The organism is Rhodococcus sp. IEGM 1307, assembly GCF_030056915.1.
Classification (GTDB): domain Bacteria; phylum Actinomycetota; class Actinomycetes; order Mycobacteriales; family Mycobacteriaceae; genus Rhodococcus_F; species Rhodococcus_F opacus_D.
This window is the reverse complement of sequence record NZ_JASHKW010000024.1, coordinates 1-115,343: the sequence shown is the minus strand read 5'-3', so window position 1 is coordinate 115,343 and position 115,343 is coordinate 1. Positions and strand designations below refer to the sequence as shown.

Here is a 115,343-nt window from a genome sequence, read left to right as displayed (position 1 = left end):
CGTCGCCGCCGCGCCCCGGCGCACCTCCGGCCGCACGTTGTCCGTGCCGGGCACGAGCGGCTTGACGATCTCGCCGGTATCGCAAATGCGCCAGCCGTTCTCGGAGACTGTGTTCCCCTGGTAGGTGCGAAATCCCATCGCGCTCACCCCTCGTTTCTGTCTCACCGCCACGATCGGACGGTCCCCGATCCTGCAGCGGCGGATGGTCGTCGCGTCGTGCATCCCGGACGATAAGACCACCCACCGACACCACCAACACGCGCCTGCACGGTTCGCCGAGCTTCAGTGTGCCGCCCGGCGCGGCAAAATATTGCAAGTAGCGCCCTACTCGTTTCTCCGGAGCACCCTGGTCGAGCGACCAGTTGTCCACGGGCACGAGGAGATCCGTGGGCGGTCATTACTTGTCTGATCTGCGGACATGACAGTTCCGGTGATAGCACGTTCGAAGTAACGTCCCGGCGTTATGGGCGAGCGCGGACCCCGCTCTTCGGCGTCCAAGTGCCAGCCGCCTCGATCAAAGTCGGAGACGACCAGCAGGGGATGCACCGGACATGGCCGTTGTTGGCTGATGCACAAGCAGGGACACGTCACCGTCCGGCAGGCACGCCCGCGGGGTGCGGGCCGTTGATTGCTGCCGCTCCCCCGGGAACGCGTTCCCAGCAGTGCCCGCCACGGAGTGAGCGGCTCGGGAACGTTCCGACTGCAGTAGTTCCATCATTTCCGTCGGTCGTCACCGGCGGGGACCGGCCGCTACCGCTCTGTCCGCGCAAGGGCGCTGATGGCCGGTAGTCCCGCGATGGTGGCGGGTCCGCGGTGCTCTGTTTTCTACGACGGAGGGTTTCGTGAGGAGAAGTAGTAGCCGATGGCGCTGCCGGTCAGGCCGACCATCGCGGTGAAGACGACCTGGAACGGGCTGCTGGCGCGGTCCCACTTGTCGGCCCCGGCCCACAGCGGCACGAGCAGGTAGATCAGGCCGACCAGGAACGTCGCGACGGAGAGACCGATCGCCAGCGCCTTACGGGTGTCCTCCTGGCGTTCGTCGAGGCGGCGGATGGTGACCTCGGGCTGCTCGGTCACCTGGGGGTCGCTGCTGCCGACGTTGACCTCGTCCACGGTCGCGGTGTCCCGGGCCGCGGCGGTGTCCTCTTCCTCCGCGTTGCGCGGTCCCGGTTCGGTCACTTGAAGACGACCTCCCGCTTGGTGCCGTCGGGCTCCTCGATGAAGACCTTGGCACCGTTGGAGGCGGCCTCGTCGATGTAGGCGGTGGTGCGGATGGCCCGGACCAGGGCACTGGTCTTGGTCGAGGCGTGCCGCTTGGCGATCTCGTCGAGCGTCTTGATGTCGTCGTTGGGCAGGTTCGCGGTGACCTTGGAGACGTCGTCCTTGCTCATGATGCCCTCCTGAAGGTGTGAGTTGACCTGCTCAGTCTACCCCGAAAGCCGTACCAGGTACGGCTCAGATACGCATCACGGGTGGAGATGCGCACCGCGAACAACGCCGCACACCCAGGTGGCGGACGATCGCCGCAGGTCGAGGTGGCGAGCCACCCCTACAAGAGCGCCGAAAACATCGGCTACATACACAACCAGCTCGTTGACGGCAGGTCGGGTATCTCACCCCCAAAATTTGCGCCGCTGCCGCCGGGGCCGACGATGATCTCGGTGGCGTCGGAGGTGCACCCCGGTTGCGGGCGTGGTGCTGATTACTTCGACCGCCCGACCTCCCACACGCGAATTCGCCGAAGAAAGATCAGGGATTTGCTATTGCCCCGACCTCGACCCTTGCCGTCGTGATCGCAGTGCTCGCCCCTACCTGACCGTGCGCACGGTAGTGATGCTCGAACTGCGCCATCTTCACAACCGCCGATCGGTCCCCTTGATAAATGTGCGCAACGAGATCACCAGCGCGATGACCGGCGCCGTCGGTCGGCACGACAGCACCGATCGCCGCCCCTGTCCCGCCGGGCGGCGTTCGACGTCACCCACCCGAGCCGCCCACCGACCGAGAAGACGACAATGTCGAGCCGAAATGACCGACAGACCGCAGCGCAGTGTTTCGACCTCGACGCCGTCCGGTGCGGCCTTAACGTCCGGCCGGTTCCTCGGTGATGTCCTCGAGTAACCAGGATCGAACCAGCCGCTTCACCGACGACGCCGAAGCGCTCCCGTATCGCGGCGACGACAGTGGCGATTCCGCGCTCACGGGGATACGTCCACACCCGTCCTCCGACCCACCCGACCAACATCATTGAGCACCGTCGGTGCTCGGTGGTCGCCAGCGGGCCACGCCGGCACCCACAGCACGATGGAGGCCGTTGTCCGCGATGCCCGGATCGGCGCGTGCACATCATGTTTCGCACGCCATACGCCATACAGAACATCCCGGCCACCGGAGCGCTACCCGGACGCGTCATCGCGCGGTCGACCAACCCAGTAATGAGGAACTTCGCATGGTACAAGGTGGAGTTTCCGGGCAAGCACGCCCTACCACCCATCCCAACCCCCGCGACCGACTGCCACGATCACGATGAGACGCCGACCAGCAGCGCAGGCGCAACGGGTCATGCGGCGGCCCGCCGGTCATCGCGACAGGCATCGTCGCGGGCCAGGCAGGCGGCGCCACCTGCCGGCAAGCCGCGCCTTTCCATTTTCTAACCCTAACGATCCGTGACATCCGAGAGCCCGCGAGACGACAATTAAACAGACCAGTCTTTACGTACGACGCCGAAGCGGTGCCGGAGGTGCAGCGATGCGGGCGACGGACCTCATTCACCAAGGCACAGGACTGCGATTTCACGGGCGCGTCTGTGCGCCCCTGACGATAGTTACCTCGAGCGGCGGCCGGTACGCCGGACCGGGAGCACAGTAATGGACCTGCAGACCCTCTCCACTGCCATGGGCAACCTGTCGACGGCTGAATACGAAAGATTTGTAGGGCCGTTCAACGAGGCACTGTTCGCAGCCGAATGCACAACCGTCAACCGTGTCGCGATGTGGTGCGCTCAGATCGGTCACGAATCCGGCGGGCTGAGATACATGGAGGAGATCGCCGACGGCAGCGCCTACGAGGGGCGGCTGGACCTCGGGAACAACCAACCCGGCGACGGACGTCGGTTCAAGGGCCGTGGCCCCATCCAGCTCACCGGCAGGAGCAACTACCGGCGGTTCAGCGAGTGGGCGCACAGCAAGGGCCTCGTCCCGGCCGATGACCACTTCCTGACCGCGCCCGCACTCATATCCGACCCGAAGTGGGGATTCCTCGCGGCCTCCTACTACTGGACGGTGGCGCGACCCAGGCTCAACGAGCTCTCCGATGCCAGTGACATCGAGGGCGCCACCAAGGCGGTCAACGGCGGCCTGAACGGACTGCCCGACCGCACCAACCGCTGGAATCGTTGCCGCGCCCTCGGGTCGGCCCTGCTGCCCGCCAACATCGAGAGGAAACCGGCCGTGGAGAAAGTTCTCGAGTATCCGCGCATCCACATCAAGCAGGACACCTTCTTCAACTGCGGTCCAGCCTCAACCCAGACGGTGATCCTCGCCCGCACCGGGGGCTTGATTTTGGAGAGTGATCTGGGACATCAGATGGGCACCGACCAGGGCGGAACGGACCATATCGGCCTGGTCGCACCGGTTCTCAACAAGTACGTTTCCGGGGCGGATTACCGGGTGGTACAGATGCCGAATGACCCGCCGACGAAAAAGCAAGCCCAGAAACTGTGGGACGACGTTGTGCGCAGCATCGACAACGGGTATGGCGTGGTGGCCAACATCGTCGCCCCACCCAGCAACTACCCCCGCGGTGTTCGCGGGTCCGTGAGCCCTCAGTATGCGGGTGGGACCGTCTTCCACTACATCGCGATCATGGGGTACGCCGACGACAACGGTGCCCGCGCGTTCTGGGTCGCCGACTCCGGTTTCGTGCCGTACGGCTATTGGTGCTCGTTCGAGCAGATGGCCAGTTTGATTCCGCCGAAAGGCTATACGGCCGCAGCAGGGGGGAACCTGATCGTCCGGGTCGGTGAGATCTGGGCGCAGTTGGTCGGCATCAACGGGAAAGGCTGGCCACAACTGAGCGGGCGCACCCTCGTCGACGCCGTCGCCACCCTCGGCCAGGACATGGGCATCGCCGGATTCGGGCCACCAGCCGGACATACCGATGTCCCGCAACGCACCACCGTCGACGACTGCGTCCTCGACATCTGGACCCAACTGATCGGCATCAACGGGAAAGGCTGGCCACAACTGGGCGGACGCACCCTCGTCGACGCCGTCGCCACCCTCGGCCAGGACATGGGCATCGCCGCGTTCGTGCCACCCGCTGAACACACCGGTGTCCCCGAACCGAGTACCACCGATAACCGTGTCCTCGACATCTGGATTCAGTTGCTGGGCATCAATGGCAAGGGCTGGCCACAACTGGGCGGGCGCACCCTCGTCGATGCCGTCGCCACCGTCGGCCAGGAGCTGGGTCTCGCGGCGTTCGTGCCGCCAGCTGGACACACGAGTGTGCCCCAACCGAGTACTACCGAGAACCGTGTCCTCGACATCTGGATTCAGTTGCTGGGCTTCGACGGCAAAGGGTGGCCACAACTGAACCGCCGCACACCGGTCGACGGGATCGCCACCATCGGCCAGGCCAGGGGTATCCCCGGTTTCACCTCGTAGGAAGGGAGTTTCGGGCCGTACCGATACCATTCGGCCCCGAACATCAGACCATCTGAGCCGCCTCGCCCTGCTGCGACATCTGAAGGGGTGGCGGAGAAGGTTCTGCGTGCCGTTGAGACGCGCGACACCCGCGCAGCACACCGGGCGGCGGGCCTCGGGATGGCTGAAATGAGCGCGGCCGAGGGCAGGAGGCGGAATGTCGTTCGTCAAGTCCTTGAATCCGCTGGCGCAGTTCGATATCGGCGGCACCGACCTGGGCATTCCGTTTCGGATGCCGAACGGTCAGATCGGGTTCGTCCTCGGTGACACGTTCGCCGGGACACAACCCCAGGTGGGTGGGCCGAATTGGCGTTCCCCGATGCTCCTACGCAGTGACACCCACGACGTGACCATGCCGATCACCTTCGCATCGGCCGCCCGCAACGCGAAGCAGTTGTGGGACTACGTGCACGACAACCCGGAGTACTCCACGATTCTGCCCTGCGATGCGATCTCGATCGGCGCCCGGATCTACCTGTGGGTGATGGTCACCCAGGGCCTCGGCAACGAGAAGTGGTGCGAGATCCGGTATTCCGATGACCTCGGCGAGACCTGGACCGGCACCGGCGTGAAGTGGTCCACGTCCGTCTACGGCGGCAAACGCACCATGATCACCTGGGAGAAGGGCGGCGACGGGTTCGTCTACGTCATCTCCACCGGCGGTCTGGCCCGGAACAAGAACGCGATCCTGCACCGAGTCCCCGAAGCCCAGATCGCCGACCCGGCCGCGTGGGTGCCGTGGGGCTGGAACGGCACCTGGGGTTGGGGTAACCCGCCCGGTGACGACCCCACCCGGGGCATCCTCCCGGACCGCACCAAGTTGGGTGAGATCTGCCTGCGCCGGATCCAGGGCAACCTGGTGTTCTCCGGGTTCGATGCCGGCGCCTACAACGCCTTTGTGAAGGTCGCGGCGAAGCCGACCGACAATTGGCACACCGCGAAAACCTATCGACCGGTGAAGGGCTCGTTCTTCGGTCCGGGTGGTCCCGATGTCGTCGATCGGCTCTACGGCTGCTACATCCACCCCGACAGCCGATTCGACCGTCCCGGCGGCTTCGCCATGATCGTCAGCCAATGGGCGTCGGACGGCAACCCCTACCGGGCGATGCAATACCGCATCTCCGGCATCACACCGGTGACGCCGGTGACCACCACCCTGTCCGGGGAGATGACTCCGGCGGTCACGACCCTGACCGACCACCCCACCGCTGAAGGGACAACTGCAATGGCTTTCCCGTTTGTGCCCGTCGCTGGCGGCAACAACATCATCTCCTCCGGTTTCCGCACCCCGGGGCGGCCCGATCACAACGGCATCGACTTCGCCGCACCCCAGGGCGAGCCGATCTACGCCGTCGAGGACGGGGTGGTCGTCCGCTCCGGCCCGGCCTCCGGCTTCGGGAACTGGATCGTCCTCGACCACCAGGCCACCCTCCACGTCGACACCGTCTACGGGCACATGCGCGCGGCGGACCTGCTCGTATCGCAGGGCATGTTCGTTCGCGCCGGCCAGCAGATCGCCCGGGTCGGCAACGAGGGCGACTCCACCGGCCCGCACCTGCACTTCGAGGTCTGGAACTCGCCCGGCCGCTTCGGGGGTGCCGCGATCGACCCGAAACCGCTCCTCGTCGGCGCCGCCAACCCGCCCACCGGAACCATCGACCCGGCCACCGGGACGTTCTACGGGGTCGACATCTCCAACCACCAGGGCAACTTCGACATCGCCGCCACCAAACGCGAAGGGTTCTCCTTCATGGCGGCCAAGTGCACCGAGGGCGACTTCTTCAAAGACTCCTTCTGGCCCCGTAACCGCGACCTGATGCAACAGCACTTCCCCGGCATGTTCTGCGGCTACCACTTCGCCCGCAACGGTGACCCGATCACCGCACAGGTCGCCAACCTCAAAGCGCACCTCGGCGATCCCAGCATCCCGGTCATGCTCGACTACGAGGACCCCAACACCCCCGGTAGCGGCGCAAACATGCGCCAACTCGTCGACGCCATCAACGCCGCGGGCATGCGGGTGTGCGCGATCTACCTGCCCCGCTGGTACTGGCAAGGCCACATGGGCTCCCCACCCCTGAACGATCTGCCCCCGCTGTGGAATTCGCACTACGTCACCGCATCCGGATTCGCCTCCGTCATCTACCCCGGCAGCGGATTCGCCGGCTGGAAGGACTACACCCCCGGCGCCCCGGTCGAGATTCTGCAGTTCTCCGACAAGGGCCGGGTCGCCGGGAAACTGGTCGATGTCAACACCTACGAGGGCACCCTGGACGAGCTGCGAACACTGTTCAGCGGCGCCCCCGGCCAACTCAGCGTCGACGACCGCGTCCTCGACTTCTGGATCCAGCTGCTCGGCCCCGGCGGCGCCGGCTGGCCACAACTGAACAACCGCTCCGTCGTCGACGCCCTCGCCGAGATCGGCATGCACCACGGCGTCCCCGGCATGACACCCCCACCAGCCGGCGCCGCAGCCGTCCCACTGCCCGCCACCACCGCCGATCGGGCCCGCGACGTATTCGATCAGATCCGAGGACCCGACGGCACGGGTTGGAATCAGCTCGGGAACCGCTCGCTCGTCGACGCCATCGCCGCCATCGCCCACCAACTGCAAGTACCCGGGTATTGAACCAAGATCGCAGGCAACGACGACGGTAGATGACGAAAAAGCCGGACCTCGAGAGCATTCGGCCGGGCACCGTTGGTCATCCACAGCCGAGGAGGGTGAAATATGACCGACCCAGGTTCTCGAGGCGGTGACGGCGGATCCTCGCGGGACGACTTCTCGGGCGAGCGCCTCGACCGGCAGACCGCACCCCCCCAACTCGAGGATGACGACAACCGCCGACGGTGGGGCCTGGGCACGGCCCCCGACGACCGCGGTCCGTACCTCATCGAGCTGAACGTCCTGCACATCGACGGGCTCTCCGGGGCCACCAACGCCTTCCGTCAACTCTTCACCGACGTCCTCGGTGCGACATCCGGGAGCAGGGCCGACCCGTGGCAGCTGACGAAAATCTCCAAAGGCTACTTCCGGTGCGAGATGACCCTGGCGGAGTGGAAGCAGCTGGTGGCGGTCGACCAGGACCGCGCACTCCGGGCGGCCGCCGCTGCCGCTGCCGCGGCGGCCCGCCGGCAACGGCTCGCACCCGACACACCCGGTGCCGGGGCCGCGGCGCCATCCGACTTCCCGTACCGCACGATCTACCGACTGTGGCCCGACTTCCCCGTCCGCGCCCACATCTGCAAGTCCGTCTCCACCATCAAGGCCGACGCCGCCCTGCGTTCCTTCGAAGCCAGTGGTGAAGGCATCTGCTGGGCCGTCCTGGATTCAGGGATCGACGCCACACATCCACACTTCGGCGACACCACCGGCGAGCACCTGCTGTTGGACGCCGCGGTCCGCAACCTGCACCGATGTTTCGTCGAAGTGGACGGTCACCGGCTGCCCGACCCGGACGAGGACCCGGCCGACGGCGGCCCACTGTCCAGGGACGACCGCAGCCAGCGCATCGACCTGCACCGCACCTCGGCACTGACCGACCCGCTGGGGCACGGGACCCACGTGGCCGGCATCATCGCCGGGCGAGCCTCGCACACGGTGACCAACGTGGTCCTCGAACGCCAGGACCGGATCGTCGCGGGCGACGAGGACGACAACGAACCCACCCGGGTGACAGTGACCAACGCGCGAGTCATCGGCACCGACCGCGAACGCGAACGCTTCCACGGCGTGGCACCGGGCTGTCATCTGGTGAGCCTGCGCGTCCTCGACGATCAGGGTGCGGGCAGGTCCAGCGACATCGTCCGCGCCCTGGAATACATCCGCGAGAAGCTCAACGACAACCCCAAGCTCCTGCGGGTGCACGGGGTGAACCTCAGCGTGGGATACGACTTCGACGCCGAGATGTTCGCCTGCGGCCAAAGCCCGCTGTGCACGGAGGTGAACCGGTTGGTGCAGTCCGGTGTCATCGTGGTCGCCGCCGCCGGCAACACCGGCTACTCCACCCTCCCCACCAGCACCCGCGTGACGAAGGTCGGGTTGTCCAACACCATCAACGATCCCGGCAACGCCGCCGGCGCGATCACCGTCGGATCAACGCACCGCGACTCGCCCCACACCTTCGGGATCTCCTACTTCTCGTCGAAAGGGCCCACCTCCGACGGGCGCCTCAAGCCCGACCTCGTGGCGCCCGGAGAACGCATCGTCTCCTGCGCGGCCGGAACCAAGCAGGACACCGCACTGGCGAAGCTCGCCGCTCCGCCACCGGGGATCGGGGCCACCGCCCCGCCCGGCAGCCCGCCCGCGCGCACGTCGCTAACCGCGTACTACCTCGAAGACAGCGGCACCAGCATGGCGGCACCCCACGTGTCCGGGGCGATTGCCGCGTTTCTCTCGATCCGGCAGGAATTCATCGGGCGCTCCGACGAGGTCAAACGGATCTTCCTCGCCAGCGCGGTCTCCCTGGGCCGCGAACGCTACTTCGAAGGCCACGGTCTCGTCGACCTGATGAAGGCCATCCAATCGGTGTGAAAGGACATCCGCGATGATCACCGGGCAATTCGAGATTGAGTTCACCAAGGACGGGCTGGTCCACGACGAACACCAGGTAACCCGGCTCCTCGACGGGCTCGCCGACACCACCGACCTACTCGTCCTTGCGCACGGCTGGAACAACGACAAGGCCGAAGCCACCGCGCTCTACGACACACTGATCACCTCGCTCGAGGCGGTCGGACTGCCCGAATCCGGACCCGGATCCCGCGTGGCCGTGATGAGAGTGCTGTGGCCGAGCAAAAAATTCGCACTCGAATCGCTCATACCCGGCGGAGGAGCCGCCACCGCGACCGCAGCCAACGATGCAGCGCTCCTGACCGCCCTGCAGCATCTCGAGCAGGCCCCTGTGCTGCTGGGCACCGACGGCACAGACCCGACGCGAACACACATGGTCGAACGCGCGATAGCCCAGATCGAGGACCTGGACACCTCCGCAGACTCGCGGCGCGAATACGTGCTGCAGATCCGTAGCCTCCTGGACCCGAGCGAGGCACACGCCGACGACGCCTCCCAAGAATTTTTCGACCTCGACCCCGAAAGGCTGTTCCACAAGTTCACCGGCGAGGTGCCCGTCCTGCTGCCGACCGGGCCCGGGGGTGCGGCCGGGAACACCAGCGGCGGAGCCGCCTTTCTCGGAGACCTGTTGTCCGGCGCCAAGGCCGCCGCACGCCGTATCGCGAACTTCGCCACCTACTACACGATGAAGACCCGCGCCGGCGCCGTCGGCCGCACCGGTGTGGCCGGGGTCCTCGGCCGAGCCCGCGAACGTCACCCCCAGCTGCCCATCCACCTGACCGGGCACAGCTTCGGCGGACGGCTGGTGACGGCAACCGCTGCCGCACTCCCACCCTCACAAGCCACGCTCAGCCTCGCCCTGTTGCAGGCCGCCTTCTCTCACAACGGACTCGCCCAACGATTCGACGGACAATACGACGGCGCGTTCCGTGCCGTCCTCGGCGAGCACCGCGTCAACGGGCCCGTCATCGTCACACACACCAGAAACGACCTCGCCGTCGGCGTCGCCTACCCCCTCGCCTCACGGATTGCCCGCGACAACGCCGCCGCGCTCGGCGACCACGACGACCCCTACGGCGGGATGGGACGCAACGGCGCCCAACACACCCCCGAGATCGACCCCACCGAACAACTCCTGCGGAAGGTGACCCCCGCCCACCAATACACGTTCGCAGCCGGCAAGGTCTTCAACCTCCAGGCCGACGCGACGATCACCGACCACGGCGACGTCGCCAACCAAGCCGTCGCGCAAGCCCTGCGCGACGTACTCCGATTCCGCTGACCCCGGTGTCACGACATCTCCTGGCCGAGCTCTCGCACCGCCATGGTCTGTCCTGACCGCGAATCCGAGCCACCAACAGCCTCGGAATCCGACGTCGGGCGTACCGTTCGGCCGATTCCTCACTACGGGCGGCGGGCACCGCGTGCGGTTCCACGGCTCAGGCCGAGCGGGCATCGGGCCGCGGTGCGAGGTCCGACCGAGCCCCGACGTGCTCGGCAAGGGCGAGCCAACAGACAGCGCGACAACCGAAGACAAGTAGTGGGCTACGCGTGATCGAGGGACTCGTCGGCGGCAGCGTCGGAATACAAGAGCGATACATGAGCGGAGAGTTCCGGGGTTGGGAGTTCCGATGCGAGCGACAAGTCACGTTCCGACAGGCGCCGCAAGGCCGATTCCGTTCGCTGCGATCGCCGCAGCGCTCGCCGTGGCGGTGGCAACACTCGGCGCCTGCAGATCCGACCCCGCACACCCGCCGAGCCAACCGGCCCCACCTGCGGCGACCTCTCCAACACCCGCTGCGTCAGCCCCGACGAGCATGTTCTTCCCTACCGTCGAACAGCACCGCACCCGGCCGGTAGGGACCCAACCGACGACACCGGAGAACAAGCTCGGTGTTCCGAGCGCACCAACACAACCGACGCTGCCCGGCCCACCACCCGGTACCAACCCGGATACCGATACTCCCGTACCGTCGCCTCCGGTCCCGACGACCGCGCCGCCCACCGACGGCGGCACACCGCCCGATGAGTGAGAACTCGGCGACGACAACGACACCGATCCACACCTGGATCGGTGTCGTCACCACGATTCTCGCCCCGACCACCCTGATCACAGCGCTGTGCTACTACTTCGGATACATCTACACCCGCAAGAAGCTCGCCTACTTCGGCGTCGACTGTGATGCTCTCGGATTCACCTCCAGCGATTACGTGCGAGGCAGTGTCACTGTTCTGTACGCGCCGCTCCTTTTTCTCCTCGTCGGGTGGTTCGCGGCGGTCTGGGTCGGGGACTACGCGCGCCGCTCGATCAGAACCGGACAGCGGCCGCACCTTGTTCGCACCATCGGACGAACCACACTCGCCGTCGGGACAGCTCTCATGCTCACCGGGATCGTCGGCGTCATGGCGGGCGGGTACACGGCCTCTCTCGCACTCATCTCCTGGGCGTTCTCGCCGATCGCGCTCGGGATGGGTGGCCTTCTCGCGGTCGGAGGTTACTGGGCACTGACCATCTCCACCACCACACCGAGCACGCACCACACCACTCCGACCGCACGAGTCAGCCAAGTCCTCGTGATTTCGGTGATAGTGCTGGCACTCTTCTCCGTCATGCACTCCTTCGCGTCCTGGCTCGGCGACAACGACGCACAGACCATCGCCCACAACCTCTGGGCGAAGGAATCCGTGGTCTCCGTCGTCAGAGCAGAACGCTTGGATGTGCCACCGAATCTGATTGCGGAGACTCTGGTCGAGACCCCGCCAGGGCAACCACCTCTCTTCCGGTACGAGTGTTTCCGAACTCTCGTCGCACGAAGCGATCTGTGGGTCCTCGTTCCAGCAAAGTGGTCAACTGACAACGGATACGCGGTGATTCTTCCCGCCGACTCCTCGGTCGTCAGCCTGTCCCGGTCGACCGATTTCAAGGACATCGCCGAAGCCCACACCGACATCGTGACCGCGCCCTGGCAGTGCCCTGAACGCGCGCCGCCACCCTAACCGAATCAGCAGAACCGTGCAGCCGCTGCACACCGCCTTCGCATCCAAAGGGCACTCCGATCCGGTCACGGGTCGAAGCGCCTTCCGTGTCATGCCTTAGCCTGCGGTCGGTCCCTGTCGGTCGAATAGTCCTCCCCGAGACCGCGGCACGGTGCTGCGTCCGGTCTCGTTCGCCGCCAGCGGGGGGCGAAGTCGTCATCCCCACCGACGACGAGGCGGTGTCCCGGCTCGACCAGAGGGCCATCGACACCCTGTGCGCCTACGAGAAGGCCGAACATGCCACCGGATTCGACCCGGCTCCTGGCCCGGCCGCCGGTAACGGCCGCCGAAGGCGGCTGCACCGCAGTCGATAGGGGCTGCGGGTCTATCGCGGTGTCGCCGTGGCCGTCCCGGTGCTGCGCAGCCGCGGCAGCAGCAGGCCGAGGACAACCATCCCCAGCCCGAGGGCGAAGTGCAGCCAGTTGTCCGCAGTGTTGACCGGCACAAAATTCGCGCTGCTGTCCTGGTCGGTGGTCACCGCGGGGATGAACCCGAGCACCCCGACCATCAGGAACACCGCACCCACGAGCAGGACCGCTGCCTGGACCGGGGTGGCGAACAGGGAACCACGCTGGGCAGGCTGTGCGGCATCGCCGAAACCCTCTGTCTCACTCAAAAGCTGGACACATCAGAGAGCCACTGAACGGAATACCCGAGAGCCCGACCCCGAACCCGAGTCCATGACGGATCGGGGACCCTATTCCGGTCGCGGATCGGGGAACTCCAGGGTGGGAGCGTCGACCAACGAGTTGAGCCAGGTCAGCGCCTCGATGAGGGCGGTGACCCGCACCTCGGAGTCAGGTTCACGTTCGGCGGCACCCAGGTGCACCCGGGCGGCGCCGGGATCACCGGCCAGCAGGGAAGCACCGACCGCGCCACCCGGCTTTGCCGCGCAGGCAACTGTCGGGCATCGACGACCTGCCCGGCGCCCGTGCGGGCCTCGAGGGACGTACGACTCCCCCTCCCCGCAACACCCCGTCCGAGTCGGCGCCCCGCCCCGTCAAGGACCGAGCGTTCGTCATCGGGCGCCATCCGACCACCTGCAGTCAGCTGGTGGGCCAGGCCTGCGGTTTCGACCTCCAGACCGTCTACAACGACGTCGGTGACCGACTCGAGGGTTTCGTGCACACCGCGGACTTGGGCCCGTATGCCGACCGGATGGGAGTCGCCGCCTCGGCGAAGCTCTCCCTGCAGGCCTGTGTGCTGGCTCGGACCTCCGGAAAAACGTTCCTCGAATTCGTCGACGTCAGCCAACCCGCCCACCCCGACGCCGGCAGTCCGGAACTGTTCCCGTTCTGGAACCGTGCGCGTGAGGAACTGTGCCCCCTGTATCGGCACGGCTGGTGACGAACCGGCGTACGGCGGTTTCGCGACGCTTCCAGGCCAGGGACCGGCCACGACCACGACGGGCCATCCTTACCCTGATCTCACGCCCTTTCGCCAGTTCCGGCACGCTGCAAGGTTCGGCAGACCGGGCCGCTGACGATCGGTACCGGTCAAGCCGTGATCAACGTAGATCCGTTCCGGTGACACCCCGGGCCCGAGCAGAGCGTGCTGTGCGGTCAGGTCTTGCTGATCGGTGGACACTCGTGCATACCCGATGTACATCGCTGATTACCGGTCGCGCAGCGGCTCGGCCGGTCCGGAGCGCGGGCCCATCGCAGTCGACATCGAGGGTGCGGACGTGTTGCCGCCCGTCTGGCCGGTTCTCAGCCCTACCCGGAGACCGATGCGTATCTGAGCCGTACCTGGTACGGCTTTCGAGGTAGACTGAGCGGGCCGGGATCACCCTCAGGAGGACATCATGAGTAAGGACGACGTTTCCAAGGTCACCGCGAATCTGCCCAACGACGACATCAAGACGCTCGACGAGATCGCCAAGCGGCACGCCTCGACCAAGACCAGCGCCCTGGTCCGGGCCATCCGCACCACCGCCTACATCGACGAGGCCGCCGCCAACGGTGCCAAGGTCTTCATCGAAGAGCCCGACGGCACCAAACGGGAGGTCGTCTTCAAGTGACCGAACCCGACGGGCCCACCGTGCCCGCTGAGGACGATGTCACCGCCCGGGACGACACGACCGTCGACGAGGTCAACGTCGGCAGCACCGACCCCCAGGTGACCGAACAGCCCGAGGTCACCATCCGGCGCCTCGACGAACGCCAGGAGGATACCCGTAAGGCCCTGGCGATCGGCCTGTCCGTGGCCACCTTCCTCGTCGGCCTGATCTACCTGCTGGTGCCGCTGTGGGCCGGCGCCGACAAGTGGGATCGCGCCAGCAGCCCATTCCAGGTGGTCTTCACCGCGATGGTGGGCCTGACCGGCAGCGCGATCGGCTACTACTTCTCCTCGCGCAATCCCCCGTCGTAACCGATTGGGGAACACGGAGCAGCCCCGCGCCGGGGTCCCGTCCCCATCGATCTCGATCCTCCCTGCTCACTGCTACGCCGACCCTCAGAGGCGTTCCACAGCACCGCGGTCATCCGGCTCGGTCCGCCGGGGCAACGCGCCGGCTGACCTGGCACCGGGGAATGAGTACGGCACGCCTCGCGAATTTTCCCGGCTCGGGCGTCACACTGAAGCTCGGGAGAACCGGGCGGGCGTTGGTGTCGGTATGTGGTCCTATCGTCCGGGATGCACGGAGCGACACACAGCCGCGGCGGGAGCGGAAGCAGTGCAGCCAGGACCGTGGTGACGACGGAGGGTGAGCGCGATGGGATTTCGCAGCTATAAGGGGAACACAGTCTCCGAGAACGGCTGGCGCATTTGCGATACCGGCGAGATCGTCAAGCCGCTCGTGCCCGGCACCGACAACGTGCGGCCGGAGGTGCGCCGGGGCGCGGCGGCGACGATCCTGGTTGCCTGGGCCGCGCTCTGGCATCGGCGGATCTGGCGGATCGACAGCTACCGGCCCCGTGACTATTGGGGGTTCAGCTGGGACAACGATATTGCCAACAGTAACCATCTGAGTGGGACGGCCGTGGATCTCAATGCCACCCGGTTGCCCTGGAAGGTGCGGGCGTCGGTGAACATGCCGGCCGACAAGATCGCGGCGGTCCGCCAGATGCTCACCGAGTTCGAGGGCACCGTGTTTTGGGGTGAGGACTGGGCCACCAAAGACCCGATGCACACCCAGATCAACCTCCCCGAGGGTGACACCCGGCTGGACGCCTTCGCCACCCGGCTCGAAAACGGCTACCTCTGGGTGTACGGGCCGCCCGATCCGGACGCGTTCCCCCTCCCGGCGGGGTATTACTACGGTCCGCTCGACGGACCCGCCGAGTCGATCAGCGGCCTGTTCCCCACGGACCCGCAATCCTGGAAGGACGGCCTGCGGCGCTGGCAGAAGACCTGCGGGATACCGGAAACCGGAATCTGGGACACCGGCACCGCCCGCGCGGCGACCGCGCTGCAGATCGCGAACGGATGGCCGGTGACCGGCTATGTGTTCGAGGGCGAATGGAATGTCGTGATCCGCCACGGGCAACGCCCTGACCTCGGCGGACCGGCCACTCCGCCGCCGCCGCCGGTGGTGCGCGGCAAGACCTGGGCGGATGTGTCGCAGTACCAGATCACCCCGGCCACCGACGCATACCCGTACGACATCTTCTGTTTCCGATCCAACAGCGGGAACCTGCGGGATACGAAGTTCGCGGCGAACCACGACTGGGCGGTGCGTGCCTGTGACGACGGCAGGCTGCGGTTTTTCATCGTGTACTGGTTCTTCCGGCCCGGTCAGGCGAACATCGACTTACTGATGCAGATGGTCACCGAGAAGGGCGGGCCGCATCCGCGGATGGTCATCATGGCCGACGTCGAGGACGCGGCCGGGGCGATCACCGGGGACCAGTCGGCGGAGGTCAACGACGAGATCCGGCGGGCCCGCGAATGGCTCGGCGAGCGGCGGGTGATCGGCTACTGGAACCCGGTGTCGAACGCGGACCTGTGGCGCACCCGCCCACCAGGTCTTCGGTTGGTGACTCCCAGTTACGGCCGGGAGCCCGGATCGCCGAAGATCAAGCCGGACGGCTATTTCGCACACCAGTACACCGACAACGGCCCGTGCCCACCGTTCGGACGCTGCGACCTCAACTACACCCACCTGAGTACCGACGAACTCGAGGCGATGCTCGGTCTGGGGCAAAGCCCACCGTCCCCGGGTCCGGAACCGTTCCCGGTCGACGACGCGGCGCTGTGGGACTACATCGCCGGGGAGGTTCTCGGCCGATGAACCTGGTGCGGTCATGAAGATCAGGGATCTCACTCCGGTGCCGCAGTTCGGTGTGGGCGGCACCGACCTGGGCATCCCGGTCCGGGTGCCCACGGGCGAGATCGGATTCTTCTTCGGTGACACCTTCGCCGAGAACCGGGTCGGCGGCCCCGGTTGGCGCAGCCCGGTACTGCTCTACAGCCACACCCACGACCTCGATGACGGGGTGCGGTTTCACCGCGCGGCCGGGGGCAACCATGCGAAACAGCTCTGGGACTACCCGCACAACAACCCGGAGTTCAACACCGTACTCCCGACCGACGCGATCGTGATCGGCAGCCGGATCTACCTGCACGTCCTCGCGGTCCGTGGCCTGCCCGACACCCGGTGGACCGAGATCCAATACTCCGACGACAACGGCGAGACCTGGACCCACGGTGGCCCCAAGGCCCGGTGGGAAGGATGGGAATTCGGCGGTCACCGCCGGATGCTGACCTGGGAACGCGGCGGGGACGGGTTCGTCTACGTGATGACCACCGGCGGCCTCGAACGGGACAAGAACGTGCTGCTGTTCCGCTGCCCCGAGGACCAGCTGCTGGACCGGGACTTCTACGAGCCCTGGGGGTTCAGCAACGGCTCCTGGGCGTGGGGCAATCCGCCCACCCCGATCCTGCCGGTCGGGTCCAAGGTCGGGGAACTGTGCCTGCGCCGGATGCAGAACAACTGGGTGCTCAGCTACTTCAACGAAGCCGAATACAACATCACCATCCGCGTCGTCGGACAGATCACCGACAACTGGCACACCGCTCCGACATTCCGGCCGGTACGGGGACCGTCGGGAAACGGTGGCCCCGACGTCGTGACCCGCCTGTACGGCGGATACGTGCACCCGGACAGCACATTCGACAACTTTCACATCATCGTGTCCGAATGGGCCGAATCCGGATGGCCCTACCGGGCCATGCAATTTCGGGTACAGGTTCAACCCGCAGTACCGATCGAGGAGGACGAACACATGAGTGCACGCGAAGTCGCCGCCGCGTTCCGGGACGACCACCCGGTCGCCCTCTACGACGGATCCGGCCGCAAGCTCGATCTGCGAGAAGCCATCGCCGAGATCTTATGGAAGGAGGTCACCAATCTCGGTCTCGAAGGCCGCCCGGTGCCCGCCGACCGCAAGGACGATCAGTTCGGCCACATCCTGTCCACCCACGCCCTGGCCGAGCAGAACAACAAACTACTCCGGGCACTGTGCGAGAAGGCGGGCATCGACGTCGACGAGGTCCTCACCTGAACGGACCCAACCCCCGTGGCCTACGCGGTCAACGAGTACAAGTTCACCACGTCAGCGACAACCAGGCCGCGGCGGCGTGGTACGCCCACTCGAGACGGTGATGGTCCGTCACGACGTTCTGTTCGATGCAGCGAAACAGCTATCAGGACTTGATGTTCGGATGTACGCACGCTACCGCGGGACGGACGCGGAGGCGATCATGAACCCGCTCGACAGAGCGGTAGCCGCGGCGGCGGCTCAGCGACCCGAATACAGCTCCTCGATGGTGGCCGCGTACTTGGCATCGATCGGCCAGCGCTTGAGTTTCATGGTGGGGGTTAGTTCGTCGCCGGACGGCTCCCAGATGTTCGGCAGCACCGCGTGCCGCTTGATCTGCTCGACCCGGGACACCTTCGCGTTCGCGGCCTGCACCGCGTCCTCTACGGCGGCGAGCACGACCGGATCCCGTGCGAGTTCCTCGTGCGCCTGCGCGGTCAGCCCGTGGCGCTCGGCGAACGCGGCGAGACTGTCGGGGTCGAGCGCGAGCAGCGCCACGTTGTACGGCCGGTCGTTGCCGATCACCGCAGCGCCGCCGAGCATCGGGCAGGCGGCCCGGAGGGCGCCCTCGATGTTCGCCGGCGACATGTTCTTGCCCGCCGCGTTGACGATGAGCTCCTTCTTGCGGTCGACGATGCGGACGTATCCGTCGGCATCGATCTCGGCGATGTCGCCGGTGTGCAGCCACCCGTCCTCGTCGATCGCCTCGGCGGTCCGCCCGGGATCGTTGCGGTAACCACGCATCACCAGCGGACCGGAGCCGCGACTCGACGGTGAGCACCCGTGACTCCGGGTCGGATGCAACCTGATCGGCCCGTTCCGGCCCCTGCCTGCGCGTACGACGTCTGGAGATCGGGCAACGCCTCGACCCCGATCTAGCCGCCACCTACTCGCGGTGGCTCACCGACCACGAGCAGAAATCCAGCTCCCTATCCCTGGCCGACACGGCTTGACAGCATTAGAAGCATCCATCGGCCTGGACGCAAACCCGCGAATCGAATCAGCCGGCGGCACCCCAGACGGAAGTGCGGGTAGCGCTTGTTTCATCCGAACGACGGACTACCGCCGCACGTCCGGCGGTCGCGAGAATGTCATCACACGAAATCGACAAGGGAACACAACATGGTCACTCTACGTACATTATCGACGACGTTCAGGGGCGTCGCTGTGGCAGCTGCGCTGGCCGTCGGAGTCAGTGCTGTCGGGCTCGCTTCAGCCCCAACCGTCGCGGCTGCCGGATGGAACTGCAACTACGGCTTTTCCACGGTTGGGCCGTGGAAAACCTGCGCTAACACCGATAGCGGCGGTTACGCGGTACAAATACTATGTCGAAACAAAATCACCGCCACCTCGTATGTCAAGACCGGCAACCGCGTCTACCGCAGTGGCCAGCTCTCCTCGATCCAGAGTTGCAACAACTGGTACGAGAACTTCTACGGCCAGCCGTTCTAGGGTCACGGTGCACCTTTCTGGTGTCGAGATCCCGCACGGGGAAAAGCTCGCGTGCCAGGCGCTGGGACGAAAACGGGGATCCCACTCTGATTCGTATCGTTTCACTCGCCGCTCTAGTTCACTCATGGTGCCATGACTTCGAGAGACTTTGCTCAATCCGTGGAGAGGTGATTTCGGCGGGGTTGCTGGTGGTTTCGATCCTTCGAGCTGTGGGTGGGCATGCGCGGTCCGCTGACCGGTGTCATCCTCGGAGTCGCAGTCATCCTCGGGCTGGCCTCTCAGGGCCTTCTGGCTGTACATGGTCACCGGGCTCGTCTACCCAGTTTCAAAGCGCCATTGGCGTCTACCTCGATCCCGCGTCAGTGTCGGCCACCGGGACTCGCGGCATTCTGTGATCTGACCTTCCGCGGCACTTCCTGTCATCCCCCAGTCACCCACTCGATAGGTCGAGGGCCGAGATCACTTGGGTGGCCATATTTTGATGCCCGCGCGGGTTGGGATGGAGTGGTTCTGAGTCGGACTCGGGGACCACTCCCTCGAGCCACCGGGTGGGTCCGGGTGCGCAGACATCGTGACCGACGCTGGATGTGCGGGTGTCGACGTAGGTAGCTCCCGAGGCGAGGGCGTGCTCCGCCATGACAGCGTTGAGGCGGTCGAGCCGGGCTTGGAGATAGGTGGCGCTGGACGGGGCCATCGGTTGGATTGTGGGGCAACCGCCGTCGCGGATGGCGGTGGGGTATCCGACGAACACGACGTCCGCTTTCGGGGAACGGATGTGGATTTCGTGTGCAACGTGGTTGTAGGTCGGTCCCATCCGGTCGATGGCCTGGTCGAAGCGGTCCGGTCCCGTGCCAGTGGTCGGGACGCATGAGGTTGTCGGACGGGGAGCGAGGGGTAGGTCGAGGCAGGAGAGCGCGAGGTCGAAGAGGCCGACGTCGTTGCCGCCGATCGTAACGGTCACCAGCTCGGTGTCCTTGTCGAGGGCGTCGTATTGCGCGGGAACGTTTCCACCGAACTTGGTGTGCTGCGGGTCTGTGAGATCGGTGCTGCTGGCCCCGTTGCACGTCACATCGTCGAATTCGGTGATTCCCAGTTCCCGGGCTACGAGGTGGGGGTAGTTGTTGCCGGAGCGGAAGCAACTGGGCACTGCTTCCTGGGGGACGATCAGCGGTCCGGATGCGTAGGAATCGCCCAGTGCGACGTAGGAGGCCGGTGCATCATTGTTCTGGGCCATCGCAGCGGGAGGCGCGGCGGCAGTGAAGGCCGTCGCGGTCAGAACGATGGTCGCCAGCGGTCCAACTCCGCGCCTGGATTGTCTGGTCCCGCGAATTCCCCCTCTACCCATCCCGTCTCGGGCACGGATCCGGCGCGGTGTGGCTTGCCGCGCACCGCGATTGAACCTATCGTTTCTCGGCAGTGTGCCGCATCCTCTCCAGCACCTTGCGCGCCTCGCCGACCGCCCGCTGAGGGTCTTTCCCTGCGCGAGCGGCGGCGAGGGCGGACAGGACATCGTCGACGGTGTCTGCGACGACGAGGTCCACGATCTGGGGTGGAGCACCGACCTAGCTGGGCGCGGCAACAGGAACCATTCGGGCACAATCATGCTCGGCGATAGCACCGGCGACGGGGACCCTGACCGGGGGCACCCCCTGCGATGGCGCGGATCCAGGCGTGGCCGCCCACCACAATCCTCCACACCAGGCCGTGGCGATGCGTGTGGCCAGCGGATATGCCGTTCGAGCTGGTGGCCGCACACCCCTCCGTCGTATCCCCCTCGTTCATATCCTCCTCCTTCCTGCGATGATGGGTATCACCGCTGTCGGGTGCGAGCGGATTAGGGAAGTTCGTCAATGGTGAGGAAGCCCTCCCGCTGTTTGGCCGGCTTTCGGTCGGCCGATTGTGGGGCAGTGACCTAGTTCGGTGGCCAACCTTCAAGATGCTATCGGCGGGGGTGGGGGTTGGTGGCGCAATGCAGACGAGGAGTGCCCCACACATTGATGGCATCTGCGGCATGGCGATCGTCCTGGAGTTTGAGGCGGGATACGCCGGTGAGGTCGATGGCCAGGTGAATGGCGTCTTGGTTTATCGCAATGCTGTGATCGGCGGCGAGTCGAGTGTCGTCGAGGAAGACCCTGAAACGGCCGGGGTTGCCGGTGTTGCCTGGTGATTCGGCGGATTGACCGACGAACACATCGAGCTGGTCACATTTCCCACCCAAGAATAGGTTGACGTGGTTATTGTCGTCGCCGGGATTCGGCCCCGTCTGGTAGTAGCCGGTCATACTTTCTGGGTACGCGGTCGTGGTGATGGTTTGTGTGCTGCAGCAGTCGCTCCCATTGCCCCACGACAACCATTCCATCTCATCGAGGGTGTACCACCCTGGCTCGGCCGCCGTGCTGGTCGACGGCGGGCTGCTCGACGAAGCGTCGATCGGGGGTGGATTGCTCGACGAGGTAACGATCGGGGGTGGATTGTGCGATCCTGCTGTGCTGGAGAGGACGAATTCGAGGTGGTTGTCGCCGTTGAATTCACCGGCGATGCCGGCGATGTTTGCCAGTAGCTGTGCAGGCAGGCTGGTGAACAGCGATGTGGCGACGCTCATCCGATGCAGGATCTGGTGGGTGTCTCGGTTCCCGGCCGCGACTTCGGCACCGGCGAACCCGCATTGTCCGATCTCACCGAGCGCCTCGGTGAATTCTGCAACGCTGGGGTCGTCTGGCTGGGTCCAGCTCTGGTAAGCGGTGATCAGACAGTCATAGGACGCCTTCGTGCTCTGGAAACCGTACAGCAGCGAGTCCCCACCCGCACCGAGCATGTCCAATCCGGTGAGGATCGTCGCCAGCTGCAGCGCGGCCGGATCGATATCCAACCGGATCTGGGCCGATCTCGTACCCGGCGGAAACTCCACGGTGCCCTTGCCTTTCGGCGTCAGTAATCCGGACCCGGCGGCGGATCCGTGAAGGGCGACCGCGAGTTGTTCGGAGCCGGCCAGCGGTTGACCGTTGGTGAATTGCCCGACCGGGTCGGCGCTGACCTGGTAGTACTGTGCGGAGCCCGAGGTGAAATCAACAGCGATGCCTGTGTCGGTATCGCGCAAACACGCGGCGATCACTCCTGATGTCGAGGGTGTCAATGTGACCGTCTCGGATCCGACCTTCAGCTCGCTCTTGTCCTCACACGGTGAATCCAGGCCGCCGGCGGGGGTTTTCCACACCTGAGTGGCGGCGTCAGTGAGTGAGTTGCCCACGTCGGCGGCGATGATTGTGAAGGTGCTCAGGTGATCGGTCGTCACGGTCAAGACCTTCGATACGGGGTTCCACTCAGGTTGTAGGAGATCGCTGGTGTGCTCGTCGTTGACGAGGACGACGGGCCGGACGGTATCTGTGAATTTCTCATACAGCTGCGGCTGATCGGACAAATCGAAATTCAAAACGATCGGTGTTTTCGGTTGTTCGTTGCTACCCAGCGTCACCATGACCGGCGTAGCCGATGCCACCATTGCGGGAACCTGTGTCTGCGACGATGTGCCGACGCTGAGCAACTTCATCTGCGTTCCCGCATCGGCCACTCCGGCCGGTGCCGTCGCTGTTACCGGTATTTCCCCCGTTCGACCGGTGAGTGTCACGCCGGTGTCTCCAACCGCGCCCGATGCGATCACCGCCCCTTCCGCCGGTCGCGACTGTGACACCGGCCCCGGCCCCGGTGGACCCGACCCGTCCATGGAACCGTGTCTCGATCCGCATCCCGCCATACTCATCAGAACGAGCGATGCCACGGTGATCGAAACAATAAGGTGACCACCATGTCTTGCTGGGGGACTCGCCGGTGCCGCCGCATAATGTCGAAAGCGGCCGCCTGTTGTGGTGCCCACTGGATTACGTCCGATTGTCATTGATGCGCGTTCGGACATCCGGGTACCCCTTCCGAGTTCTTCGAGATGACCTGGGCCGGAAACGATGAGGCATACTGCGCCGGCACCGCCCGACCCAGATTTGTGATTCGATGCACGAAGTCTCTGTGCAGCCGACGTGATGTGAAGCTATCATCCCCTGCCCCAATCTATGCCCGGTCTTAGATCTGGCCGCTGTTTCGTTGTTCGATCGCGCGCGTTACATCCGGGTCCTGTTGGGCTGCAAGCCAGTCGAGCAGCCCTGCATCGGTGTGTGGATGCGCGGCGACGAGGGCGCGTAGATCGGTGCGGTGCTGGGCGATCCGCGCCAACTGTGCCTGTGACGTGTACGGGTTCATCGTCGCAGCTTTGTCTTCGTCATCGCCTGCCTCCGGCAGCGCGGACGGTAGGAGTGCTTGCCGCGCGCGCTGAGAAAGAGTACCCCTCAGCGGGATTCCGGCGTACAGCTTGCGAACCGGGCTGGCTGCCGCGATCGCGAGAGCCACAGCGACCGCGAGCCCGGGGATCGCTAGATCCATCGGCACGGTCGATCGGTGCAGGCTCGTTCCCGCATTCACGGTCAGCCGAACAAGAGTAAGGGCAACGATGACGCAGCAGACGCAGAGCGTGACTTCCCGCGACGGCCGGGGATCCTGTGCTCGGTTGTAGCGCGGCCGCATTCTTCGTGCCCCGATCCCGGCGACGACTGCGGTCGATGCCGCCAACGCCGCCGAGACGACGGCCGCGACGATGTCAAGGGACCAGACGATCGCGGTGATCACCGATACGGCGGCGTCGATGAGCATCCATAGCCCGACGATGCCCAGTGCGTTGCGGCAGGCGGCGAGCCAGATGTAGCCGGCATGGGTGGGGCTGTCCGGGGCGAATGGTGCGCCGCCGGCGACGAGCGCGACTCCGGCGGCTACGCACCAGGCGGTGGTCGCGAAATACCGACTACTGCCGAATTGTTCGACACCTCCCGATTGGGATTGCGTCATGATCGCTCCCGTGATGAGGACCGTCGACCCGCAGGCTGCCACGGTGAGCCGCCACGCCGGGAAGTCGGCGCCCACACCCGTGGCGACGACGCCGGCCAGTGTGCACGCGAGCATCGATGTGAGCAGGACAATGATTGCTTGTCCGGTGGTAGTGGGCGCGGAGGAGTTGCGGGCGGAATCAACAGCAAGGGCCAGGAGCGAGAACAGTCCCGAGAGCAAACTCAGGCAGGCGGCCACCCACATCGCCGGCCGCACGACGGCAAGCCACCGGCGAGAGCGGCCGGCGTCGACAGCGGCACGCCGCTGCGTGGCTAGAATCGTCGCGACCACCCCCCACCATATGCCGGGCCCCACACCGGGGCTTTGCGGTGGAAGCCGACCGAACTGGTACACGGCGCCGAGTACGTCGGCGACCGCGAATCCGCCGAGGAGCACCACATACGGTGCGGCCGTCAGCAGCTGCGGTGTGCGCAGGGCTGCGGTGCCGCGGTCGGCGCCGGGCAGGCCGAGCCGCGCGAGATATGGCAGCGCGACCGAGCAGATCGAGAGCAGCGTCGCGAGAACCAGGAGCGCGATCAGGGGTGCCGGACCCTCACCGGCGGGCAGGTTGACATTGCGGTTCCAACGCAAGAACAGCGCGCCGAGGTAGAGCGTGACCGCGGCGCCGTCACGGATACGGTCGGCCTGCGGGATGTCGGCCAGCTGCGCGGTCAGCGGTACGCGTGGCGCAGACGCCGGCTTCGGGGACGGCTGCTTGTGTAAGTCGACAGGTGGTATCCAACCCGCGCGACCAGGTACGGGTGGGTCGGTGGGAGCAGGTGGTGGCGGCATCACGACCGCATGACCGACGCCGCGGTACAGACACCAGCGCCGCGTCGAGGGTGCGGCGGCGAGGAGCAGGACGATGACGGGAAGCCCAAGGCTGCGGACGCCGGCCGTCCTCGCGGGGGGCCACGCCGATTCCAGTCCACTCGAGAACGAACCGCCGGTCAAACCGTCGAACGAGATTCGCCATGAGCCGACCGCTGACTGCACAACGACCCATCCGACGAGGTATCCGCCGATAGCGGCGAGAGACCCGAAGATGATCATCGTGCGGCCGGCGAGTCTGCGGCGCAGCAGAAGGACAGCTCCGCAGAGAAGTAGCACGGCGGTGATCGCATAATTCAGCTGACCGCCGGCCAAGAGTTGAGTCCACCAGTAGGGGCCGAAGTAGTTGGTGATCTGCACCGCGTTGTCGAAGCCGACCGTTGCCGCCAGCTCGTTGAACGCGTCGAGGTCCAAGACGATTCTCACCAACGCGAGCAGACCGACCCCCACTGCGAAGATCGCTGCGGTGATCGCGGTCGCGTCGCTCGGTGAGCGTCCTGGTGGTTCTCCGACGCCCTGACCAGCTGATGGGTACACGTGATCCTCCGCAACCGACTATCGCCGATACTTGGTCGTGCCCAACGAATCGCGGGTGTTACTGATGAGCTTGGCGAAGCATTCGTCGACCGGAATCCCGTGGCTGTCGCACCAGCTGTTCGCCGCGCCCGAATCCGGGAAAGTGATGCCGGTGACGGTGATCCACCAGCCGTTCAAGTCGAATGTGCGCCATTCGTCGCTCCACACCAGGCGCACGTCGGGATACCGCAGGCGTAGCCGCAGATGCTGGTTGAGAATTTCGGCCGCCGTCCACGTCACCACGCGCCCGTCGACATCCGGCGCCACCAGCCCGAGTCGTTTCGAGGACAATTGAGCGACCCACCGGTCGGCGAGCCCTGTCGTGACGACCGGGCGATCGGCGTCGGCCTGGGCGCGCAGGCCGTCGAGACTGGCCGTTTCGACCTCTGTGTTCGACGGCCCTGCCGGGCGTGCAGCGACGATCGGCCTGCCCGCGACCGACGGTGTGGGTGGTTCACCGCTGTCCGGGCCGCGGTTGTTGCCCTGGTCCTCGCACTCGACGAGCTGGTCACCGAACGCCTTCGTGGTCGATGCGCCGCCCGCTGAGGGCGAGGTCGAACCCAGGGAGTTCGGCAGCCGCCAGAAGCTGCCGACCGGATAGACGAATTCCTGCACGACCGGGCCCTCCGGCCCAGGGGTGCCGGCACTCGGCAAATACATCGGGGCGTCGGCGAAGTCGAAGACCGCCGAGGCCACGGTTTGCCCGTGGTCGGTCACGGTGATCCGCATTCCGTTGGTGGAGACGATGTCGCCGTCCGGACAGCTGGCCTTGACTTCCATCTTGACGACGAGTCCACCGGTGTCGGTGCGGTACTCGGTGGGCCGCATGGTCGGCACGCGACCGCACTTGGTCACCACCCGGCCCGCCTCGGAGACACTAGCCGGGGTCTGCGGTGCCGGCGGGGTGACGCCGAGTGCGGGTGCCGCCCCGCCGGTCGGTGGGTAGTAGACAATCTCGTCCGGTTGTCCCACCGCGAATCCGTCGCCAACGGGCGCAAGGCTGCCCGACCGCAGTTCCTGTGACGTCCAGGCGGGCTCGCCAGAGGAGAGGTCGACGGCGGTGAGACCGTCAGGGGATCGGAGTAGAACGCGCTCACCGTCAGAGGCCAGCGGATCTCCCGCCCAGGCCGTGGTCCACAGATTGGCTCCGGTTCGCCGGTCGTAAGCGGCCATCGTGTCGGCGTCGACGTCCGTTCCGATCGCTATGTTGCCGATGATCTTCTCGATGGCAGGGCCGGCTGCCGTCCACCGTTGCGCGCCAGTGGTGAAGTCGTAGGCCGTGTTGCCGACGATGTAGGGGCCGTCGTCGTCGGGTGCGACGAGCCAGGGCTCGGCGGGCTCGGCGGCGCCGTCGTGGACGCGTAGTTGCCTGCCGGTGGCGTCGATGACGACGCTGTCGATGGTGTCGCCCGCGCAGCGGCGGGCGACCAGGCCGCGTCCCGGATACACGGCGACACCTTGTAATTCGGAGTCGATCACGCGGTGTCCGTCCGTGGCGGCGGCAACGACGGCGCCGGCGTCGCTGCCGAAGAAGACGAACCGGTCGGTGACGCCGAATTGCTGTGAGTCACCCGACCCGGGGCACCTTGGATCGATGTCGTAGGTGGTGCGCCATTCGGCCGATAGATTGTCTGGCGTCCCACGCGACATTTCGCGATAGTCCGCGGTGATCACGTCGCGGTCGATCACCTCGACCCGGCTGGCGTTGCCCGCCACCAGCTGGTGGTCGACGTGACCGTCGGACACGCGGATGAATCGGACGGAGTCGCCGCCGATGCAGGGCAACATGCCGTCGACGGTGCGCGTCGCGCACGAGGGAGTCTCCGGGTAACTGTCGATCGGTGTCTTCCACCTCACGGCCCCGGTGTCGGACTCGATCGCGACGAGCATCGGCGGTGCATCGGTATCCGGCAGAATGACGGTGCTGATGAGGATGTCACCCAGGTCGATGAATCCCGGTCGCAGGTACTGGTAGGACGTCGGGTCGGGCCGGACGAACTGCCCCCGTGGGACCGCGTCGGCGGCCTCGAGCCTCCAATCGGGTGCAGGTTTCGTCGGATACGTGTGGCGTAGCTGCCCCGCCACCGGACCACCACGGGAATCGATCGTGTGCACCGCGAACACGGTCACGACCCCGCCCGCCAAGACGAGCACCGATACGGTGAGGAACGCCAGCAACGCGCGCGTGCGGAACAGTGCTGATGGCGGTGGCGGCGGCGGAGGAGGAGGAGGAGGAGGAGGCGCGACGGCGCCAGGCTCGACTCCGGCATCGTCTCGTCGAAATATAAACGCACCCATGGTGTCACCGGGCTACGAAGCGCCGAGGAGGTACGATGCCAGGGCCGACCAGCGCACAAGGATCTGCCCCCCACACAAGTCTCCTGAACGCCGGTGTGCCGCAGATTAGATCAGTAACGACCGGTCCCACGATGGTGCGCTCGACGCACCCCGCGAGGCCCTTCATATCACCGTCGGTCAGTGTCAGCCGGTCCTGCACGATCACCACCTCGTTTTCTTGGGCGACCTCGATCATTGAGGGATCGTGACCGCGTCGCGACACTGCCCGGTTGATGTGATGTTCGGAGACGATGGCAACAATCACCCCGCGGATTCCGTACGCCAGGCCGGCGAGGTACAGCACTGCCCTGCGCCGCGGCCACCGCGTCCACGACTTCCGTCGCCAGAAGCGATGGGACTGACAGTAGTCGCCGCACGCTGCGTCTTGTATCGGTTGTTCAGCTGACCCGCCGCCCCCGACCAGTTCCGGAATGGCTGGGCAACATCCGTGATGCGAGATGCGAGAACTCCCTCGGCCCCAACGTAACTCACCGCCCGGCGTCAGCGCGGTCCGTGGTGCTAGCCGTGGCGTGCGCCTCCTGCGAATCCGCGGGTTCGCCGAGTGGCGAATGAGCCTGATCGGCCTGTTCCCTGCTTAGATCTCGTCAGCCCTCATCTCTTCAACGTCCGCGACTTCCTCCCTCCCGGAACGCATCCCGTTCGATTTGGGCCTTTGACGTCGCTGCAGAGCCCACCGACGCCGAGGCTCGACACCACCGTGAGACCTCTACGTGGATACTGGTTGGTATTCAATTTGATTGTCCTCTTGCCCAGCCTGGAAGTCACTAATGGTTCGCACCTCTAAGCAGGGCGCTCAGCGGGATCTACTCCATCATGTCCGACGCGTAGCCGGGGCTCGCCGAGTAGAGTCGCGCGATATCTCTCGTGGCCGTGGGGTATGTGCACCTCGGTTACAGCCCGTCGGGGAGGGTGACCAGGTCCTGCCAGCGGGGTGCGACCGGACTACCAGCCGTCACTGTCACCGAGTTATCTCTCCTTCTCGATCACTCGCCACGTGCGGGCGGGGATTGCTGTGGGCTCGACACTCCGGCGGTCGTTTCCAGTATCAGGGAGGCGCCAACGGTGCCCGGCTCAGTCACCCTGGTCCGACGAACTCGTTGGCCCTTCCGGACCTGGCGTTCATTCCCTGCCTCGACCTGCGTCCATTTCGATTTTTCGTGAGGTCAGCGTAGCGGCCTGAGCGATTTGGGGATTGGTGGTTTCGTGGCCGTGGAGAGCCGTTCTTCGGCGCTCACGATCGGTTCCGACCTGCGGCGAATCTGCGCCCGTGCGGTACCGGATTGCTTGTCACGGTTCACGTTCGAGGTGCGCCCGGCATTCGGAATTCCTCGGTAGGGGCTCGCCTGAATTCGGTCGACAAATCTCACACGGGTGGTACCGCACCTGGGCGCAGGGTGGTGCGGCGATTCCGGTCGTGTTCAAAAGCGTTGTTGAGTGTCGGCCGTCTGAACGACTGCGCCTGCCCATGGCGCAGGTGAGATGCTGGGTCGAGCATTAAGTTTGCGCTGTATGAGCGGCGCGAGTGCTCGATCACGGGAGCGGCAGATGGACGTGCTGGTTATGGTCGGCGTCATCCTCGCCCTCCTCGTTATCGGATGGATCTGGACGACCGTCACCGAAGCGGTCGAGGACAAGGCGAGTGACCTCACCGACAAAGCAATCTTCGGCCGGCAGCGCAGGGCGGCCAACGATCTCGGGGCAGCTGCCCTGAAGATCCGCACTTCCGTCGGATCGGACGAACTGTGGAACGAGCTCGGGTTCCGCCTGCCCTTGCCGTCCAGCAAACCGCGATTCGAGGACTCGTTGTACATCGCCGGGGAGCTCGCGAGCACGCAGCGGGGCAACCACGGAATGCGGGTCGACTGGAACGAGTGCATCCAGTCCGCCATCTTTGTTGTGCGGGAACATGACGGCGGGACGGTGTGCGAACACGCGATGCTTCGGTGGGCCGATAACGGCCAGGCGATGCGTAGCGCAGTCAAACAGTTTCAGTCCTTGCGGGAGAACCTCGTCGCAATAGTGCAGTCCCTTGATCCGCAGGCCCGCGCCACCCTTGTCGATCAGAACGATCGAGAAGCGCCATTCGCCGCGGGGCCCTTCAACACTGACAAGAGAGGTGAATGAGCGTGGAGGGATTAGGAGTCTTCCTGGTCGTCATGCTGGTGCTCATGGCCGGGCTCTGGATTCTGGAGACCGTGGTCGACGGTGTGGTCACCGGCCTATGCAAGATGATCGCGGCCCCCTTCAAGGCCGCGGCGAAGGCACGCGAAAAAAGCAAGATGGACACCTATGTCAACGGCTTCTACTTTGATACCTCGGCGCCAGCGGATCAGCTACACAAGGCCCTGTCTGATCATTTCACCAACGGCGAATTCCATCCCGCGAACAAGGTTATCGTGCAGACAAACGAGGACGGCAGGTTCGTCATCGGCATTGCCTGGCATGAGCAAACCGAGTTCCAATTGGAAGGAGTCGGGAGCGCATACGGCTCAGGCCTACCGGTGGTTGTCGTCGAATTGACGTATGAGGCTCGTGGTCCCCGGACTGCGGGCCGGATGAGGCTTACTCGCTTCCCGCATGAGCTCAATTGGGCCGAGAACGCGATCCTGGAGAACATTTTTCCGTGGTGCTTCTCCCCCATAGCCGATCTGGACCCATCAGTTCGGCTGCACAAGTATCAGGACGCGGCACCTCACGTGTGACCTCGGGGCACCGGCGCAGCCGGGAGGGGAGCGTCCGAATGTGCGGACACTACGCAACAGACCTGCAACAAATAGCCCACAGGTGACCCCCGGATCGAACTGACCCAGCAGCAGTGTCATCTCCATCATGTCTGCGCCGGTGGGCATACGCGTGCCGACGTCGTGCCCGCCGACGCGAGCCACCCCGGCTTGTGGGCACGCGGGAGACGCCGTTCGTGATCGACCTCGGGTCCAGCGGCCGCAGCGGCGCATAGCGAGGCCCCGGAGCCTCGGTGTCAAGCAGCGATCCGCCGGGCGTGGTGTGCCCACGCGGTCGTTTCGTCGTCGTAGCGGGTGCGGCTCTCGCGGACTGTCCGTGCAGGACGCCGACGAGCCGGATGGCGAGCTGCCGTAAGACAGACCCGTGATCGAGTCCGCGCATTCGTTGGTTGTCGTAGCAGGCGCGAACCCCGGAGAAGCCTGCCGAGCCGAGAACGCCTGCACGTTGAGGCGTCGACCAGCCGGTCGTTGTGGACGAACCGGACCACAACGACCCTCTTCTCGCCGGAGGCCCGGGCGATGGACTGGTGGCATAGTTCTTGCGTGCTGTGGTGGTCGTGTCACGATTGCGGTCGTCGCCGAACTCGAGCACCCGGCACCACGCAGCTGTCCCATACCCGGCCAATGACAGGATGATCTCAGCGACCGGATGTCGGCAAAATGCGCATCGACCCGCCCCGTAGTCCCGCGATCCCGGGTTCGGCGTTCTCAGCACAGCCACGGCGGAGCGGGTGATGGCCGCGTCAGCGGTGGCGATGCGATTACCGCCGCCCGGCCCAGGTCTCGGCAGGCAGACCCCGGCGGCTGCCGGGTGTGGGCGACAATTGCGTTCGTCTCAGGCGCCCGCCGCCAGCCACTCCCTGCGGTTTCCGAACACGCCAACCTGCAGGCTGCTCGGCGCGGGTGGTAAGTGCTGCGCACGTTACCGCCCGCAGCACGAAACGTCGGTCATAAACTACATGTGAACCTTCGGGTGACGAGGGGAGGGATCGATGCAGGAGACCTCATTCGGGCGGTACCAGCTGCGCGGCATGCTCGGCAGGGGCGGAATGGGAAACGTCTACCAGGCCTACGACACCGCGACGCAGCGCTCGGTAGCGATCAAGGTGCTCCCCGAGCACGCAGCCCACGATCCCGAGTTCCGCGCACGATTCGAACGCGAAGCCCGTTGCGCCGCCCGCATCGGAGAGCCACATATCGTCCCAATTTTCGACTTCGGGGAGATCGACGGGCGTCTCTTCCTGTCAATGCAGTTGATCCAAGGAACTGACGTCGGATCGCTTCTGGCTCAGGATGGGCCAATCGACCCGACGTCGGCTGTCGCGATCATCGAACAGATCGCCGCCGCCCTCGACGCCGCCCATGCCGACAACCTGCTCCACCGCGACGTCACTCCCTCCAATATCTTGCTCACCGACCACAAGTACGCATACCTCATCGACTTCGGTATCGCCCGTGCGGTCGGCGACACCTCGCTCACCGCCACCGGCGCAACCATCGGGACCTTTGCTTACATGGCGCCTGAACGGTTCAAAGGGGAGGGCGACGCCCGAGTCGACGTCTACGCGCTCGCCTGCGTCCTGCACGAATGTCTCACCGCAACACGCCCATTTCCGGGAGGCAGCGTCGAAGAACAGCTGAGCTGCCACCTCCACGCGACCCCACCCCGCCCCAGCCGACTCAGGCCAACGGTTCCTGCCTCATTCGACGATGTCATCGCACGCGGCATGGCCAAAAATCCACTCGACCGTTACCCCACAGCGGGGCAACTCGCCGAAGCGGCCCGCGGGGCACTTCATGCTGTCAGCACGGTCACGGCACCGGCTGAGCGGCCAGCCGAGGCGACTAACCCGCGACGGATCGGCGTAGTGGAAGATCACGCGGTAGCGGTGTCGGGATTGCGTCATATCCTCGCCAACGAGCCGAACCTGACGATCGTTGCCGCCGCACCGACGGTAGCGGAGTTGCTGGCAGTGACAGCGCAACTCGATCTGGTGGTGCTCGATCTGCGATTGCCGGACGGGTCGTCTCCGATCGCCAACGTCGAACAACTACGTGCCGCGGGAATCGAGGCACTTGTACTCACCTCCGGTGATGAACCATTTCTGGTGCGCGCCGCAGCACAAGCCGGTGTGCTCGGCGTGGTGCGCAAGTCCGAACGCGAAGAGGTCATCGCCGACGCAGTGCGCGACGCCGCGACGGGAAAGGCGGTAGCGACGATGGATTGGGCCGCGGCGATCGACTCCGACGAGGACCTGGCGCGGGTGAATCTCTCTCCGCGTCAACGTGGGGTGCTCAGCCTCTACGCATCCGGTGAGTCCGCGGAGCGCGTTGCGAAACTGTCCGGACTCACCGTGGACACGGTCAACGCCTACCTGGGTCGGATCCGCCAGAAATATGCGGAAGCCGGTCGCCCGGCGCGTACGAAAACCGATCTGTACAAGCGGGCACTGGAGGACGGATGGCTGCCGATCCCTCGACTGCGGCGCCGACGCCGCTAGCGCCGCCGCCCACTGCGCCGAGGGACAGCGCGGAAGAACGTATCGTGCGACTGTTCGCCCGATTCGTCAGCGCCGGCTATCTCTTCTATCTGGCGCTGTTGGCTCCGCTGATCGTCCACCAGGCTAGAGCCGTGGCCAACTGGTGGACCCCGTTCGCGATTCTGGCAGTGTTCGTGCCGCCCCTGGTGATGGGTATCGTGAGCTTCGTCCGCCGCACTCTATGGGTGCGGCGAGCGGCTGCTGTGACAGCGCTGTCCTTCCTGGTTGCGGCGGTGGCCTGGCCACTGGCGTGGAACGGCACACTGCTGCAGGAAGAGTGGTGGATCGCTCGCATCCCTGGCTTGGCCGGACTCGCGGCCGCCATTACCTGGCGGCAGAAATGGACGGTCATTCAGCTCGGCGCCGCCGTACTGACCGTACAGTTGATCAACCATTACGGCCGCGAACCGAACTACAAAGGGCCGCTGATACCGGATCTGGCCTTCGCGATGGGCTTCAGCCTGCTGTACGTGGCCGCCGCGCTGATGGCGATGCGCACCGGTCGCATACTCGACCAAACCCAAGCTTCTGCCTACACCGCTGCGGCTTCCGCCGCCGCGACTAAAGCCCGCACAGTGCAGCGCAGCAGGTTCAACGCACTGCTTCACGACTGGGTGATGTCGACACTGCTCGCCGCGGCGCGCCAACCCCACAACGACGATGTGCGCAGACAGGCCCAGCTCACCCTGGCCAAACTCGATGAGCTCGGCGAATCCGATGACGCCACCTACGACACCGCCACCTTGTTATCGCACCTACGCACCGCCGTCGGCGCGGTCGACCACGGTGTTCCAGTGGAGACTCACGTCGCGACCAACGGCGCCGACACGGCGAGGTATCCCACCGAGGCGGTCCAGGTGATCGGCGAAGCTGTCGCCGAAGCGGTGCGAAACAGCGTCCTCCACGCCGGGAACGACGCGCAACCGCGCGTCACGGTCACCGTAGGCGCCTACAGGATCCACGCCGTGGTCGCCGACACCGGAAGAGGGTTCGATCTCGACGCCGTCGCCCCACACCGGCTCGGCTTGGCGGCCAGCATCCTCGGCCGGATCCGGCAACTGCCCGGCGGTACCGTGAGCGTGCAAACCCGCCCGGGAGCGGGGACCACCATCCGTATGGCATGGGCGGATCAGCCGTGAGCGCTCCGACGGCGTCGATCCGAGACGCGCGAACCCTGCTCGGGATGCATACCCGGGCGGCGTGGGCCATCGCCGTGCTCTACCTGACCGCGGTGACATCTCTGGCCGTCACCTCGTGGCACGGAGTCAGCCACCGCTGGCCGATCATCCTTGCTCTACTGATCACGATCGTCGTCACCGCGGCCCTGCTGGCCGTGCGCCCGGATCCCCTTCCACCGGCCATCACGGTGGCCATGACCCTGTCCGGTCCGGTGTGCTGCGCTCTGGTGCTGTTCGTGCTGCCCGTGCCCCCGACCTCGGCGTGGCAAACGTGGCCGCTGGCATCCGGCACCGGCACTGCAACCTACATGTGTGTGCGAGGCCGCACGGCCGCGGCGTGGGTCAACCTGTGGGGGATGATCGCCGTTACCGCGCTGTGGTCGGGGGCGACCGGGCAAGGCGCAGCGCACGGTGTCGCCATCTCGATCGTCAACCTCCCTCCCCTGTTGATGGCCACGTTCTTCGCCTACACCATCCGTCCGGCCGCCCGCACCATCTTCGAACTGCGCGAGGAATCCTCACGTCGCATCGCCGCAGAAGCCGCCGTCCTCGCGCGCCTCGCCGAACGCGAGGAACAGATGCGTCGCCTCGACCGAACAGTGCGACCGATCCTGCAACGAATCACCGACTCCGAGCCTCTGGACTCGGCCACCAGGCTCGAATGCAAGCTGCTCGAAGCCCATCTGCGCGACACCCTGCGCGCACCCAGCCTGGTACAAGGGAGCCTGCCCGCAGCAGCCCGCGCGGCCCGCGCCCGCGGCGTCGAGGTCATCATGCTCGACGACCACGGCCTCGACACCGCCGACACCGACACCCGCGAACGGTTGTCTACCTTCGTGGCCGCCGAACTCGACCGCGCCGACGCAGGCACCGTGACCGTCCGCATCCTGCCACCCGACCGCGGCCTCCTTGCCACCATCCTCGCCGACCACCCCACCGAAGGAATGCGGCGAATCGAGCTGGGCCGCCACGGTGTGCCCCTAACATCGCAGACCGAACAAGCCGCGCAGGAACGTGGCCTCGCCTAATTGCTTCGGCTAACGCTGACCCCAAATCCTGTGTCAACAAAGTCGAACCTTCTCGAGTCTTTCGGTCCGTTCTACCGTCAATATTCATCGGAACACAGCACGGTCAAGGAACCTGAACCACAGTTCCGCCGCGCTCGGTGAAGGGAAACTAACCATGCTCGCCATCGCCGGACCCCACCCAGCCAGCTCCAGCATCGACCAGGAAGATGTGTCCGTCCGAGCACCACTGCTCGCCCCGACGCTGAGCCCCCGTGAAATCGAAGTGATGCTGACGTGGATCCTCAACGACTCCAAATCCGCCGTCTGCCGGCAGTTGTACATCTCCTCCGGCACCGTCAACACGCACGTTGCGCGCATACGCGACAAATACCAATCCGTCGGGCGACCCGCACCCACCAAAGCCGCATTGCTCGCACGCGCACTGCAAGACGGCCACATCACGCTGGAGCAGCTGTGACCACCACCCCACGCGCTAAGCCTGCGCTAAGCCAACCGGCAGCCACGGAGGCCGCCGGGATCGACACCCCACCCGGCCGAGGCCCGACCCGGTCCCGGCCGTTGACTCGCCGTGAACTGCGCACCCCCCAGACAGCGCCCCGGCCGGATACGCGAGAACCCCGACATCATTCACGCTCAGCACTTTTCGCGTTCGTATCACATCCCACTGGGCACCCCCTCAGGGACAGTTTCTCGTTCATGTCTCGCACGAGATTGCGTCGATACCCCAGCCCCAGAGGAGAAGGGGCGATACCCCTGCCACGGCAGCTGGTCACCTGCCCGCACTACCTACTACATGGCGTCGACGGCAGAGCCGAGATCACCATTCCCACCACGGCCTGATCCCACCGTAGAAGCCGGACGCCGCGGCGCCGACAAACTCGACCGCACAAGGTCGGCCAGGGGCCATCGGGAAAGCCTGCGAACGAAGACCTTTCGGATCACCAACTTGAATCACGGTTGTCGTGCGGCCACCTTCGCCACGACGACGACTTCCGTAGCCGCATACCGCTCCCCATCCCCGCCGGCCACACCCTCGGGTCAGGTCAAATCCTCGGTGGGTGCGGAGGCGGCATTGTCCTTGATCGACGCAATCCCGTTCTGGGCCGCCGCCTTCGAGGTGTATCCCTGGCTGGCCGCGATGATCTCCCCGTTGGCTGCCTTCAGGTGAAATCGGAACTTGCCGCCGGTGTCCTTGAAAAGCTCGAACTTCGCAGTCATCGCCCCTCCTCCGCGTGAGCCCACGCCGGTCGCAGACCCCGTCCCCTCACGGTAGGCCCGACAAACCCTCATCGGCGCGGAACCACCATTACGGCGGCGCACTTGACCCCCAGCCGGGGGCGTGTCATCTTCGCAGGTCAGTCGATGTGTTCGGCCTCGGTCTCCCACCGCACCGGGGCGGAAAGCACTGCACTCGAGATCGGGCCAACGCATCACACCGAGCCGACGAGTTCGAAAATAGTGTGATGGTGTGGATCACAATCCCTGGACTTCCCCACCGTGGCTCACGAAGATCACTCATGCGCCGCTCGTCACTACGTGCAGGTTGACCGTGTAGCGCCCCTGTCAGCTGATATTCATCGTTGGCGGGGGCTGCGCTTGGCTGTCCCCCAACACAACCCTCGCCGCCACACGACTGCCACCGATGTCCCCGGGCCCGCGACGTCCGGCCGACGGTGTCACTCACTTGACGGTCGCCGCCGCCGCGACCGTGGCCCGCCCATTCGGCGCTCGACCGACAAGCCGACACCCATCCCCAGGCGGGTGTCAGGGTGCACCCGCCCTCGGCAACCCGATACGCCCGGGACCAGCGACGAACTCCTCCGTCGCCCTCCTGGGCCAAGTACCGCCGGGAGGCGGATCAGTTGAACACCTGGTCCGTCCCGCCACCCTGGGGAGAGCCCTGCAGCCCTGGTCGCTCCCCGGGGCGCGGCCCCCTGAGTGGTTTTTCCACCGTCCAGGGTCGGTCTACCCGGCGGATCCTGGCGTGCTCGGGTCGGCAGTGAGGTCGTCGGTGTCGGCGAAGACCAGCCGCCCGTCGTCGAGGGCGACAGCCCACCGATGCACCGGAGCCCAGGCATGCCCACGCTCCTCGGTGTCGGTCAGCTCGGCGTAGTCCTCGACGATCCGACCGGTCTGCGTCGATTCGGACGGCCGGCGCACCAGCACCCGCGCGCCCGCGCCGAGCGGACCGGGTTCGGGTCTCGGACTGTGATCCTTCTTCTCGGGCATCGGTCTTCGCCTTCCGGTCGGCTACACGCCCGGATCATAAGCACCTCGCCGACGAAACCTCATGCTCGACGCCGCCAGGCCTAGCGATCGACGACGAACCGACCGGACTCCGGTGCTCGCGTCTCCGCCAACGGTGGCTCCACCGCTCGGCGAGCACCAGCCCGTTACCTCAGTACCGCCCCGGGGAGCCGTAGACACCCATAACGCTGTCACCGGGGTCGACGTTCAGGGACCGCCACTCCGTTACCGAGACTTCTTCGCGGCGACCGCGGTCGCCGGATGCACGGCAACCAGGCCGAGACCCTGCCGTCGCTTACACAGCCGAGCCAGCTCGCGATACGCGGCCTCACCAAGCAACTCGGTCAGCTCCGGCGCATACGACTGCCACACCGCGTTCGCGCCGACGTGCGCGTCCGGCGAGCCGGAGCAGTACCAGTCCAGGTCCGCGCCGCCCGCACCCCAGCCGCGCCGGTCGTACTCGCTGATCGTCGTCTTCAGGACCTGCTCGCCGTCGGGTCGCTCCACCCATTCCTGGGTGCGCCGGATCGGCAGCTGCCAGCACACGTCGGGTTTGACCTCGAGCGGCTCGATGCCGCGCTCGAGTGCCATCGAGTGCAGTGCGCACCCGATGCCACCCTCGAATCCAGGACGGTTGAGGAAGATGCACGCACCCTTGTATCGGCGGGTCCGCAGCGCCGGCTCGTCGTCGAGCTCGTCCTCCTCGATGTACCCCTTCTTCCCGAGACCCTGCTTCATGAACTGCCAGCCCTCGGGTCTGAGCAGCTTCACCGACTCGTGCAACCTCTCGACATCCTCCGCGTCGGAGAAGAACGCGCCGTGCGAGCAACAGCCGTCGTCGGGTCGGCCCGCGATGATGCCCTGGCAGGCCGGGGTGCCGAACACGCAGGTCCAGTGCGAGAGCAGCCACGTCATGTCCGCGGCGATGAGATGCTCGGCGTCGTCGGGATCGAGGAACTCCACCCACTCCCGAGCGAAGTCGAGCCCAACCTCGGGGCTCGGCGTCATCTTGTCCGACGGCCCCGCAATACCTGCTGCCACAAACCCCCACGGTAGCCAATCCACATCACAGACAAGGACTGATCGGATCCCGTCCGGGAGCGAACAACACTCGATCCGAATCGCGCCGACGTGTGTATAACGCCGCGGCCCCCACCGCGAATAACCAGCGAACGTTCTCGCGGCTGCTTCGGGGCACGGGAGGAGGCGACAACCCCGCTGATGTCGATACCCTCGGGTGGGCGTGTCGTCACTGGTGTCGACGGTGCGCAGCGAAGAATCGACGTAGAACGCGACAGTCGAGGAGGGTGCGATGAACCCCAGTCGCATACGCAGGCTCCGGCCGGTGCCCGACGCCGAGCCGCAACTGATGTTCCACACCATCCACGGGTACCGACGCGCCTTCCGCATGACCGGTGACGGCCCCGCGCTGCTGCTGTTGCACGGCATCGGCGACAACTCGTCGACCTGGACCGAGATCATCCCGCACCTCGCCGAGAATTACACCGTGATCGCACCCGATCTACTCGGCCACGGACGCTCCGACAAACCCCGTGCCGACTATTCCGTCGCCGCCTACGCCAACGGCATGCGCGATCTACTCTCGACCCTGGGAATCGACCACGCCACCGTGATCGGACATTCGCTCGGCGGCGGCATCGCGATGCAGTTCGCCTACCAGTTCCCACAGATGGTGGATCGGCTCATCCTGGTTTCCGCCGGCGGTATCACCACCGACGTTCACCCACTCCTGCGCCTCGCGGCGACGCCGATCCTCAACGAGGCACTGAAATTGCTGCGCCTGCCGGGAGCGGTGCCCGCGGTGCGGTGGGTGGGAACGGTGTTGACTCGGCTGCACGGCACCGCCCTGCACCCCCGTGCGGCGCTGCACGACACACCGGATCTGGTGCGTATCCTGACCGAGCTGCCCGACCCCACCGCGTACGAGGCTTACCTACGCACCCTGCGTGCGGTGGTCGACTGGCGCGGACAGACGGTAACCATGCTCGACCGCTGCTATCTGACGGCTAGTCTGCCTGTTCAACTCATCTGGGGAGATCGAGATACGGTCATCCCCGTCAGCCACGCCCACACCGCGCACGCGGCAATGCCGGATTCGCGGCTGGAGATCTTCCCGGGCGCCGGTCACTTCCCCTTCCGGGACGACCCCCTGCGCTTCCTCCACACCGTCGAGGAGTTCCTGTCCGATACGCGCCCATCGCCATTCGACGAGGCCAGGTGGCGGCAACGGCTCACCATCGGAACCGTCGAGAAGACTCTTACCCCCGACGTCTCCACGCGTGCCGACGCGCTCGACGCGGTCGGATCCGCCGAACGCAGCGCCACCTGATCCGGGCTCAGATGACCGACCTAGGCACACCTACCCGGTACCTGGGGTAGGTACCACTCGGCACGGTCACTGGTCTGCAGCACCGTGTTCGAAAGATTCACCACCTACCGACCGGGAATCCGCCACGGTCATGTCACTGCCTCGCACACTCTCGATCCGGGCGGCCTGACCCCGTCCCTCCACCGGCCTGTTGGGGGCCGGCGATGAACGCGGTGGGGCGGGCGGGGCTCGAACCCGCGACCAATGGATTATGAGTCCACGGCTCTAACCGACTGAGCTACCGCCCCATCACCGCACTACCCCCACCATCGTGGGGCGTGGTGATGCTACCGGCCACCCTGCTGTCCATCCCCGCCCGCGTCGGGAAGTCTCATGCGCGGCCGAAGAGCTGCCGCACGCCACCGTCCTCATCGACCGCATACAGCGCCATCCCCAACAGATCCAGAATCCGCTGAGGTGCCCGCACCGCGGCGTCCACCGATCGCGGCTCGTCCCTCACGACCAGCGCGAACGACACCGACTGATCCGGTTCGCTCGGCATCCGCCGCACCAGCTGCCCGATGGCGGTATCGACATCCAATCCCGGCGCGGCGGTCGCAGCCTTGACCTCGGCGTAGAGCAGGTGGCCGTCCTTCTCGGCAACGATGTCGACGACATCCTCGTCGGTACGCACCGTCCAGCCCTGAGACGACAACCACTCCGCGAAGTCCCGGGCCACGCGCGCCTCCTCACCTCTCATACCGCCACAGTAAGCCCGAAACGGCAGTTCAAACCCCTTTTGTCGAGCGACACGGACCCCGCGGTGCGCGATACTTCCGGCGCCGAACACGGCACACTCGAGCCTGCCCCGAAAGATCCCGTGCGGTGAGACGGTCGTCTACGACGCTCCCTCCCGGACCCAATCCGTGCTAATCACGTAATCACCCGGCTACTAACGAGATTCGTGCCAACGACGCCTGACGCCACCCAGAGCTGACTGTGCAGGCGACGAGCCGGGAACCGGGGCGTCATGCACCTTTCAGTTCGGCACGGCCTGGACCGGCGGTTAGCACCGTGTCGGGGCGGGCTCCCCCCGGAAACGTGCCGCGATGAACTCGTACGCATCCGGAAAACCCACCACCGCAGTGGTCATGTGCTCGGAGATGTCATAGGGCACGAACGTCAGCCTCGCACCCGCGGTGCAGTACCGGCGCGCCACCTCCGCCACCGAATCGAACGGAGTGAGCCCATCGAGCGTGCCATGCCACATATACACCGGCGCCGACGGCACCCCCTCGAAATACCGGAGACTGTTCTCCCGCAACACCTGCCGCGCCGCCGAACTCGCCATCAGACTGGTCGACGCCGCCAACTGCCCGGCGTTGCGGAAAGCACCATGGAACAGCAGGAACCGCCGGCACTCGTTGCTCATCCATTCCCGCAACCACAGACCGGTCTCATTGAGCTGCGACGACACCGGCAACCGATCCGGGTACTCCCGCTCGAGACCGATCGCCGCCGCGAAGGCCAGCCCGAACCCCGGATGCGGGTTGAAGCCCAGCCCCTCGGCCATCTGCTCGAGATCCGCCGGCACGCCGCCCTGCACCACCGCCGCCAGCTTCAGCTCGGGGGCATAGGTCGGGGCGAGCGCCGCCGCCCAGGCGCTGGCCATTCCCCCACCCGAGTAGCCCGCCAAAGCGACGGGACTGTTCGCCAGGCCCAGTTCGGCTACCCGCTGCACCGCGCGGACACTGTCCAAGGTGATCATGCCGCCGAGCTTGGCGGCACCGTATGCACCGGTCGGGCCGAGGTGATCGGGCACCGAGACCGCCCACCCCCGCTGCAGACCCAAGTACATCCCGGGTGATTCCTGCATCTCCAGGTTGAACAGGGCCCGGGACGGCGCGCACTTGGTTCCCAACGAGTTGACGATCGCCTGATACGACACCAACGGCGGATTCGCCACACCCCTGGGAAGGAGCACCGTCGTGACCGCCAGAATGGGGTTGCCGGCCGAGTTCGTCGACCGGAACGCGATCTGCCACCCATCGGAGTTGGCGTACATCCAGGTGTCGATCCGCCGCGTCCGCACCACATCGCCGGGCTGCTTGGCCCCGAGATCGGTGGGAGCGAGGTAGAACGGGTCCGGGTCCGGCCACGGATACAGCGGTTCCGCGTTCGCCGGCACCGGAACTGCAATCGCAAGGAAAAGGACACCGAGAACCGCCGCCATCAACCCCCGCACACCGCGCCGCATCAAGTCCTGCTCCCTCTGCGCCCCCTCGTCAGGACACGGTGACTGTATCCGCGCGGGCACCCGCTCCGTTACCGGCTCGATCCCGGCGACCGCAGCGACAGTGTCTCAGCGAACACCCGGCGTGCAGGTTTCCGCATCCCGCTTCATGCCGGCAGTCACCAGCCGCGCCGCCGCCGCGCCCGCCGTGGTGCCGTGGTGCCGCGACCCGTCAGCCCGCGACGCCGCAGCCATCAGAACTTCTCGGTGAGGATCATCTCCAGTACCCCGGTGCCCGCCGGGACCACGGTGCAGGGCGGTGCCGGCGCCTGTGCGGGATCGAGCACACCCATCACCAGTTGCAGGGTGTACTCGTCGTAGGGCATCCGGAAATGCCCGGACTGATTGGACGGGCAGAGATCCCCAATCATCAGGTTCGTCGCCGACCCGTCGCGCAAGGCGATATTGGTCGCCGGCTGAATGACCTCGTCGAGCCGCGACCCGATCGTCGTGTACCGGGTTCCCCCGGCGGTGTCTCCCCCGCTGTTGAGGTCGTCGAGGAACGGCGAGCCCTGGGCCTGCTGCTCCAATGCGGGCGACACCAATTCCGGGGGAAGCACCCTTCGCGCCCACTGCATGCCGCCGGGAGTCTGCTCGAGGACCGGAACGAGACCGAACAGGGTGCCCCCGTAGGTCGGTGAGGCCAGACCCACCCACTGATCGACCATGGCTGCACCACCGAGTCGGTTGACGTAATAACGGGCCACCGTCGCCCCTTGCGAGTAGCCGACGATATTGACCTCGGCAGCGGCGGTCGCGCCGCGGACCTCGGCCACGAACTGCGCCAGCTGACCGGCGCTGACCGTCATGTCCTCGGTCCCGTAGTTGTCGCCCCCGGGCGCACCCCCGTAATTCAGCGCGAACACGCAGAACCCCGCCGCGGCCAGTCGCGGACCGAGCGCCGCCCAGTCCGAGTACGCATTCGAGTCCGTGCCGTGCACCAACACCACCGGCCTCGGATGCACGGCGGTCGGGGTGCAGGTGAAATCGTTGACTCCAGGCGGAACCGATCCCGGGTGCTGCCGCGCATACCGGGCGGCATCGGGATGCGCGCTCTGGGCGGGACCGACGCGGTCCGGTACCTGCCACACCGAGCTCGCCCCGGGTAGATCCGGAACCTCCTCCGCCGCCGCGACCGGTGCCCAAAGAATCCCTGCGGCCAGCCCGACGCCCACTGCCGCGGCCGCCCACCTCATCTGTCGATGTGCCCGCATCCTGCCGCTCCCTGCCCTACCTCCGCGGCCCGAACATTCGTGCCGACACCACTACCCGAGCACCCCGGAACCGAGTCGGCTCCGGTAACAGTGTGGAATATGTTGAGCGCAAACGCTATTAGGTCAATCGTCCAGTTACGCTGGGTCGCATGCCATCCGGCTACCACTCGAACAGTACGACCGCTGGCGCATCCGACGCGCCCATCCTGCGGGTTCGATCACTACCGCCCAGTAATGTGACGCACGCCACAGCTAGCGTTGCGGAGATGCCTTACCCTGCTGAGAAACACGCCACCTAAGGCTTCCCCCACGAATCGGATACACAGAGTGAGTCGGAACCCGTGCCCACTCGAGGAGGTGCGGTCGCCATGACCATAGAACAGCTGGTCCGCAACCCCGTCGTCGCGGTCCGGGTCACCGCCGACATCGCCAGCCAGTCGCCCCGAGACGTTGTCGCGGCAATGTTCTCGTTCGACCTCGCAGGCGGGAAGGTCGACCTCGACGCAGTCGAACGGATCCGAGAGCGCGACTTCGACGACTGGATTTCCGCCACCGCCCGGTCCGGCCTCTTCTCCCCGCGGGAGATCGAGGCCCTGGCCCGGTCATGGCACGCCGACCCCCGGTCGCTGTTCGAGGCGCTCCTCACCAACGCCGACGACATGACCCGCAAGCGCTACGAGATCGCCTGGGACTCGCTCGACGAGGCCGACGCACTCGAATACGCCTGACGGTGGCGGCCACCGACGATGGAACGCATGACAGCCAACGCACCACAATGAGCAACGAAAAACGTTGAGGTGAACAGCAAGGGAGGACGGCACCCGATGACGACCCCGACCGTTCCGGAGCAGTTGCTGCACCACGTGCAGGACCGCACCACCGAGATGCGCCGATGGCTGGATGCGGACAACAACAGCGAAACGCTGATGGCGCACCTCCACGACGAACCGGTCGACGCAGCGTGGCTGCGCACCTACCAACGCCTGGGACGCGACCTCATGTCGGCCGTCGGAAACGCGCAGGAGCAGTTGCCGCGACGTCAATAAACACCGAACAAGACTGTGCGCTCGAAAGGATACGGGCCACGCGCGCGGTCCGTCGAACCGTCCCGCCCACCGAGCACACAGCGGTTTTCGGCCTTGGGTCAACCCGACACCTACGCTTGGCAACGGCCAAGACCTGAAGTCCCGTTCGTCGATCCTTCGGGTGCGGCGACCACTGCTCGATCTCCGCCAAGGCGAAGGTGCCGTGATCGTCGTAGTCCGCGAGCAGTGTGACGAAGTCCCGCTCCCGGCCCTCGCGGGACGGGTCATCGGTGGGACCTCCGATGTCGGGGCGCCGATAGTTCCAGGGCCGCCCGAGCGGCCATCTCACCTCGCGCCTGAGTTCCCACGATCCTGAAGTGCAGCCGCCGGCCGCCGCCCTGAACGTCGTCGCCCGTCCGGCGCATCCCTGGGGCAGTCCATGTCGACGAGATCCGAAATCCGGGCGGCAGGCCATCTTCTACGAGACCGGAAAGCCTTGCAGAATAGGGGGCCACACAGAACATCATGCGACGAACGTCCACATCGGGTATGCATGTGCAGTGCGTCGTTCAATCCCATTCAGGACGGTTCAGGACAGCCGTCCGGCCAGATGATCTCGGTACTCGAAGGGCAGGTGGATGGCCACCCAGAAGCGGGCGGAAGTCACTCGTCGCGCATTGCTCCACGCCGCGGCCGAGGTGTTCACCCGCCACGGCTACGCAGACACGAAGCTGAGCGAGATCCTCACCCAGGCCCTGGCCACCAAGGGGGCACTGTACTTTCACTACGCCTCCAAGGAAGAACTCGCCCGCGCCGTCATCGAGGAAGGCACGAGGCGGTTCACCGTCGTGTGCACCCCGTATCTCGACTCCCCCACGCCGGCATTCGAGGCCATGATCGGCATCTCATTCGTCACGGTCGACGCCGCCCTCAACGACGCGGTGATGGGGGCAACATTCCGCCTCATCACCGAAATGGGCGACTACCGAAGTTCAGAGACGGACACCTTCGCGACCTGGATATCCACCTACCAACTCCTGGCCCGCCGAGCAATCGAAGAAGGTGACCTGCGTAAGGACACTGATCCGGACGCAGTCGGTCAGCTCCTGGTGGAACTCTTCGCCGGGGCACGCCTCCTGACGACGGCCACCGACAACCCCGCCGCCCTGCCGACGCGTACCGCGATGGCGTGGGATCTGCTGCTCCCAGTGCTGGTGACCACACCGAAGATCGACTACTTTCGACAATTCGTCACCCGGAGGCTGCCCACGGTGGGCCTGCCGTGAAGGTTGGTGTCAACAAGCGCCGAGGAGCCTCGGCGTAACCGAACGCACGGCGTACGCTGCGCGTCTGTTGTCAAAGATGACACGCCGGGTACACCCACCCTCCGCGCTGCGCCGACACCGTCCAGGAGTTTCGCCGGCAAACTGGCCATAGGTGGCGTGCCACACCTGCGCCGGGATAACCGTGCTCGTTGTGTATGACGCTGCACAGGACCGCGCAGCTGTCCCGCACCTCGAGCGCCCCACTTTGGTCGTCGTTCATCGCGCTTCCGGTCACCTGCTACCGGTATCGGCCTCGGCGGCACAGTCGCGTCCTCCCTCGAACGCCGTGCGCGGGCCACCGCCCCGCTGGTGACGGTACGCAGGCGCAGCCGGACGGCGTCGCCGACGCACCGGGCGAGTTCCCCGATGGAGCCGCTGATAGGTGGCCAACCACGTCCGGTCGACCGGTTCGACGCGCAGGTACGCCATCAACGCCGCACTGTTGCTGTCGATGGCCAACCATCGGGTGCAACGCGGTCGCGCAGTCCTGCCCCTCTCGCAGCAACGCCTGCTGCAGAACGGGAAGGTGTGACATCTTCTCTCACTCCCGGGTCCCGAATTCCGATGGCGGTGAGGTGATCTGCAGACCCCGTCGCTGCACGCGCCGAGGTTCGCTGCACGCGATCGACGGATTTCGACGTCGGTTGTGGTATTCGGGCGCTCCTGTGACGATGACCTCCGGTTCAGATGAGGCCCCTCGGAATCCGATGTCCCTGAGTCGGCATCCCCCACGCGTCGCCCATCAACTCTCGTCACAAGCAATGACCAACCATCACGCCGGAGCCGGGTGGTGAATCGCTTATCCAGCACCTGCCGACGGGAGTGAGGAACAACCGTGCAACGCCGAGGCGGCCGAGGGGACGGCAGAAGCAAAATTAGTGGACATGTGACCAGTAGCGCGGCGGACGGGTGTGCTGTAGAACGTAAACAGGTACATCGGTTTGTGATGTAAACCACACCTAAATGTGACATTGCCGCCGCTTTACCCACCTGCACCACAGTTCCGGAGGCAGGGCCCGGACCGCCCACCACGGGTGGCCCGATTCCGAGGACGAGAAGGGGACTCTTCGCGGATGTTGTTGCCGATGGCGCCGACCGATTCACTGTTCCTGCTGGGCGAGTCCCGGGAACATCCGATGCACGTCGGCGGGCTGGCGTTGTTCACCCCACCAGACGGGGCGTCCGCCGCGGACGTGCGGGAGATGTTCGAGACCGCCCTCGCCGGCGACCGGATGGCCACCTTGTTCCGCAAACGTGCCCGCCGGTCGGTGACCTCACTCGGGCAGTGGGGCTGGGACACCCTCGCCGACCACCAGGTGGACCTCGGGCACCACGTGCGCCGGGACGCCTTGCCGCGGCCCGGCGGCACGGACGAGCTGATGGCCCTGGTGTCAAGGCTGCACGGCACCCTCCTCGACCGCAGCCGCCCCCTGTGGGAGATACACCTGATCGAGGGCCTCGCCGACGGCCGCTACGCGGTCTACACCAAAATCCACCACGCCCTCGCCGACGGCGCCTCCGCGATGAACCTGCTGGCCGGATCCCTGAGCGCCGACCCGCACCGGCGGCACATGCCCGCCCCCTGGCAACCCACACCGCAGCTGGCCGCCGTTCCCACCCCACCCGAACCGATGCAGCCGACGGCCCCCGCGCCGGGTCTCGGCGTGACGACGGCGTTGGATCTCGCCGGCACGGCCGTGCGCGCCGGCCGCACCGTCGCCGGAGAAGTGGCCGGCTTGGTACCCGCGGCGATCAACACCCTCGACCGGGCCGCCCGCGGCACCGGCGGTACCCTCTCGCTCACCGCCCCGCACACCCTGCTCAACGGGCCGATCGGCGGCGCCCGCCAGGTCGCCGCCCGCAGCTTCCCGCTCGAACGAATCCGGTTGCTGGCCAAGCACGCCGACGCCACCGTCAACGACATCGTGCTGGCCATGTCCGCCGGGACGCTGCGCGGCTACCTGCACGCCCGCAACGCACTACCGGCCGACCCGCCGATCGCGATGGTCCCCGTCTCACTGCGCCCCACCGCCCAACCCGGGGACACTGTGTCGGGCGGTGCGGGCAATCGAGTGGGGGTGCTGATGTGCAACCTCGCCACCCACCTCCCCGACCCCGGACACCGCCTCGAGACCATCCGCGACTGCACGCGCGAGGGCAAGGCCGCGCTGCGCGAGATGAGCCCGGCACAGGTACTTGCGACGAGCGCCCTCGGCGCCGCCCCGCTCGGAATGGAGATGCTCCTCGGCCGGCGCGGACCGCTCCGGCCCCCGTTCAACGTGGTGATCTCCAACGTCGCCGGCCCCCGAACCCCCTTGTACTGGAACGGGGCCCGACTCGACGCCCTGTACCCACTGTCGATCCCCACCACCGGGCAGGCCCTCAACATCACCTGCACCAGCAACGACGACCAGATCGTCTTCGGGCTCACCGGCTGCCGCCGCACCCTGCCCGACCTGAACCCGCTGCTCGGCCGCCTCGACACCGAACTCGACACCCTCGAACGTGCCGTCGGCCTGTAACACCACACCACCCGAAACCAGGAGAACCGAACTACATGAGCACTCCCACCCCCGCGGCACCGAACCCGCACCTCACCGCACCGCGCACCGGGCCGATCAGCACCGCCGAGATCAAGACCCGCATCGAGGCAATGTTCCCCGACGACCGACACCCGCCCCAACCAACCCGTTGAACCCACCGTTCGCCCCGACACCGACACCCGATAGGACCCCGAACCATGAACACCAACGTGGCACTGCTGCTGGGATTGCTCGCCGGAAGCCTCGGCGGCACCGCAGCCCTGCAGACCTTCCTCGGACGAACCGGCAGTAAGCGCCGCACACGGGGTGCACCCTTCCACCCGAACGGCTAACCACCGCGGCGATCACCTGCCCGTGCACGGTGCGGGCGGGTCGACCACCAGCGGATCGGCTGAGCTGCGAGCCAAAGTGCCCGGGCGAATTATTCTGTCACACATCGCTATACGATTCCCGCGCGACACTGTCCACCCTTCTCGCTTCCCCCGCATGGCCCAGGGCCCCGCCCGCGGACGATGAGCCGGGCCGCTGGAGTGTCCCCCGCCTCACGCACGCAGCCGACATCGGGCCTCATTCGACATTCGCGGTGTTGACGCGGCCGAGGACGTCTCATCGCTCGGCGGTGAACCGACGTTGTGCAGTGCCCGCGAAGATCCGATGTCAGTGAGCGTGCCGACCTCAGTCCACTCTGTCGCGGTCCACCGGAGACGGTGAATCGACTCGTTTGCGGACCAATCGCGGCGATATGCACCTCCGCGCCTTGCGACGAATCATATTCCGCAGCTTGACATCAGAGCTGTCCCGGGTGCCTGAAACCACGTCCTATTATCCGCACGTCTGTCCGCCTCGACCTCCGGACCGATGCCGAGTCACACACCGGCGCAGTGCTGCTGTTGGGGCACGGCCGAGGAAGATCGGACTGACGCGGGAAGGTCGAGCGCCGCCGATCCGTGGCGTAGGCCCTGGACCAGGCGTTGATCGGCAACATCCTGCTCGACCTTGCCATGATGTTCGCCTGCCTGCCCGACCTCGCCCCGGGCCATGTTCGGACATGTCGCCGTCGGTCCCGCGCTGGCGCCCATGATCACCACCCGGGCCCGCCGCCGACGCCCACAAGAAGATCGCGACGATCGACACCGCCCGCGCTGCGAAGGCAGACCGCATCGTCTACGGACGGGGAACATGCCCCCGAACAGGCCATATGCATGTGTAGAGTGTGTCGCCCGATGGTCACGGTGTTGTTTCCGGGTGCTGTCTTCGGCGCAGTTGCCCGGGTGAGCGAAGTGTAAGCACACCGTGACCACACGCCATTGAACGGACACATTCCGGCTTTATGGTTCTGCGAATCTTCAATCTCAGGAGCTAAGCCGTGACAACAATATCTGAGTCACCTTCGAACTCATCCCATTCCCCCGTATCGGTCGGGCATCGGATCGACAACTGGGACCCCGAGGACGAGGCCGCCTGGGAGGCGGGCGGGAAGAACATTGCCCGCCGCAACCTCCTCGGCTCCATCCTCGCCGAGCACATCGGATTCTCGGTGTGGTCGGTGTGGTCGGTGATGGTGCTCTTCATGCCCACGGCGGTCTACCACATCGACGCGGCCGGAAAGTTCTTCCTCGTCGCCATACCCACCCTGGTCGGCGCCGTACTTCGCCTGCCGTACACCTTCGCCACGACCACCTTCGGTGGCCGCAACTGGACCATCATCAGCGCACTTGCACTGCTGGTTCCGATGACCCTGACGCTGTACTTCATCTCACGGCCCGAGACCTCCTACACCACGTTCATGATCGTCGCCGCGTTCGCCGGACTCGGCGGCGGGAACTTCGCGTCCTCGATGACCAACATCAACGCGTTCTACCCGCAACGACTCAAGGGCTGGGCCCTGGGTTTGAACGCGGGCGGCGGCAACATCGGTGTTCCGGCCATCCAGTTGATCGGCCTGCTGGTGATCGCCACCTGGGGCAACCGCAGCCCCCAGATCGTCTGCGCGGTGTACCTGGTGCTCATCGGCATCGCCGCCGTGATCGCCGCCCTCTACATGGACAACCTGACCGACCAGAAAACCGACGCACGATCACTGCTCGACGTGCTCAAGTTCCGCGACTCCTGGATCATCTCGTTCCTCTACATCGGAACATTCGGATCGTTCATCGGATTCAGCTTCGCCTTCGGCCAGATCCTGCAACTGAACTTCCTCGCGGGACTGACCAACGGCGCTCCGGCCACCCCTACCATGCAGGCCACCGCCGCCCTGCACGCCGCCCAGATCGCCTTCATCGGACCACTTCTCGGGTCGCTGTCCCGCCCACTCGGCGGACGCCTCGCAGACAAGATCGGCGGCGGCCGGATCACCCTTTACAGTTTCGTGGCGATGATGGCGGCCGCCGGGATCCTCGTCGTCGCCGGCACCGTCGACGACGCAACCCCCGGGGCCGCGAACACCGCCATCATGACCGCCTACGTCGTCGGTTTCATCCTGCTGTTCGTCATCTCCGGAATCGGCAACGGGTCCGTCTACAAAATGATCCCGGCGATATTCGCGGCGAAAGCCGCGGCGCTGCACCCCCACGACGCACCCACCGCCGCCGTCTGGTCGCGCACCATGTCCGGGGCACTGATCGGAATCGCCGGCGCCGTCGGTGCACTCGGCGGAGTCGGAATCAACCTCGTCCTGCGCGCGTCCTACCTCGGGGTACACAAGTCCGCCACCACAGCGTTCTGGGTGTTCGCCGCGTTCTACATCATCTGCGCCGTGATCACCTGGACCATGTACCTCCGGCGACCGACCGCACCCGCACCCACTCCGGCCGGTGCCCTCACACCCACTCACTGACCCACAGCCGGGCACGCTGATCCACCCGCGGAACACCGTTCCACCGACCATCATCCCCGCCTTTCGCTGCCGCACAGCGCCGTGGGCAGTCCTCACCCCCAAAAAAGACAGCGCGCACGGTCAGCCCGCGTCGACCGACGCCGCCGTCATCCGCCACCTTATGTCCAGCACAGCAGGGACCGTTCGGTCCCTGGAACACACGAAGGAAATTCACGAGCATGAGAATGTCCAAACTGATGACGGTCGCCGCCATGACCATCGCGTCGATGGGTATCGTCGCCGGTACCGCCCACGCGGAACCCGCACCGGCCCCGGCCGCGGGGGTCGGGTGGAACCTCACCCGCAACGGTGACCAGGTCATCATCGACACCACGGCCGGGTCACTGAGCAACGAGAACAACCACCTGATCGTCCGCGACGCCAACGGCACCACCGTCGAGTCGGTACCCCTGTCGCTCGCCGTCAACGGCTTCGCACACCCCGTCGCCGCACAGATCAACGGCCGCACCGCAACCCTGACCACCGACACCAACCCGGCCGCCGCAACACCGGTCACCCTGCCATTGCGGCAGGTCGACCTGCCCGCCGCCACCGCCGGAGTCAAGGACAACATCACCCTCACCGCGGCCGTCGGCGGCTTCCTCGGCGCGGCAACCGGTCTGGTCGGCGGCTGCCTCCTCGGAGCAGTGGCCGGGGCCGTGATCTCCGCACCCGCAGCACTGCTGTTCGGCGCGGGCCCAGTGGCAGGATGCATCGGCGGCGCACTACTCGTCGGCGCGGGCGCCTCCCTCGCCGGCACCGCGATCGGCGGCCTCGGCGCCATGGCAGCCAACGCGGATCCGTTCATCACACTGCTGAACCAGCCGCCCGCCCCAAAGAAGTAACACCGCCCGCAAACATCATCGCTGAACAACGTCCCGTGAGTGCGGCCCGCCTGGCGGGCCGCACCGCGGACCCTCGCGTCGCAGATGCGGATTCGTATCCTCGCAGCATGTCGCGTGGATGAACCCCACCCACTGGGGCAGGCGTCGCACACCATGCGCGTCCGGCTGAAGGCAGGGGCACGGTGTCGACGTGGTGTGCGAGCATCTCGAGGGGTCGGTTCCGACGCGGCGTCGCTGGCCTACCAATAGGGCCGGGCGGAGAGCGAGGAGGCCGACAGGCGCGAGCAGCTGCGGAGGAGGATGAGCATCTACTCGGCGTCCAGTTCCCTCCGTATCGCGTCGAGTTCCTCCTTGATCCGAGCCGTCCTGTTGTGTCATGGATCCGTAGGGCGTCATCAGGATCAACTCGGTTTGCTGCGGTGAGAGCGAGTAGCGCACGCAGGCGGGCTGCGGCCTCGTCCCCGCCCTTTGATCGAAAGATCAATGCCAGGATTTCGAATGCGTTCTCCTGCGCCAGATTCGCTGCGACCAGGAGTTCATATCGTTCTCGCCGTATCGGCCCGCCAGGGTCCGGACGTTCCATCACCCTCACCTCCCTCCCGGACATCCGACCACACGGGACGCTCAGCTCGGTCGCTTTCCGAGCGAGTCGGGGCCGAGGCGGTGCACTGCCGGGTCGTCCTCGAAGCAATTCCCACAGAATCAGCCATTCCTGCTGCTCATGCGGATCGCGCTCGTACCGGCCACCGCGACAGGGCCTGCCGGTCGAGATGCACAATCGGACAAGTCCCGCTAGCAGCGCACAATCGCCCTGCTCAACGGGGCGATTGTCGGGATGGGCGATGCCGGGAAGTGCGGCGTCGAGAGAAACACGCGAATATGAAGGAAGCCTCCGACGATACGAAGTCCACCAAAAGTGGCGGGAATCGCTACCCCGAGTGCAAGTTATGGGATCTGATCCTGGATTCAGCCACCTTGATGGCCGCCGCAGTGATCATCGCCCTCACCCTCACCACCGGTGGATACCTGTGAACTGACGCGCCAATGCCGGGCCCCTGCCCCGCCGGCCAATCGCGGGTCGCAATATGTACCTGCCGCCGGGGTCCAGGCCGCCCGAGAATGGGAGCGAACGGCACTGATCACAATGCGGCGGCAGACCGCCTGCCGTCGCAGACTCGCCGCGCTCACGTCGGCGAACGAAGCGCCAGCGGAAAAGTACTACTCCCCGCGGCGAGGTGTGGCGCGTTCCCACCAGTCGATCGTCTCGCCGTCGGCCCCGAGCCACCGCTGCCGTCCACCACCACCCATGCCGCCGCGGATGCGGCGCTTCCCCAAACGGCTGATGTGTCCGGCATTGGACGCACGCCGTCGCCCTACCGAGCGCGGGCCGGCTCGTCAGGTCGGCGGATCGAGAACCCGGACCGACCGCGGAAGCGGCTGTACCGCAATACCGCAACGCCTCGCCGCCGCCGCGAAAGACTCCGGGCGGGGATCCACAGGCCAGGACACCTCCCCGGTCGGACCGAATACCGCGGCCGCATTCGCCGCCGGGCCCGTGGTGAACCGCGTCTGGTACCGGATGCCGTCGAACTCGGCATCGAATGCCGCCGCCCACGCCCGGGGAACGTCGTACGGTGTCATCGAACACAACTCCCGGGTGAGCCCGAACGCGGCAGCCCCGTCGGCGCAGGTGTCCGCGAGGTCATGGGTGCCCGGTACCCGCATAGTCGACAGTGCCCGCTCGGCCGCGAAGTCGTGGGCGATCACCCCGAGCGATGCCAACGCCTCCCCCACCGTCTCCCGGATCGCCGTCGTCTCATCGAATGCGACGTAGCACGTACCGCGCGGCGCGGCCAGATCAAATCGTCCGCCACCTGACGAGGAGAACCACCACGGTCCATTCGAGACCCGGTGACCCCGCTTGACCTGCCGCCTCCCGGTCAACCGCCAACCAGGAAACCCGGTGAGCGCGCGCGTTCCGGGCGCCCGCAGAGCAACGTCCTCCCGGGTCACGCCGCCCACCGCTGCACATCCGCGCGGGCCGCCGCCAGGACCGGGTCGACCCGGCCGCCCTCGGTCAACCAGCCCACCGCGGTCTTACCGCCGAACGCATCCTGTGGTGCCCGCAGCCACAGCGCACTCGTCCACGGGTCGGCCCCTGCACGCAGGACACGCCACACCTGCACCAGCGCCGGGTCCACGGTGCCGCTGCGGGTGAACTGCCACACCGGGTAGACCCATTGCCCCTCCTCGAGCTGGCAGGCGATCACCGCGTTGGTGGCGACCTTCTTGCTCACCGCCTGCCGACTGACCTTCCACCACCGAGTCAGACCGGCGGTGTCGTAAAACGGGCCCACGACCTGGTCATAGACATGATGGGTGGGAAGCGCAGCCGACATCGCGTCAGCGATCGCCTGCACGTCCGCGAACGCGTCGGTGGGCACGCCGGCCGCAGCGGCGGCGGCGAAGGTACGGTGCACCCGCTGCGAGAGCTCCTCCATCAATTGCTTCTCCTGCTCCACCAGCGACGTCATCACCCACACCCACCCTTTCGCGTCAACTTTGTCAACCACAATGATGCACCAAAGGGTCAACCACGTCAACCAGACCGTCCACTCCTTTGGCAGACGGATCTTGTCAGACTGCGCTATCTACCGGCTCGCCTCGACTTGTCGCGCACTGCACGACTCGGTGTTCTTTTGCCGTCACGGAATCCGCCGCAACGTGGCGGAACTGCCACTGGGCCTTGGGACCAGTCGTCGGCTACCCACTTCATGAGGGCGGAGTAGGTCCATGGAGTGTCTGCACACGTTATCCAGAACGCCCCGGGTGGCGTGACACTGCGTGCGGGCGGTAGGCGACGCCAACCAGGGGTCCATGACTGCACGATCCGACGCACGGAAGTTTTACCAGCACTCCACCTTCCGTCGTTCTGATCAGATTCCGAATCCCCCACGGGGCCTTCCGCGCAGAACAACCCACGCGCCAGCGTAAGATCCACCGAAATCTGATAGTCCCCGGACACGAACTGCGGATCCACCAGATGGCGTTCGCGCCCCCGTCGTGGAGGTGGAGTTTCTTAAATTGCCGGCAATTCCGTTGATCGTGTTCTAGTGAGATGCCGCGGTAAGCGCTGCCGTCCTCCGGCGATATCTGCCACCGGCCTCTGAGGTCCTGGATGCCTCACCGATCTGAGATTCATTCGCGCAGCCGATACCTTCAGCTCACAGGGGTTGGCAAGAACCTGTAGTGAAGATGAGTCGTGCTGCGCTTAATTCCCGTCCGCGCCATAGGACCCTGGGTGACGAGGCGGGTCGGTGGGGATCTCTCCGAGCCCTCGGTGTTATCTGGCGTCCTCGGGGCCGATCGCCGTGCGTAGATCTTGTGTCACACCGTTCGGCACGGTAGTTCGGTGCCGTGCTCCAGCGGCTCAGCGGTTTCGGCCGCGTGAGTCGCGGAGTTCGCCGATGTCTCCGACCCCTCCCTGCAGGTGCATCCGGCCATCGGACAGCTTGTAGGTGACGCCGGCAATAGCGCAGGCACCACTCCCGACGCGATCGGCAATGATGCGCGAACGCTGCATCAGGAGAGTCCCGGTTTCCACGACGTGGCGGCCTTCGAGTTCGTCGACGGTGGTGAGGCCCTCTTTGCGACCCATCATGATCGACGGCGCCACCCGTTCAACGATGCTGCGGATGAAGCCGTCCGGAACCTTGCCCTTGTCCAGCGCGTCGAGAGTGGACTTCACGGCGCCGCAACCGTCATGACCCAGCACGACGATCAAGGGCGCGTCGAGGATCTGCACCGCGTACTCGATGGAACCGAGCACGGCGTCGTCGAGGACGTGGCCGGCCGTTCGGACGACGAACATGTCACCGAGGCCCTGGTCGAAGATGATTTCCGCAGCGACACGTGAGTCTCCGCATCCGAACAACACCGCGGTGGGGTTCTCTTCGTCGACGAGCTGCGCGCGGTCGACGATTCCCTGGCTGGGGTGGATCGAGACTCCGCTGACGAAGCGCTCGTTACCCTGGCGGAGGGTTTTCCACGCGGCAACCGGGTTGGAGTGAGGCATGCGGTTATTGTTCACCCGCGCTGTTTCGCCTGCTCGGCGGGAACATTACGGCGACGGAAACTCCGGTTCGCGGGTCGAACGACGCGGGGTGGCAGCCGGTGCCCGCCGCGACCGACAGTGTGCCGCGGGAAGTGGCCTTCGCCCCTCCCGCGACCGAGACCGGCGCCGGATCGTGGAACTCGAGCCGATCCCACACCGAAACGCGTCGGCCACCGGAACGAGGAGATCACGGTCGACAAACCCACACCCGCCGCCGTCGATTTCCGCGGACGATCCACGACCGTACGACGATCCAGGCGATGTGCGGTACCTCCCACCCGGGCCGGCGTCGCACTCGCCATGCTCGTGGGTGCGGCTATCGCGGGGTCCGTCGTCCTGCTGGGTGGCTGGTTCGCCGCTCCGACAAACGGGGTGGGTGCCGCGGCAGCTGTGGTCGGCACGGTGGGGTCAGCCGCGGCGATGCTGAGACCGCATCGGCCTCACCGGAGGTCCCGGGTGATCCGCCCGGCGGGGACTATCGGCCCTAATCCGGCTGTCCCCGGCGGCGAAGACTAGGGGATAGTCGACCGAAGCGGAGGCAATCGTGGACACCACCATTCCGGACGAGAACGTCGTCGCATTGCGGTCGATCCGGCCTGTCGCGCTGCCTCAATCCACAACAGTGTCGGCCGTCCTCGTGCTGGGCACCGAGAGCGACGGGAGGCAAGAGCGGCTCCGATCCGGCGAGGCGTTGTCCGCGGTGCTCCTGGAGGCCACGGTCGGCGGGACTCACGACGGGCCCCCGCACCCACATGCCGGAACTCCGGCAGAGCCGAGAGATCATCCGAGAACCGCTCCCGGACGGCGGATACCCCAAGGCCTTGATTCGGGTGGGCACCACCGGGCACGAGCTTCGGCTGCGGCAGACGGCGAGGCGTCCCACGGACACGGCGGGAACCGGCGTGGTGGTCGGCGATGACGGGCGGCCACCCGATTCGGCTGTGCCCTCGCACGCCTCCCGTTCGACGTAGCCCCCGTGATGCGATGGCGCCCACCCGCGGACTGGAGGTTGCCGAATGATCACCGTCTTTCTGGTGGACGCTCACGGGGTCGTTCGCCGCGGAATCGCGGACCTCCTCACCGCGGACCCCGAACTGGTGGTGATCGGGGAGGCGACCTCCTCCGCGCAGGCCCTCGCCAGGATCCCCGTGCTCAAACCCGATGTCGCGGTGCTCGATGTCCGGTTGCCCGACGGGAACGGCATCGAGTTGTGCCGGGAGTTGCTCTCCCGGATGCCCGCACTGCGTTGCCTGATGTTGACGTCCATCGCCGACGACCAGGCGATGCTCGACGCCATCGTCGCCGGGGCCAGCGGGTACGTCGTCAAGGACTTCCGGGGGATGGAACTGGCCGAGGCAGTCCACGATGTCGGTGCGGGCAAGTGGCTACTCGACAGTCGCGGCGCCGCCACGTTGATGGCGAAGCTCCGTTCGGACGCGAACGAAAAGAACGGGCCGTTCGCGCGCCTCACCAATCAGGAACGGACCTTGCTCGCGCTGCTGGGCGAGGGGCTGACCGATCGACAGATCGCCGAACGGATGTTCCTCGCGGAGAAGACGGTCACGAACTACGTGTCCCGGCTGTTGACCAAACTGGGCGTCGCACGCCGCACCCAGGCTGCCGTCCTCGCGACGACGATGCCCCACAACCGCCCCGAATACCGACAGGTCCCGCGGGCATAGCAGCGGACCGATTTAGCTGCTCGAAACACCGCCTCGCGGAAGGATGCGTTCGGTGCCCCGTCGACAGCGTGACCGGGATCCCGGTTCTGTGTTCAGCCCTCTCTCCGGGCTCCGTCTGAGTGAGCTGCTGAGCGAGGTCCAGGACCGGGTCGACCAGATCGTCGAAGCCCGTGACCATGTCGGTGGGCTGCTCGACGTGATGCTCGCAGTGACCTCCGGACTCGACCTCGACGACACCCTGCGCACGATCGTCCACGCTGCCATCAGTCTGGTGGACGCCCGGTACGGGGCGTTGGGGGTGCTCGGCGTCGGGTATGATCTGAGCTAGTTCGTCTACGAGGGTATCGACGAGGCGACGCGCACGGAGATCGGCGAGCTCCCCCCGGGGTCGAGGAGTACTGGGGATTCTCACCATGGATCCGAAGCCGATCCGTCTCGACGCCCTCTCCCAGCATCCGGTGTCGGTGGGGTTTCCGTCGCACCACCCGCCGATGAGAACCTTTCTGGGAGTGCCTATCCAGAGTCGGGAGACCGTGTTCGGGAATTTGTATTTCACCGAGAAGGCGAACGGTCAGACGTTCACCAAGGACGACGAAGTCATTCTGCGGGCCTTGGCGGCGACCGCGGGCATCGCCATCGAGAACGCCCGGCTGTATGAGCAGTCGCGTACGCGGCAGGCCTGGCTCGCGGCGACCCGGGAGATCGCCACCGAGTTGTTGGCCGGCAGCGTGACCGCCGACGTCTTGCAGGTGGTCGCTGACGATGTTTTCGCACCGAAGCGATCGACGGCATAGATGCGGGCACCGCGCAGCGCCTCGATGACGCGATCGGTCGGGCCATGACCGAGGCGTCGATTCCCGGGTCGATCGTCGGCATCTGGGGACCGGAGGGAAACTACGTGCGGACGTTCGGCGTCGCCGACAAGGCCACGGACGCCCCGATGAAGACCGACTCATACAGTCGAATCGGTAGCATGACAAAACCATTCACCGTCACCTCGATGCTTCAGCTGGTCGATCAAGGTAAGGTGGCGCTCGACGATCCGATCTCGAAATACATTCCGGACGTGCCATCAGGCAATCAGATCACTCTGCGTGCGTTGGCCGGAATGCAAAGTGGACTTGTCACATTCGACGATGTGGACGAATTCACGGACTTGTATTCCGCGGACCCGGAACAATCCTTCACTCCAACACAACTGCTCGGGTATGCGCTCGACAAGCCACTGCAGTTCCCACCCGGCACCCAGTACCAGTACTCGAACACCAACCCCGTTTTGCTAGGCCGGGTGGTAGAGATGCAGAGCGGTCAAAGCCTGCCCGACTACATCAGCGAGCTCATCCTGTCCCCGCTGACGATGACGCACACCAGCTTCCCCACCAATGCAACCTTCCCCGACCCCCACGCGCAGGGCTACACGGAACTCACGAGCCGGAATCAGGTCGCCACCGACTGGAACCCGTCGTGGGCGTGGGGGTCGGGGAATATGATCTCCACGCTGGAAGACCTGCTGACCGACCGCTGGGGCACAACCGATCACAAGAACCGGCGCCCCCTCGCCGCCCAGGACACCACCCGGCTGCTCCTGCAAATCGGCAACCTCGTCTGCGGCTGGCTGCTGCTGCGCAGCGCCCAGATCGCCGAGGAACGCACCACCACGGCCACGCCGGCCGACCGGGACTTCTACCTGGGCAAGGCCGCCACCGGCCGGTGGTTCGCCCGCCACGTGATCGCAACCATCCCGGCAGAACTGGCCAGCATGCAACACACCAGCAGCGACCTCGTCGAACTCCCTCACACCGCCTTCTGACACACCAGCTGACCGCGCATCCGACGGATGCGGCCCAGACAGGCGAATCCGCACGCCACGCCCACCACCCGATCGCACGGGCGTGCGGATTCGCCCCTCCTTTACCCCATCTGCGGCAGGGATATTCACCACCTGCACATCTCCCGAACCCGTCAGCCGCGAAGCCGAGCTCCCACTCATAGACGATCCGTAGTGTGCCCCAGTCCGAATCTTCGAACCAATTCAAAACCTGAGGGAATCAACAGCCGAAACACGCGCCTCTCAATTCGAAGATGCGCGGGATTCGACCTGTTCAAGACAACGGCGTGGAACTACCCTACTTTTTGTCTTCCTATTCGGGCATACGTCTCTGGGCGGTGCACTCGGTACACAGCGGCCAGAACCATTCCGGTCGCAAGAGTTGCCCACAGCGCAACCTGCAGCGCGATCGCTTCGGATATCGAACCGCCTGTCATCGACGTGAAATGCGTGATCGCGAGATACAACACTATTCCCATGCTGATCGCGCTCAGACAAGGTGCGACGAACATACGGCACAAGTGGCGTTCGGCAATGTCGGATCGACCGAAGAATACGAGGGCACTGACGCCGGTGAGAAACATCAGTACGAGCACGGCGAAGCCGCCCGTGCCAGCAAGACTTCCGTACACGTGTCCAGGCGGGGATCCTGCGAGCGCGAAACTGCCGAGTACCAGCAATAGAACCACCGTTACCGTGACCGAGCTGATGTATGGGGAACCGTGCTTCGGATGAATACTCCCGAGCCGAGAAGGCAAGACGTGATCTACACCCAACGAATACGTGTAGCGCGAAAGGATGTTCTGCACCGACAGCAAGCAAGCGAAGATCGAGGTGCACAGCAGCACGCGGACAACATCTGTCGCTGTATCACCCAAGTACGAGGTAACTGCGTTAGGGAACATCCCCGCGTAGTCCGCGATGGCGACGTCTTGAGCCTTGCTGGGTCCGTATGCCACGATCAGCAACCAGATACTGGCGAGGTAGAAGACACCGATGAACAACACGGCCCCGTAGGTCGCGCGGGGTACCGTTTTGTCGGGATTCTTAGTTTCTTCGCGGAAGATCGCGGTCGCTTCGAACCCAAGGAAGCACGTGGCTGCGAACAGGACGGCGATACCGATGTCGCCTGCAGCGAACCCGCTCAGCGAGAATGGCTCCAGTGAGATGCCCTCCGGCCCGCCACGTTTCAGCACTGCGACATTGAAGACGAGAACAATCAGGATCTCCAGACCCATAACCACCGACAGAACCTTGGCGGACAGATCGATCCGAAAGTATCCGAGAACTCCGACCACCGCGACACACAGCAGCGAGTAGACATACCACGGAACCGTTGGACCTTGGAAGGTGTCGCTGACAAGGCTGGAGGCGACGGTGCCGAAGAACGCGACGGTACCTACACCCATCGCGACGTATCCGAACATTGCCAGGAAGCTGGACCCGAGTCCGAGGTGTCGACCTAAGCCCGCGGTGATGTAGGCGTAGAAGGCACCGGGATTGGGCAGGTACTTTGTCATCGTTGTGTAGCCGACCGCAAAAAGCATCAACAAAGCGACTGCGACCGCGAATGCGATCGGTGCGCTGCTGTTGTAGCTCAGTACGAACACGGCGAACGCAGCGACCACCGTGAGCGGCGCCGAGAATGCAAGCACGGTGAGCATCAACTCTACGACGCCAATCCGGCCTTGCAGCGTACGCGGGGGGTCGGTCGGTGCCGGTGCGGCGGCGGGCGGAATCAAGGGTGGAATGCTCGCCTGATCGGTCATTCGAGGTCCTTCATCTCAGCGCGGCTGTTGCGCGCGAATGGGGCAGAGGGAAGTTACTTCGACTCTGACCGACAGCCCGCCGGCGTTTCAGATGCCGAAGAAGGCCTCTGATTAAACAACGCTTAATCCAGGCTGTCGGATGGATAGCTTTGCATGCAAGCGGCAAGGGGTCGCATCTCACTGAGAAGCTTCTTACCTGCAGTAAACGAAGTATGAGTGATTCGGGTCACTCAGATCTGAACTGTAGATCACAATGAATCAATATTCAATAGAAAACTGGGTCAATTTACGACAGGTTAATTTTACCTAGTCTTTATGTTGTCAGCGCCTACCCATCACAGAGCGAGTCTGGGCTGGGGCCATACGCCGATCAGCACCTCGCTCCCGCTGCGATCTCCGGTAGGTGGGGCAGCCGCTAGCACGCAGGCTGGAGGGCGAGTCTCGCCCGCCGAGCCGTCCACATCTACTTAACGTGGGTGAAATAGTTGAGTGCCAAACCGGACACCGTCGATTCGGCGTTGCTCGCTGTCGCCATCCAACGCCACATGAATCCTTATTTCCTGGTGACGGTTGCCTTAGCATGTGAGCTGGGTTAAATTAACGCACATTAGAGGCGGGGCCACAAGGCATCGGGAGGCCAACCAGATCTGCACTGCTAGCCAGCCGCACACGCGGGCAGCCGCCCGTCCAGCACATCCGGTGCCGCCCTGCGGAGGAGCCGGCGCCAAACGGCCGCGCGGCCACCGCACGTTCACCATCAGATTTGGCGAGGGGATCAATTGCGCACCCCGATCCCCTACCTCGCGACGCCTCGACGACAGCCGTCACCGATACGGGCCGTCACGTCGTCAGCTCGCAGGTCAGAACGAGGTCTTTCAGATGTCAGTTACACATCATGATCAGCAGGACGCCGTCTACCGCGGTCGGTGGGCGATGATCGCGATCATCGCCCACGGCGTCCTGTCCAATGGACTGCAGATGTACTGCATCGTCCCCCTATTCAGCCACATCCAGGACGATTCCTCCTTGTTTCTCTGGCAGACAAGACTTTTAGTTTCTATCTTCTTCTTCGCCGTTCGCTGGTGGGATCTCTATCTGGTTCGTTCTCGGCGCGATAGGCTTCCTGGGGATGTTCTTGTTCGCCGCTTTCGCCACGTCACCGTCGGAATATGGCGACTAAATGCCGAAACAGGCCTACGCTACGGCTCTCGGGCTGATCCTGACTCTGGCCAACGTAGGTGCCGTCGTTTGCCCGTATGTGAAAACGCTGGTCGCCGAGCACTCGACCCCCGCCGCGGGATGGTGGTTGATTGCCGGCATTTCGGTTGCAGTGTGGTTGCCCCCGCATCCTCGAACCCGCGGCCGAACCGCACAGGTGCGGCCAGTAGCGACACGCATGTGCCTGCGGAGGTCCCGTGACTCGGCATCTCGACTGCAGCGAAAGTTTCTGCACCCGTGTGCCACACATCAACCCGCACCGCCGCAACGTGAGCGAAGTGGTGGAGACACCGTCGAATTTCGAAGGGAACCATGAAGACCGAACTGGACGGGGCGGGGGAGTCCACGCCCGTGGAAACGCAAGAGCGTGACGCAATGATTCGCAAAGCACTCGAAGGCGAGATCACCGGGTGCGCCATGTATCGCAAGATGGTTGAACATACTCAAGGGGCAAACAGGGCGCCCCTTGAGCTGCTCTACGAACTCGAGCGGGTCACCGCCCAGGCACTCGAGACCGTAGCGGCCCGATATGAGGTCGCTGTCGACCGTGAGGCCGCCACCGCCGAAGGACTCAAACTCGCGTCAGATCTCCTCAATCGGTCGTGGGAAATGATGTGGGCCAGTATAATTGAGCTCGCAGACGACTATCTCGGCCACTTTCAGCGCCTAGCAGCAGCTCTTGAAAGAACCGAAAGCGCAGCAGCTGGGCGACAAGCAGTCGAGCACGAGGACGCCGTGATCGAGTTCGCCAGACGTGAGGTCGGCAAGGCATCAGATTCCCACGCGCCGCTGCTCGATTACCTCGCGCGATACGCCAGCTAGGTGCACCCAAACGAACGGACAATTTCCTCGTCGGCTTGAGGGAATTACAACAGTAGACCAAGAGAAGGAAGAAGGAACAATGTCGGACAACAACTCGTCGAACAGGCTTTCCGGCAAGACCGCGATCGTCACGGGTGCCGGACGTGGTATCGGCGCAGCGATCGCTCAGCGTCTCGCCAACGACGGTGCTCAGGTTCTCCTGACGGGGCGTCAACACGGACCGCTCGAGGACATAGAGAAGAAGATCAGCCAAGCCGGCGGGAAGGCGAGAGTTGTCACCGGGGACATCTCCGTTCCAGAGGACGTCGACTCCATCGTCAGCGACGCCGTGCAGGCCTGGGGGCGAGTCGATATTCTCGTCAACAACGCTGCAGTCTTCGATGAGCCGCCCTTCATGGAGGTCTCGCTAGAGGCGTTCAGGACGACATTCGACATCAACGTTCTTGGCACATTCCTGATGTCACAACGCGTCGCGAAGGAGATGATCGGCGCTCACAGCGGGTCGATCGTGCACATTTCGTCGATTGACATCTTCGGTGCCGACGGGCCGGTGACGGCGTACACAGCGACGAAGGCTGCGGTCTCGAGCATGGCGCGCACCATGACGATGGAACTTGCCCCACTCGGGATTCGGGTCAATACGGTGGCTCCCGGGTTCATCAACGCCGACATGCTCGTCAAGACTTCTACACCCGCGGTGCTCGATCACATGATGAACGACTTCCAACGTGTCCCGCTCCGACGCTTGGTAGAACCGGAGGAAGTTGCCGCAGCCGTTGCGTTTCTGGCCTCCAATGATGCCTCGGCCATCACCGGCATCGATCTGGTCGTCGATGGCGGGCTCACAGCCAATCTCTACGCCGTCGAGACACTACCGGAGCCCATGATTCCTCTCGGCGCGGCGGAGTAGCTGCCCGAAACGATGCGGGCAAGACGGCGACCGGGCATCACCTGCAACTTTGGACATGAAAGGTCTCAGACGATGAACGCGATACACACCGTTGCCCCGGAGTCGATTTCCGCAACCGACTCGTCGGGGCGGCAGTACTTTCCGTGGGACGATCCTGACTTCACGCTCGATCCCTATCCCTGGTATGCGCGTGCGCTCGTCGAGGCTCCCTTGATCTATGACGACTTGGGCTTCTACGTGGTCTCTCGCTACAGCGACGTCATGGCTTACGGGAAACACCCGGCGATGTCGGTCGAACCGGGTTGGGAGCAAGCAGGGCCATGGTCGGTCGCCAGAGAGACCGTCATCGGGCGCGATCTGCCCGATCACACCCGGCTGCGCCGCCAGACCAACAAGTGGTTCGGACCCAAGATCGTCGATCGGTGGACCGAGACGACCAGGGCGGTGGTCTCGGGCATTCTCGACTCCTGCCCCGATGGGGTTCTGGACGGCTGGCACGACTTGTCGGTCATTCCCACCCACCGAACCATGTGCCGTGTGCTTGGAGTGCCCGACGACGATCACGTCGAGGTCCAGGAGTACATGTCCGAAACAATGCCCATGATGGCGGCGAGACCGGCGGTTGGTGCAGTCGACCGCGCCGCTGTAGGTTTCGATCAACTGGGTCTTCGGGTCTCCGCGCTCATCGCTGACAAGCAGGCGAATCCAGGTGACGGGCTTCTGGATTCGTTGCTCACTGCGGTCGACCGTGGGGAAATTACCTTCGACGAGGCCGGGGCTACGGCGTTGATGCTCTACGGACTCGGACACATGGACGTGGGTTATCTGATCGCTGCGGGGTTGAACATCTTCGCGACCAGGCCTGACGTCTACGATCGTTACCGAGAATCCGTCGATCTGCGGGACTCGATCATCAACGAAGTCGTTCGGTTCGATCCACCCGAACTGTGCTTCTATCGGGTTACCACATCACCTGTCACCATTCGATCCGTCGATATACCTGTCGGCTCGAAGGTCAGGTTCATGATTGCTGCCGCGAATCGCGATCCCGAAGTGTTCGACAATCCCGATACCTTCGAGGTCAATCGCCCTCCACGTGAAAGCCGCAATCTCTCGTTCGGTATGGGTCCCCACACGTGCGCCGGCCAGTACATCTCGCGAGCTCAGGCTCGCACGGTTTTCGATCAGTTGGCGCATCGTTTCCGTCGTATCGAACACGTCGACGAACCCAACATGGACAATACCGACTTCTCGCGGCACTTCACGTCTCTGAAGCTACGCCTCGTCGAGTAGCTCGCAGGTAGGACGGCCGATGTCGCGGGTATCGCGGGTATCACACCGAGAGTCCCGCGCATCGCTCGTCTGCGACCAGGCATTGGGCGCCGCAACGAAGCTGGGTTGTGTTGCCGGGTCCGATCGAGATCAAGGTCGCCATGACCTGGGTCAACCGGGACTCAATCACCGTAAGCCGTGTGATGTGGGCACCTGAACTGCGGAAAACGTCAGGCGGGCCGAATCACGTGCCTTGTCTCCGCAACGACAGCGTGCCTCACCCGAGCGGCGTGGCTGTCGATCCGTGGTCCTCATCTCGCGGGCCTTGCCCGCTCAGCGTGATCGCCGGACCCAATATCAAAGCCCATAGGCCTCGTCGTCACTCCGCGCCGAGGGGCGGTCGCGGTGGCAGTCGTTGCCGGCGACCGCACCCCGCCGCCGGCAACATCCTGCTCGCACACGCCGGCACCAAGAGGGAAGGTTCCGAGGTGCCACCGCGCTTGCTGCTGCCCTCGTCGGCTGATCACGCTGGGTGCAACAACCGATCAGGATCGTCGCGCCGACAGGCAGGCATCGGGCGATCCCTGCACCGACAACACATTCGAGTGATTCCACGTCGAGCTCTGCCAGACCGATGCCAGGGCCAATCTCGTCCGAGCCGTGACGGACCGTCCACACCGCGGTCGCCTTCACCGCCGCCTGATACGGTGCATGGGGATGCGCTCTCCCGCACTCGACTCCCACCTCAGGTGGTCTTGTCAGCAGAGGAGCGACAAGGATCCCGGTCGGTTCAGGTCTACTCCATGAATGCGAGTGCGGTGCCGCGCACAGCCTTCGGGAAGCTGCGCGCGGCACCGCTTATGCTCAGTGGCTCGTGTTGTTTCAGAACACGGCGAATACTTTGCGAACGGTCTCGTGAAGCTCCCAGGTTCCGGCCCATCCGCGTGGGAAGAGCGCAACATCGCCTGTCTCCAGGGCGAATTGCGTTCCGTCGTCTGGGGTGATTGTCAGGCGCCCGGCAATGATGTGGACGAGCTCATGTGTGTCGAGCTTCCAATAGGACGGTCCTGGTGCACATTCCCAGATCCCCACCGAGGCATCGCCCTCTTCCCAGAGCGTGCTGCCGGCCGTCGCCATGACCGGTCCCGTTGCTTCCGGCAGCGGTCCCCAATCCTCCAACTCGGCATCGAGCGCGGAGGAGAGATACGGGGCGAGAGTTGGAACTGACATGTGATACTTCCTTATCTGTTGTGTGTCGAGCGTGTCGATCGTTTCCGCGTGGCGCCTTGCCCAGGTCACACTCGGGCGGCGGCGAGCGCGCCGACGATTTCGTCGATTCGAGCTTTGGCGTCGCCGAAGAGCATTTGGGTGTTGTCGCGGAAGAAGAGGGGGTTCTGTACGCCGGCGTAGCCCGATGCCATGGACCGTTTGAAGACGATGACATTGGCGGCTTCCCAGACCTTCAGAACCGGAATGCCCGCTATCGGGCTACCGGGGTCCTCGGCGGCCGCCGGGTGACCGTGTCGTTCGCGCCTATCACCAGCACGACCGTGGTGTCGGCGAAGTATTCGTTGACCTCGTCCATCTCGAGGACGATGTCGTAGGGGACCTTCGCCTCGGCCAGCAGCACGTTCATGTGGCCAGGGAGGCGTCCGGCGACCGGGTGGATTCCGAACCGCACATCCCTACCATTTCACGGAGTCTGCGGGTGAGGTCTGCGACGCCGTACTGGGCCTGGGCGACGGCCATTCCATAGCCGGGGGTGATGACGACGGATTCGGCATTCGACAACAGTTCGGCAACGGCGTCGGCGTTCGTCTCGCGGTGGTCACCGTAGTCGGCTTCGTCGCTCGATGCGGCAGCGAGACCGAATCCACCCGCGATGACGGAGATGAACGGCGGTTCATTGCCTTGCACATGGTGTAGGACAGGTATGCGCCTGATGCGCCGACGAGCGCCCCGGTCACGATCAGCAGGTCGTTCGCGAGGAGAAACCCGGATGTGGCGGCGGCCCAGCCGCTGTAGCTGTTGAGCATCGAGACCACGACGGGCATGTCGCCGCTCCCGATGGACGCGACGAGATGCCAACCGAGGAACAGCGCGAGAACCGTGGCGACAACAAGCATCCACAGTTGCGGCTCGATGACGAACCACACTGTCAGCGCCGCGAACGCCGTCAACGCCGCGAGGTTGAGCAGGTTCTTGCCCGGCAGGCTCAGCGGGGAGCACTTCACCTTCCCCGAGAGCTTGAGATAGGCGACGACGGAACCGGTGAAGGTGACCGCGCCGATGATCACTTCAGCGGAGTGGATGCCGAGCATGCCCTCCGCGTCGAGTTCGACAGTCGCCCTTCCGCCGACATGCAGGTAGCCGTTCCATCCGACGAGGACCGCGGCGAGTCCGACGAAGCTGTGCAGCGGCGCGATCAACTCGGGCATACCGGTCATCTCTACGCGTCTGGCCCGTTGGAGACCGGTCGAGGCGCCGACGAGCATCGCAACAGCAAGGAGTCCGAGGCCGAGTCCGGAGATTCCACGGTCGATCGCCAACGCGACCGTCGCGGCGAGAGCCACCGTCATACCGGCGATTCCGAAGGTGTTGCCCAGTTTGGCGCTCTCGTGTCGCGACAGCCCCGCGAGGGCCACGATGAACAGGAGCGCGGAGACGATGCAGGCCGCGTAGGTGGTCGATTCGATGGAGATCAAGGTAGCCTCAGCCTTCAGGACCGCGAGAACATTGCGAGCATGCGTCGGGTCACGACGAACCCTCCGAACACGTTGATGGTGGCCAGCAGAGTCGCGGCGAATGCCAGGGCCGTGATGGTGCTGTTGTCGTGACCTATCAGCAGCAGTGCGCCGACCACGATGATCCCGGAGATCGCGTTCGTCACCGACATCAGTGCGGTGTGCAGAGCATGGTGGACGTTGCCGATGACGTAGTAGCCGATCACGATCGCCAGTGCGAACACGATCAGATGGATCTGCAACGCTGCCGGCGATGCCGCGATCAAGAGGAACAGACCGAGGGCGGCGACGCCGACGACGGCAGGCTTCGTGCGAGTGGATGCCAGCTTCTGAGAAGGCGCGTGCACGGTTGTGCTCGCAGTTTTCGGCGCGGCTGCGGTGGGCGCAGCGGAGACCTGTACCGGTGGCGGTGGCCAGGTCGACTGTCCATCGCGCACCACCGTGATCGAGCATTGAACGACATCGTCGAAGTCGAGGACGAGTTCGCCGTCCTGCCCGGGTGTCATTAGCTTCATGAGGTTGACCAGGTTGGTGGCGTAGAGCTGGGAGGCCTGAGCTGGGAACCGTCCGGCCAGATCGGTGTATCCGACGATGGTCACACCGTTGGCGGTGACGACAACCTCGCCCGGCACGGTGCCCTCGACATTGCCGCCGGTGGCAGCGGCCATGTCGACGATGACACTGCCGGGTTTCATTGCGGCGACCATCTCGGCGGTGATCAATCGCGGTGCGGGTCGACCCGGAATCAGCGGCTTGGTGATGACGATGTCCGTCTCGGGCACGGTGGTCGCGTAGAGCGCCGCGGCGCGGGTGTTGTAGTCATCCGACATCGCCTTCGCGTAGCCAGTTGCACTGAGTTCGACCTCGGTCGCCTCGACGGCAAGATATTCCCGCTCAGGGATCTGATCTTGTCGGCGACCTCGGAGCGGGGGTCGGTCGCTGTGACGATCGCGCCGAGACTTCCGGCGGTGCCGATCGCGGCGAGCCCGGCGACACCGGCGCCCACGACCAGGACTTTCGCCGGCGGCACGTTGCCGGCGGCGGTGACCTGGCCCGTGAAGAACCGACCGAAAGCATGGGCGGCTTTGACAACTGCCCGGTAACCCGCGGTGTTCGCCATCGAGGAGAGCACGTCCAATGGCTGGGCACGCGAGATACACGGCACCGCGTCCATGGCGAGCGCAGTGAGGTCGCGGTTCGCGAGGTCCTCGATGAGGTCGGGGTGGAGCACGGAGCTCAAGATGCTGACCATCGTTGCCCCGGGCCGCAGGCGTTCGAGTCGCTCGGGCGTGGGCGCGTTGACTCCGAAAACGATGTCGGCTGCCGCGGCGTCACCGATCGTTGCGCCGGCGCCGACGTAGGCGGCGTCCGGGAAGTCGGACCTCTCCCCCGCGCCGGACTCGACGACGACGTCGTAGCCGAGTTTGAGCAGTTGGGTCACCGTCGCGGGCGTCGCGGTGACGCGCGTCTCGGCGGTGCTCTCCTTCAGTACTCCGATGAGCACAACTCTTGAACCTTCCTATTGGGCGATGAGCGACGCGGATCCAGCGCACCGCGTTTTCGTTCTGAATCAACGAGTTTGACGATGTCCAAGCCCCGGTACCCAGTTCGGCTCGAAGGGGTTCGAGCGGTCCTGGTGCAGCCATTGGGGTTGGTTGTAGATGGCTTGCCCGCCATCGACACGCAGAGCGGTTCCGGTGACCCCGATGCTGCAGGTGAGGCGAGGTAGGCGACCGCCTCGGCGATGTCGTCGGGGGTACCGAGACGGCCGCAGGGCGTGTGGTCGATCAGGTCTTCGCGAATACCGTTCTCATCGAGCAGGCTTCGGGTCATCTCGGCCTCGACTACCCCGGGAAGGACGGCGTTGGCGCGGATTTTGTCATCTCCGAGTTCCGCGGCGAAGGTCCGCATCAAGGGAAGCAACGCGGCCTTGCTCACGCAGTAGCCGCCGACCTGGTCGCTGTGCGCGAGCGCAAGGCTTGATCCGAGGATGGTCAGTGATCCGCCTTGTCGCCTGTCTGCGATGCGCTGTGCGGAAACTTGGCAGAGATAGAAAGTTCCGGTGAGGTTCACGTCGATGTGCCGGTTCCACGTGTTCGCCAGCATGGTGAGAATCGGACCGTACTTGGCGTAGCCCGCGTTGGCCGCCACCGCTGAGGGTCCTCCGCCCCATTCCACCGCAGTCGTGAGAGCATCTTCGACTTGCGCTCGATCTGTCTGGTCCGCGGCCAGCGCCAGAAATGGTCCGCTCACGCCGGTCCGGGCAGCGGCACACAGTTTCTCGGTGCGTTCGAGCGCAACGACCGCGTAACCGTCGGCGAGGAACCGCGAGGTGATCGCCCGCCCGAGGTCTCCGGCGGCACCGCTGACTACAGCGAGAGGGCGTGTCATCGAGGTGACCTTCTGTACATGGGATCAATCCGTATCGATCGGGGGTCGGCCACCCACCTCGCACGTGAAGAGACCTCGTGGCCGACGTCAGCGATCTGATTCCGAGGGCAGATGCCGAGCTACATCACGTTGTTCGTTCCAGGCGGTTCCGGGCCGGGCATTTGATTAATACCCGTTCATTTAGTGAATGTATCGACGCAGGGCTGCGGGGTAAAGGGGCGACGAAGACACACACCTGAGGCGCACGCGTGAACGTCCACACCGAACGGGGCAAAGCACAAACTTCGCTGCCACCGAGCGTCCGACTATTCGCACGGTGCAGGATCGAATACCACGACTTTTCTCAGTTTTCACGATGCTTCCGCCCGCGACTGCGGGTAGCGGGGCCAGAAACCGGTGAAACCCCACCGGGCCGAACCACGCCCATGCCGATCGCGGCGGCGATGGTGCGCAATTTGCTCACGCCACTCCAACAGAGCCTCTACCGGTCGTTTAATTTATCACCAATTCAATTGGCGCTTTCGCTGGTGTTTGCCGCTGGACGGGTGCGGGAAAGCAGGAGTTTGCCAAATTTCCGGACGTAGTCGGGTGTTGTCCACCCGGCGGCCCCGCGGGCAGCGGCAGGACGTGAGCGCCTGGACTCCTCGCGTCACACCGGCGACGGCATCAATTGTTGCTCACGCGGGGTCGAGGTCGACGCCGAGTAAGGCTCGGCTGATTGCGGTGGCCTGGTCGACGCATTGATTCAACCCCCGCGCGGTGCCGTCCCATCGGCACCATTCGGATGCGGTGTCGAGTACCTTCACCACGACCTTGACGAACTTTGCCACATCGTCAAACTTGTATCCCAGCTCGATCGCGGCCGCCTCATACATGCGCTCGTACAGCCCCAACCACTGGTAGTACTCGGCTCGCGTCTCGGACGGCAGGAATCCAGCTATCCGGTCGCTTGCCATGAGGATGTCCCACAAGTTGTTTTCCGGGCTCTCCAACTGGCGCCTCAAGTGGACCCGGATCATGGCGTTCCAGAAGTCGTCCACATTATCGGTCGCATCGACTTCATCGAGGACGGCGGAAGCGAATCGATAAAAGTGCCAACGAAAGGCCTCCGTGACGATTTCGTCGCGGCCGTGCTCGAAATGCCGATAGATACTCGGCGCTTTCACGCCGACCTTCTCCCCGATGTTTCTCATCGAGACCGATGCGTAGCCGTACGCGCACGCCAGCTCGACGAACGCCTCGAGAATTTGCCGGCGCCGATAGCCCATGTCGGTCCAGTCGACCTTCGCGAGGTACTCGCGCAGTTCGTCGGCAGATTGCAATCGCGGCGAGGAGTGTGTCCCCGCCGTGGCCGGTACGGCATCTGCCGCGTCAATTCTCAGCATCGTCGACTCCCTCGCGCAATCTGTGGCCAAAGGGCTCCTCTGGTGGAGCCTACGCGGAGCTTCGCGTCGGTGAAGGCCCCCAGCGAGGAACCGATCACCCCTCCAGCTCCGGGATAGCCTGGGCCTTCCATCGATAAATTCGGACACCGTCCATACTGTCACTCCTTCGGGGATCGGAATCAAAACCGCTGGTAGCCAGCGTGTGGTATGAATCTTACGAACATTAATTACAAGCTCTGGTGCAGATGCTCATCTCACGGCCTTCGGGCGCTGCTGTGAGTGATTGAATGCCTGGGCGGGGAAACCACTGAGGCGAGGACCGGTATGACGTCGACGAACAGTACGGATGACCGTGGCACCAAGCGGGCCAGGCGAGGTTCCCGCGGGCACCGTGCCGACGTCGGCCGGGACCGGGTCATGGATGTTGCCCTGCAACTGTTCCTCACCCACGGATATGCGGGAACCAGCCTGAAGGCTGTCGCAGACGAGCTCGGCATTTCGCCGCCGGCCCTGTACTGGTATTTCCCGTCGAAGGAAGATCTGTATCTGTCGGTACTTCAACGGTCGATGGAGGATTTCACCACTTATGTGGGGGGTTCCGTCGTCGTCAACGACGACCCCGTCTTCAAGCTGAGCCAGTTGGTTCGTGCGCACGTCACCTGGCAGCTGAATCAGGCGAACGTTGCTCAGGCGTTCGATCTGACCATGACGTTGAAGGGTCAGTCGATCGACATCCCGGAAGAGAAGCTGGCGCCGGTAGTCAAGATGCAGATGGACTACGTGGCGCTGGTGCGTTCGATCCTTCGTGAGGGTGTGGACGACGGGGCGTTCGTGGTGGACGACATCAAGACCACCGCCTTCGGCATCATCACCCTGTGCGAGTACGTCACCACCTGGTACAAGCCGGGGGGTGAACTTTCGGTCCCGGCGGTGGCCAACCGGTACGAAGGAATGGTCAGGCGCATGGTCGGGGTTGCCTCCCGCCGCACGCCTCAACCGGATCCGGTGGCCGGCGACTGAGTCCGTTGTCGCCACGAGCCGGGGGGCGTACGCACCTCCGGCTTCGTGACGACGGCCGGTGTCAGCGCCGAGCGGTGAGCGCACCGTTGTCGATCAGCTTGGTGAAGTGTGCTGCGACGGCGCGGCGGTCCACCTTGCCGCTCGCCGTCCTCGGAAGCGGATTGAGAACCGTAATACGCTCGGGGACCGCATAATCGGGAAGCTTCTCCAGCAACACGCGCCGAGCATGCTCCTCGTCGAGGAGATGGCCGGGCCGTTCCTCGACAGCAGCCCAGATCCGGTTCTGCAGGACCGCATCAGCCATTCCGAATACACAGCTCACACCGACGGAACCGAGTTCCGACAGCAGTCCCTCCACATGCGCTGGGAGAATTTTCTCGCCACCACGGTTGATCACGTCGTCCACGCGACCCTCGATGTAGTAGAACTCGTCATCGAGCCTCGCGAGGTCGCCGGTACGCAGCCATCCGTCGCTGATCTTGGCGGCGGTGAGCTCGGGCTGGCGCCAGTATCCCTGCATCAGGGTGGGACCCTGCACCCACATCTCGCCGACCGTGCCGGGTTCGACGTCCTGGCCGTTCTCTCCGACGATCCGGATCCGTGTTTCCGGAACCGCGAAACCAACGGATTCACCGCGGCTCTCCGCGTGCTCGGGAGGAAGAAAGGACACCGCAGAGCCGTACTCGGTCATACCGTAGCCGTGGAACAACTGCATCCGGGGCCATTTCGCCAGAAGCTCGTCGATCCAGGCGACCGGCATGGGCGAGCCGCCGTAGAGCAGCACTCGCACCGAGTCCAGCGCCTGATCGGCGCCGTCGGCCAACATGATGAGGCGATGGAGGCTCGGGACCGCCGCCAGGTACGTCACCGGCCGGGCCGTGAGTGCGGCGACGGCGTCCTGGGTGCGGAACTTGTACAGCAGATCCGTGCGTCCACCAAGCAGCAGCATGTGCCCGAACTGATCGACGAACCCGGTGTTGTGGAACATCGGTACGACCACGAGGGTCGAATCGTGCTGTCCGGTCCGTAGCACCCGGGCGAACGCCCAGGACGCCTCGGCGAGCGCCCGCTGGGCCAGCATCGCGCCCTTCGGCTTTCCAGTCGTCCCCGAGGTGAAGCTGATCAGGGCGAGTGCGTTCGGATCCACCGGCAGCAATGGCGCGGGAGTCGCAGTCAGGTAGTCGTCTGCCAGGTGTCGGACCTTGCCGGCAGGAACGCCGCCGGCGATCTCGGTGTGGGCGTCATCGGCCAGGACGAGGGCGGCATCGAGCAGGGCGACCTGGTCGGCGAACTGGCTCGGGTTCAGTCGGTTGTTGGCCGGAGCGATCACCGCACCGAGGGAGAGAACGGCCATGTAGTGCACGACCCACGACGCGGTGTTGTGACCGACGATGACCACTCGGTCGCCGGGCTTGATTCCCTGGTCCGCGAGCCAGCGGCCACACCGTGCCACGTGCTCGGCGAACGCCGCGTAGGTCCATTCGGTGGTGGACGTCGTCAACGCGAGTGCATCGGGGGTGGTTGTGGCCCAGTGGATAAGCGCAGAAGACAGGGTGGGGAAAGGGATCGGGCGATCGTCAAAGTACGGGTGCTTCGTCACCGTGGACTCCTCGAATTTTTCGCGCACTGCGCGTGGCGGGCGGGTGCCGGATCGTGCCGACGCCGGTTGATGTGGGCGGCTGTCCGTGGCGGCTTCTGTCACGTCCATCCACGTGGTCCGTGGGCCATTATCAGAGTCCCTGCCACTGGGGCGCACGCCTCTCGATGAAGGCGCGTGCGCCTTCCTCCGCGTCCTTGGATGCGGGGACTCGAGCAACGGTGGGAAGGCCGTGTCGCATCACCTCGAACGCGTCCTGATCACGCAGCCCCTGGGTGGCCTCGATGATGTCGAGGGTTGCCGTGACCGACAGCGGTGCCGACTCGCAGATCTGCCGTGCGAGCTCCTTCGCGGTCTCCAATACCCGGGCCGCCGGGACTACCCGATTGACCAGCCCCCACTGGTGCGCATCGGCGGCAGTGAAGGGGCGGCCGGTCAGGAGCAACTCTGTCGCCAGCGGTCGCGGCAGCAGCGACGACAGCCGAACCACGCCACCTGCATCCGGCAGGACCCCGATGCGGGCTTCGGGGAACGAGAACTTCGCAGATTCCGCTGCCACGACGAGGTCCGCTGCGAGCATCATTTCGACGCCGCCGCCGTACGCCGATCCGTTCACAGCCGCGATGATCGGTTTGGTCAGTCCGAACAGCTCGGTGATACCGGCGAATCCGCCGGGGCCGTGGTCGGCGTCGGGGGGCTCTCCTGCGTGCGCGGCCTTCAGGTCCCAGCCGGCGCTGAAGAAGCGGTCACCGGCAGCGGTCAGCACCGCCACACGCAGTGAATCATCCGAACGCAGCTCTGCAAAGGCGTTGTAGAGCGCCCTGCTGGTCGGCGCGTCGATGGCGTTCGCCTTCGGGCGATCAAGGGTGACGATCAGGACAGGTCCGTCGATCTCGATGCGCACATCGTTCGAGGCAGCCATGCTTTGTCCTCCGGGTGTGGTAGCCAGTCGGTGAGTGGTCGGGCGGCCTGACAGACGGTTGCCGCTATGATCTTGCTTCCTAAATTCATCTCTCGCACAACACTCTTCGTCACCGTCATGCGACATGTCCTCGACGTGGACGAGCGCTCTCGTCGGGTCGATCGAGACCGGGCCGCCATCCGGTCCCGATCGACTCCAACCTGACGTCCGCGAAACTCAGACCGTCAGGACCACACGTCCGACGACACTGTGCGCGGCCAGGTCTGCCAGTGCGCTGCCGTAGTCGGTGAGGTCGCCGCCGACCTTGACCACTGGTTTGATGTAGCCGTCACCGCTCAGGGTCATCAGGTCGTCCCAGGCTGCGCGACTGATCCCTGCCTTCCACAGATAGTCCGACTCCACTCCGCGCACGTCGGTGTTCGTGAGCAGCAGCCTGTTCACCTTCACCGTCGGGATCTCGCCCGAGGCGAATCCCACGGCCATGACTCGGCCACCGGGAGCGAGAGACTTGAGTGCGTTGCGGATGTCGCCGCCGACAACGTCGACCACCAGGTCGACGCCGCGTCCACCGGTGATCTCGCGGGCTTTGTCGGGAACTTCGTCGCGCAGCACTACATGGTGTGCACCTGCTTCCAGTACGGCCTTGGCACGTTCGTCGTTGGAAACGACGGCGATGACCTGCGCGCCGAATCCGGCGGCGACCTGAATGCTGGCCAGCCCGACGCCACCGGAGGCGCCGAGTACCATCACCCAGTCCCCCTTGCCCATGTTCCCGCGAGTCACCAGCGCGAAGTGCGAGGTCAGATAGTTCATCGGAATCGCCGCGGCATCGACGAAGCTCATCTCGTCCGGGATCGGGTATAGCCGATCCTCGGTGACCGACAGCTGTTCGGCGGCGGCGCCGTAGCTGAGGCAACCTGCCACTCGGGTCCCGGGGACGAACTCGGAACCTGCCGGGCTTTCCAGGACAACTCCGGCGAAATCCGAGCCGGGGCTGAACGGAAGCTTTGGCTTAACTTGGTACTTCCCCTGGGACATCAAGAGGTCTGGGAAGGCGGGAGCGACCGCCCTGACCTCGACAAGGATCTCGTCGGCGGCGCGCATCGGAGTGTCCCAGTCCAGGACCTCTAGGGCAGACGGGCCCTCTAACTTCACTACACACACTGCTCGCAACTCGGTTCTCCGATCTTGTCCGTAGGGGCCGGATGGGGATCACGCTGGTTGTCGGCGTGATCCCCACCCGCGGATGACCTACACGGCGGTGTATGCCTAGGTGGTCTGCCCGGCCGGGATCTTGCCGGCGTGGGCGTTCTGGGCGGGAAGTCCGAGCATCGCCCGGTATTCCTCCGGGGTCGCCACGGGGCGGCCGACGGCATGCGAGATCGTCTGGCCGATCTGCAGGGCCTGCAGGTTGCTTTCGACCTTGTCCGGGCGGTGCGGCCAGAGCCAGTAGGTGTCCTCCATGCCGACTCGGATGTGCAGGCCCATCAGGGCTGCGAGGTTGGCGACATGGGAGGAGGCGCGGCCGGCGGCACAGACCATGATGAAGGCGTCGGGGTCGATGTCCTTGATCGATGCCACTGTGCGGGTGAGGCTTTCGATCATCTGACGGGGATTTTCCATCGGGCTGCAGCCGGGCAGCGCGGGCAGGATCAGCCAGACGGCAGGCGTGTCGATGAGACCCGATTTGATGAGGAATCGGTCGGCGTTGGAGACGTCGGCGTCGGTGTAGACCGCGATCTCGGGCTTCGAACCGGCCTCGTTGATCAGGCGAACCTTCTCGATCATGATCGGGGCGGGCTTGACGAACAGCGAGTCACCGATGTAGGTGGCGGTGGTGTTGATGGGGGCTGCGTCGAGTACGCCCTCGTTGAGGACCTGCTTCATCAGTTCCCACTCACCGTCGAGTGCCGGCACGAGGCACCCGTCAACGACAAGTGAGGGGAACTCTTCCCGCAGGGGGCTGATGACCTGACGGAACCGATCCGGCGAGAGGACGTTGTAGCCGGCGTCGTCGCGGACGTGGATGTGCACCGTGCTCGCACCGGCCTTGGTGACCTCACGGGCCGACTCATGGATCTCGCCAGGAGTAATCGGCTGGTTCGGGTTCTGGTCCTTCTTGAAGAAGGCTCCGGTGATCGCAACGGACACCACGAGCTTCTCTGGGACGTCCCACGGTGTGGAGATCGGGGCGTCGTGGAAGGCCGAGTTCTCGAGATCGAGGACGGTAGGGATCCCGTAGGGACGCCAGATCATCTTCTCCTGCTCGCGGGCAACACCACGAGAGACTCGATCCCAGTTGACTTTCGCCATGGTTTTTCCTTTCTGATCGACGCGTACGCCAAGGCGGCGTCAGCGCCTGAGATTGTTGTGAGGTCAGCTTGCTACTGCGCTGAGGGTGAGCAGGTCGCGGATTCGTACGTGTTCGACGATCTCGCCGTCGCGGGTGCGGTAGGCGGTCATGCCGCCGCCGCCAGCGGAGACATCACGCAGGGCTGTGAAGAAGTCCGCCGGTTCGAGCACCTCTGGCGAGACCACGCCGGGGCCAGGGACCTTTCCTTGCAGTGCCACGAGTGAGCCGGCCGCGGCGGGAGTGCCGGTGGCGTCGTCCTGGCTCATCTGGCCGCCCGACAGGAAGGAGATGCCGTCGCTGCCAACCCGGACATCGACGATCAGACCCGATCCGACGGGCTCCCGTTCGCTGTGCCCGGCGAGTGCGGCCTCGAAGATGGTGTGCATGGACGCAGTTCGGTTGGGGCCGTCGGGAAGGCGTGACACCGACCAGCCCAGGTGGGTGAAGTCCTCCGGGATGAGTCCGCCCTTGTTGTGGGCCTTGGTCACCCGGGTGAAGCGCGGAAGTGTCAGGACCTCGGGATGACTCAGCGTCACGACTAGCTGTTCACCGACCGGCTCGGGGAAGCTCACCCGCTCGGGAGCCAGTAGTTCCCAGCCGGGGGTGCCTCCGAATTCGGGGACGGCGGTGCTGAACGAGTGCGCGAAGTGCGGGACGACCGCCCCGACCATGTCCTTGGCATCGACGCACCAGGTGATCGATGCGCTGGCGTCGCCGGCAGGCAGCGCATCGAGCGCGAGCCGGACGAGGACATTCGTGGTGCCCGGCGCCGAGCCCATTCCGATGAGTGCGGTCACACCGGCTGCTTTGGCGGCCTCGTCACGCTGGAGCAGCAGTTCGGTGGCATCTGCGTCGTCGCAGATGTCGAGGTAGTTGGTTCCCGCCTCGATGGCCGCATCCAAGATGATCGGGCCGAGAGTGTAGTAGGGACCGGTGAGGTTGACCACCAAGTCTGCGCCGGTGAGGATTTCACGCAGCTTGTCCGGCTCGGAGAGGAGGTCGAACAGTACTCGGTGCACCTCCTGGTTGCCCACCTCGAGCGGGGCGTCGTCGCGCCACGCACGGTCGCACAACACCAGTTTGAGGTCTGTCTCGGTTCGTCCGAATCCGCGGAGCAGGCCCGATGCCTGCGCACCGGCGGCGCCGAGGACGACCACTGTCGGCTTAGTCATCTACTTGTTCTTCTTTCGTTGAGGCTTCGCTGCCTATCGACAGTCCGTTCGAATCGGGGGTGCTGACCCGCCCGAGCCCGTGAGAATGACACGACCATGGCTGCTATCGGGAAGTTGACACTTCTTACTCATGCACGGCGGCGCGCCGTGCCCTGTTCGTCGACGGTCAGACCGCCGGTCGTCTTGATGAATTCGACACCGTAGGTTGCGGTGGCGTGCTCGGCTGTTTCCCAGCCTTCGAGGACGTCCTCGAGGACGAGCCGAGGATCGCGTTCGAATGGTGCACCGTACCCGCCACCGGAGGCGTCGAATCCGTGGATCGTCTCGCCTGGTTGAAGCACGATGTCGACAGCGTTCGGCAACGTGCGACGACTACCGTCGGCTGCTTCGAGCCATGCCGACGCGGTTCTCCCGTCCTCGCCGCCGCTGACGCCCTTCGAGGGGGTGATCTGTCCGTCACACGGATAGATGAGGGAGATCGGCGAATCCTTGGGCGTGTAGGCATACTCGAACGATGGCCCGCCCCGGTACTTTCCGGCTCCACCGGTGTCTGGAACCATCCGCAGGTGCTTGTACATGATCGGCATCTTGATCTCGTCGATCTCGACTGAGTCGCGGTACATCAGCCCGCTGGTGCAGGGAACACCGTAGGTCACCCAGCCGTCCGCGTGGGCACTACCGGGACCGCCGTTGGCGGTGATGCACAGCTGATTGACGAACTCGTCGTTCGAACGCTCGTCGTGCCCGGACAGCACCGCATAGCCGGCGCCGACACCGACGGCGCCCTCGGCCACACCGTAAGGCTCGCCCAGCTGAGCGAAGGCGGATCCGACACAGTTGATGAGCCGGTCGGTGACATTCGTCGTCGCCACCGAGCAGCTGTGCGGGAACTGTGGCTTTCCGACCGCGGAGCCCTCGTTCATGTCGATCTGGACGCGCCGGAACGCGCCGCTGTTCTTCGGGACCGACGCCGGGATGGCATTGAAGATGCCAGCGAATACCGCTGCCCGGGTGGTCGCCTCGGTCAGGTTGAGACCACAGTCGACGTTGGGGCCGTTCTCGGTCAGGTCGACGTTTATCTTGCCGTCGTGGGGTTTGATCTCGACGCTGACCTGGAAGTCCAGTCCGTCAGGCAGATACGGGTCGAAGGCGTCGTGTCGGCCCGAGTTGTGCAGGGTGGCGGCAGGGAGGTCTTCGATGGCCTTGGCCATGACCTTCTCGCTGTAGTCGAGCCAGTCACGGGTGAACTGGCGGATCGTCTCGCTCCCGTACTTGGCGACCAGTTCCTTCAGTCGTCTCTCGGCAACCCTGGCTGCGCCGATCGAGGCGAGGAAGTCGCCGTACCACTGGGACGGTACCCGGATTCGACTCCGGCACATGCGAATGATGTCGTCGATGTTCTCGTAGTCGGACTGGACCTTCACCGTCGGGAAGATCACGGCGCCCTCTTCGTACACATCCTTCGCGGCGGCGTGGTAGGTCGTCGGGATCGAGTTCCCGACGTCGGCCTGGTGCGCTTTCGTGACAGCGGTGAACATGTGCACGCCGTCGACGAAGACGGGGACGAGGATCGTGTGATCGGCTGCGTGGGAGTTGCCCACATAGGGGTTGTTGTCGAGGAAGGCGTCGCCCTCACGCATGTTCGGATGGGCGATCCGCAGCTCCCGTGCCTGGAGCTGGGCACCGAACACGTGCACCGGGATCGCCTCGGCCGCGGCGAGCAGTTCGTCGTCGGCGGTGAGGATGGCGCAGGAGAAGTCCCGGGCGCTGTTGATGACGGCTGACCGCGCGGTCCGCAGCAGGGTGTTCGTCATTTCGCGGACGATGCCGTCGACCTTGTTCGCGATGATTGCGGTGCGGACACCGTCGAACTGTGTCTCGCTCATTTCGACTCCTCGTTGCCGATCGAAAGCAGGTAGTTGCCGGAATCGGCAACCGTCGCCGACATCCCGGGGAAGACGACCAGGGTCGTGGTGGGTTCTTCGATGATCGCCGGGCCTGTCACGCGGGTTCCGGGAGTCAGGTCGGCCGGTTTGTACACCGGCGTGTCCACCGTGCCGACCTCGCCGAAGTAGCAGTCGCGCGAGCTGCTCGTCTGTCCGACGTGTGCCTGCGCGGCCGGATAGTCGTGCGCGATGCGGGGAAGGTTGATCGTCACCCGGGCCCGCCAGTTGAGGAACTCGATCGCCGACCCTGGGTCGCGCACCGCGAAGATGCGCTCGTGCAGGTCGTGGAACATCTCGAAGAGTTTGGCCTGATCGCCGCCGTCCCCGGAGACGCGGTGTGAGGGAAGTGGCAGATCGATCGTCCACACCTGCGACTTGTACCGGGCTTCGACACCGAATTCGACGGTGTAGTCCGGGTTCTCGCCGCCGAAACGTTTGGCGAAGTCGTCGAGCCGGAGTTCGAGTGCGTCGAGGACACGGTCGACCCCGTCGGCGGCGAACGCGTCCGAGGAGGTGATCAGGGCCGTCGACTCCTCCTTGACGATGTCGGCGAAGTGCATGCCCGAAGCCGAGAGGGCTGAGGCCACCTTCGGCAGGACCATGCGCTGGGTGCCGAGTTCTGCCGCGATCTTCATGATGTTGATTCCCGCGGCGCCGCCGCCGGCGACGAGCGTGCTGTCCTGCGGGTTCAGGCCCTGCGCGATGGTGATTTCGTGGACGGCTTTGACCATCGCCTCGCTCGCCAGAGACAGGATGCCCCATGCGGTTTCGTGGACGCTGATTCCGAACTTGTCGGCGAGCGTGCTGATCGCCTTGGTTGCGGCGGCGACGTCGAGCTTCATCCGGCCACCGAGGAAGTAGTCGGGGTCGAAGTAGCCGAGCACACAGGCGGCATCGGAGAGGGTGGGCTCGGTTCCGCCGTTGCCGTAGCACGCCGGCCCGGGTTCGGAACCTGCGGATTGCGGTCCGACACGAAGCAGCCCACCCTCGTCGATCCAGGCGATGGAGCCGCCGCCGGCGCCGATCGAGCGAATGTCGACGGAGGAGATGCCCAGCAGATCGCCTTCCCACTCCGGGCCGAGCCAGGTGTCGCGTGAGTGCACGACCGCGCCGTCGCGGGACAGGCCCACGTCGAACGTCGTTCCGCCGGTGTCGGCGACGATCATGTCCCCGCCGAGGCCCTCGAGCATCGAGTAGTTCAGGCCAGCCAGTGGGGCCATCGACGGGCCACTGCGCGCGGTGTGGATCGGCGACTCGATCACCTCGTCGATGTTCATCACTCCGCCCATGCTCGTCGAGACAAGAATGGTGCCCTGGTAGCCGAAATCGCGAATATCCTGCTCGAGCTGCCGGAAGTGGTGCTGCATCAACGGCTTCAGGGACGCGTCGATCGCGGCGGCCGACGTTCTGCGGTACTCGCGAACAATGGGCGCAATTTGATGCGACAGCGTCACCGGCAGGTCCGGGCACAGCTCGGCGATCTTCTTCTCGACGCGCAACTCGTGATCGGGATTGACGACGGACCAGAGCAGCGACACCGCAACCGCCTCGAAACCACCCTCACGGATCGCTTCGATGATCGCAGTCAGGTGATCCTCGTCGAGATCGACGACGACCTGGCCCTCGGAGTTGATCCGCTCCCGCACACCGAAGGTGTGGCTGCGAGGAATGTACGGCTTGGGGTACTGCTTGGTGAAGTCGTACCCGTCCTGCTTGCCACCTTCCTTCAACAGCAGGACGTCCTCAAACCCCTCGGTCGAGAGCAGAGCGGTCTTGGCGATGTTGCGCGTGATGATGGCGTTCGTCGCGCGTGTGGTGCCGTAGATGAACAGGTCGGTGTCCGCGAGAACCTCCTTCGCGGTCAGCCCGATCTCCTGCGCCGCCGCCTCGAGCGCGGCCGAAAGCCCGCGGAAGACCCTGTCATGCGTGGTCAGGGACTTGCCGATCACCTGTTCCGATGCGGCGTCCTGAACAACGACATCGATGAACGTTCCACCAGTGTCGGCGGAGACTTTGAAACCCATCGAGCTCTCCCTGCAGATTCATGTCTGGTTCGTAACCCCGGCTGTGACGGGAGGGGCCGGCGCTCGGGCCCCACGAGTCGCGCCCGACTTTCCCGGAAGGCGCGGTGGAGGAGATCTGGATCACCTCCGTGTCGCTGTGACTATTTAATGATCATTAATCCATATTGTCAAGGTCGGCGACTCCTCGATATCACCGCTTCGGCTACACCCGACGCGCGGGACCGTCGGGCGATGCTCGCCCCTGCATCTAGCGTGAGGGTTCCACGAGGTTACATCGCTGCTGATAGCACTGCGTGCTCCCAATTTGGCCACGATCGCGGCCCGCTCGATCGATGAATCACAGCGGGTGCCCGCCTACCAGTGCTCGTTGTCGAGCAATATAGATCCGGCAGTGGCGCATCTCGCCAACTCAAGCTAACATTCATTCGCAAGTATGGCGCGGGTCACTTTTTGTTGCGGGAAGGTTTCCGGCTTCCACCTCAGGTGACGCGCCTATTGCTTGCAGCACCGCTTCACGAGGCCGATGCGCCCCAGGATCGCGAGGAGAAAATCCGTGCCCGCCAGCCCGTCAGTCGAGCAACTCGGCCCGACCGTTGCCGTCATCGGCAGCGGCCCGTCCGGCTGCTACACCGCACAGTTCCTGCGCAAGGAGCTCGCGGACGCAGAGATCACCGTCTTCGAGGCCCTTCCGGTTCCGTACGGGCTGGTTCGCTACGGCGTCGCCGCCGACCACCAGGGCACGAAGGCGGTCGCACGTCAATTCGATCGCATGTTCGAGCGTAGCGCTGTCACGTTCGTCGGGAACACACGGATCGGTGTGGACATCAGCTTCGAAGAACTGACCAGCGCCTTCGACATCGTTGTCATCGCGACCGGACTACCAAGCGACCGTCAACTCACGATTCCTCGCGACGAGGGTGCCCACGTGGTGGGCGCCGGCCAGGTGCTTCGGACCCTCAACTCGTTCCCGGAGGAAGCCGCGCTGGCCAATGAACCCCTCGACGGCGAACTCGGCGCGGACCTCATCGTGGTCGGCCAGGGCAACGTCGCAGTCGACGTCGTGCGTCTACTGACCAAGGGTTCGCACCACCTCACCGGTTCGGACATCGACGATCGCGCCCTCGATCTACTCAGACCCAACCCGCCGAAGACCGTGCGTGTGATCGGACGATCACCGGCCTCGAACGCCAAATTCGACCTCGCCATGCTGCGCGAACTGTGCGGAATCGACACACTCGCTGTGCAGGTGGAGGGCTTGGACGAATCTGAGCAGGGACCGGCGGTGGACCTCCTGCGGGAGGCCGTACAGAAGGCGGCCAGCGTGGACACGCAAGACCGCACCGTGCTGACCTTCCACTTCGAGGCCGTGCCCACGCGGATCCGGCAGGAGGACGCACGCACGGTCCTCGAGGTCACAGGCCCCTCCGGGGACACCGACTCCTACGTAGCCGACACCGTCATCACCGCCATTGGTTTCTGCCAACCCGACGACACCCGAGACGATGTCCCCGTGGCGGCGTGGTCCGGTGCCCATGTCTATCGTGTCGGTTGGCTCGACCGGAACGGCCGCGGCAACATCGCCGAGAACCGCAAACACGCGCAGACGGTGGCACGGTCGATCGTCGCCGATCTGGCCGACGGCCGAATCCCCCGAAAAGGCGCCAGCGGCTTGGCTACCGTTCTGCCGCAACTACATTCCTCCACCGTCGGTTTCGACGGCTGGCTAGCGATCGACGAAGCCGAACGCAGCGCAGCAGACGCACACCGCTGCCGCCGCAAGATCACCGACCTCGACGAGATGGTCGCGATCGCGCATTCCGCGGGCCGCAGCTCCTAGGTCCGCACCCCGCATTCACTCGACAAGAAAGACCGCTACCCATGACCGCAATCAAGATTCTGTTCGGTACCGAATCGGGCAACGCCGAACTGGTGGCCGACGACATCACCGACACGTTCACCGACGCAGGCGTGAAGGCCGAAACCATCGCCATGGAGGACTTCGACATCGCCGATCTCCCCGGCGCGGGAACCATCGTCGTGATCACCTCGACGTACGGAGAGGGTGAACTGCCAGCCACCACCGAACCGTTCCAGCGGGCCATCCTCGACACCCGCCCCGATCTGTCCGATCTACGATTCGCAGCTTTCGGACTCGGCGACAGCACCTACGAGACCTACAACAACGCGATCGACGTCCTCACCGCCGACCTCGCCGGACTCGGGGCACGCCAGATCGGTGAGACCGGCCGTCACGACGCGGTCAGCGGCGAATCCTTCACCGACGGCGCGGTGACCTGGGCCAAGTCGATCGTCGACGCCCTGTGATGCGCGTCCACCCCACCCCCATGCTCATCCTCACCGGACGGAAGTGATCAGCCCATGAGCCAGAATGTCACTCTCACCGAGCGTCCCTCGGAAGCCGATTACCTGCCCTGGGAGGATCCGGAGTTCGTCCGGGCCCCGTGGCCCTGGTTCGATCGCCTTCTCACCGAGAAGCCGGTCCTGGTCCTCGACGACGGCAGCATCGTGGTCAGCAAATACGCGGACGTGGTCAAGTTCGCCAAGCATCCTTCGCTGCTTTCGGTGCCACCGGACGGCATCGGCGACAGCCCGTGGGCGGCAAACCTCAATTCCGTACTGCTCTCCGAAGGGGAAACTCATCGGCGCATCCGTCGGTCGTTCGCCAGTTGGCTGACCCCCAAGGCAGTCCGGAAATGGGGACGAACTGCCGCCGACAGCGCCCGCGCCGCTCTCGACCGGATCGGAGTCGACGGCCTCATCGAGGCGCACAGCGCACTCGGAGTCCAACCGGCCCAGGACGCAATGGCCCACGCGCTCGGCATCCCCACCGAGGACGGCTTCCCCTACATCCACGCCACGAACCTGACCATGATGTCCATGGGATGGAACCCGACACCGGACGAGGTCACCCGCGCCCACGAGGGCTTCGGATACATGATGTTCCAGGTCGAGCGGCTCATCGAAGCCAAACGCCGCAACCCTGGTGACGGGATGCTGCTCGACGAGATGATCACCGCCGTCGACGAGGGCCGGCTCAGCGAACGCGAACTCAAGGAATCGATCCAGATCCTGTGGGGATCGGCAGCACACAACCCCGGGCACGTGATGGCCTCCGCCCTGGTCGACCTCGCCGACAATCCACAGGTATTCACGGTGTACAAGCAGGACCCGGACACGCGAGAAGCGATCATCAACGAGATCTTCCGGCGTTCCCTGCCCGAGGTCGCCCTCGACCGGTTCACCACCGAACCCCTCGAGATCGGCGGAGTCACGGTGCCCGGCGACGGCACCCGCATCCGCTTCGTCCTCGGTGCGGCTCTGCGCGACCGTGACGTCTTCCCGAACCCGGACGAGTTCGACTACCAGCGGCCGAAGGAAGCCAGCATGGCCATTGCCTTCGGGGTCGGCACCCACAACTGCGCAGGCCAGGCAATGGCCCGCGCGGAACTACGCGCAGTCCTCGACGTCATAGCCGAGCGGTACGGCACGGTCGAGATCGTCGGCGAGCCCGTGTGGACGAACTCGGACCGCCACCGCAACTGCGAAGGACTCACCGTCCGTCTGTCCTGACCGTGTCATCCCGCCTGTCCTGACCGTGTCCTATCGGCCCACACGAAGGATTTGAAGATCGCCATGGAAGCCTCTCCCACCCACACTCGAACACCAGCACCCCCGGACGGCCCGTCGGGTCGCCTCTCCGGCCAGATGGGCACAACTCAGTTGGTCCTCTCCGTCCTGGCGTTCTCGTCACCGCTTACCTGCCTTGCCGGCTACTTCTCCCTGACGATCATGTCGTCCGGAGCCACCGCCCCCGTGGCGTTCGTCATCGTGACCGCGGTCCTGCTGATCTTCTCGGTGGGATACATGGCGATGACCAAGCACATGCCCCGCCCCGGAGCCTTCTACGCCTACATCTCCGAGGGCCTCGGTCGCCATGTCGGCCTCGCCTCCGCATTCCTTGCCACACTCTCGTACTCGGTCATCGGCATGGGTGTGTACTGCTTCGCAGGCATCACCATCACAGATCTCATCACCAAGTACGGAGGCCCGCAGATACCCTGGTGGACGGGCGCTTTCGCCATCTGGGTGGTCATCGGCATTCTCGGCTACTTCAACGTGGACGTCTCGGCCAAGGTCCTGATGTGGGTGATGTTCGTCGAGGTCACCATCGTCATGATCTTCAACGTCGCGATCGTCGGTCAGGGCGGTGAGTCCGGACTGACCCTCGCGCCCTTCAACGTCTCCGAGTTCGCCGGCGGTGAGGTCTGGGTCGGGTTGCTGTTCGCCATGCTGGTGTTCATCGGCTTCGAGGCGACCGCCCTCTACCGCGACGAGGTCAAGGACCCCAACCGGACCATCCCGCGCGCCACCTACATCGCTGTCCTGTTCATCGGAATTCTGTACACCGTCACCGTGTGGGTGATGGTCATCGCGTTCGGCAGCGAGGCAGAAAATGCCGCGAAGAACGACCCCGCGGGGATGTTCGCCCTCGCCTCCGACACGTATATCGGAGTGTGGTTCAGCAACGTCGCCACCACCCTGGTCGTCACAGCCGTCCTGGCGTCGATCTTGTCCATCCACAACGCGTCGACCCGCTACCTGTTCAACCTCAGCGCCGACGGTGCCCTCCCCAAGGGCCTCGGCGCCGTGCACGGTCGCCACCGCTCCCCTTACCGCGCATCGATGGCGATCTCCGCGCTCGCGCTGGTCGGGGTCGGCCTCTTCGCCCTCGCCGGTAGTGACCCGTCCGTCGTGTACGCGCAACTCGCCGGCCTCGGCAACGCCGGCGTCTTCGTCCTGATGGCCCTGGTCAGCATCGCCGTCGCGGTCTGGTTCCGGCGCAAGGGCACAAGCACCGGCGAGAACATCTGGTCCACCCTCATTGCCCCCCTGACCTCGGCGATCGTGATGTCGGGCCTGGTCGGATTCGCGCTGGCGAACTTCGATCTGGTAGCCGGCGAATCGGACGCCAACTCCGTCCTTCTTCTCGTGCTCGCCGGATCGTTCATCGCAGGACTGATCACCGCCGCGGTGATGAAAGCGAAGCGACCCGCCGATTTCCAGCGGCTCGGCGGAACCGATCGCTGACCGGCGGCTCATTCTTCTCGGCGAGCAAACAGCCCCCGCCCGAGACAACCGATCGTCGAGCCACTCGACGCGTCCCCCTCGACCAACCGGCGGCGACGGCCGTCTTCCTAACCACACCCTCAGGAGTGTCCATGACCATCGAGAACACCGAACGCGTGATGCACGACTACCACGCTGCCTGGCAGCGCGGTGACCAAGAGGCCGGAATGAGCTTCTACGCCGACGATCTCATCGTTCACATGGGAGGTGACGGACCCCTGTCCGGCACCTTCAACAGCCGCGAGGAGTTCGTCCAGAACTGGGTGTCACGGGTGGCCGACTACACCGACAAATGGGAGGTGCTCGGCGACGACACCCTGCTCGTCGGCGACGACGGAGTCCTGCTGCTCGTACACGAGAAGTGGAGCCGGGGCGACCGCTCGGTCACGACCGCGCGACTGGGTCACTACCGCATCGCCGGCGACAAGATCGTCGAGTGCCGGTTCGCCGACATGAACCAGCCCGAAGTCGAAGCCTTCTTCGGCGATCTCACCGCCTGACGAGAAGAAGTAGACCCCCATGTCCGAACACAACGACTCTGCCGTGTCCGCGGCTTCCTCCGGCCAGAACACCTCACCGCCGCGCTGGCAGATTCGGCACACCGACGACCCGCGCGTCGTCCTCGAGCAGGAACACGAGGACTACACCGATCACGTGGTCCCCCTGACGGCGCGGCAACCGCGCGGCAAGGTCCTCGGCAGCTGGTGGTCGATCGCCAGCGCGATGGCGTTCCTATACTACGGTGCACTCGCCGCCAATCTCGCCGGCACCCAGCAGGCTCTGATCGGCCTGGCCGCGGTCGTCGTCGTCTACTCCGTCCTCTGCGCGTTCGCCACCAACGTCTCGATCCGCCGCGGCGTCAACTCGATGCTCCTCACCCGTGAGATGTTCGGAGTCAGGGGCGCGGCGTTGACGCCACTGATCTGCGGGCTCGGCGGCCTCTACTACGCGGTCTTCGAGTCCAGCGTGATGGCAGCCGCGCTGCAGGCGTACTTCCAGGTCTTCGACATCCGGGTCTGGTACGCCATCGTCATCATCGGCATGCTGCCCCTAATGCTCGGCGGCATGCAGACCTGGCTGAACAAACTCAACACCTGGTCACTGCCGATCTACATCGGCGGCGTCACCGGCGCCGTCGTGGCAGCCGGGGTTCGATTCGGGTGGAGCGGAGACTGGTTCACCACCACTCCCGAGATCGCCGCACACACCACCGTCCCCGGATGGCTGACGACCTTCGTCCTGTTCATGGGCAACTGGCTGCTCATCGCCGACACCCCCGAGTTCGCCCGCTTCGGCCGCCCTCAGGATCGGCGCTTCCACGCGAACATCACCTTCGGCTGGGCCTTCTACCTACTGGCCTTCGCGTTCAATGGCCTCGCCGGGATCCTGATCGTCGAACTCGCCGCACCCGGGCTCACCGTCGCCGAGTCGGCCGTCACCACCGGGATCGTGGCATCACTGGGGCTGATCGGCCTGATCGTCGTCCTCGTCAGTCAGGTGCGCATCAACTCGGCGAACTTCTACGTCGCCAGCATGTGTCTCGAACGTGTAGTCAACCACTTCTCCACCCGCAACCTCTCGCGCCGAGCATGGGTTGTGCTGTTGTCCATCGTGACGTTCTTGCTGATGCTGACGAACGTCTTCAGCTACATCGCCACCGCCCTTGCCTGGCAGGGCATCGTGACTGTGTCCTGGGTCGGAATCTTCGTCGTTCACCTTCTCGTCGTCTCTGGTGAACCGGAGATCCGCGCCAGCCGGTTGCCCATGGTGGCTCGCGGATTCGCCGTCTGGGTCGTCTCCGCCGCGATCGGCCTTGTCGCACTCGAACTCGGATCCGGGGCCGTCGCTCAGCTCGCGCCCCTGATTTCGCTCGCCGTCAGCGTGATCCTGTATCTGACCCAAGCCCGCACTCTGCGGCTCAGAGCAGCCCACACAGATTCGGACGAACACCCCGACGTCCGCAACTCGGTCGGCGACCTGTGGGGAACGCGCACCAGTTGCTCGAGTTGCGGGCTCGCCTACACCACTTACGAAATGGACACTGCTGCGCACCACACCGACCAACCTCTCTGCCTCGAGTGTCAGGTGCACCCGCTTCCTGCGACCTCGAACGTCGGCCCCGGCGATCTCGCTGACGGTGTCGATGACGTCCCCGCCCCCAAATAGCCCCAAGTACCACCTCCGAAAGGCAAGAGAACGTGACACAGTCAATGGACGGCAAGGTCGTCGTCGTCACCGGAGCCGGCTCCGGTATGGGCAAGTCCATGGTCGAGGAGTTCGTCGCCGCCGGTGCGCGCGTGGTCGCACTCGACATCAACGAAACAAAGGCGAAGGAAGTCGTCGCCGCGCTCGACCCAAAGGACCGCGCCATCGCCGTCGGCGCCGACGTGTCCTCCGAAGAATCGGTCAATGCGGCTGTCGCGCAAGCACTGGACTGGGCAGGTCGAATCGACGTGCTGTGCAACAACGCCGGCATCATCGACAGCTTCCGTCCCGCCCACGAGATCTCGACCGACGAATGGCACCGCAACATCGCGGTGAACCTGACCGGACCCTTCCTGATGTCCCGTGCCGTGATCCCCGACATGCTCGGCCGATCACAGGGAATCATCATCAACACCGCCTCGATCTCCTCGTTCAGTGCGGCCGGCGGCGGCCCCGCCTACACCGCCGCCAAGCACGGCGTGCTCGGTCTGACCAGGCAGCTCACCTTCGACTACGGCAAGCTCGGGATCCGCGTCAACGCAATCTGCCCCGGCGCCACCCTCACCGGTCTCACCATGCCCGAGGACGGTTCCGACACCCTCCCCGACTCCGATGCAGAGATCATGCGGACCCCTGCACAACGCTGGTGCCAACCCTCGGAAATCGCACGACTGGCCCTGTTCTTGGCTGGTCCCGATGCCGACTTCATCCACGGCACGGCGATGGTCATCGACGGTGGTTGGCTCGCCGCTGCGCGCAACCCCATCTGACAATTCTCGCTCCTCTGCTGCCCCCTCCCGAATCGCGGATGGCGAAGCAACTCGAGCGAGTCGACATTGAATAGACGCCGTGCAGCCTGGTCGACGCCAGGCTGCACGGGGAGGTGCAAACATGACACAGAATGCTGCAAAGCGGGTCGACGGCAAGATTGCTGTAATCACCGGCGGGGCGCAGGGAATGGGTGCCGCGCATGCACGGCTACTCGCCGAGCACGGTGCGCAAGTGGTGATCGCCGACCTCGACGACAGCGCAGGGGAGGTTCTGGCGAAAGAACTGGGCCCCGACGCCCTGTTCCTACACCTGGACGTCACCGACCCGGACCAGTGGAAGTCCGTGGTGCGCGAAACCCAGACACATTTCGGCACCATCAACGCGCTGATCAACAACGCGGGAATCCTGCTGCCGAACGACACCCTCGAAACCGACACACTGGCCCAGTACCGCAAGGTGATCGACGTCAATCAGGTCGGCATCTTTCTCGGGATGCAGGCTGTGGTCCCCGGGATGAAACAAACCGGCGGAGGCTCCATCGTCAACATCTCGTCGACGGCAGGTGTTGTCGCATTCCTCGACAACTTCGCCTACACCGCCGCGAAGTGGGCGGTGCGAGGGATGACGAAGGCCGCCGCGCTCGAGCTCGCATCCCACAAGATCCGGGTCAACGCCATCCTCCCCGGCGAGGTGAACACCCCTATGATCGCGGACCTGGACCTCGACGTCACTGCCACACCACTCGGGCGATTCGGCAATCCCGTCGAAATTGCCTACCTGGCACTGTATTTGGTCTCAGATGAGGCGTCATACACCACCGGCGCGGACCATGTCATCGACGGTGGGTACACGTTGCCGTGAGCCACTGACCCAGCACAATCCATCGCGTGCGATCCGAGCTCGATGCTCGCGTGACGATACCAACCACTGCACGATTCCACGAGGGAGGGCAGGGGCGTCACACGCCCCGCCCTCCCTCCCCCATATAAAGTCGGCTTCCGGATGGGAGCACGCGGAGACCGGACATCTCTCATATGATCCCTGTGCGCCCAGCCACGACAGCGCATGCCCTCCCCTCGGGATAGGATCAATTTGCCGAGGAGCAGGCAGCCAAATTTACGGTCCCTTTAATCCCGATGTGTTGGCGAGTCGGCAGCGCGGAGAGCTGCGCGACGGACACCAGTCCACGGCCGTTTCGCGGACCCGGGTGGAGGGAAGATCACGTTCGATATGCACGGATATACCGCTGTGCCGCAGCTCCATTGCGGCACTCCCTGTACCCTCACCAGGATGGGCTGGTTGGGTTCATGCTCGAACCCTCAGTCCGTCGAATCCCGACCGTCACGAGAATCTTCATTCGCACCATTGCACGCTGCTGCAATACTGTTCCTTAACGATATATTAAGTCCTGCATCACACCCGACAGGTTCCTATGCGAGACGTAACGCTGTGCGCAACGGCGCGGTCGACCGTTAAGACTTGAAGGGCTCACCTGAGAGCCCCGATCCGCGTGTTCAGGGACCAAGAACATAGTGCCGCCGCTCCCCGATTCGGAGAATTCCTCACTCTGGGCGGCGCCGGTGCATCTCCATCCCTTGTCTAGGAGAAGACGATGAATGAAACGAATAACGGCACTCCGATATCGCCTTCGGATTCCGGGCCCCGCGTCCGGGGCGCCGGAGCTTCTAGTCCCCGAAGCTAGCGGGTCACCTCGGAGTCATCGAACTCATGCTCACCGTGCTTGCATTCTCTGCGCCGGGTTGCCTCGAGCTTCGCGGCCTTCGTCATCGGATTTGGTGGTGCCGCAGCCCCCGTGCCCTTCGTCATCGCGATGATCTTCCTACTGCTCTTCGCGGTCGGCTACACCACAATGACGCCCTACATACCGAATCCCCGAACGGTCCCGACACCAAACCAACAGAGGAGAATGCCTTCCAGGTGCCACACCAGGTCGACGCCGACGTGGATCGGTCGCCCTGATTTTCCGGCTCACTCAACCGACAGGAATTGAAAGGAACCTGTTGTGGAAACCGCGATTTCACGCCCACTGTTGATAGCCTGACCCTTGATGATCTGGCGACGTTCCGCGCGGCATGTTTCGTCGAGCGGCCTGATGCTGAGACGTTGACACGGGGAGGTATGGTCCGTCGAAGAACTCGCTGTACCAGCGGACGGCAATCGGTCAGCAATCGATCTCGTGCTGTACCGACCGGTGCAGCAGTCAGGCGATAAGCCGCTGCTGTTCTACATCCACAACGGCGGAATGCTCGCCGGCAACAAGTGGGATCTCGCCGCACGGATGGCGGAATGGGTCGAGAAGCACGACTGCATCGCGGTCGGGCTCGAGTACCGTCTAGCGCCGTAGTTCCCGCACCCGATTCCGGTCGAAGACTGCTACGAAGCAATACATTTACTGACAGCAAACGCAAAACTGTGGGTATCGATGAAGAGATTGTCGGCTTGCATGGGCAAAGTGCGGGTAGCGGGCGTGCCGCCGCCGTTGCACTACTCGCCCGTGACCGCTCGGGGCCGAGGATTGCGTTCCAAATGCTCGAATGCCCAATGCTCGACGATCGCATGCTCACAGCCTCGAGTTTCGAACTCGACGGAGAAGGGTCTAGGGACCGCCCTCGAACGAACTTGGACGGAAGTACCTTCTTGGCACGGGTCGCGGAACGGAGGCTGTGCCGATCGACGCGGCCCCTGCCCGCGCCACCGACCTCGCAGGAATACCGAGCCCCTACATCGAGGTCGTCCAGGTCTAAGTGTTCCGGGACGAATCCATCGACTATGCGACACGCCTCACCGCTGCAAAACGTTCCTGTCGAGTAGCACGTCTGGCCGGGGGCATTCCATTGCTTCGATAGCGTCGCTCCGGATCTCGCGATATCGAAGACTGCCGCGGCGGTGCGCTCGGACTACATCAACGGCACCCTCCAGAGTGCAACCAGAAAGAGGTATGAGTGGCTGACGGCACGGAGTGCTCGTAGCGCCACTACCGTCCATTGCGCCAGATGCGTTCAGGTTTATCGCACTCCGCCAGCCCCCGGCGAATATCGGTGGAGGTGCTGCGCAAATCTTCCTTCGCGATGCAGTTAGGGGCGCAGACTCTGCGGCCAGACGTCACGGGGGGATTCGACTTTACAGCCCGGGAGACACCCGATGTACTCACTCCTCACTCCCTTTGTCCCACCAACCTGCATCCTGCTCGTGGACTCCGACGCCGAGCGGGCCGTGATCGAGCGACTGTGCACCTCTGGTGTGTTGCCGCACGGCGTGGCGATCCAGGACATCCGATCACACCGTCGCAATGCGTTGGCTACGGTCCGCGCCCTGCGGGCCACCAGGTTCGACTCCGCCCTCATCGTGCTCGGAGCTTTTCAGTCCATCGACGAACGCATTGCTCTCCTCGAGGCCGGCGCCGCGTCCTCGAGGTTCGGAAAACTACATCTGAACTGGTCGCCTGGATCCGCTCGGTGCTCCGACGAATCAGGCCCGCGAGTACGCAGGCGCCATCACGTAGCGACTCCGATCTCAAGCTGAACTGTAAATCTCTGACATCGAACGACGCGATACCCGGACCCACCTCACAAAGACCGAGTTCGACGTTATCGCCGTGTTGTCCCGCAACTCCGGTTGCGTCGTCGCCCGCCAACTCATACTGCTCCTGGTGTGGGGAATTGCTTGCGCAAGCGCACACCAATGTCCTCAACGCCCAGATCTGTGCTCTACGAAGAAAGCTAGCGTCGATCGGCGCCCCCGACGCTATCCGCACCACCCGTGGCCTAGGCTTTATCCTTTCCAGCAGCACGATGGACGCGCCCGGGAGGACTCCCCCACCCGAGGCGACGGATGCAGGCAACAGACGGCGAGCGACTCCTCACGCGAGTTCGCACGGTCAGCGCCCTCGCCCGTCGGTTACGCTCGTGCAATAGCCGTGTTGATAAGGATGGACACATGAACCGAACTATTGGTTTCATCGGCAGCGGTAACATCGGGGTCGCGTTGGCGCGCCTGGCGATCGCGGCAGGCCTGGACGTTGTGCTGAGCAATTCCCGCGATCCCGAGACGCTCGCCGACCTAGTTGCCGAACTCGGCGAGCACGCGCGTGCAGCCGTACCCGCGGAAGCCGCTGACGTCGGCGACCTGATTGTGGCGACCGTGCCGCTGCACGCCTACAACCACCTCCCAGCCGGAGCCTTGAGGGGCAAGACGGTAATCGACACGATGAACTACTACCCGGAACGGGACAGCCCCATCGCGGAACTGGACGTAGGCGGGGCTACCTCCAGCGAGCTGGTGCAGCGACATTTAGCAGGGTCTCGGGTGGTTAAGGCGTTCAACAACATCGACTTCCGCAGGCTGTTCACGCTCGCCCGGCCCTCCGGATCCCCGAACCGCAGCGCTCTACCCATTGCCGGCAACGACCCCGACTCCACGAGGCGAGCCGCCGACCTGTTGGACGCCCTCGGATACGACGCCGTAGACATCGGCACGCTCGCCCACAGCTGGCGCAGCGAGCCCGGCACACCGGTCTACGTCCAGCCGTACTTCCCCGCAAAGCCCGCCGAGGAGATGAGCCAAGAGGAAAAATACCGCTGGTTTCTCGGGACTCCAGGAACACAGGTGTCTGCCGGCCGAGTGCGGGAACTGGTCGCCGCGGCAGTCCGCACCCCGGCGGTCACCACGAATTGATAGTCGGGTCCGGCGCGGATGCCCATGACTATCGGGTCCATAGGTTGCGTTCCACGCTGTCGGCAGTTTATTAAAGCGCCGTCGACTCAGCTAGGGTGGGACGGTCATCGAGAATTGTCCGGTGTTAAGTCATTGCTCCGATGCCCTTCTCGCATGCAGTTAGAGATTTCGTCGACGACGATGCATCCACCGCATGACACACTCGCCAAGGCGAGGAGGACAGCATAAAGTCGATTAAGCACGAGATCACTTCCCAATTACTTCAACCCGAAAACGAAGCGCCTCGGTGAGCATGATTAGGTTGTTCTCGGCCGGTCAGGATCGGGTTGACCCAAGGCTCCCTTGATAGTCCACGGCTAGTGCCAGTTGGGGTGCGTCGGCAGGGTTGCCTCGTTCGGCGTTGTGGTCCACGATCACTCCGTCGTCGCCTTCGACGAGCTGGGCCTTTTGGCCGAACTCCACCGGTTTGCCGAGCCGTCCCTTGGCTATCGGCCATGCGTCGGGGTCGTGCAGGCTGACCCGCCGGGTGGCTCCGACCGGAGTCCAGCCGCTGTCGGGTCTGCGCGGTGATCTGCCGGGTCGCCGTGACCAGGTCCCCGGGGGTCGTCGATGGCGCGGGCCAGGCTTCCCCGCCGGGGGCCGGCGGCTGCGTCGTGCTCGCCCTGGGCCTTCTGGGCTGCAGCCTTGGTGCGTGCCCGGCGCAGCGCCTGTTCGCGGTGGCCAGCAGCCGTTCGGGATCGGTCGCTGGGGTCCCGGCCAGGTCGGCCAGCCCCGGTCGTGTGCCGGACCACGGCCAGTGCCTCGTCGCGACCGGCGGCGCCGCGCGAACTAAGCCCCTGGCCCCGATCGAGTGGGCCCGCTTGCCCGCCGCACGGGACCGGTCCCGCACCCGGGTGCGAGTCGCTCCACCGGCGGCGAAGGATCCGCTTGCCGGTGGCCGCGATCCGTCGGTTGGCCTTGGCCAACAAACCGGAGTCGGTGGGACACGGAACCACTGTCGTGTCGGCCCGCAACGTGGTGGTGCGCAGCACCTTTGGCCTCGGTCGCCTTGACTAACAGCCTCGTTCCGCCCGTCCACCGCCGCTGCGCCGCAGCGGGTGGTCTTCATCAATGTGGTTGGGTGCGGCAGCGACCCGTCCAAGGGGACTGGGGGCAACCGCCGCCACGGAAAGCGAGTCTCGCTCACCTCGCGACACAGCCTCTCGTAGCGGAGTCGGTAGCGGAACCTCCAGGAACATCAGCCGCAAGTGGGTCTCCATCGGCGTCGATGGACGACCGATCCGCGGGTCGAAGTACGACACGAACGGTGCGAAGAACGCCGGATCATCCAACAGCGCGTCCACTCGCTCGAGCTCCGCGGGAAGCCGCAGCAACTCATGCGGCAGCATCGACTCGAACAACGCCGGCTGAGGCGACCAGCCCCGACGTGGAGCAAATGTTGACGATCGAACCGCCCCCTTTCTCGCGCATTGGGTCGACGACCGCTTGCATTCCGAGGAAGGTACCTATCTGATTGATGTCGATCAGTTTTCGGTAGTCCGCCTCGGGGGCGCTGTCCACACGATTGGGCCGGAAGATACCCGCATTGTTGGCCAGGATGGACGGGACGCCGAATCGCGACTCGCATTCGGCGACGACGCGTGCCCAGTCGACCGCGGACGTGACGTCACCCTGTAGATTTCGAGGGCGTGCGGGCGTTGCTGCCTCACTTGGTTGGTGTCGTTGTCGCAGGGGTGCGTCGGGTCGGTTCTACGATCCGCATTTCGGCGGAGCCGAAGGGCGACCGGGGACGGGTGTCCGGGCTGTGATGGTGAGTCCGCTCGCGTGCATTCTCGGTACCGCCGACAGTTTGCCGACACTGCGATCGGTGGGCATCCGGTCATGATCGACCTTCGGGTGCGCCCGGTGTAGTTGCGTCGATATCTGCAGATATGAATTGCCGCTGAGCGCTGTCAACTTCCTAACTACCATACGTTAGACTATTCTCTAGATTGATTGGAACGTCCTACTGGCGTCACGCGAAGTCCGTTGCGAGTGCCCGAAGCGACGTTCCGTCCAGCTGGCCCACCTGTACCGTCTCTACCGCAACGAGTTTGGTCCAGCATCTGGGCGCGCTGGTGCGGCGGTCAAATTGAGACGATGGAGAAGCGATGCCCCAACCACTGTTCGCCGAGGCCGCCGCCGAAGACTTTCGGCGGCACCTGGAGAAATACGACTGGTCGGATCAATCGCCGTCCCGGCGGCAAATTTTGCAGGCCTTTCTCCGCTTGGCGACCACGAATGGTTTTCAGTCGGTATCGATGCGAATGATCGCGAAAGTGGTCAATATCAAGGCTCCGAGCATTTATGCGCATTTCCCCGACGGCCGCGACGAGATCGTTGCCGAGTCGTTGAGGTGGCATTTCCACCAGTTCGGAACAGCCGTACTGGACGAGACGGACATGTGCACCTCTCCGGCCGATTTCTGGTCCGCCATGGTCCGGGTTCACCTCACACGTCAGCTCGAGCTTCCGGAGAGCAACCTCTGGGATTTGCTGGTCGCCACGGACAAGATGGTTCATGTGCTGCCTGCAGAGGTGCGGGACGAAGCAGCCGAATGGGTTGGTTTGTATGAGGGGATGTACAACGCGGTCGCCCAGGATCTTGGAATCGAAGAGCCCTACGAAGGAGTACGCATCGTGATGACGCTCCTCGAGGGTGCGACACGCTGGTGCGATTGGGATGGAAGCGAGGGTCAGCTGGCGGCGCTGGCCGACCGTGCCGTCCAGCTCACACGATCAGTTCTCAGCCTCGGGCGTTAGACACGTCCACGACCCCATGAGTCGACCGGAGACTAATTGTCGACTCACTAGCCGGTTTTGCACGTAACGATTGCCTGATGTTCGACGGACTCGGGACGCATACGCAGGCCTGAGTTCTCACGTTCGCCACGCGAAGATGGCCTGACCTCCCGGGGCCCAGACGAACTGGGCTCCCGGGGGTCAGCCGTCAAGCGCAGGTGTCGCCGCCAAGAAGGCGGGCGACACGAGCCGCGCCTCGGTGGTCGCCTCGTAGGGAAGTCCTGGCATCCAGCGCAGCAACTCGATGGCCATGCCCCAGGGCGTCAGGATGTAAACCCAGTCGAGGCCCTCGATCGGACCACTTTCCTCGGTCATAACCTGACCCATCATCCGCACTCCGTCGAACTGTGTCAGGTGATCGACCGCCGCCTGCACGTCCTCGACGTAGAACGCGAGATGGCAGCCACCAGGCTGCGATGGCCGCGGTGCGACGGAAGTTGCACTGGTGTTCTTGTACTCGAGCAACTCGATGTTGTGTTGGGATGCATGGGTCAGCACCGCGAGTCGGACGACGGCAGCCTCCGCCTCGGATTCTCCGGGCCAGATGTATCCGACATTCGGATCTGGCCCGGATCGCAGCACCACCTCGCAGCCAAGCGCTGATACAAAAAAGTCCACAGCCTGGTCGAGGTCGGGGACGGTGAACCCAACATGGTCGACAGCCCATTGCATGGCGTACTTCCTCTCTGTGGATCTCGATCGAAAAGGCGACAGGGTGCAGCCGTAGACTGCGGAAGCGGTCAGTTAGCTCGGCGAGCACCACAACCATTTCTGGCCCAAACGGATTGGTACCCAACCTGGACTTATCGGTCGATGACCCCTCCCCGACAACAGAGGCAGCTCCCGTACGGGTACGGGAGCTGCGACTTTCTGACCGTGCAGCTACTGGTTCGCTTACAGTTGCTGGCGACCGATGCGCTCGTATACATCGGGCTTGCGTGCACGCAGGATGTAGGCGAGGACCGCGCCGGCCATGGGCAGACCGAATGTGAAGATAAGGAACAGTGTCGTGATCATTCCGGTATCACCGATCAGCTCCGAGTAGTTGATCACAGCGAGCGCCGTTACTCCGGCAAGGCCGATTGCCGCCAGCACGGGAGCGATTGTCGTCTTCCATACGGAATCGCCCTCTTCACGGTTTTTCCTCAAGTAGACCACCACTGCGATGCTCGTGCCGAGCATCAGAAGCAGAACGGCGAACGTTCCACTGCCGCTGGCGATCGGGTACAGCTTTTCGGGTCCGACGCCGACGATCGTGAAGGATACGACGAGCACGGCCCACATTCCGCCGATCAGCGACGCCGACACCGACGGCGAACCGTGGCGTGGGTGGACCTTGCTGAGGAAGGACGGCAGTACACGGTCCGTACCGAGAGAGAACAGGTAGCGGGCGGCTACGTTGTGGATGGACAGGACCGACGCAAGGATCGAGGTCATCAGCAGGATCGACACCACGTCGACCACGATCTTGCCGGTTAGGTTCACCATGGCAGATGAGAACATGCCAGCCGTGTCCTCCACAGCGGCGTCTCGGGCCTTGTCCGCACCGAAGTAAGCGACGTACGCCCACGCCGCGATCGCGTAGAACACACCGATGCTTCCCACTGCGATGTAGGTCGCGAGCGGAATGGTCTTGTCCGGGTTCTTGACTTCGTCGCGGTAGATCACGGTCGCCTCGAAGCCGAGGAAGTTGCCTACGACAAACAGCACTGCCAGACCAATGCTCGCATCAGTGATCCACGGTAGCGAGAATCCTGCTCCGCCGCCGTCTGCAGGCCCGCCATTGAAGAATGCAGCGATGTCGAACACGATGACTGCGATGACTTCGAGCACCATTACCACAGTCAGAACCTTGGCGGACAGGTCGATTCGCCGGTACGCCAAGGCAGTGGTGACGGCGATGAGGGCGAGCGCGTACCAGTACCAGGCAATCTCCGGGCCGCCCAGGTTGTCGACGACATAGCTCTGAATCGTTACCGCGAAGAACGCGGGTGCGAAGAAACCGATCGCTGTGTACCCGAACGTCGCGAGGAAGGCGCCACCGAGACCTGCGGGCCGCCCCAGGCCGGCGGTCACGAACGAATAGAACCCGCCCGGGTTCCGCACTCGACGGCCCATCGTGGTGAAGCCAACCGAGAACAGTACCAGGAGGACGGTCACAACCAAGTAGATCGCCGGCGCAGTACGGCCACTGAACGTCAGCAGCACGGGAATGAAGCCAGCGACCGTCGTCAAGGGAGCCGAGAATGCGAGCACGCTCATCACGAGCTCGCCGACACCCATGTTTCCGCTCAGTCGGCTGGCGCGCTCTCCCAGCTTCGCCACCTGCACACCACCACCAACGGGCAATTCGGAACTCTCAGTGGTCACATCATTCTCTTCCTGCGAGGGCCCCGGACGAACTTGACTGGGGGGATTAACGATTGAATTGGCAGTTTTCGGGCACGGGCCCGGATAGGAGCGCCGAAGTGCGCATAAACGCCGGCTGGTCCTGGAAACGGCCTGTCATATCCAGTGGAGGAAACGTTACCCGCGTCACATCTTTGGAGCCAGAGCGAATTGTTGCGAAAGAAACCGGTGATTGTTGCTGATCTCGCATGCAATCTCGACGCACGTGCCGTCTCGCCCGGGCGTTTGTTTGGGGATTGCACTCGGTAGGGCGCCGACTGCGGCCACGCCCCTTGACGGCCCTCGGAGTGCGCAAGATCGGCTCGACCGTGGGTGTAATGCGACTGCCCTGACCATGATTGTCGACACCGCAACAACTGTCGGGATCCCTTGTCGCAGAGCTATATTTTGCCTGAATGCGCTGCCTGGTTCGCAGAGTTGCCTCCATAGCTCCCTCGCTGGTCACTTTGCCATCCGAAGGCACAGAGTGGTCCCGCGCGCCCTGACTGACATGTCTGCCCGACACTCGCGATCGCTCGATGACCTTCCTTACGTACAGTCGTAAGGTACTTCCCGTCTGTGACCGGAATGTTTCGCTCTGATAACGGCGGTGAGTCAGCTTCAGCGACCTCACGGGCGGGCAATACCGCACGAACGCAACGCTATTCGAAAACTTGTTACGGAACCTGGGGCGTGGCCGATCGGCCGGCGGGGTGAGCCGTCGGCCGATCAGTCCGCATTGTCATGTGATCACTTCCGACTTGTTAGGCTCCCTGCCAATAACTCGGCCAGGTGACTTGCTTGCCGGTCGGACAGATGATCGATCTGCGTACGGCAGGAGAATCCGTCAGCCAGAACGATCGTCTCCGGGCTTGTCGCGTTCAGTGCAGGCAACAGCTGGGTCTGCGCAACTGCCACCGAGACGTCGTAGTGGCCCCGTTCGGCACCGAAATTGCCCGCGAGACCGCAGCAGCCACCGAGTGACGTGACCGTAGCACCGCTACGTTCGAGTAGAGCTCGGTCGGTCTCCCACCCGAGCACTGCATGGTGATGGCAGTGCGGCTGCGCGAGGATCTCGACACCATTGAGATCGGGCACTTCGTAGTCGTCGTCCGACATGAGAAGCTCGGACAGTGTCTTGACGGAGTCCGAGACCTCTGCTGCTTCTTTGGATTCGATCAGCTCGGTCAGGTCCGAACGCAGGGCGGCCGTGCACGACGGTTCGATTCCCAACACGGTCATACCCGCTGTCACGTACGGATGTAGGGTGGCAACGGTCTGTTCGAGCCTTCTGCGGGCACTGTCGAGTTGGCCGGTGGAGATCCAGGTCAATCCGCAGCACACACTCTTCTCCGGGAGGTGGACGCGGTAGCCGGCCGAGTGCAGAACCTCCACCAGCGCCGTCGCGACTGCAGGGGTGAAGCTGTCGGTGAAGGTGTCGACGAAGAGGACGACGTTCTTCGGGGCCGAACTCCGGACTGTGATCTCTTGTGCCGCACGCCAGGCGGCACGCTCGGCGGAGTCGCCGATTGCCGGGATCGAACGCCGCGCGTCGATGCCGGCAATCCAGGCGGCCAGAGGATGAGTGAGACGAATACCGGTTAGCCAGTTGATCATCCGAGGTGCTTTGCGGGCGAATCGCAACCATTGCGGTAACCGTCCGAGTGAGTAGTGGGAACGAGGCCGGAACCGTCCTCGGTACTTCTGATGCAGGACCTCCGCTTTGTAGGTCGCCATGTCTACACCTGTCGGGCAGTCGGATTTGCAGCCCTTGCAACTCAGGCACATGTCCAGTGCCTGGTGCACCTCGGAGGACGCCAATCCGGCGCGGCCGAGACGACCGCTCACAGCGTCCTGGAGGACGCGTGCGCGACCACGGGTCGAGTCCTTCTCGTTTCCGGTTGCCTGGAAGGACGGGCAGATCACCGTGGTGGCAGACGAGTTGGGTGCGACACACCGTCCTACGCCCGTGCAGCGATGTACCGCGCCGAAGAGATCGTCGGCGTCGTGGGGGTACGCGAAGGCCAGTGCTGTTCGCGTCGTCGGGGCCGGGAGATAGCGAATGTCTTCGGAGGCCGGCGCGGGATCGACGATAACTCCGGGGTTCATCAGGTTCGCCGGGTCGAAGTGGTGCTTGACGGTCCGGAACAACTCGATCGCTTGGGGCGAATACATGTGGGTGAGCAGGGAGCTTCGTGCCCGTCCGTCGCCGTGCTCGCCGGACATCGACCCTCCGTACTCTCCGACGAGCTTTGCTGCTTCGTCGAGGAAGTCTTCGTAGCGCTGTCTTCCGCTGGAGTCGTCGAGGTCGAAGTCGATACGGACGTGGACGCATCCGTCCCCGAAGTGACCGTACGGCACCCCGACGAGTCCGTGTTCGGTCAGCAACTCTTCGAAGCGCGCGAGGTACGCGCCCAGGTGCTCGGGCGGCACGGCAGCGTCCTCCCACCCGGCGTGCGCGGGCCGTCCGCTCGGCGTACGGGCCACGAGACCTGAGCCGTCCTCGCGGATCTTCCACAACGCTGCCGCCTCGGCCGCGGACTCGACCACTCGCGATCCTAACGCTCCGCTGACGGACGCCACGGCTTCGACCATCGATTCGAGCTGGGCGCGGTCCTCGCCGGCGAACTCCACGAACAGCCATCCCGCGCCGCGGGGCATTTCCGGCACGGCAGCGGGGCGCAGCGAACGCACGACGTCGGTGATCCTGCTGTCGAGTCCTTCGCAAGCGATAGGAGAAAACGGCAGGATAGACGGCACGGCTGCCGCCGCTGCAACCATGTTTTCGAACCCGAGCACCCCCATCACGCGGTGGGTCGCGTCGGCGACGAGCCGAACGTCCGCTTCGACCACCACACCCAGCGTGCCCTCCGAACCGACGAGCATTCTGGTGACATCGAAACGGCTCTCGGGCAACAGCGCGTCGAGGGCATAGCCCGACACCTGCCGACTGAAGCGCCCGAATTCGGTTCTGATGGTGGCGAGTGAGCTGTTCACGGTGGACTGCAGGGTATCGAGTAGTTGCGAGGCAGGTGGATCGGTCGGAGCCAGGCTGCCGACGCGCAGGTGCTCCCCCGTTGCCGTGACCAGGTGCAAACCTCTGACGTTGTCGCTGGTTCGACCGTAGCCGAGGGCCCGCGATCCGCAGGCATTGTTGCCGATCATGCCACCGATGGTGCAGCGCGAATGTGAGGACGGATCCGGGCCGAAGCGCAGACCGTGGGGCGCCGCCGCGCGTTGCAGCGTCGCGTGTGCGACGCCTGATTGCACGCGAGCGGAATGTGATTCGGGATCGACCTTGAGCACCATGTCGAGGTACTTGCTGTGGTCGATGACAATGCCGGTTCCGATCGCGTTGCCGGCGATGGACGTTCCTGCGCCCCGGCTGGTGATCGGGACATCGTTGTCGGCGCATGCCGCGATGACGGCGTCGATGTCCTCGACGGAACGCGGAAACACCACAGCCCCTGGTTCGACCCGATAGACCGATGCGTCTGAGGAGTACAGCGATCGGGTGAGTGAACGGTCGTCCACCGCCACTCCCTCGGCCTGAAGGGCTGTCACGACCGCGTGGATCGCGGCGGGACTGGGAGCCGGTCGCCCCGGCGCATCGGACTGACCAGCGACCTCGGAACTGAACACTGCGGATTCGTCTGCTGCCGTTGGCTGCGGTTTCATCGAACTCTCTTTCGTGCTTCCGGAGCGGCCGAGGGGCACGGGCGTGAGCTGAGCCTTCGCGCACCTCCGCGACGAGTGATCTCGGTAGCTTCCGGTATGCGCCATGTTGCTGCCGGCGACGGGCTCAGTGCAGGATCAGGGGAAGCGTCTCGTAGGCGACCAGGCGGTCGGTACGCACCTCGATCGGTTCTCCCGCTATCTCGACGCGTTTGTAGCGTTCGGCGATGATGGCGAGGATGGCGTCGATCTGTACGAGTGAGAGCGCCTTGCCTGCACAGTTGTGCGTGCCGATGCTGAACGTGAGGTTACGTGCGGCGTCTCCTGTTCGGGTGTAGTCGAATTCGTTGGGATTGTCGTACACCGCGGGATCGCGGTTCGCCGCCCCGATAGGGAACTTGACGCACGACCCGGCCGGGATCTTCACCCCACGAATCTCAATGTCCTCGGTCGGGAACCGGGTGATGATGAGCTCGACCGGGTTCAGTCGGGTGAGCTCGTCGACGAACTTGCTCCTGATCTCGGGCTTGTCGCGGTAGTCGCGCATGAGATCGGGTCGTTCGGCGAACAGTTCGAGGCCGCGGCCGATGACGTATGCCGGGTTGGGCCCGCCCGACATGTGAAGGTTGACCGTCGTTTCGAGAGCCTCACGCCAAGTCAGGTCGCCTTGCGAATACAGTTGCAGGAGTTCGTCGGCCAAGCCGTTACCTGGATTGCACTTCTTTTCTTCGAGCAGACGTTCGGTCTGCTCGAACATGAATTCCAGCCCTGCGATTGCCTTTTCACGAATCCCCTCCCCCGGATCGGTCGAGTGGATCAGCATCGCGTCCCACAGGGCCCAGAACATGCCGTCGACGTCGCCCTTGGGCAAGTCGAGGATCCTGCACATCGCATCGTGTGTCGGAAGCACTCCGATATCGTGGTGCCCGTCTACCACCTGACCCGGAGCCAGTCCATCGAGTATCTCGTTGAGCGACGTACGGGTCGTCTCGACATATCCCTTGATCAGTTTCGGGGTGAGCCACTTGTTGGCAAGTCGTCGCATGCGTGTGTGCTCCGGCGGATCGAGGGAGAGCACTGTGTTGCCGAATGCATCCCAGGGGTGAGGCTCCCCTGAGGGATCGACGATGCTCATGCACGGAAGCTTCGCGTACTGCATCGCTTCGTCATATCCAGTGACCACGAAAGCACCCTCCTCCGCGTAGTGGACGGGCGCTATGCGACGGGCGCGCTCATACCAGGGGTACGGGTTCGCTTGAAATTCTTCGTCATTCCAGGGAAAGAGGTTCTCGGTCACCTCAGGTGCGACGCTCATGGTGGTCTCCGGATTCGATGTAGTGTCTGGCAGTGAGGCCGGGCGAAGTTACGCGGGAACGAGATCCAGCAGGGTTGCCGCCCAGCTCGATGCGAGATTCGACGCCAGGTCACCGGACGCGGCGTCATGCTTGGCGGTCTCACCGATCTGACGGGCACCCAGGCCGCTCAGGGCTCCCCGCAACGTGTCGATACCGTTGTTGAAGGTTTCATACACGCTGTCACCCAAGCCGAATGCACCGAAGCTGAGCCCGCTGAGATCCGGACGCTCCGCCAGCAGCGTCTCATAGAACGGGGCCGCGCTCTCGGGGAGATCGCCCTCGCCGTAGGTCGATGTCACGAACACGGCCAGCTCCATGTCGGCCAGGTCGGCCGCGACGTCTTCGGAGAGCTCTGCGATCTCGGTCTCGAAGCCCCGTCCCTGCAGGGCTGCGGCGATGTCGTCGGCCACCATCTCGGCGTTGCCGGACTCGGTACCGAACAGGATGTGAATGGTGCTCACTGTGGTTCTCCTTGGCTGTCAGGCGTTGATTGCGAGTCGGTCGGTCACGGGCTGTGCGGCCGCCAGTAACTCGTCGCGGGTGGTGAACTTGGTCCGGCAGCGCTGCGGGCGCGCCCGGAGGGTTTCCGCCTCTTCGATCCGGCGCCATCCGTCGAAGGTGACGTGTCGGGCGGGGAACAAATGGTCGATGTCGTCGTCGACGGGAACCGCTCGGTCGTCGCGAGCCAGATACTCGGCGATGGTCTGGGCTGCGGCGGCTGCCAGTTTGCGGTTCTCGGCGAGGTTGCCCAACCGTCCGCTTGCGCACCCTCCGACTCGGAATATGTGCGGGGCATCGAGTTCGTGCGACAGCGGCGAGTCGTCCTGGAATCCGATTGCGGAAATGACGGCGTCTACCAGGAACTGCGAGGGCTTGGACGGGTCGCCCTCCTCGCAGGTGGTCAGCAGTGTCTTGTCGCGCATCGTGGTGATCGATTGGGTGGTCTGGCGAAAGCGGACGTCGATGCGGATCGATTTCCCCGCCGGATTCGAGGCCGCGTCGAAGGGCTCGCCGTCGAACCGAAGGGCGACCGATTGGACCGATGCCAGCTCCTTGAGCATCGAGTGTTCCCATTTGGCGGACTCGCGGTCGCTACGGCCGATCACATGAATGGTCGCGATCCCGTGCGGGATCAGCGCGTGCAGGGCGTGATCGTCGATGTCCGACGACGCGAGCTCGGCGGCGGACTTCGTCAGCAGCCGCGCCACATCGACCGCCACATTGCCGGTTCCGACGATCGCGATCTCCCGACCGAGCTCCGGTACCCCTTCGGCGGTGTGACGCAGGGGCGAGTCGGGATCGGAATTGAGCAGCCGCAGCAGGGCGCCCGCTCCGATCACTCGTGCCTGCTCGTCCTGAGCGACCCCGAGCCCGCGGTCACGAGCGAGCCCAGTGGCCAGGACGACGGCATCGAACGCCTCGGTGAGCTGCGCACAAGGCAGGTCGCCGGGGATGAGGGTATTACCGACGAAGCGGACACCGTCTCGTGCGAAGAGCCGGTCGAATTGACGCTGGACCGCTTTTGCGCCCTGGTGGTCCGGGGCGATGCCGTGACGAATGAGCCCGTATGGCGTAGGGAGCGCGTCGAAGACCGTGATCTGGATGTTCGCGATGCGCTTGCGCAGCGCCTGAGCCGTGAAACACCCGGAGGGTCCGGCACCGATGATCGCGACTCGCGGAGGTCGGCGGAAGCCGGTCTGCGGTGGAGCGGTCGGCAGGCGAGTGGGGGTCATTTCAGTTACCTCAGGGTGGTGGTCGGGCTTGAACCCATTCTTCGCGGCTCTCGCACTAACGGTAGTTAGGTTAAATGGTTCGCGGTGTGTTCACAATCCCCGCAACCAACTGTTTACAAAACGAAATCTCCTGGTGGGCGGCCGCTCGGCCGGGACTCCGCCAGGACCGGTCGCTGCCTTCCGGCTCACCGGGCAGGGGTAAGGAGTCGAACACGACCTGGCATGGTGAGACGGCGTCGCCTCGAGACCGCGATCCGGTAAGCGGCCATCACCGCCGTCGCTGCGTGCGGGCTCTCGGGGCGACAGCTATTCCAGGAAGGTCACTTGACGGTGTTCCGCAGGAGACCGACCTTCTCGACCTCGACCTCGACTACGTCGCCCGGCCGCAGCCACACCGGAGGAACTCGCTTCGCGCCGATGCCCTCCGGCGTTCCGGTGGCGATGATGTCGCCTGGGTTCAGAGCCAGGAACTGGCTGATGTAGGACACGATTCGGGCGATCGGGAAGATCATGTTCTTCGTGTTCGAGCGCTGCATCTGTTCCCCGTTGACGCGGGTACCGATGTCGAGTGACTGCGGGTCCCCGATCTCGTCCAGCGTTACCAGGGCAGGGCCGACCGGCGTGGAGCCGTCGACGGCCTTGCCTGCGAGCCATTGGGTTCCGCGGTACTGCAGGTCACGGGCGGTGATGTCGTTGAGGACGGTGAGCCCAGCTATGTGTGCGAGCGCTTCCTCCTCGGAGACTCGCCGGCAGTGGTTGCCGATGACGATGGCGAGCTCGCCCTCGAAGTCGAGGTTTTCAGTGACGTCGGAGCAGGCGATGTCGTCGTCCGGTCCGATGAGGCTGCTGGCGAACTTGGCGAAGATGTCGGGGTGGCTGGGGAACTTCCGGCCTGTCTCGCCCACGTGGTCGGAGTAGTTCAGACCGACGCAGAGCACCTTGCCCGGGTCCTGGACAGGAGCGCCGAGCTGCAGGTCCGCCGCAGTCCCCACGGGGGTCGGAGCGGACGTGTTGAGCCAGTCGGTTACGGATTCGGCGAGTCCGGGAAGGCGGTCGCCGACTGCTTCGAGAAATGCACGTACGGAGCCGAACTCGGCAGACTGCGCGGCGCCGCTCGCGGTCAGCGTGGCGTTGAGGTCGAGCACGTTCTCCCCGTGTTGGATGCCGGGCAGATGGTTGGTGCCCGACAGGTATGTGACGAGTCGCATGGGGTTGTTCCTTTGACAGTTTGGTGCAGGAAGGACCGGTGCGAGCTGGCGGTACCCGCACCGGTCCGCTTTTCCTGCGACGAAGTGGTATTCGGCGATACGCGTTCGGTGGGTGCTGTTGCCTACGCGATCCGCAGCATCTTCTTGTTCGCGAACTCGTCCAGCCCGAGCCTGCCAAGCTCACGGCCGATGCCAGAGGCCTTGACCCCTCCGAACGGAAGGCTGGGCTGGCTACGAATCAGGGAGTTGAGTCCGACCATGCCGACCTCGAGGCGGTCCGCAACCTCCGCAGCGAGCTCTGGGTCCTGGGTGAACACGGCGGAACCGAGACCGAACCGGGAGTCGTTGGCGAGAGTGATGGCTTCCTCGGTCGAATCGACCTTGTACACCACTGCGACGGGCCCAAAGAGCTCCTCAGAATATGCCCTCATGTCCTTGGTGACACCGGAGAGGACAGTGGCAGGGTAGAAGGCACCCGACCCGTCCGGCACCGCACCACCGATATGGACGGTCGCTCCCTTGGACACGGCGTCCTCGACCTGATCGGCGACCTCCTTGCGCCCCGAGATGGTGGCCATCGGGCCCATCTTTGTCGACCGGTCCGTAGGATCGCCGGTGGTCCATCCCTTGGCGCGCTCAACGATGCCGGAGAGGAACTCGTCGTAGACGTCGCTGTGCACGATCATCCGCTTGGACGAGGTGCACGCCTGTCCAGCGTTGGAGAACCGTCCCGCCGCGGCGAGGTCAAGCGCATGGGTGAGATCGGCGTCGGGCAGAACGATGAACGGATCGGACCCGCCGAGCTCGAGCACGCACTTCTTCAGGTACTTGCCCGCCTGTTGGGCGACCGTTCGTCCCGCCTCCTCCGATCCGGTAATGGAAACGCCCTGCAGTCGCGGGTCGGCGATGATGCTCCCGATCTGGCTGGACGAAACGACGAGGTTCTCGTAAATGCCGCTCGGCGCTCCGGCGTCCCGGACGATGGACTCGATGAGGAGACTGGTTTGCGTGCACGAGCGGGCATGCTTGAGCAAAATGGTGTTGCCCAGTAACAGATTGGGAGCCACGAAGCGCGCGACCTGGTACAGCGGGTAATTCCAGGGCATGATCCCGAGGATCGGGCCGGTCGAGCTGGTGCGTACCAGAGCGCGACCGCCGCCGGCCACCTCCAATTCCTCGTCGCGCAGAAGCTGCGGACCCTGGTCCGCGTAGTAATCGTAGATCGAGGCGGCGAGTTCAACTTCGCCCTCGCCCTGGCTAATTGGCTTGCCCATCTCGTTCGCAATGGCCTGAACAAGTTCAGCCTTGCGCTCACGGTGGAGGTCGGCGATGCGTGAGAGTAGTGCGGCACGCTCCTGCAGTGCGGCACGCGACCATTTGCCGTACGCATCGGTTGCGCGGCCGAGCGCCGACGTTACGTCGGCATCCGACAGTGTTTCGTACTCGGCGAGGGTTTCCCCGGAGCTCGGGTTCAGTGTGGTGAAAGTAGACAATGTGTCCTCCTCTGTGGAATGGGTGCGACGGTCACACCGGGGCGAGAACGTGGATCTGGTAGCTCGGGTATCCCTGATCCGCCTCCCTGTCGGTGATCTCGATGTACTTGTCCATTCCGCCGACAAAGAAGTTCGCGGTCTTGGGCTTGCGCTTGCCTGGGATGTTCGCGCCAAAGATCCAGGAACCGGTCTCGAGGAACAGCGAGCCGTCGAGCGCCTCGAGGCAGGTGTCGAGCCACTTCTCCTCTGCCTCCGGTAGCAGCTCGATCGACGCACCGGGTGTGTCGACGATGCCCCCGATGGCCCGGCTGATCCAATTGGTCTCGAGTCCGATCGCCGGTGGGAGGTTCACGAAGGGCCCGTTCGGCCCGAGGACCATGAACATGTTCGGGAATCCGCTGACCGTGATCCCGAACTGGCTGCGCGGGCCGTCGCTCCAGTGGTCGCTCAGCGACTCTCCGCCCAGTCCGCGGATGTCCACCCCACGATAGCTACCGTCGACGGCATCGAATCCCGTCGCCAACACCAGCAGATCCAGTTCGTGCAGCGTCCCGTCCTCGGTCACGATGCCGTTCTCGGTGACCTCCCTGATGGGATTCTCACGGATGCTGACCAGGGAGACGTTCGGCTGGTTGAAGATTTGAAAGTAGCCGGAGTCGCAGATAGGGCGGCGGGCGAACAGCTCCCACGGCGTCAACTTGCGGGCGGTCTCCGGATCCTTCACGATCTTCGCGATCTTGCGCCGGATGAAGTTGGCGGCCTCTTCGTTCGCCTCACGGTCCGAGGTGACGTCGCAAAAGGTCTCGTTGGTGAAGGTGTAGTTTCCGCCCTTGTTCCAGGCCCACTCGAAGATCTCGTCGCGTTCCTCGGCCGTGACACTGAGGGTTTTGCGGCTGGTCTCCTCATTGATGCCGAAGCCGATCTTGACCCTGGAGAACTCCTCCCACCGGTCCTCGCAGGTGTCTTTGAAGTGCTGGAGCTCCTCCTCTGTCCACTCGCGGTTACCGGCAGGGACCGTGTATTGCGGTGTCCGCTGGAAGGAGGTCAAGTGCCCGGCGACCTTCGCCGCCTCGGTCATGAACTGGACTCCGGTCGAGCCGTTTCCGATCACACCGATGCGCTTGCCCCTCATGTCGAGATCCGCCGGCCAGTCCGCGGTGTGCACGATGCGGCCCTTGAAGTTCTCGATGCCCGGGAAGTCGGGCACATTCATCTTCGACAACAGGCCCAGCGCCGTAATCAGGAAGCGTGCGCGGTAATCGCCCTTGTCGGTGTGGATCTGCCACGTCTGCGTCTGCTCGTCGAAGACTGCGCTGCGCAACTCGGTTTCGAGGTGGAAGCGGTCGCGCAGGTTCCAGAAGTCGACCGCGTCATCGAGGTACTGACGGATGTCAGGGCCCTTGACGTAGCGGGTCTTCCACTTCGCGACGTGCTCCCGGTAGAGCTCCTTCTCGAACGGGAGGAGATACATGAAGCTCTGGGTGTCGGACAGGGCTCCCGGGTATCGGTTCCAATACCACGTTCCCCCGACGCCGGGCGCCTTGTCGATCACGACGGCATTGAGACCGAGGTCGGCGGTCAGCCGGCGAAGCGTCATGATTCCGCCCATGCCCGCGCCGACGATGAGGGCATCAACGTCGCGTACCTGATCGTTCAGGCTCATTTGCTACTCCTTTGCTCGCTGACTATTGCAGCCTTCTTGATGACGAATTCAGTCGCATTATCTAAACGTCAAATTAAAGGGGAATCGATTTGTTTTGTCACGATTCCTACGTCACGTTACGCCGGGATACGGGTCAAATTCCAGGACGTATTTATGCGAATATGAGAAGTGAGTCTTCCCATTAGCGCAATGCTTCGGCACTACCGGTCCTAAGTCGGCCCACTCCCGCGAACTGTCGGTCGGGCGTACCGAGCCAAGTAGTCGAGGGCGGTCTCGACAACCGGACTCGTGGCAGGCTCCCGCCATGCCGCGCGCAGATGGACGTCCGGAATCCGATCGGTGTCGATCGGCGAGAGGGGTACGAACACCACCTCGGGGTTGTCATTGCGCAGCCCTACCGAGGAAAGGGCCAGATGGCATCCAACTCCCGCGCTGACTAGTGCAATACACGACTGCGTGTCCGGAGCGAACTGCACATTGTCGATCGGGGTGCCGTGTGCGTACCCGAGACGCCAAAGCCGGTCGGTTGTCACCGACCCTCTCGCGTACGGCAGGGACACAAAAGACTCGCCCGCCACCTGCGAAAACGTGACCGTCCCTGAGGATGCGAGACGGTGCGTCCGCGGCAGGACCACAGCCAGCGAGTCGGGCATGAGTACACGGGCAGAAACACCCGGGGGCAATTGATCCCACCTACCCAACGCGATATCAGCTTCGTCGTCCAGAACTTTCTGCATGGCTGGCCGGGAGATTGACTGAGATGACAACTCGAGCCGGATGGCCGAATGTTCTGCACGCATGTCGCGCGCGAGGGCGGCGACGAACGGATGCGCGGCGACTCCCGAGAACTCCACTCGCACAACGCCGGCCTCGCCAGAAGCGACAGCACTCGCGGTATCCATGGCTCGCCGGCTGGCGGCAAGCACCTCCCGCGCCGGCTCGATGAGTGCCGCGCCGACGTCGGTCAAAACGACAGTCCTGGTGTTCCTGTCGAACAGGCGAGCCCCCAGTTCATCCTCCAGGCTTTTGATGGTCCTGCTCAACGGCGCCTGCGCCATGAACAGCTGATCCGCCGCTTTGCCGAAATGGAGGTGCTCGGCGACAGCGAGGAACGCTTCGAACTGTCGGATCTCCACTGTGTCTCCCGTCACTATCGTACGAACGATGATAGCCTAACACACGTTCGTAAGGAAGCTTTTGGATCGTTTGCGGCACACCCTGGCGCGCCCGCGCGCGTGCGCATTGATGCAAATCGATCATCGCAGTGAACCCAAATATGAAACGAACAATCGCAGGACGACAAACTCGTTGACATCTGCTCGACCCGCCTCTTAAATTCGAGCACAACTTGGCTTCCAAACGCACATCCCGGGGCGCATTCTGAGGCGCTTTGCGGACAAGTAACCACTAAGAAGGCGTGATGACAGAGACTGGATTTTCTGAAAACAAATTGACCAACCTGAGCGATCTGGGAACTATCCTTATCGCCCCGCACCAGTTCCCCGCGGTCGAGCGGGAACAGCAGCTTGCAGACGAATTCGGGATGGACGTCATCGTCTCCCCCGACGCCGAGTCGTTCCACGCCGCGATCCCCGATGCCGCCCTCGTTCTGGTCACTCCCTACGCCCGCGTGGAGGCCACCGACTTCGAGGCCATGAAGCGGTGTGTGGCGGTCATCCGATACGGAATCGGATACGACAACATCGACGTCGAGGCAGCCCGCAAGGCTGGGATCCCCGTCTCCATCGTTCCCGGAGCGGCCAGTGAGGAGGTCGGTTCGCACGCGTTCACGATGGGCCTGTCACTGTCCCGGCGGATTCCTGCCGGCCAGGCCTCCATCGCCCGCGGCGCCTGGGCAGGCACGATCGGTCTGGACACACCGCGATTCTCGGAACTCGATGTCGCCGTGATCGGCATGGGCAGGATCGGCCGCCGGGTAGCGGAGTGGTACTCCGCCATCGGTACAAACGTCCGGGCCTATGATCCCTTCATCAACTTCGACACCGTCCCGGCAGCACCCCTGGACGAACTGCTCGAGGAGTCCGACATCGTCTCGCTGCATCTACCGCTCACTGCGGAGACTCGTCACTTCATCTCGGCCGATGTCCTCAAGCGCATGCGCAAAGGATCCGTCATCGTCAACGTCTCTCGTGGGGGGCTTATCGACGAACTAGCCCTGGCCGAAGCACTTCACTCGGGACACATCGCCGGTGCCGGCCTCGACGTGTTCAGCCGGGAGCCGCTACCTGCCGACAACGTGCTGCGCGACGCACCCAACATCATCATGACCCCGCACGTATCGTGGCGATCGAACCGAGCGCTCGAGACTCTGCAGGAAGGCGTCGTCCTTCGCTGCCGTCAGGCTCTGACCGGGCAGCCGCTATCGGATCTCGTCACCTGAGAGAGGCTCGCCTCGACTCTCGCGGTGTCGCGACCGAGCGCGAGCTCGGTTGCGGCGCCGCGTCCGCGTTCCTGCGCCGCACCGTTTGACGCCTGTACGGTCCAACCCGGTCTGGTCTGTCGTTGTTCTACCGATTCGCGTCAGTCCCGGTTCCCTGTGGGCAGACCCTCAGCCCCAATCAATAGCTCCCCCAATATCATTGGCGGCGCACGCTTCAACAGGAGTTGGTTTGGAAGTCCAAGGTTCGATCATGAATGGAGCCCCCACACTCACCCGCCCGACGATCGGTGTGGTCCGGGAGTCGAGTGTGGACGAGCGTCGGGTGGCGTTGGTGCCGAAGATCGTGGCGTCGTTGATCGCCACGGGCGTCGACGTGGTGGTCGAGTCGGGTGCCGGTTTGGGCGCGCTGATCCCGGAC

At 64.6% G+C, this 115,343-nt stretch carries 89 protein-coding genes, 1 tRNA gene and 8 pseudogenes (1 of these 98 running past the window's edge); 50 read left to right on the top strand and 48 right to left on the bottom strand.

All coding sequences use genetic code 11. From position 1 onward, the window contains the following. From QM841_RS35160 to QM841_RS35150, 3 genes are all read right to left on the bottom strand, one after another. Positions 1-138: the beginning of a M15 family metallopeptidase gene (locus QM841_RS35160; RefSeq protein WP_283335504.1), read on the bottom strand. It extends 1,377 nt beyond the left edge of the window; only the first 138 of its 1,515 coding nucleotides appear in the window; it begins with the start codon at positions 136-138; the stop codon falls past the left edge of the window. A 687-nt stretch (positions 139-825) separates the two neighbouring features. Then, positions 826-1,179: a hypothetical protein gene (locus QM841_RS35155; RefSeq protein WP_283335503.1), complete on the bottom strand. Its 354-nt coding sequence runs from the start codon at positions 1,177-1,179 to the stop codon at positions 826-828. Further along, positions 1,176-1,391, bottom strand: a complete 216-nt coding sequence (locus tag QM841_RS35150; RefSeq protein ID WP_283335502.1) for a hypothetical protein — start codon at positions 1,389-1,391, stop codon at positions 1,176-1,178. Before QM841_RS35150 ends, QM841_RS35155 begins: the two co-directional genes overlap by 4 nt. A 1,476-nt stretch (positions 1,392-2,867) precedes the next feature. On the opposite strand from QM841_RS35150, the gene QM841_RS35145 reads away from it, so the two are divergent. From QM841_RS35145 to QM841_RS35125, 5 genes are all read left to right on the top strand, one after another. Beyond that, complete coding sequence (locus QM841_RS35145; RefSeq protein ID WP_283335501.1) at positions 2,868-4,667, top strand: C39 family peptidase; 1,800 nt, start codon at positions 2,868-2,870, stop codon at positions 4,665-4,667. Between the two features lie 196 nt (positions 4,668-4,863). Continuing rightward, positions 4,864-7,335, top strand: coding sequence for a DUF4185 domain-containing protein (locus QM841_RS35140; RefSeq protein WP_283335500.1), 2,472 nt, complete (start codon positions 4,864-4,866; stop codon positions 7,333-7,335). A 102-nt stretch (positions 7,336-7,437) separates the two neighbouring features. Further along, complete coding sequence (locus tag QM841_RS35135; RefSeq protein ID WP_283335499.1) at positions 7,438-9,240, top strand: S8 family peptidase; 1,803 nt, start codon at positions 7,438-7,440, stop codon at positions 9,238-9,240. A gap of 13 nt (positions 9,241-9,253) precedes the next feature. Continuing rightward, complete coding sequence (locus QM841_RS35130; RefSeq protein ID WP_283335498.1) at positions 9,254-10,561, top strand: hypothetical protein; 1,308 nt, start codon at positions 9,254-9,256, stop codon at positions 10,559-10,561. 743 nt (positions 10,562-11,304) lie between these two features. Then, on the top strand, positions 11,305-12,276 hold the full coding sequence (locus QM841_RS35125; RefSeq protein WP_283335497.1) for a hypothetical protein: 972 nt from the start codon (positions 11,305-11,307) through the stop codon (positions 12,274-12,276). A gap of 364 nt (positions 12,277-12,640) precedes the next feature. Here the strand turns inward: QM841_RS35125 and QM841_RS35120 are convergent, their stop codons facing one another. Together QM841_RS35120 and QM841_RS35115 are read right to left on the bottom strand one after the other, a co-directional pair. Further along, on the bottom strand, positions 12,641-12,823 hold the full coding sequence (locus QM841_RS35120) for a DUF4383 domain-containing protein (RefSeq protein WP_283335549.1): 183 nt from the start codon (positions 12,821-12,823) through the stop codon (positions 12,641-12,643). A 189-nt stretch (positions 12,824-13,012) separates the two neighbouring features. Beyond that, positions 13,013-13,144, bottom strand: coding sequence for a hypothetical protein (locus QM841_RS35115; RefSeq protein WP_283335496.1), 132 nt, complete (start codon positions 13,142-13,144; stop codon positions 13,013-13,015). A 56-nt stretch (positions 13,145-13,200) separates the two neighbouring features. Between QM841_RS35115 and QM841_RS35110 the strand changes: the two genes are divergently transcribed. After that, positions 13,201-13,662 carry a hypothetical protein gene (locus tag QM841_RS35110; protein ID WP_283335495.1) on the top strand — a complete coding sequence of 154 codons (462 nt, stop codon included), beginning with the start codon at positions 13,201-13,203 and terminating at the stop codon, positions 13,660-13,662. Positions 13,663-13,758: 96 nt separating this feature from the next. Here QM841_RS35110 and QM841_RS35105 read toward each other — a convergent pair. Next, a pseudogene (locus tag QM841_RS35105) lies at positions 13,759-13,923 on the bottom strand (recombinase family protein); the annotation flags it as partial. A gap of 196 nt (positions 13,924-14,119) precedes the next feature. Between QM841_RS35105 and QM841_RS35100 the strand changes: the two are divergent. From QM841_RS35100 to QM841_RS35085, 4 genes are all read left to right on the top strand, one after another. Next, on the top strand, positions 14,120-14,335 hold the full coding sequence (locus QM841_RS35100) for a hypothetical protein (protein ID WP_007298551.1): 216 nt from the start codon (positions 14,120-14,122) through the stop codon (positions 14,333-14,335). Then, complete coding sequence (locus QM841_RS35095; protein WP_172650912.1) at positions 14,332-14,685, top strand: hypothetical protein; 354 nt, start codon at positions 14,332-14,334, stop codon at positions 14,683-14,685. Before QM841_RS35100 ends, QM841_RS35095 begins: the two co-directional genes overlap by 4 nt. A gap of 343 nt (positions 14,686-15,028) precedes the next feature. After that, positions 15,029-16,546, top strand: coding sequence for a M15 family metallopeptidase (locus QM841_RS35090; protein ID WP_283335494.1), 1,518 nt, complete (start codon positions 15,029-15,031; stop codon positions 16,544-16,546). A 13-nt stretch (positions 16,547-16,559) separates the two neighbouring features. Then, positions 16,560-17,819 carry a glycoside hydrolase family 183 protein gene (locus QM841_RS35085; protein WP_283335493.1) on the top strand — a complete coding sequence of 420 codons (1,260 nt, stop codon included), beginning with the start codon at positions 16,560-16,562 and terminating at the stop codon, positions 17,817-17,819. Between the two features lie 237 nt (positions 17,820-18,056). Here QM841_RS35085 and QM841_RS35080 read toward each other — a convergent pair. Next, a pseudogene (locus tag QM841_RS35080) lies at positions 18,057-18,611 on the bottom strand (long-chain fatty acid--CoA ligase); the annotation flags it as partial. A 411-nt stretch (positions 18,612-19,022) separates the two neighbouring features. On the opposite strand from QM841_RS35080, the gene QM841_RS35075 reads away from it, so the two are divergent. After that, entirely contained in the window at positions 19,023-19,307 is a 285-nt protein-coding gene (locus QM841_RS35075) for a hypothetical protein (protein WP_156682073.1), read from the top strand. 430 nt (positions 19,308-19,737) lie between these two features. On the opposite strand, the gene QM841_RS35070 is transcribed toward QM841_RS35075, so the two are convergent. From QM841_RS35070 to QM841_RS35045, 6 genes are all read right to left on the bottom strand, one after another. Further along, on the bottom strand, positions 19,738-20,541 hold the full coding sequence (locus QM841_RS35070) for an SGNH/GDSL hydrolase family protein (protein ID WP_283335492.1): 804 nt from the start codon (positions 20,539-20,541) through the stop codon (positions 19,738-19,740). A gap of 166 nt (positions 20,542-20,707) precedes the next feature. Continuing rightward, the gene (locus tag QM841_RS35065) at positions 20,708-20,848 is read right to left on the bottom strand and encodes a hypothetical protein (RefSeq protein WP_283335491.1); all 141 of its coding nucleotides are present in this window, start codon (positions 20,846-20,848) and stop codon (positions 20,708-20,710) included. A gap of 398 nt (positions 20,849-21,246) precedes the next feature. Then, positions 21,247-22,965, bottom strand: coding sequence for an NPCBM/NEW2 domain-containing protein (locus QM841_RS35060; protein WP_283335490.1), 1,719 nt, complete (start codon positions 22,963-22,965; stop codon positions 21,247-21,249). Positions 22,966-23,378: 413 nt separating this feature from the next. Beyond that, entirely contained in the window at positions 23,379-25,601 is a 2,223-nt protein-coding gene (locus QM841_RS35055) for a DUF7937 domain-containing protein (protein WP_283335489.1), read from the bottom strand. 18 nt (positions 25,602-25,619) lie between these two features. After that, positions 25,620-27,770, bottom strand: coding sequence for an outer membrane protein assembly factor BamB family protein (locus QM841_RS35050; protein WP_283335488.1), 2,151 nt, complete (start codon positions 27,768-27,770; stop codon positions 25,620-25,622). A 172-nt stretch (positions 27,771-27,942) separates the two neighbouring features. Further along, positions 27,943-28,281 (bottom strand): hypothetical protein, encoded by a 339-nt coding sequence (locus tag QM841_RS35045; RefSeq protein ID WP_283335486.1) that lies wholly within the window; start codon positions 28,279-28,281, stop codon positions 27,943-27,945. 1,262 nt (positions 28,282-29,543) lie between these two features. Here QM841_RS35045 and QM841_RS35040 point away from each other — a divergent pair. The 6 genes from QM841_RS35040 (at position 29,544) to QM841_RS35015 (ending at position 35,942) form a co-directional block, all read left to right on the top strand. Beyond that, positions 29,544-30,122 carry a hypothetical protein gene (locus tag QM841_RS35040; RefSeq protein ID WP_283335485.1) on the top strand — a complete coding sequence of 193 codons (579 nt, stop codon included), beginning with the start codon at positions 29,544-29,546 and terminating at the stop codon, positions 30,120-30,122. Further along, positions 30,119-30,700 (top strand): hypothetical protein, encoded by a 582-nt coding sequence (locus QM841_RS35035; RefSeq protein WP_283335484.1) that lies wholly within the window; start codon positions 30,119-30,121, stop codon positions 30,698-30,700. Before QM841_RS35040 ends, QM841_RS35035 begins: the two co-directional genes overlap by 4 nt. Positions 30,701-31,731: 1,031 nt before the next feature. Beyond that, a complete protein-coding gene (locus QM841_RS35030; protein WP_283335483.1) occupies positions 31,732-33,240 on the top strand; it encodes a protein kinase domain-containing protein in 1,509 nt (502 codons plus the stop codon). A gap of 44 nt (positions 33,241-33,284) precedes the next feature. Beyond that, positions 33,285-34,418, top strand: coding sequence for a sensor histidine kinase (locus QM841_RS35025; protein ID WP_283335481.1), 1,134 nt, complete (start codon positions 33,285-33,287; stop codon positions 34,416-34,418). Beyond that, positions 34,415-35,485 (top strand): DUF8320 family protein, encoded by a 1,071-nt coding sequence (locus QM841_RS35020; RefSeq protein ID WP_283335480.1) that lies wholly within the window; start codon positions 34,415-34,417, stop codon positions 35,483-35,485. The genes QM841_RS35025 and QM841_RS35020 overlap by 4 nt, the downstream gene beginning before the upstream one ends. A 154-nt stretch (positions 35,486-35,639) precedes the next feature. Continuing rightward, entirely contained in the window at positions 35,640-35,942 is a 303-nt protein-coding gene (locus QM841_RS35015; RefSeq protein ID WP_480405597.1) for a helix-turn-helix transcriptional regulator, read from the top strand. 581 nt (positions 35,943-36,523) lie between these two features. Here QM841_RS35015 and QM841_RS35010 read toward each other — a convergent pair. The 3 genes from QM841_RS35010 to QM841_RS35000 form a co-directional block, all read right to left on the bottom strand. After that, the gene (locus tag QM841_RS35010; RefSeq protein WP_005257571.1) at positions 36,524-36,703 is read right to left on the bottom strand and encodes a YegP family protein; all 180 of its coding nucleotides are present in this window, start codon (positions 36,701-36,703) and stop codon (positions 36,524-36,526) included. A gap of 747 nt (positions 36,704-37,450) precedes the next feature. Further along, entirely contained in the window at positions 37,451-37,714 is a 264-nt protein-coding gene (locus QM841_RS35005; RefSeq protein WP_283335479.1) for a hypothetical protein, read from the bottom strand. Between the two features lie 243 nt (positions 37,715-37,957). After that, positions 37,958-38,740, bottom strand: a complete 783-nt coding sequence (locus tag QM841_RS35000; protein ID WP_283335548.1) for a DUF3109 family protein — start codon at positions 38,738-38,740, stop codon at positions 37,958-37,960. Between the two features lie 304 nt (positions 38,741-39,044). On the opposite strand from QM841_RS35000, the gene QM841_RS34995 reads away from it, so the two are divergent. Further along, entirely contained in the window at positions 39,045-40,082 is a 1,038-nt protein-coding gene (locus QM841_RS34995; RefSeq protein ID WP_283335478.1) for an alpha/beta fold hydrolase, read from the top strand. Between the two features lie 213 nt (positions 40,083-40,295). Here QM841_RS34995 and QM841_RS34990 read toward each other — a convergent pair. The 4 genes from QM841_RS34990 to QM841_RS34975 form a co-directional block, all read right to left on the bottom strand. Next, a tRNA-Ile gene (locus QM841_RS34990) sits at positions 40,296-40,369 on the bottom strand. A gap of 83 nt (positions 40,370-40,452) precedes the next feature. Next, entirely contained in the window at positions 40,453-40,800 is a 348-nt protein-coding gene (locus tag QM841_RS34985; RefSeq protein WP_283335547.1) for a hypothetical protein, read from the bottom strand. A 327-nt stretch (positions 40,801-41,127) separates the two neighbouring features. Next, positions 41,128-42,318: an alpha/beta fold hydrolase gene (locus QM841_RS34980; protein WP_502943305.1), complete on the bottom strand. Its 1,191-nt coding sequence runs from the start codon at positions 42,316-42,318 to the stop codon at positions 41,128-41,130. Positions 42,319-42,548: 230 nt separating this feature from the next. Beyond that, complete coding sequence (locus QM841_RS34975) at positions 42,549-43,568, bottom strand: esterase/lipase family protein (RefSeq protein WP_283335477.1); 1,020 nt, start codon at positions 43,566-43,568, stop codon at positions 42,549-42,551. Positions 43,569-43,936: 368 nt separating this feature from the next. On the opposite strand from QM841_RS34975, the gene QM841_RS34970 reads away from it, so the two are divergent. The 10 genes from QM841_RS34970 to QM841_RS34925 all read left to right on the top strand — a co-directional run bounded on the left by QM841_RS34970 (position 43,937) and on the right by QM841_RS34925 (position 53,213). Further along, positions 43,937-44,296, top strand: coding sequence for a hypothetical protein (locus QM841_RS34970; protein WP_283335476.1), 360 nt, complete (start codon positions 43,937-43,939; stop codon positions 44,294-44,296). Positions 44,297-44,365: 69 nt separating this feature from the next. Beyond that, positions 44,366-44,614: a hypothetical protein gene (locus QM841_RS34965; RefSeq protein ID WP_283335475.1), complete on the top strand. Its 249-nt coding sequence runs from the start codon at positions 44,366-44,368 to the stop codon at positions 44,612-44,614. 617 nt (positions 44,615-45,231) lie between these two features. After that, positions 45,232-45,879 (top strand): ScbR family autoregulator-binding transcription factor, encoded by a 648-nt coding sequence (locus QM841_RS34960; RefSeq protein WP_283335474.1) that lies wholly within the window; start codon positions 45,232-45,234, stop codon positions 45,877-45,879. Between the two features lie 421 nt (positions 45,880-46,300). Further along, positions 46,301-46,450, top strand: coding sequence for a hypothetical protein (locus tag QM841_RS34955; protein ID WP_283335473.1), 150 nt, complete (start codon positions 46,301-46,303; stop codon positions 46,448-46,450). A gap of 541 nt (positions 46,451-46,991) precedes the next feature. Continuing rightward, positions 46,992-48,440 carry a WS/DGAT/MGAT family O-acyltransferase gene (locus tag QM841_RS34950; protein WP_283335472.1) on the top strand — a complete coding sequence of 483 codons (1,449 nt, stop codon included), beginning with the start codon at positions 46,992-46,994 and terminating at the stop codon, positions 48,438-48,440. 35 nt (positions 48,441-48,475) lie between these two features. After that, entirely contained in the window at positions 48,476-48,613 is a 138-nt protein-coding gene (locus QM841_RS34945; protein WP_283335471.1) for a hypothetical protein, read from the top strand. A gap of 45 nt (positions 48,614-48,658) precedes the next feature. Further along, complete coding sequence (locus QM841_RS34940) at positions 48,659-48,793, top strand: hypothetical protein (RefSeq protein ID WP_283335469.1); 135 nt, start codon at positions 48,659-48,661, stop codon at positions 48,791-48,793. 1,034 nt (positions 48,794-49,827) lie between these two features. Next, complete coding sequence (locus tag QM841_RS34935) at positions 49,828-51,297, top strand: nitrate/nitrite transporter (protein ID WP_283335467.1); 1,470 nt, start codon at positions 49,828-49,830, stop codon at positions 51,295-51,297. A gap of 218 nt (positions 51,298-51,515) precedes the next feature. Next, positions 51,516-52,181: a DUF8020 domain-containing protein gene (locus QM841_RS34930; RefSeq protein WP_283335465.1), complete on the top strand. Its 666-nt coding sequence runs from the start codon at positions 51,516-51,518 to the stop codon at positions 52,179-52,181. Positions 52,182-53,060: 879 nt separating this feature from the next. Further along, complete coding sequence (locus tag QM841_RS34925) at positions 53,061-53,213, top strand: hypothetical protein (protein WP_179443367.1); 153 nt, start codon at positions 53,061-53,063, stop codon at positions 53,211-53,213. 363 nt (positions 53,214-53,576) lie between these two features. On the opposite strand, the gene QM841_RS34920 is transcribed toward QM841_RS34925, so the two are convergent. From QM841_RS34920 to QM841_RS34910, 3 genes are all read right to left on the bottom strand, one after another. Beyond that, positions 53,577-54,194, bottom strand: a complete 618-nt coding sequence (locus QM841_RS34920) for an RES family NAD+ phosphorylase (RefSeq protein WP_283335464.1) — start codon at positions 54,192-54,194, stop codon at positions 53,577-53,579. Next, complete coding sequence (locus QM841_RS34915) at positions 54,191-54,715, bottom strand: hypothetical protein (protein ID WP_167116440.1); 525 nt, start codon at positions 54,713-54,715, stop codon at positions 54,191-54,193. The genes QM841_RS34920 and QM841_RS34915 overlap by 4 nt, the downstream gene beginning before the upstream one ends. A gap of 896 nt (positions 54,716-55,611) precedes the next feature. Beyond that, positions 55,612-56,256 carry a carbonic anhydrase gene (locus QM841_RS34910; RefSeq protein ID WP_283335463.1) on the bottom strand — a complete coding sequence of 215 codons (645 nt, stop codon included), beginning with the start codon at positions 56,254-56,256 and terminating at the stop codon, positions 55,612-55,614. A 1,055-nt stretch (positions 56,257-57,311) separates the two neighbouring features. On the opposite strand from QM841_RS34910, the gene QM841_RS34900 reads away from it, so the two are divergent. The 3 genes and pseudogenes from QM841_RS34900 to QM841_RS34890 form a co-directional block, all read left to right on the top strand. After that, entirely contained in the window at positions 57,312-57,977 is a 666-nt protein-coding gene (locus tag QM841_RS34900; protein ID WP_283335462.1) for a response regulator, read from the top strand. Between the two features lie 43 nt (positions 57,978-58,020). Beyond that, positions 58,021-58,750 (top strand): annotated as a pseudogene (locus tag QM841_RS34895) (GAF domain-containing protein); the annotation flags it as partial. Positions 58,751-58,767: 17 nt separating this feature from the next. Then, positions 58,768-59,787: pseudogene (locus tag QM841_RS34890) on the top strand (serine hydrolase domain-containing protein); the annotation flags it as partial. A gap of 311 nt (positions 59,788-60,098) precedes the next feature. Here QM841_RS34890 and QM841_RS34880 read toward each other — a convergent pair. Then, a complete protein-coding gene (locus tag QM841_RS34880; RefSeq protein ID WP_283335461.1) occupies positions 60,099-61,574 on the bottom strand; it encodes an APC family permease in 1,476 nt (491 codons plus the stop codon). A 1,530-nt stretch (positions 61,575-63,104) separates the two neighbouring features. On the opposite strand from QM841_RS34880, the gene QM841_RS34875 reads away from it, so the two are divergent. The 3 genes from QM841_RS34875 (at position 63,105) to QM841_RS34865 (ending at position 65,817) form a co-directional block, all read left to right on the top strand. After that, positions 63,105-63,614 (top strand): hypothetical protein, encoded by a 510-nt coding sequence (locus QM841_RS34875; protein WP_283335460.1) that lies wholly within the window; start codon positions 63,105-63,107, stop codon positions 63,612-63,614. Then, positions 63,547-64,524 carry an SDR family NAD(P)-dependent oxidoreductase gene (locus QM841_RS34870; protein WP_283335459.1) on the top strand — a complete coding sequence of 326 codons (978 nt, stop codon included), beginning with the start codon at positions 63,547-63,549 and terminating at the stop codon, positions 64,522-64,524. Before QM841_RS34875 ends, QM841_RS34870 begins: the two co-directional genes overlap by 68 nt. A 72-nt stretch (positions 64,525-64,596) precedes the next feature. After that, on the top strand, positions 64,597-65,817 hold the full coding sequence (locus QM841_RS34865; protein ID WP_283335458.1) for a cytochrome P450: 1,221 nt from the start codon (positions 64,597-64,599) through the stop codon (positions 65,815-65,817). A gap of 861 nt (positions 65,818-66,678) precedes the next feature. On the opposite strand, the gene QM841_RS34860 is transcribed toward QM841_RS34865, so the two are convergent. The 5 genes and pseudogenes from QM841_RS34860 to QM841_RS34840 form a co-directional block, all read right to left on the bottom strand. Next, positions 66,679-67,026, bottom strand: coding sequence for a cupin domain-containing protein (locus QM841_RS34860; RefSeq protein WP_133987928.1), 348 nt, complete (start codon positions 67,024-67,026; stop codon positions 66,679-66,681). Positions 67,027-67,091: 65 nt separating this feature from the next. Beyond that, positions 67,092-68,501 (bottom strand): annotated as a pseudogene (gene pntB / locus QM841_RS34855) (Re/Si-specific NAD(P)(+) transhydrogenase subunit beta). A 14-nt stretch (positions 68,502-68,515) separates the two neighbouring features. Next, a pseudogene (locus QM841_RS34850) lies at positions 68,516-70,044 on the bottom strand (Re/Si-specific NAD(P)(+) transhydrogenase subunit alpha). Beyond that, complete coding sequence (locus QM841_RS34845) at positions 70,026-70,931, bottom strand: SDR family NAD(P)-dependent oxidoreductase (RefSeq protein WP_283335457.1); 906 nt, start codon at positions 70,929-70,931, stop codon at positions 70,026-70,028. The pseudogene QM841_RS34850 and the gene QM841_RS34845 overlap by 19 nt, the downstream one beginning before the upstream one ends. A 677-nt stretch (positions 70,932-71,608) precedes the next feature. Further along, complete coding sequence (locus tag QM841_RS34840) at positions 71,609-72,316, bottom strand: TetR/AcrR family transcriptional regulator (protein ID WP_283335456.1); 708 nt, start codon at positions 72,314-72,316, stop codon at positions 71,609-71,611. Positions 72,317-72,640: 324 nt separating this feature from the next. Here QM841_RS34840 and QM841_RS34835 point away from each other — a divergent pair, with 324 nt between their 5' ends. Beyond that, positions 72,641-73,336 carry a TetR/AcrR family transcriptional regulator gene (locus QM841_RS34835; protein WP_133987925.1) on the top strand — a complete coding sequence of 232 codons (696 nt, stop codon included), beginning with the start codon at positions 72,641-72,643 and terminating at the stop codon, positions 73,334-73,336. A gap of 61 nt (positions 73,337-73,397) precedes the next feature. On the opposite strand, the gene QM841_RS34830 is transcribed toward QM841_RS34835, so the two are convergent. The 7 genes from QM841_RS34830 to QM841_RS34800 all read right to left on the bottom strand — a co-directional run bounded on the left by QM841_RS34830 (position 73,398) and on the right by QM841_RS34800 (position 83,350). Continuing rightward, positions 73,398-74,936, bottom strand: coding sequence for a class I adenylate-forming enzyme family protein (locus QM841_RS34830; protein WP_283335455.1), 1,539 nt, complete (start codon positions 74,934-74,936; stop codon positions 73,398-73,400). A gap of 130 nt (positions 74,937-75,066) precedes the next feature. Continuing rightward, positions 75,067-75,855 (bottom strand): enoyl-CoA hydratase-related protein, encoded by a 789-nt coding sequence (locus QM841_RS34825; RefSeq protein WP_283335454.1) that lies wholly within the window; start codon positions 75,853-75,855, stop codon positions 75,067-75,069. A 216-nt stretch (positions 75,856-76,071) separates the two neighbouring features. Beyond that, entirely contained in the window at positions 76,072-76,959 is an 888-nt protein-coding gene (locus QM841_RS34820) for an NADPH:quinone oxidoreductase family protein (RefSeq protein ID WP_133987922.1), read from the bottom strand. A 165-nt stretch (positions 76,960-77,124) separates the two neighbouring features. Then, the gene (locus QM841_RS34815; protein WP_133987921.1) at positions 77,125-78,168 is read right to left on the bottom strand and encodes a beta-keto acid cleavage family enzyme; all 1,044 of its coding nucleotides are present in this window, start codon (positions 78,166-78,168) and stop codon (positions 77,125-77,127) included. Positions 78,169-78,231: 63 nt separating this feature from the next. Further along, the gene (locus QM841_RS34810; protein ID WP_283335453.1) at positions 78,232-79,380 is read right to left on the bottom strand and encodes a saccharopine dehydrogenase family protein; all 1,149 of its coding nucleotides are present in this window, start codon (positions 79,378-79,380) and stop codon (positions 78,232-78,234) included. A 128-nt stretch (positions 79,381-79,508) separates the two neighbouring features. Then, complete coding sequence (locus tag QM841_RS34805) at positions 79,509-81,266, bottom strand: hydantoinase B/oxoprolinase family protein (protein WP_133987919.1); 1,758 nt, start codon at positions 81,264-81,266, stop codon at positions 79,509-79,511. After that, complete coding sequence (locus tag QM841_RS34800; RefSeq protein WP_283335452.1) at positions 81,263-83,350, bottom strand: hydantoinase/oxoprolinase family protein; 2,088 nt, start codon at positions 83,348-83,350, stop codon at positions 81,263-81,265. Before QM841_RS34800 ends, QM841_RS34805 begins: the two co-directional genes overlap by 4 nt. A 553-nt stretch (positions 83,351-83,903) precedes the next feature. On the opposite strand from QM841_RS34800, the gene QM841_RS34795 reads away from it, so the two are divergent. From QM841_RS34795 to QM841_RS34750, 11 genes are all read left to right on the top strand, one after another. Further along, complete coding sequence (locus tag QM841_RS34795) at positions 83,904-85,187, top strand: FAD-dependent oxidoreductase (RefSeq protein ID WP_283335451.1); 1,284 nt, start codon at positions 83,904-83,906, stop codon at positions 85,185-85,187. 41 nt (positions 85,188-85,228) lie between these two features. Then, positions 85,229-85,675, top strand: coding sequence for a flavodoxin domain-containing protein (locus QM841_RS34790; protein WP_133987916.1), 447 nt, complete (start codon positions 85,229-85,231; stop codon positions 85,673-85,675). Positions 85,676-85,729: 54 nt separating this feature from the next. Then, the gene (locus QM841_RS34785) at positions 85,730-86,941 is read left to right on the top strand and encodes a cytochrome P450 (RefSeq protein WP_283335450.1); all 1,212 of its coding nucleotides are present in this window, start codon (positions 85,730-85,732) and stop codon (positions 86,939-86,941) included. A gap of 63 nt (positions 86,942-87,004) precedes the next feature. Continuing rightward, positions 87,005-88,459 (top strand): APC family permease, encoded by a 1,455-nt coding sequence (locus QM841_RS34780; RefSeq protein WP_283335449.1) that lies wholly within the window; start codon positions 87,005-87,007, stop codon positions 88,457-88,459. A gap of 131 nt (positions 88,460-88,590) precedes the next feature. Beyond that, complete coding sequence (locus QM841_RS34775) at positions 88,591-88,998, top strand: nuclear transport factor 2 family protein (RefSeq protein ID WP_283335448.1); 408 nt, start codon at positions 88,591-88,593, stop codon at positions 88,996-88,998. A 19-nt stretch (positions 88,999-89,017) separates the two neighbouring features. Continuing rightward, positions 89,018-90,664: a purine-cytosine permease family protein gene (locus QM841_RS34770; protein ID WP_283335447.1), complete on the top strand. Its 1,647-nt coding sequence runs from the start codon at positions 89,018-89,020 to the stop codon at positions 90,662-90,664. A 32-nt stretch (positions 90,665-90,696) separates the two neighbouring features. Continuing rightward, a complete protein-coding gene (locus tag QM841_RS34765; protein WP_283335446.1) occupies positions 90,697-91,473 on the top strand; it encodes an SDR family NAD(P)-dependent oxidoreductase in 777 nt (258 codons plus the stop codon). A 121-nt stretch (positions 91,474-91,594) separates the two neighbouring features. Then, positions 91,595-92,335 (top strand): glucose 1-dehydrogenase, encoded by a 741-nt coding sequence (locus QM841_RS34760; RefSeq protein WP_283335444.1) that lies wholly within the window; start codon positions 91,595-91,597, stop codon positions 92,333-92,335. 1,336 nt (positions 92,336-93,671) lie between these two features. After that, entirely contained in the window at positions 93,672-93,839 is a 168-nt protein-coding gene (locus QM841_RS34755) for an alpha/beta hydrolase (RefSeq protein WP_283335443.1), read from the top strand. Further along, positions 93,782-94,306 (top strand): alpha/beta hydrolase fold domain-containing protein, encoded by a 525-nt coding sequence (locus QM841_RS43575; RefSeq protein WP_502943304.1) that lies wholly within the window; start codon positions 93,782-93,784, stop codon positions 94,304-94,306. Before QM841_RS34755 ends, QM841_RS43575 begins: the two co-directional genes overlap by 58 nt. Positions 94,307-95,431: 1,125 nt before the next feature. After that, positions 95,432-96,169, top strand: coding sequence for an NADPH-dependent F420 reductase (locus QM841_RS34750; RefSeq protein WP_283335442.1), 738 nt, complete (start codon positions 95,432-95,434; stop codon positions 96,167-96,169). Between the two features lie 348 nt (positions 96,170-96,517). Here QM841_RS34750 and QM841_RS34745 read toward each other — a convergent pair. Next, a pseudogene (locus QM841_RS34745) lies at positions 96,518-97,557 on the bottom strand (transposase); the annotation flags it as partial. After that, complete coding sequence (locus QM841_RS34740; protein WP_283335544.1) at positions 97,544-97,900, bottom strand: SDR family NAD(P)-dependent oxidoreductase; 357 nt, start codon at positions 97,898-97,900, stop codon at positions 97,544-97,546. The pseudogene QM841_RS34745 and the gene QM841_RS34740, both read right to left, overlap by 14 nt. On the opposite strand from QM841_RS34740, the gene QM841_RS43240 reads away from it, so the two are divergent. Both QM841_RS43240 and QM841_RS34735 read left to right on the top strand, forming a co-directional pair. Next, positions 97,886-98,080, top strand: coding sequence for a transposase family protein (locus tag QM841_RS43240; protein ID WP_349307444.1), 195 nt, complete (start codon positions 97,886-97,888; stop codon positions 98,078-98,080). The two genes, QM841_RS34740 and QM841_RS43240, sit on opposite strands and share 15 nt — an antisense overlap. Positions 98,081-98,319: 239 nt before the next feature. Next, entirely contained in the window at positions 98,320-98,970 is a 651-nt protein-coding gene (locus QM841_RS34735; RefSeq protein ID WP_283335440.1) for a TetR/AcrR family transcriptional regulator, read from the top strand. Between the two features lie 180 nt (positions 98,971-99,150). On the opposite strand, the gene QM841_RS34730 is transcribed toward QM841_RS34735, so the two are convergent. The 10 genes from QM841_RS34730 to QM841_RS34685 form a co-directional block, all read right to left on the bottom strand. Then, on the bottom strand, positions 99,151-99,681 hold the full coding sequence (locus QM841_RS34730; RefSeq protein WP_283335438.1) for a VOC family protein: 531 nt from the start codon (positions 99,679-99,681) through the stop codon (positions 99,151-99,153). A 222-nt stretch (positions 99,682-99,903) separates the two neighbouring features. Beyond that, a complete protein-coding gene (locus tag QM841_RS34725; RefSeq protein ID WP_283335436.1) occupies positions 99,904-101,379 on the bottom strand; it encodes an APC family permease in 1,476 nt (491 codons plus the stop codon). 768 nt (positions 101,380-102,147) lie between these two features. After that, a complete protein-coding gene (locus QM841_RS34720; protein WP_283335434.1) occupies positions 102,148-105,075 on the bottom strand; it encodes an FAD-binding and (Fe-S)-binding domain-containing protein in 2,928 nt (975 codons plus the stop codon). 124 nt (positions 105,076-105,199) lie between these two features. Next, entirely contained in the window at positions 105,200-106,387 is a 1,188-nt protein-coding gene (locus tag QM841_RS34715; protein WP_283335433.1) for a cytochrome P450, read from the bottom strand. A gap of 48 nt (positions 106,388-106,435) precedes the next feature. Further along, positions 106,436-106,888, bottom strand: a complete 453-nt coding sequence (locus QM841_RS34710) for a flavodoxin domain-containing protein (protein ID WP_133987905.1) — start codon at positions 106,886-106,888, stop codon at positions 106,436-106,438. Positions 106,889-106,906: 18 nt separating this feature from the next. Beyond that, on the bottom strand, positions 106,907-108,160 hold the full coding sequence (locus QM841_RS34705) for an FAD-dependent oxidoreductase (protein WP_283335432.1): 1,254 nt from the start codon (positions 108,158-108,160) through the stop codon (positions 106,907-106,909). Between the two features lie 320 nt (positions 108,161-108,480). Then, positions 108,481-109,368, bottom strand: a complete 888-nt coding sequence (locus tag QM841_RS34700; RefSeq protein WP_283335430.1) for a fumarylacetoacetate hydrolase family protein — start codon at positions 109,366-109,368, stop codon at positions 108,481-108,483. A gap of 122 nt (positions 109,369-109,490) precedes the next feature. Further along, positions 109,491-110,861: an NAD-dependent succinate-semialdehyde dehydrogenase gene (locus QM841_RS34695; protein WP_133987902.1), complete on the bottom strand. Its 1,371-nt coding sequence runs from the start codon at positions 110,859-110,861 to the stop codon at positions 109,491-109,493. A 31-nt stretch (positions 110,862-110,892) separates the two neighbouring features. Next, entirely contained in the window at positions 110,893-112,524 is a 1,632-nt protein-coding gene (locus QM841_RS34690; protein ID WP_283335429.1) for a flavin-containing monooxygenase, read from the bottom strand. 209 nt (positions 112,525-112,733) lie between these two features. Further along, the gene (locus tag QM841_RS34685; protein ID WP_283335428.1) at positions 112,734-113,660 is read right to left on the bottom strand and encodes a LysR family transcriptional regulator; all 927 of its coding nucleotides are present in this window, start codon (positions 113,658-113,660) and stop codon (positions 112,734-112,736) included. Between the two features lie 284 nt (positions 113,661-113,944). On the opposite strand from QM841_RS34685, the gene QM841_RS34680 reads away from it, so the two are divergent. Both QM841_RS34680 and QM841_RS34675 read left to right on the top strand, forming a co-directional pair. Beyond that, entirely contained in the window at positions 113,945-114,925 is a 981-nt protein-coding gene (locus QM841_RS34680; RefSeq protein WP_133987900.1) for a C-terminal binding protein, read from the top strand. A 250-nt stretch (positions 114,926-115,175) separates the two neighbouring features. Beyond that, positions 115,176-115,343, top strand: a pseudogene (locus tag QM841_RS34675) (NAD(P)(+) transhydrogenase (Re/Si-specific) subunit alpha); the annotation flags it as partial.

What these genes read in the sequence shown, in the direction of transcription:
- QM841_RS34925 (WP_179443367.1), top strand. Translation starts at nt 53,061, where the DNA reads ATGAAGGAAGCCTCCGACGATACGAAGTCCACCAAAAGTGGCGGGAAT.
- QM841_RS34750 (WP_283335442.1), top strand. Translation starts at nt 95,432, where the DNA reads ATGAACCGAACTATTGGTTTCATCGGCAGCGGTAACATCGGGGTCGCG.
- QM841_RS35085 (WP_283335493.1), top strand. Translation starts at nt 16,560, where the DNA reads ATGAAGATCAGGGATCTCACTCCGGTGCCGCAGTTCGGTGTGGGCGGC.
- QM841_RS34800 (WP_283335452.1), bottom strand. Translation starts at nt 83,350, where the DNA reads ATGGGTTTCAAAGTCTCCGCCGACACTGGTGGAACGTTCATCGATGTC.
- QM841_RS34900 (WP_283335462.1), top strand. Translation starts at nt 57,312, where the DNA reads ATGATCACCGTCTTTCTGGTGGACGCTCACGGGGTCGTTCGCCGCGGA.
- QM841_RS35015 (WP_480405597.1), top strand. Translation starts at nt 35,640, where the DNA reads ATGCTCGCCATCGCCGGACCCCACCCAGCCAGCTCCAGCATCGACCAG.
- QM841_RS35140 (WP_283335500.1), top strand. Translation starts at nt 4,864, where the DNA reads ATGTCGTTCGTCAAGTCCTTGAATCCGCTGGCGCAGTTCGATATCGGC.
- QM841_RS34970 (WP_283335476.1), top strand. Translation starts at nt 43,937, where the DNA reads ATGACCATAGAACAGCTGGTCCGCAACCCCGTCGTCGCGGTCCGGGTC.
- QM841_RS34835 (WP_133987925.1), top strand. Translation starts at nt 72,641, where the DNA reads ATGACGTCGACGAACAGTACGGATGACCGTGGCACCAAGCGGGCCAGG.
- QM841_RS35135 (WP_283335499.1), top strand. Translation starts at nt 7,438, where the DNA reads ATGACCGACCCAGGTTCTCGAGGCGGTGACGGCGGATCCTCGCGGGAC.
- QM841_RS34735 (WP_283335440.1), top strand. Translation starts at nt 98,320, where the DNA reads ATGCCCCAACCACTGTTCGCCGAGGCCGCCGCCGAAGACTTTCGGCGG.
- QM841_RS34770 (WP_283335447.1), top strand. Translation starts at nt 89,018, where the DNA reads ATGTCCGAACACAACGACTCTGCCGTGTCCGCGGCTTCCTCCGGCCAG.
- QM841_RS34930 (WP_283335465.1), top strand. Translation starts at nt 51,516, where the DNA reads ATGAGAATGTCCAAACTGATGACGGTCGCCGCCATGACCATCGCGTCG.
- QM841_RS34825 (WP_283335454.1), bottom strand. Translation starts at nt 75,855, where the DNA reads ATGGCTGCCTCGAACGATGTGCGCATCGAGATCGACGGACCTGTCCTG.
- QM841_RS35145 (WP_283335501.1), top strand. Translation starts at nt 2,868, where the DNA reads ATGGACCTGCAGACCCTCTCCACTGCCATGGGCAACCTGTCGACGGCT.
- QM841_RS35150 (WP_283335502.1), bottom strand. Translation starts at nt 1,391, where the DNA reads ATGAGCAAGGACGACGTCTCCAAGGTCACCGCGAACCTGCCCAACGAC.
- QM841_RS34860 (WP_133987928.1), bottom strand. Translation starts at nt 67,026, where the DNA reads ATGTCAGTTCCAACTCTCGCCCCGTATCTCTCCTCCGCGCTCGATGCC.
- QM841_RS35030 (WP_283335483.1), top strand. Translation starts at nt 31,732, where the DNA reads ATGCAGGAGACCTCATTCGGGCGGTACCAGCTGCGCGGCATGCTCGGC.
- QM841_RS34875 (WP_283335460.1), top strand. Translation starts at nt 63,105, where the DNA reads ATGAAGACCGAACTGGACGGGGCGGGGGAGTCCACGCCCGTGGAAACG.
- QM841_RS34690 (WP_283335429.1), bottom strand. Translation starts at nt 112,524, where the DNA reads ATGAGCCTGAACGATCAGGTACGCGACGTTGATGCCCTCATCGTCGGC.
- QM841_RS34680 (WP_133987900.1), top strand. Translation starts at nt 113,945, where the DNA reads ATGACAGAGACTGGATTTTCTGAAAACAAATTGACCAACCTGAGCGAT.
- QM841_RS35035 (WP_283335484.1), top strand. Translation starts at nt 30,119, where the DNA reads ATGAGCGTGGAGGGATTAGGAGTCTTCCTGGTCGTCATGCTGGTGCTC.
- QM841_RS34880 (WP_283335461.1), bottom strand. Translation starts at nt 61,574, where the DNA reads ATGACCGATCAGGCGAGCATTCCACCCTTGATTCCGCCCGCCGCCGCA.
- QM841_RS34810 (WP_283335453.1), bottom strand. Translation starts at nt 79,380, where the DNA reads ATGACTAAGCCGACAGTGGTCGTCCTCGGCGCCGCCGGTGCGCAGGCA.
- QM841_RS34865 (WP_283335458.1), top strand. Translation starts at nt 64,597, where the DNA reads ATGAACGCGATACACACCGTTGCCCCGGAGTCGATTTCCGCAACCGAC.
- QM841_RS43575 (WP_502943304.1), top strand. Translation starts at nt 93,782, where the DNA reads ATGGGTCGAGAAGCACGACTGCATCGCGGTCGGGCTCGAGTACCGTCT.
- QM841_RS34815 (WP_133987921.1), bottom strand. Translation starts at nt 78,168, where the DNA reads ATGGCGAAAGTCAACTGGGATCGAGTCTCTCGTGGTGTTGCCCGCGAG.
- QM841_RS34975 (WP_283335477.1), bottom strand. Translation starts at nt 43,568, where the DNA reads ATGCGGGCACATCGACAGATGAGGTGGGCGGCCGCGGCAGTGGGCGTC.
- QM841_RS34910 (WP_283335463.1), bottom strand. Translation starts at nt 56,256, where the DNA reads ATGCCTCACTCCAACCCGGTTGCCGCGTGGAAAACCCTCCGCCAGGGT.
- QM841_RS35000 (WP_283335548.1), bottom strand. Translation starts at nt 38,740, where the DNA reads ATGACGCCGAGCCCCGAGGTTGGGCTCGACTTCGCTCGGGAGTGGGTG.
- QM841_RS34700 (WP_283335430.1), bottom strand. Translation starts at nt 109,368, where the DNA reads ATGCGACTCGTCACATACCTGTCGGGCACCAACCATCTGCCCGGCATC.
- QM841_RS34760 (WP_283335444.1), top strand. Translation starts at nt 91,595, where the DNA reads ATGACACAGAATGCTGCAAAGCGGGTCGACGGCAAGATTGCTGTAATC.
- QM841_RS34720 (WP_283335434.1), bottom strand. Translation starts at nt 105,075, where the DNA reads ATGAAACCGCAGCCAACGGCAGCAGACGAATCCGCAGTGTTCAGTTCC.
- QM841_RS34980 (WP_502943305.1), bottom strand. Translation starts at nt 42,318, where the DNA reads ATGCGGCGCGGTGTGCGGGGGTTGATGGCGGCGGTTCTCGGTGTCCTT.
- QM841_RS34945 (WP_283335471.1), top strand. Translation starts at nt 48,476, where the DNA reads ATGAGCACTCCCACCCCCGCGGCACCGAACCCGCACCTCACCGCACCG.
- QM841_RS34780 (WP_283335449.1), top strand. Translation starts at nt 87,005, where the DNA reads ATGGAAGCCTCTCCCACCCACACTCGAACACCAGCACCCCCGGACGGC.
- QM841_RS35010 (WP_005257571.1), bottom strand. Translation starts at nt 36,703, where the DNA reads ATGACTGCGAAGTTCGAGCTTTTCAAGGACACCGGCGGCAAGTTCCGA.
- QM841_RS34730 (WP_283335438.1), bottom strand. Translation starts at nt 99,681, where the DNA reads ATGCAATGGGCTGTCGACCATGTTGGGTTCACCGTCCCCGACCTCGAC.
- QM841_RS35130 (WP_283335498.1), top strand. Translation starts at nt 9,254, where the DNA reads ATGATCACCGGGCAATTCGAGATTGAGTTCACCAAGGACGGGCTGGTC.
- QM841_RS34790 (WP_133987916.1), top strand. Translation starts at nt 85,229, where the DNA reads ATGACCGCAATCAAGATTCTGTTCGGTACCGAATCGGGCAACGCCGAA.
- QM841_RS35090 (WP_283335494.1), top strand. Translation starts at nt 15,029, where the DNA reads ATGGGATTTCGCAGCTATAAGGGGAACACAGTCTCCGAGAACGGCTGG.
- QM841_RS35100 (WP_007298551.1), top strand. Translation starts at nt 14,120, where the DNA reads ATGAGTAAGGACGACGTTTCCAAGGTCACCGCGAATCTGCCCAACGAC.
- QM841_RS35070 (WP_283335492.1), bottom strand. Translation starts at nt 20,541, where the DNA reads ATGGCCCAGAACAATGATGCACCGGCCTCCTACGTCGCACTGGGCGAT.
- QM841_RS34775 (WP_283335448.1), top strand. Translation starts at nt 88,591, where the DNA reads ATGACCATCGAGAACACCGAACGCGTGATGCACGACTACCACGCTGCC.
- QM841_RS34805 (WP_133987919.1), bottom strand. Translation starts at nt 81,266, where the DNA reads ATGAGCGAGACACAGTTCGACGGTGTCCGCACCGCAATCATCGCGAAC.
- QM841_RS34950 (WP_283335472.1), top strand. Translation starts at nt 46,992, where the DNA reads ATGTTGTTGCCGATGGCGCCGACCGATTCACTGTTCCTGCTGGGCGAG.
- QM841_RS35005 (WP_283335479.1), bottom strand. Translation starts at nt 37,714, where the DNA reads ATGCCCGAGAAGAAGGATCACAGTCCGAGACCCGAACCCGGTCCGCTC.
- QM841_RS34820 (WP_133987922.1), bottom strand. Translation starts at nt 76,959, where the DNA reads ATGCGCGCCGCCGACGAGATCCTTGTCGAGGTCAGGGCGGTCGCTCCC.
- QM841_RS34915 (WP_167116440.1), bottom strand. Translation starts at nt 54,715, where the DNA reads ATGACGTCGCTGGTGGAGCAGGAGAAGCAATTGATGGAGGAGCTCTCG.
- QM841_RS34940 (WP_283335469.1), top strand. Translation starts at nt 48,659, where the DNA reads ATGAACACCAACGTGGCACTGCTGCTGGGATTGCTCGCCGGAAGCCTC.
- QM841_RS34705 (WP_283335432.1), bottom strand. Translation starts at nt 108,160, where the DNA reads ATGACCCCCACTCGCCTGCCGACCGCTCCACCGCAGACCGGCTTCCGC.
- QM841_RS35040 (WP_283335485.1), top strand. Translation starts at nt 29,544, where the DNA reads ATGGACGTGCTGGTTATGGTCGGCGTCATCCTCGCCCTCCTCGTTATC.
- QM841_RS34715 (WP_283335433.1), bottom strand. Translation starts at nt 106,387, where the DNA reads ATGAGCGTCGCACCTGAGGTGACCGAGAACCTCTTTCCCTGGAATGAC.
- QM841_RS34995 (WP_283335478.1), top strand. Translation starts at nt 39,045, where the DNA reads ATGAACCCCAGTCGCATACGCAGGCTCCGGCCGGTGCCCGACGCCGAG.
- QM841_RS34785 (WP_283335450.1), top strand. Translation starts at nt 85,730, where the DNA reads ATGAGCCAGAATGTCACTCTCACCGAGCGTCCCTCGGAAGCCGATTAC.
- QM841_RS34840 (WP_283335456.1), bottom strand. Translation starts at nt 72,316, where the DNA reads ATGCTGAGAATTGACGCGGCAGATGCCGTACCGGCCACGGCGGGGACA.
- QM841_RS34960 (WP_283335474.1), top strand. Translation starts at nt 45,232, where the DNA reads ATGGCCACCCAGAAGCGGGCGGAAGTCACTCGTCGCGCATTGCTCCAC.
- QM841_RS35125 (WP_283335497.1), top strand. Translation starts at nt 11,305, where the DNA reads ATGAGTGAGAACTCGGCGACGACAACGACACCGATCCACACCTGGATC.
- QM841_RS35120 (WP_283335549.1), bottom strand. Translation starts at nt 12,823, where the DNA reads ATGGTCGGGGTGCTCGGGTTCATCCCCGCGGTGACCACCGACCAGGAC.
- QM841_RS34845 (WP_283335457.1), bottom strand. Translation starts at nt 70,931, where the DNA reads ATGACACGCCCTCTCGCTGTAGTCAGCGGTGCCGCCGGAGACCTCGGG.